The sequence below is a fragment of the Micromonospora sp. NPDC049047 genome, assembly GCF_040649135.1.
Lineage (GTDB): Bacteria > Actinomycetota > Actinomycetes > Mycobacteriales > Micromonosporaceae > Micromonospora.
Window position 1 is genome coordinate 1 of the sequence record NZ_JBEZEY010000012.1, and the last position, 115,343, is coordinate 115,343.

Consider the following 115,343-nt stretch of genomic DNA (forward strand, 5'->3'; position numbering starts at 1 on the left):
CGCCCCACGCCCCACGCCCCACGCCCCACGCCCCACGCCCCACGCCCCACGCCCCACGCCCCACGCCCCACGCCCCACGCCCCACGCCCCACGCCAAGATCGTGCTCGATCCTGGTTCCAGTGGCATCCCACGACGCCGAGGCCACTACATCCCTGATGTTGCGCGATCTTGAGGCCGGGATGCCGCAGCGGGAGCGTCCGGGCACCCCGGGCAGGCGGTCCTCGGAGCGGCCCAGGGCCTGCCCAGGTGATCCACTCGGTTTCACGGGAAGCCGGGGCTTCCGTCCGGCTCGAACACCGCGTCTTCAAGAAAGCCGAGTGGATCAACAGCGAGCACGGGACACGGCCACAACAAGGTTCAGGCAGCCCGCCAGCTCGACGCCCAGCCAGCCACGCCCGCCCGCCAGCCCGGCCCAGCCACACCGTCCGCCAGCCCGGCGCCCAGCCAGCCACACCCGCCCGCCAGCCCGGCGCCCAACCAGCCCAGCGCCCAACCAGCCACACCCGCCCGCCAGCCTGGCGCCCAACCAGCCCGGAGCCCCAGCCAGCCAGCCCGGCGGGCGGCGCGCCGGGGCGGTCCGGTCTAGAGGGTCTGGACGGTGGCGATGCGTTCCTCGAGCTGCTCGATGGTCGCCTGGGCACTCGGCGGGCCACCGCAGAGCCGGCGCAGCTCGGCATGGATCTTGCCGTGCGGCTGGCCGGTGCGGTGGTGTCGTGCGGCCACCAGAGCGTTCAGTTGGCGCCGGAGCGCCACGCGACGCTGGGCGGCGCTCATGGGTGCCGGGGGCGCTGCCGTGGGCGCAGCGGCCGGCTGAGCGGCCGCGTCGGCGGTGCGGCGGCGTTGGGCGGCGAGTTGGGCGGCCTGTCGCTTGGTGAGCAGCAGGGAGACCTGGTCGGCGGTGAGCAGGCCGGGCAGGCCGAGGTATTCCTCCTCCTCGGGGGTGCCGGCCTGGGCGGCGGTGCCGAACGACGCCCCGTCGAAGATCACCTGGTCCAGCTCGGCGGTGGCCGACAGTGCGGCGAACCGCTTCTCCAGTTCGCCGCTGGCCTGGTCGTCGCGCTGGGCCCGTTCCAGCAGGTCGTCGTCGAAGCCGTCGGCTTCCTTGGGCTTGCCGAGCACGTGGTCCCGCTCGGTCTCCATCTCGCTGGCCAGGCCGAGCAGGTGCGGCACGCTGGGCAGGAAGACCGAGGCGGTCTCCCCGGGCCGGCGGGCCCGGACGAACCGGCCGATCGCCTGGGCGAAGTAGAGCGGGGTGCTGGCGCTTGTGGCGTAGACCCCGACCGCGAGCCGGGGGATGTCCACCCCCTCGGACACCATCCGCACCGCGACCAGCCAGCGCTGGTCTGACGCCGCGAACGTCGCGATCCGGGCGGACGCGCCCTGGTCGTCGGAGAGCACCACGGCGGCCTTCTCGCCGGTCACCTGCTCGATCAACTTGGCGTACGAGCGGGCGGTCTGCTGGTCGGTGGCGATGATCAGACCGCCGGCGTCGGGCATCCCGGCGGTACGCAGCACTGTGAGTCGGGCGTCGGCAGCCCGCAGCACCTGTGGCATCCAGTCTCCGGCCGGGTCCAGGGCGGTACGCCAGGCCTGCGCCACCAGATCCTGCGTCATGGGCTCACCGAGGCGGGCGGCCAGCTCCTCCCCCGCGTTGGTCCGCCACCGGGTCTCCCCCGAGTACGCCAGGAAGAGCACCGGTCGGACCACGCCGTCGCGCAGCGCGTCGGCGTATCCGTACACGGAGTCGGCGCGCGAGCGCAGCAGCCCGTCGCCGCCCCGCTCGTAGCTGACGAACGGGATCGGGTTGTCGTCGGAGCGGAACGGGGTCCCGGTGAGCATCAGCCGGCGTACGGCGGGTTCGAAGGCGTTCTTCACGCCGTCGCCCCAGGACCGGGAGTCGCCCGCGTGGTGGATCTCGTCGAGGATGACCAGGGTGCGCCGGGTCATGGTGCGCCGGCGGTGCACCTGCGGGGCCATCCCCACCTGCGCGTAGGTGACGACCGCGCCGTGGAAGTCGGCCGCGGAGTGCAGGTCGGCGTTGCGGAAGGCGGCGTCCAGTTGGATGCCCACCCGGGCCGCGGCGTCGGACCACTGGTTCTTCAGGTGCTCGGTCGGGGCGACCACGGTGACCGCCTCGATGGTGCCGTCGGCGAGCAGCTCGGCCGCGATCCGCAGGGCGAAGGTGGTCTTTCCGGCACCTGGCGTGGCGACTGCGGTGAAGTCGTCGGTACGCCGACGCAGGTACTCCACCAGGGCCTTGCGCTGCCAGGCGCGTAGTGCCGGGAACGTCTCGAGCACCGGCGTCCGGGCTGCCACGCGAAGCTCCTCTCCGACCGCACTATCGCGGACCCCGGGCGAGGGCCACGAGTCCCGCCGCCCATGAAAACGCCTCCGCGCAGTAACTGCCGCGAAGGCCGACTCAGCATAACCAGCGCCGGCCCCACGGCCCAGGCGACGCCCCGCCTGTCACATCTGTCACCCCCCGATGAGGGGTGTCACCACTCGGGGTCACCGGTGCGCGGCGGGCGCAGCGTCGCCACCGGCGCCGACCAGCGTCGACGCAGTGCGATCAGGCGTAGCCCGAAGGCCAGGACGGCGGCGGCGGTGAGCGGCGCGGGTCCGGCCTGCCCGCTGACGTAGAGCAGCGCCACCGTGACCGACCCGGCCAGCGCGGCCAGCGCGTAGATCTCCCGGCGCAGCACGACCGGGATCTCGGCGGTGAGCAGGTCGCGGGCGAGCCCGCCGCCGATCGCGGTGAGCATGCCGATGAGGCAGGCGCCGACGGCCGGCACCCCGGCGTCGAGCGCCTTGAGCGTGCCGGTGACGGTGAACAGCGCGAGGCCCGCCGCGTCCAGCACCAGCACGGTGCTGCGCAGTCGGGCCAGTTGTGGGTGCAGCCAGAAGACGGCAAGCGCGGTGGTCGCGGCGGTGGCAACGTACCGCCAGTCGGCGAAGGCCAGCGGCGGGACCTCGTCGATGACCAGGTCCCGGAAGATCCCACCGCCGAGGGCGGCCACGAAGCCGACGAACGCGACGCCGAACAGGTCCAGCCGTTTGGCCACCGCCGCCGACGCGCCGGAGGCGGCGAACACCGCGACGCCGGTCAGGTCGGCGAGGAGCAGGGCGGTGGAGGTGGTCACCGCCGCAGGCTACGTCGCCGGCCGGGACGCCGGCCGAAATTCACTCGCGGTACGAGTCGTAGATCTCCTTGCACTTGGGGCAGACCGGCGAACCCGGCTTGGCCGCCTTGGTGACCGGGAACGTCTCGCCACAGAGCGCGACGACGAAGGTGCCCATGACGGCACTCTCGGCAATCTTCTCCTTGCGGACGTAGTGGAACATCTCGGGACCGGTGTCGGCGTCCTTCAGCTCGGGACGCTCGAGAACCTCTGTGCTCACGTCTGCACCTCCAACCGACAAGTTTGGCAGGTCATCACGGCCGGGTCCACCTGAGGCCAACCGGAGCCCGACCCCGTACGGTGCCAACGTGACTGACTTTCGCATCAGCTACGGCACCGAGGTCGCCGAAGCCCTGCGCGACGGCCGGCCCGTCGTCGCACTGGAGAGCACCATCGTCTCGCACGGGCTGCCCCGGCCGGAGAACCTGCGGGTGGCCAGGGAGATCGAGCAGGCCGTACGGGACGCCGGGGCCGTTCCGGCGACGATCGGAATGATCGCCGGCGAGTTGGTGGTGGGCCTCGACGACGCGCAGCTGACCCGCCTCGCCACCGTCGACGGAGTGACGAAACTCTCGGTCCGCGACCTCGCGGTAGCAGCGGCGACCGGCGTGGACGGCGCCACCACCGTTGCCGCGACAAGCGCCGTGGCCGCCGCGGCCGGGATCGGGGTGTTCGCCACCGGCGGGTTGGGCGGGGTGCACCGCGAGGCCGCGCACACCTTCGACGAGTCGGCCGACCTGGTCACCCTGGCCCAGACCCCGATCGTGGTGGTCTGCGCGGGGGTCAAGTCGATCCTCGACGTCGGCGCGACGCTTGAGCGGCTGGAAACCCTCGGGGTCGCCGTGGTCGGCTACCGCACCCGCCGGTTCCCCGGCTTCTACCGCACCGACGCCGGCTTCGATCTGGACTGGTCGGTGGACTCGGCGGAGCAGGTCGCCGACGTGATCGCCGCCCGGGACGCGCACGCGCTGCACACCGGCGGGCTGCTCGTCGCCAACCCGTTGCCGGTCGACGAACAGCTCGACCCGGAGCTGCACGACCGGACGCTCGCCGACGGTCTGGCCCTGCTGGAGCGCGACGGGATCACCGGAAAGGCAGTCACCCCGTACCTGCTGGCGCACTTCCACTCGGCCACCGAGGGCGCGAGCCTGGCGGTGAACGTCCGGATCATCCTGCGCAACGCCGACCTGGCCGCGCGGATCGCGGTCGCCGCGGCGGCCCGCAGCACCACCACCCCGAAGTGACCCGACCGGCCCGGGTGGTCGTGGTCGGGGACGTGATCACCGATGTGGTCGCCGTGCTGTCCGGGCCGCTCGCGGCCGGCTCGGACACGGCGGCCGAGATCAGCATCGGCGGCGGCGGTCAGGCGGCCAACACCGCCGCCTGGGTCGCCGCGCAGCGGGTGGACGTCACGCTCGTCGGCGCCGTCGGCGCCGACGACGCCGGGCGGGACCGGGTGGCCGAACTGGAGCGGGCCGGCGTCGACTGCGCCATCGAGCGGGTCGAGGACGTGCCGACCGGCACGGTGATCGTGTTGGCTACCGACGGCGAGCGCACCATGGTCAGCCAGCGGGGCGCGAACGTGCGGTTGAGCGTCGGGCACGTCGAGCGGGCCCTCGCGGCGGTGCCCGACGCCGGGCATCTGCACCTGTCCGCGTACACCCTCCTGGACGCCGGGTCGCGCGACGCCGGGCTGCGGGCGTTGGCCGCCGCCCGCGAGCGCGGGCTCAGCACGAGCGTCGACGCGGCCTCCGCGGCGCCGCTGCGGCGGGTGGGCGCGGCGGCGTTCCTGAGTTGGGTACGCGATGTCGACCTGCTGTTGGTGAACGCGGACGAGGCCACGGTGCTGGCCGGCGGGCTGGACCCGGCGGCGCAGGGGCGGGCGTTGTCGGCGACGGCCTGGCGGGTGGTGGTGAAGCGCGGCGCGGCCGGCGCGGTCTGGGTCGACCGCGGCGCGGCGGTCTGGGTGGCGCCGGCCCGACGGGTGGCGGTGCGGGACGTCACGGGTGCGGGCGACGCCTTCGCGGCCGGCCTGCTCACCGCCTGGCTCGCGGGTGCCACCCCGACCGCGGCGCTGAACCGCGCCACCGACCTGGGCGCGCTTGCCGTCTCCACGGTCGGCGCACGGCCACAGCCGTAACGGCCGGCGCACGGCCACAGCCGTGGGCGTCGAACCCTGGCCCGTTCGCGGGTCAGGGTTCGGCGTCGATGACCTTGTGCGGGCGCTCCTCGGCGGTGAGGCTCATCGGCGGGGTGCCGTCCTGCCGGCGGGGGTGGAACCGGTTGGCCAGCCGGTGCTCTTCCTTGGGCGGGCGGTCGTTGGCCAGCAGCACGGCCAGCCAGGGGATGAGCACCATGCCGAGGCCGCACAGCGGCAGCCACAGCCAGAGCAGTGGGACGTTCGCACTGACCAGGATTGCGCCGACGATGATGCAGAGCACCCGGATGCCCATCATCAGGACATAGCGGCGCTGGCGACTGTTGAGCTGATCGTCCTGGCTGCGCGAGGCGTCGGTGATCAGAATCGGCTGGTAGGCCTGCCGCTTCACCATGGACCTCCTCGAGGGGATTACGCCTCATCCTGTCACCGCTGGACCGTGATCAGCGAAATTCAACTCATCCCGGTGCGTGTTACGCCCGTGGTACGCTCCGCGACGTGGGCAGCAGGTTCAGCTTCACCGACGAGGCGTTGGCCAACCTGAGGGTCTACGACGTCACGCCCGGGGAAGTCTGGGAGGCGCTGCACAGCGCCCGCCGGGTCATCCGCCACCCGGGCGACGACGTCATGGTGGTGTACGCCGCCGCCCGTCGGGGCCGCCGGCTGGCGGTGCTGCTCGCCGAGGCCGATGGCACCGACAACGACTGGGACATCCTCTCCGCCCGCGAGTTGAGCGACGTCGAGTCCAAGCGCTACGACGAGGCCGTGCGGAGATCTCGGGAGACGAGGAGGCCGTGACGATGCACCGTGACGACGCGACCAAGCAGTTCCAAAACGGCGGCGACCGGATCGCCGAGTTGATCGACGAGCGCCCGGCGGTGGATCTCCCCACCCCCGACACCGACGTGCCGATGGTGAGCCGGTCGGTCCGGCTGCCGCTGGAGACCTATGAGCGGGTGCGGGCCGCCGCCGACGCCCGGGGCATCGGGGTCACCACGCTGATGCGCCAGTGGATCGAGGCCGGCCTGGCCGACCTGGACGACTCGGCGACCGTCTCGCTCGCCGATGTCCGCCGCGCGCTTGCCGCGCTGGCCCATCCCACCGCCGCCTGAGCGTCAACCCCGCGCAGCCTTGGCCGCCGCCTTCAGCTGCTGCTTGTACTCCCGTACCCGACGCAGCGAGTCGACGTCGCTGACGTCGGCCACCGACCGGTACGCGCCCGGGTCGCCGTAGTCTCCGGCCGCCTTCCGCCAGTCCTGCGGGGTCACCCCGAAGCGCTTGCCGAGCAGGGCCACGAAGATCTGCGCCTTCTGCCTGCCGAAACCGGGCAGCGCGGAGACCCGGCGCAGCAGCTCCGGCCCGTCGGCGACATCCGACCAGAGCAGCGCCGCGTCACCGTCGTAGCGCTCCACAAGCACCTGGCAGACCTCCTGCACCCGGGCCGCCATCGCCTTCGGGAACCGGTGCAGCGCGGGCGGCTGGGCGAAGAGCGCGACCAGCTCCTGCGGGTCGTACCCGGCCAACTCCGCCGCGTCCAGGTCATGGCCGAGCCGCTGCGCCAGCACGTACGGCGAGGAGAAGGCCTTCTCCATCGGCACTTGTTGGTCGAGGACCATGCCGAGCAGCAGCGCCAGCGGGCTGCGCTCCAGCAGCCGATTGGCCTCCGGGTCGATGGGCAGCACGAGCGTCATGCGGACCATCCTGCCCGGCGTACCGATCCGGGCGGACACCGACGCTCCGATCGTTTCGACAGGTGGTGCCCGTCTGCCAAGCTCGACGCCATGCTGTCGACCGCCCCGCCCGGGTCCCCGTACCATCGGCTCGGCCGCACCGACCGGCACCGCTGGTGGCGGCCCCTGGTCGCCACCGTCGCGCTGGCCGCCTCGGCGTTGGTGGTCGTCTGCCTGCTGTTCGGCGTCGCCGCCGCCGTGGCCGAGCTCACCGACCGCCCCTTCGACGCCGACGGGCTGCCGACCTTCGGCCCGATTCCGGACGCCGCGCTACTGCTCGCCTCGCTGGCGCTGCTGCTCCCACTGCTGCTCGGCGCCGCCTGGCTCATCCAGCGCCGACCCGCCGGCACGCTCTCCTCGGTGCTCGGCCGGCTGCGGTGGGGCTGGCTCGGCCGCTGCCTACTGGTCGCCACCCCGCTGGTCGTCGTCATGCTGTTCGGCGCGGACCTCCTGCTCGGTCTGACCGACGACAGTTCGATGTTCGACCCGGCAGAGATGTGGGTGGGCTGGCCGGAGTTCGCCGCCGGGCTGCTGATGGTCGTCCTGCTGGTGCCCTTCCAAGCCGCAGCGGAGGAGTACGCCTTCCGGGGCTGGTTGTTGCAGGCCGTCGGCGCGCACCTGCGCTCGCCGTGGCCCGCGATCGCCCTCCAGGCGGTGCTCTTCGCCGCCGCCCACGGCTGGGGCACCGGCTGGGGTTTCCTGGATCTGACCTTCATGGGCGTGTTGTTCGGCTGGTTGACGGTGCGAACCGGCGGGCTCGAGGCCGCCATCGCGCTGCACGTGGTGAACAACCTGACCGGCTTCGCGCTGGCGGCGGCGTTCGGCGGGCTGGCGGCCGACGAGACGATGGCCGACGCCCCGTGGCAGCTCGTCCTCGTCGACGTGCTGATCCTGTCGGCGTACGCCCTGGTCATCGACCGGCTGGCCGCGCGTCGTGGGCTGGCGACCGTCGTACCGCCAGCTCTGGTCGCGGCGGTGCCCGGCGGGCCGGTTGCCCCGAGCGGCGTGGAGCTGCGGCCACCGGGCGTCGGAGTCGAATCTCGCGGGTGATGATGGCTTCCGCAGTGCCGGCAGGCAGGATGTCGGGGTGGACGAACACGACATGCTGCTCTCCCCCGCCGGCGTCGACGCGCTGCGGACCGCGCTGATCCGGACCGGGTTCACCAGCCACGGCATCGCCGAGCGGCTCGGCGCGCAGGCGACCGCCGCGGTGGCCCGCAACGACTACCGGGCCGCGCTGCGCGCCACCGAGGACGGCGACCCGCTCGGCACGCTGATCCGGGTGTTCATCTGCGACCAGACCGAACCGGAGGCCGCGGTGGCGGCCGCGCTGACGCCACTGAGCCTGGCGGAGGCCCTCGCCGGCGGGCTGGTCGAGCGGCACGGCGACGGCCTCCGTGCCGGTGTCGACCTGGAGCCGTACGGCGAGGACTGGTGGGTGCTCGCCGACCTCTCGACGAGTGCCCGCCCGGGTCGTCCGTTGCACGCCGAGCACGTGCTCGGCATCGGCGGGGCCACCCAGACCCTGATCGGCGCGACCATGCGCCGGCCGGTCGACACCGCACTGGACCTGGGTACCGGCTCCGGCGTGCAGGCCCTGCACCTGGCCACCCACGCCCGGTCGGTGACCGCCACCGACCTCTCCGAGCGGGCGCTGCGCTTCGCCGCGACCACCGCCGCCCTCAACGGCCAGGACTGGGAGCTGCTCCGCGGTGACCTGGTCGCCCCGGTGGCCGGCCGGCGGTTCGATCTGGTGGTGAGCAACCCGCCGTTCGTGGTCGGGCCGGGCACCACCACGCACGTCTACCGCGACTCCGGCCGCGGCGGTGACGCGATCGGCGCCGAGCTGGCCGCCGCCGCCGCGGGCCTGCTCACCGAGGGCGGCACCATGCAGTACCTGGCGAACTGGGTGCACGTCGCCGGTGAGGAGTGGGACGAGCGGGTGGCCGGCTGGTTCGCCGGGACCGGCCTGGACGCCTGGGTCATCCAGCGTGAGGTGGCCGACCCGATGGCGTACGTCGACCTGTGGCTCACCGACGTCGGCGAGACCGCCGACCCGCAACGGATGGCCGCCTGGCTGGACTGGTTCGACGCGCACAAGGTGGAGGGGATCGGCTTCGGCATCGTCTCGCTGCGCCGGGGCGGGCACGCCGACCCGGTGGTCCGGGTGGAGGACCTGCGCCAGCGGGTGCAGCCACCGCTGGGCGACCAGATCGCCGCCTGGTTCGACCGCCGGGACTTTCTCCGGGTACGCGACACCGAAGCGCTGCTCGCCGAGCGCTACCGGGCCGCCGAGGGCCTCCAGCTGCGGCAGGAGGCCACAATGGGTGACGAGGGCTGGGCGGTGGACCGGCAGGTCCTGGCGCTGCCGCACGGCCTGCGCTGGACCGAGGAGATCGACCCGCTGGTGCTGGCGCTGGTCGGTGGCGCCGACGGTCGACTGCCGCTGCGTGACCAGCTGGCCCTGCTCGCCGCCGCGCACGACGTCGAGCCCGACGAGATGGCCGAGGCCGCCGCCCCGATCGTGGCGCACCTGGTCGAGCGCGGTTTCATCGAGCCGGTGACCGAGTGATGCGGGCGGCGGGCGCAGCGGCGGCAGCCTCCGCGGTGGTGGCTGGCTCCGTGGTGGTGGTTGGCTGATGCGGGCGGTGGTGCAGACCGTGGGGCGGGCCGGCGTGACAGTGGACGGCGAGGTGGTCGGCGCGATCGAGAACGGCCTGCTGGTGCTGCTCGGGGTGACCCACACGGACACCGCGCTGACCGCCCAGACGATGGCCCGCAAGGTGCACGAGCTGCGCATCCTGGACGGCGAGAGGTCCGCAGCCGACACCGGCGCGCCGATCCTGGTGGTCAGCCAGTTCACCCTCTACGGCGACGCCCGCAAGGGACGCCGTCCAAGCTGGACGGCAGCCGCCCCGGCAGCGGTCGCCGAGCCATTGGTGACAGCAGTGGTCGAGGCGCTACGAGGACGAGGAGCCACTGTCGAAACAGGCCGCTTCCGCGCCCACATGCTCGTGGAAAGCGTCAACATAGGCCCCCAAACCCTCCTCCTAGACCTCTAACCCCCGCCCCGTCCCCCTCTCCCCCGCCCAACGCCCCGTCCCCGCCCAACACTCCGTTGATCATGAAGTTATTGCCACGACACGCCGATGCGGCGGGCAATAACTTCATGATCAACAGCCTGCAAGGCGGCCGGGGGGGCCGGGGAGGGGGGTGGGTTAGGAGAAGAGGCCTCGGCGGGACAGGGACTGGCGGAGCCAGTTGTCGAGTTCGGCAGGCCAGTCGGTGCGGTCGGCGGTGGCGTGGTCCACAGTGAAGCGGCCGAAGGCGTCCCGCCCCTCGGTGAAGACACCGCCGCGCTTGTCGACCTCCAGCACCACCTGCATCTGCTGGGCGTCGGCGATGAAGGTGACCTCCAACTGGTTGATCGAGCGGGCGTACTGCGGTGCGGGATTGAACTCGATCTCCTGGTAGAACGGCAACGTCTGCCGTACCCCGTAGATGTGCCCGCGTTCCACATCGGCACTGGCGAACCGGAAGCCCAGCCGCAGCAACGCGTCGAGCAGTCGCTCCTGTGCCGGCAGCGGGTGCACCGACACCGCGTCCAGGTCACCCGTGTCCACCGCGCGGGCGACCTCCAGCTCGGTACGCAGACCCATCGTCATGCCGTGCAGGTGCTGCCCGTACAGCTCGGTGACAGGTGTCTCCCACGGCACGGCGAAGCGGAACGGGATGTCGTGGCGCTGGCCCGGCGCCAGCCGGAACGCGCCGGTGACCTGCTGGCGGTGGAACTCCTGGGTGGTGTCGTAGCCGTTGTCGCCGCTCTCCACCTCGACCCGGGTGACCAGGCCGAGGCTCACCCGGTCGATGTCGACCTGGTGGTCGCCGCCGAGCACCTGGATGCGGCCCTCCAACTGGCCGCCCGGGCGGCAGTTCGGGTTGGTCAGCACCGTTTCGACCGACGGTCCGCCGACGCCCATCGCCTTCATGAGCCGCTTGAAGACCACGCCGTCCTCCATCTGTCGTCCTCGCCGACCGGAGCCCGGCCGTCCGTCCGTCCGTCCGCAACGTAACCGTGGCGGGCAACCGCAGACCCGGACGACACACCGGACCGGCGACCCGACGCAATTCCTGTCAGGTGCCCGATCGCCTCACTCCCGTTTTACGCCCCGCCCGCCAAGCTGTGTCTCACACCGGCACCACTGGGCCGGAGACACGGCACAGACGTGGAAACGGGGAGAGACAGAGATGGTCCTGCAGATGACGGAAGACCGGACGCGCCCGGCCACCACGACCGACACCAACGGGACCGTCGAGGTCCTCGCCGACCTGGACGCCACCGACGAGCGTGGCATCTCCACCGACCTGGTCCGGGCCTACCTCAACGGGATCGGCCGGACGAAGCTGCTGACCGCCGCGCAGGAGGTCGACCTGGCCCGGCGGATCGAGGCCGGCCTGTTCGCCGACGAGAAGCTGGCAACCTGCACCCCGGTCTCCGCCGAGCTGCGAGCCGACCTGGAGCTGATCGTCGCGGAGGGCCGGGCCGCCAAGGACCACCTGTTGGAGGCGAACCTGCGGCTGGTGGTCAGCATCGCCAAGCGCTACACCGGTCGCGGCATGGCGTTTCTCGACCTGATCCAGGAGGGCAACCTCGGCCTGATCCGGGCGGTGGAGAAGTTCGACTACGCCAAGGGCTACAAGTTCTCCACGTACGCCACCTGGTGGATCCGGCAGGCGATCACCCGTGCGATGGCCGACCAGGCCCGCACCATCCGCATCCCGGTGCACATGGTCGAGCAGGTCAACCGGATGGTCCGGGCCCGCCGCGAGCTGTCGGTGACGCTGGGCCGCGAACCGACGGTCGCCGAGGTCGCCCGCGCCCTGGACGTCACCGAGATCCAGGTCATCGAGCTGATCTCGTACGACCGGGAGCCGGTCAGCCTGGACCAGGCGGTCGGCGACGACGGCGAGAGCGCGCTCGGCGACTTCGTGGCCTCGGTGGACCCGCGTACCGAACCGGGCGACGCCGCCGCCCAGGGTGAGCTCCGCAACGAGGTGAGCATCGTGCTGGCCACCCTGTCCCAGCGGGAGCAGGCGGTCATCCGGCTCCGGTTCGGTCTGGACGACGGCCGGCAGCGCACGCTCGACGAGGTCGGCCGGGAGTTCGGCCTGTCCCGGGAGCGGATCCGGCAGATCGAGAAGGTGACCCTGCTGAAGTTGCGCGCCCCGGAGCGGGCCCAGCGCCTGGAGGCGTACGCCTGCTGACGCACCCGGTTCCCAGGGAAGGCTCCGGCGGTTCGCCGGGGCCTTCCCCGCTGTCGGGGTTCTTGACCGACGGCCCCGATCCACGATACAAACCATATGGTTATGAAACCAGGAGGTTATACGTGGTGGGCACCGAACTGCTGGACGCGACCTTCGCGGCGCTCGCCGACCCGACCCGGCGGGCCATCCTCGCCCGGCTCGCGGCCGGCGAGGCGACGGTGACAGAGCTGGCGGCACCCTTCGCGATGAGCCAGCCGGCCATCTCCAAGCACCTCAAGGTGCTGGAGCGCGCCGGCCTCGTCAGCCGGGGCCGGGACGCCCAGCGCCGACCCTGCCGCCTGGAGGCCCGACCGCTGCGGGAGGCGACAGCCTGGCTCGCCGACTACCGCGACTACTGGGCGGAGAGCTATCAGCGCCTCGACGCGCTGCTCGACGAACTCCAGGCCGTCGACCGGAGCGACGCCGCCCCTCGACGCTCCCGACCGGACGGGTCGCGCGGGTGAGCGGCCTCTACGACCCGCTCGTCGTGCACACCCCGGGTGACCGGGAGATCGTGCTGAGCCGGCTGTTCGACGCACCGGCGCGGCTGGTGTTCGCCGCCTTCACCCAACCCGAACTGCTGGTCCGGTGGTACGGCGCGCACGGCTGGAGGCTTGTGGAGTGCGACGTCGACCTGCGGGTCGGCGGCCGGTGGCGGTTCGTGTCGCAGGGCCCGCAGGGTGCCCGGATGGGCCAGGCTGGGGTCTACCGGCAGATCGAGCCACCGCACCGGCTGGTCTACACCGAACTCTTCGACGACCAGTCCTACCCCGGCGAGACGCTGGTCAGTCACCAGTTCACCGAACTGGCCGGCCGGACGACGGTCACCACCACGCTGCTCTACGCCACCCCGGCAGGGCGGGACGTCGTGCTGCGCTACCCGATGACCCGGGGGTTCGGGCAGGCCCTCACCCGGCTCGCCGACCTGCTGCGCTCCACGACGACGACACGAGGAGAACGATCATGAACTGGACGTTGGAAGTGGTGATCGTCCCGGTTTCCGATGTGGAACGGGCGAAGAAGTTCTACGCCGACCAGCTCGGCTTCACTGTCGATCACGACACGGTGATCGGGGACGACGCACGCATCGTCCAACTCACCCCGCCCGGCTCCGGCTGCTCGATCGTGATCGGCAAGGGCGCCGTCCCGGAGATGCCGCCGGGCTCGCTCAAGGGACTGCAGCTGGTGGTGCCCGACATCGAGCGGGCCCGCGAGGAGCTTGTCGAACGGGGTGTGGAAGTCAGCGAGATTCAGGTGGTGGGCCGCAATCCCCGGCCGGTGCCGGACCCGCTGGACAATGTCGGGTTCGTCTTCTTCACCGACCCGGACGGCAACTCCTGGGGCGTCCAGCAGATCTCCAGCCGCGCCTGACCGGGCGTTCAGAGTCGGCGGGGGCCGGTGTCCGGGCGGGCGGCGACCCCACCTACCTGGACCTGGGCGTGCAGGACCGAGATGCCGTCGGGGCGGGCGAGCACCGGGTTGAGGGTCAGCGACCGCACCCGGGGCTGCTCGTCGGCGAGCTGACCCACCCGCAGCAACAGGTCGGCCAGGGCCGCCCGGTCGACCGGCGCGGCACCCCGGTGCCCCCGCAGCAGCGGGGCGGCCCGGGGCTCGTCGACCAGCTCGGCCGCGTCGGTGTCGGTGAGCGGCACCGACCGCCAGGCCCGGTCGCCGAGCAACTCGGTGGCGACCCCACCGAGACCGAAGCCGACCACCGGCCCGAACGCCGGATCCTCCACCAGCTCCACCACGCAGGCCACCCCGGGCGCGACCATCGGCTGGACCAGCGCGTCCGCGCCGAAGGCCGTGGCCAGCTCGGTGTACGCCCGGCGGAGAGCCGGCTCGTCGGGCACGGCGAGCCGCACCGCACCGAGATCGAGCCGGTGCCGCAGCCCGGGGTCGGCCGCCTTGAGCGCCACCGGGTAGCCCAGCAGCGCCGCCGCGTCGACGGCCGCGTCGACCGAGTCGACGGGCACCGACGGCACCACGTCGATCCCGTACGCGGCCAGCAGCGCACCGGAGTCGGTGGCGTCGGTGCGAAACGCCGCCTGCGCGGCGGCTCGGTCGACGCCGGGCACCTCGGCCACCACCCCGGGCGGGCGGCGTAGCCACTCGGCGTACCGGTGCACCCGGGCGAGTGCCCGCACCGCCTCCTCCACTCCCCCGTACGCGGGCACCCCCGGCGGCTGCCGCCCGACCAGAAACGTCGCCACTGTCGGCTTGCCCAGCGCGAGGGCCGCCGGTAGGGCGGCGCTCACGTCGGCGTCCACCTCGGTCCGCTGGCCGGGCAGCGGCGGGGCGAAGACCACCACCAGGGCGTCCACCTGGTCGTCGCCGGCCGTCTCGGTGAGCGCGGCGGCGAACTCGGCGGCACCGGCGCTCGGCCCGACGTCGCGCGGATAACCGTCGGCGACGGTGAGGCCCTGCCCGACGCAGGCGGTGGCGGCCAGGCCGGTCAGGGCCGAGGAGTTGCCCACCACACCGACCCGGCCGCCGACCGGCAACGGCTGGTTGGCCAGCAGCACAGCCACGTCGAGCAACTCCGGCACGGTGTCCACCCGGATCACCCCGGACTGGGCGAAGAGCGCGGACACCGCCACCTCGTCCGGCCCGGCGGTGTCACCGACCCCCACCGGGCGGGCCGGCGAGGCGAGCGCGACGACCGGTTTGGCCCGGCCGATCCGCCGGGCCAGCCGGGCGAACTTGCGGGGGTTGCCGAAGGTCTCCAGGTACAACATGATCACGTCGGTGCCGGGATCGTCCTGCCAGTACTGCAGAAGGTCGTTGCCGGAGACGTCGGCCCGGTTGCCGGCCGAGACGAAGCTGGACAGCCCGAGGCCACGTCGGTCGGCCTCGGCGAGCAGCGCCACCCCGAACGCGCCGGACTGGCTGAAGATGCCCACCCGGCCGGCCGGCGGCAGTGCCGGGGCGAGGGTGGCGTTGAGGCGTACCGTCGGGTCGGTGTTGGCCACGCCCAGACAGTTCGGGCCGACCACCCGCATGCCGGCGGCGTGCGCCGCGCGGACCAGCGCCCGCTGCGTGGCGGCGCCCTCCGCGCCGGCCTCGGCGAAGCCGGCCGAGATGACCACCAGGCCGTGCACACCCGCGGCGGCGGCGTCGGCGACCACCGCGGTCGCCGCTTCCGGCGGGACCGCGACCACCGCCAGGTCCACAGGTGTGCCGGCATCGACCGCCGACGGGTACGCGGGCAGACCCGCCACCGTGGACGCGCTCGGATGCACCGGCACCACAGTGCCTGTGAAACCGCCGTCGCGCAGATGACCGAGCACCGCCGCGCCGACGCCCTGGCCGGTGGCGCTGGCCCCGTAGACGACGATGCCCCGCGGGCTGAGCAGCCGGGCGATCGAACGGGCCTCGGTGCGGTGCTCCCGACCGCGCTGCACCTCAAGGGTGGCCTCGGTGGGCGCGATCGGGAAGCTCAGATGCACCACACCGTCGGCGTACTGGCGCTGGACCTGGTAGCCGAAGTCGGCGAAGACCCGCAGCATCGTCCCGTTGGCCGGCAGCACCTCGGCGACGAAGCTCATGATGCCGTTGCGGCGGGCGGTCTCGGCCAGGTGCTCCATCAGCACCGAACCGATGCCCCGCCCCTGGTAGGCGTCCTCCACCACGAAGGCCACCTCGGCGTCCGGCGCCTGCGGGCCGAGCCGCTCGTACCGGCCGACCGCGACGATCCGGTCGGCGGCCAGCACCACGAACGCCTCCCGGTCGTGGTGGTCGACTGTGACGAACCGGATCAGGTCCCGTTCCGGGATGCGCGGGTACGGCGAGAAGTAGCGAAGGTAGCGGGTGCGCTCGGAGAACCGGCTGTGCATCGCCACGATGTCCGGCGCGTCGGCTGGGTCGATCGGACGCAACTGGACGGTGCTGCCGTCGCTGAGCAGCACGTCCACGGGCTGGGTCAGGCTCGTCACCGAAACGGCCCGGCTCAGTCCCGGGGATCGTGCGGGTCGAGCCCGAGCAGTGGAAAGACCGCCTTACGGGTCGCCGCGATCGCCCGGTCCACCGCGTTCGGCTCGCCGGTCGGCTGCCACGGCTGGTACGCCGGGTCGGCGTCGTCGGTCATCCGCAGCGGCACCTCCCGGCCCAGACGACGGGAGGCGACCAGCTCCCGCCACCTTGGCGGGGTGAGCGTGGCCGGGTCGATCGGGTCACCGGTGGCCACGGCCAGCAGGTGACTCCAGGCCCGGGGCACCACCTCGACAAGCGCGTATCCGCCGCCGCCGGTGGCGACCCATCGGCCGTCGCACAGCTCGTCGGCGAGCGCCCGCATCGCCAGGTAGGTGGCCCGCTGCCCGTCCACAGTGAGGTTGAGGTCGGCGAGCGGGTCGAGCTGGTGCCCGTCGGCACCGCACTGGCTGACAAGCACCTGCGGCCGGAACGCGCGCAGCACCGACGGCACGATCGCGTGGAACGCCCGTTGCCAGCCGGTGTCGTCGACACCGGGCGGCAGCGGCATGTTCACCGCGCTGCCCGGCGCGCCCGGCCCACCGGTCTCGTCCGGGAAACCCGTGCCCGGGAAGAGCGCGAGCGGGGTCTCGTGCAGACTGACAGTGAGCACCCGGGGGTCGTCCCAGAAGATCTGCTGCACACCGTCGCCGTGGTGCACGTCGACATCCACGTACGCGACGCGTTCCGCGCCCAGGTCGAGCAGGCGGGCGATGGCCACCGCCGGGTCGTTGTAGACGCAGAAGCCGGACGCGCGGGCGGGCATGGCGTGGTGCAGGCCGCCGGCCACGTTCACCGCCCGCCGGGCGTCACCGCGCCACACCGCCTCGGCGGCGGCCACTGTCGCGCCGGTGATCAGCGCGCTGGCCTCGTGCATCCCCTCGAAGACCGGGTTGTCGGACGTGCCCAGCCCATAACCGGCGAAGAGCGGGTCGCGGGGCGCGGCCCGCACCGCGGCCAGGTAGGCCGGGTGGTGCACCCGGGTGAGCAGGGCATCGTCGGCGGGCTCCGGCTTGACCATCCGCACCCTGGGGCGATCCAGGATGCCCAGCTCCCGGGCCAGCGCGACGGTCAGCTCCACCCGGACCGGGTCGAGCGGATGGTCACCCATGTCGTAGGCGAGCAGCGACTCGTCCCACACCACCACCGTGTCGTCGGACATGAGCCCATCGTCGCACGAGGACCGTCGCCGGCCCACCGCACGCGCTGGTCAGCGCCCAGATGTCGGCCCGGAGGCGATAGGACGCGTCGGATCGGCCACCCAGTTGCTCCACGATCCGACATAGAGGGCCGCGTCGGTGCGGCCGGCCAGGTGCAGCGCGAGCACCGCCTGCGCGGCGGTCACCCCGGAGCCGCAGTACGCCCCGACGGCCCGGGCGCCGGTCACCCCGACGGCGGCGAACCGCTCACGTAGTGCCTCGGGGGTCGGGAAGCGCCCGTCCGGGCCGACGTACTCGCCGGCCGGCAGGTTGGCCGCCCCCGGCACGTGCCCGGCGACCGGGTCGATCGGCTCGACCTCGCCCCGGTAGCGGGGTGCCGCCCGGACGTCGAGCAGCACCGCGTCGTCCGCGGCGGCCAACTCGGCGGCCTGTGCCGCGTCGAGCACCGGCAGGTCGCCGGGGCGGACCACGACGTCGCCGGGGGGCGGGGCGGGCGCGTCGGTGCGGACCGGCCGACCGGCGGCGGCCCAGGCCGGGTAACCGCCGTGCAGCAGCCGCACCGGGCGGTGTCCCGCCCAGCGCAGCGTCCACCAGGCCCGCGCGGCGGCCAGGCCGTCGCCGCCGTCGTACACCACAACGGGGTGGCCGGCGCGGACGCCGGCCGCCCGCAGCGCGGCCTGCAGGGCGGCCGGGTCGGGCAGCGGGTGCCGGCCGTCGGCGCCGGGCGGCCCGCAGAGGGCGGTGTCCAGGTCGAGGTAGACCGCGCCCGGCAGGTGGCCGGCGCGGTAGTCGTCACGCCCGGGCGGACCCACGAGCCGCCAGCGGACGTCGAGCAGGGTGGGCGGCTCGGCCTGGTCAAGCTCGGCGGCGAGCCGATCGACCTCGACCAGCGGCTCCTGGGTACCGGACATGGCGACCATCCAACACCATCGGCGTCGACGGCACGCCGTTCGGCGTGGGCCGTCGGCCCGTCGTCCGAGGTAGCATCGTGCACCGGAGGGCCGCTGACGTTATGAAGTCTCACGACCTGGTCGAGACCACTGATCGTGCAGATAGCTTCGTCGCCGGAAAGGGGCGAAAGTGAACAAACACGATCTAGTCGATACGACCGAAATGTACCTGCGTACCATCCTCGAGCTGGAAGAGGAAGGGGTGCCGCCGCTGCGCGCCCGGATCGCCGAACGGTTGCAGCAGAGCGGCCCGACCGTCAGCCAGACCGTCGCCCGGATGGAACGTGACGGCCTGCTCACCGTCGAGGGCGACCGCCACCTGACCCTCACCGCGCAGGGTCGCGGCAGTGCCGTGTCGGTGATGCGCAAGCACCGCCTCGCCGAGTTGCTGCTGGTGAACGTCATCGGGATGCCCTACGAGGAGGCCCACGAGGAGGCCTGCCGCTGGGAGCACGTGATGAGCGACGCGGTGGAGAAGCGGGTGTACGACCTGCTCAACCGGCCGACCCGGTCCCCGTACGGCAACCCGATCCCGGGGCTGCAGGAGTTGGGCTCACCCACGGCGGAGACCACCGAGGCCGTCGAGAGCGAACGCAACCTGGCCTTCCCCGGCCTCTCCGGGCCGGTGGTGGTGCGCCGGATCTGCGAGAGCGTGCAGAAGGACGCCGACGTGCTGCGTCAACTGCACGCCGCTGGTGTCGACCCGGGCGCCACGGTGACCGTGGCCCAGGAGCGCGACGGAGTGTCGATCGACAGGTCGGGTGACCGGGTGCGACTGCCCCGCGAGGTCGCCTCCCGGGTCTTCGTCGCCGCCAACTGACCAACCGGCCACCCGGGCGTCACAGCGCCCGGGTGTCCACCTTCTTGGCAAGCGCGGCCAGGTCCCCGGTCATCTTCTCCGCCGCCGCACGTTCGCTGCCACGGGCACCCGTCCAGCTCAGCGTGGCCAACCGCCCGTCGGCAGCCAGCCAGCCCACCTCGGCGACCGGCCCGCGCCCGCTCGCCGCGGCGGTGGTCCGCCGGTACGCCTGCTGACCCAACCCACTGATCTTCGCCGCCTTGTCCGGCACCACGTCCGCGCCGAAGGTGGTCTTGTCGATCGTGGTCTCGGACACACTGAGCGTCAGCTCCGGCAGCACCGCGCCTCCGGCGCGCAGCACGCAGGTGTGCGTACGGCCCTGGTCGCTCGCCGCCGCCACGTCGAAGCGCACATGCACCAGCTCTTCGATCACCGCGAAGTCCAACAACCGGCAGGCGCCACCCGAGGAGGCCGCCGCCACATCCACGGCGATCGGCACCGGCGGCGGCACCGCCACCGGCTCGGCCTCGGCGGCGCAGCCGCTCACCAGCAGCCCCGCCAGCCCTCCGACCACGATCCGCCCGCGCACGCCCCACCCTCTCGCCGGTCGACGGCGGAAGGCGCCCGCCGGATGTCCGTCGGACACCGTACGGGCTGTCGGTGTCGGGCGAAAGACCCAGCGGACGCCTATCCGGACGGTGGATCGGTCACGTACGGGCAGTGCCGGCAGCCGCGCCCGCAGCAGGTGCCGCGCCGGGCCAGGAAACCGGCGCTGAGCACGAACAACCCCGTCGCCGGGTCGGGGTAGCCGGCTTCCCCGGCGGCGAGCGCGGCGGCGTGCCTGGCCAGGATCCGGGCCCGGTCGGGGTGCCCGGGCGACAGCCGGGACGGGTGCGGCTCGGTGAGCGGCCGATCGGCCAGGGGTCGTCGCTCTCCGGTCACCCGCAGCAGTCTAGGGACGACCTGCGGCGGCTCAACCATGCCGGGCTCCGAGCCGACCGCCCCGTACGTGTTCCGCAGCACCGCCGCCGGTTTCGTCGTAGGGTCCGACGATGCTCGGGATCGATGGCTGCGACGAGCACTGAGGAGACACGATGCGGAAGATCGTTGTGCAGATGAGCCTGTCGTTGGACGGGTTCTTCGAGGGCCCGGGTGGCGACATCGGCTGGCACCGGGTCGACGAGGAGCTGCACAGGCACTTCAACGATGTGATCGCCCCGATGGGCGGGTTCCTCAGCGGCCGGGTCAGCCACGAGCTGATGGCCGCCTACTGGCCGACCGCCGACCAGGACCCGACCGCCAGCGCCCCGGAGCGCGAGTTCGCCCGCATCTGGCGGGACATGCCGAAGATCGTCTACTCCCGCACCCTCCAGCACGCCGACTGGAACGCCCGAGTGGTCCACGAGGTGGACCCGGAGGAGGTACGCCGGCTCAAGGCCGAGCCCGGCGGTGACCTGGCGCTCGGCGGCGCCGACCTGGCTGCCACCTTCGCCCGGCACGACCTCGTCGACGAGTACCGGATCTACGTCAACCCGGTGCTGCTCGGTCGGGGCCGCCGCCTCTTCCCCGACAGCGACGTCCCGACCGGCCTGCGGCTGGTGGAGAGCCGCGTCTTCGGCAACGGCGTGGTCCTGCTCCGCCACGAGCGGGCCCGCTGACGACTGTCAGTTGAGTCTCCACCAGGGGGAGACGGCAGGGTGGGGGCATGAGCGGTGAAGAACGGTACCCGATCGGCGACCTGGCCCGCCGTACCGGCCTGAGCGTCAAGACCATCAGGTACTACGCCGACAGCGGGATCGTGCCGCCGACGGACCGGAGCCCGGCCGGCTACCGACGGTACGGCCCGGCGGCCGTGGCCCGGTTGGAACTGGTCCGCACGTTGCGTGAGCTGGGCTTGGAACTGGCCGCCATCCGGCGGGTGGTGAACCAGGAGGTGCCGCTAACCGAGGTGGCCGCCGCGCACGCCGAGGCGTTGGCGGTGCAGATCCGGGTGCTGCGGCTGCGTCAGGCGGTGCTCACCGTGGCGGCGCGGCGTGGATCGGGCCCGGCCGAGGTGGACGACCTGCACCGGCTGGCCCAGCTCACCGCGCGTGAGCGGGGACACCTGGTCGGCGACTTCCTGGCGGCCGTCTTCGAGGGCCCGGACTGGCAGCACCCGCACCGGGGCGTCCTCGTCTCGATGACCCCGGAGCTGCCCGACGACCCGAGCACCGAGCAGGTGCAGGCGTGGCTGGAGCTTGCCGAGTTGTGCCGGGAGCCCACCTTCCGAGCGAGTATGCGGCGGATGGCCCGGCAGCACGCCGCCGACCACGACGTGCCCGGGTTGCCCCGCCCGGACGCCGTCGCGGTGGTCCGGGACGGGGTGGCGGACGCCCTGGCCGCCGGTCTCGATCCGACCGGACCCGAGGCCGAGCCGGTGGTCACCGCGGTCACCGGCCGGTACGCGCGCCTGCACGACCTGCCCGACGACACCGACCTGCGCCGCCGGCTGCTGGACCGGCTGACCGTGGCGAACGACCCCCGCCGGGACCGCTACCTCGACCTGCTGTCGGTGATCAACGGCTGGTCCGGCGGCGGCGCGGTAGCGCCGGCGGTGGACTGGTTCAGCCGAGCGCTGCGGGCCCGGATGCCGCAGGCGGCTCGCTGAGCTGTCGCTGCCGACCATGGGCCGTCAGGCGAACCAGCTCATCGCCTGACCGTGGCCCCGGGTCCAGGCCAGCGGCCTACCGTCGAGCGCGAGGACGTTGTGCAGCGCGTCGCTCGGCGGGTCGGGCAACCCGCCGTACCCCAGCACCTCCGGTGCCTCGTTCGCGATCCAGTGCCCCGGCAGCTCACCGACCAGGCGGACGAACGCCTCCCGGCGCGGCGGCGGCACCTGGTAGAGCACCGAGGTGTGGAAGACCACAAGCGTCGCGTCGGCCGGCGCACGGGCGGCCAACGCCGGCAGGTCGTCCACCAGATCGCCACGGACCAGCAGCGGAGGGTCCGCGGCGGCGACCGCCGCCGCCGCGCGTAGCCGGGACCGCCGGTGCGCGTGCTCCGGCCAGATCAGGGCGTCCAACCAGGACACGTCGCCGGGGTCGGTCACGTCGAGCGGGTTGAGGTCCAGGCCAGCCCGCCACACCACCCGGGGTACGCGGTCCGGCGGCACCAACCCGTCGGCCGCGCACTCCAGGACCGGCTCGCCGGAGCCAACCTCATGTTCGCCGTAGCGGTACGCGTACCGGTCGGGGTAGAGGCAGAGCCCGGCGGACGCGCCGACCTCCAGCAGTGCGAGGGGCTGCGGCAGCGCGGCGAGCACCGGCAGCAGGACGGCACACCGGCCGCTCTCGTTGGTCTGGGTGGCCCGGGTGCGTAGCTCGGCCTCGACGGCCGGCCAGTGCGTCACCGCGAAGTCGTGGAACGCGACCGGGTCGTCGACCGGGCCGCCGAGCCACCGCACGACGCCGAACAGCAGATTCGGCTGCCGCTTGCCGGGCGGGAGGGTGTCGAGCAGGGCGAGCAGGGCGTCGTCCCGGGCGATGGCCGCCGACAGCCGCTCGTAGGTGGGCGACACACCGCGCGCCTCGCGGCTGCCGAACTCGGCGTACTCCTCAGCGGTCGTCATGCCCCTCATCGTCGCAGCCCATACCTCGGCAATTCAGCCCCCGCAGCCGTGCGCTGACTCACCCGCCTTCTAGAGTGCTGCGGCGGCCGAATCGTTGAGCAGCAGCTCAACCGGCCTGGGCGACGGGGAGGAACGGGTCGTGCGGGGTAACAACGTCCGGGTACTTGTCGTCGGTGGGGGCGTCGCAGGGCTGGCGACGGTGGCCGCGCTGCGGCACTGGGGCGCGACGATCGACGTGGTCGAGCGGGCACCCGGGCCGACCGACTCCGGCACCGGCATCTACCTCACCGGAAACGCGACGCGCATGCTCGACGTACTCGATCTGTGGGAGCCGGTCGCGGACGGCGCCGTGGAGATCACCCGCCAGCGCAGCGCCAACCAGGGCGGACGCCGCCTCTTCGACATCGACGTGGCCGCGCTGTGGCGGGGCGTCGGGCCGTGCGTGTCCCTGCCCCGGGCACACCTGCACCGGGCGATGCTCGCCGGTGTCGGGGACACCCCGATCCGCTGGGGTCGCCAGCCGGTCGCGCTGGCCCAGGAGGGTGACCTGGTCGCCGTCGAGTTCGATGACAACAGCACCGGACGGTACGACCTGGTGATCGGCGCGGACGGGGTGAACTCGACGGTCCGCCGGCTCGCCTTCGGCGGTCAGGCGGCCCGTAGCCTCGGCCAGTACGCGTACCGCTGGATCGCCCCCCGGATCGACGCCGAGCCGTTCTGGTCGGTGCAGTTGGGGCGCGGTCGGCAGTTCCTCACGATCCCGATCAGCGCCGAGCAGACGTACTGCTACTACAACGACGGCCCGGTGGCCGACCGGCCCGGCTGGCGCGAGGAACTGGCTGCGACGTTCACCGAGCCGGCGACCATCATGCTCAAGGCTCTGGACCACGACGCCAGTACCCTGCACGCCGGGCCGAACCAGGAGGTCGTGCTCGACTCCTGGTCCCGAAGGCGGACGCTGCTGATCGGTGACGCCGCCCACGCCACCTCGCCGAACATGGCCCAGGGCGCGGCGATGGCCCTGGAGGACGCCGTCGTACTCGCGTCGTCGTTGGCCACCGCCGGGTCCGTTGCCGAAGCCCTGCGCGGGTACGAGGCGCGGCGACGCCCGCGTACCGACTGGGTGCTCAGCCAGACCCACCGCCGCGACAAGGCCACCGGGCTCCCGCCCGCGCTCCGCGATCTGGTGATGCGCCGCCTGGGCGAGCGGATGTTCCGCTCGAACTACGGGCCCCTGTTCGCCCAGCCCTGAACCAGCCCGCGCGAGAGGTGGGCGCGCTCACCGTGCCGACTGCTGTCGTCTCTTCACACGAACTCTTGGCAAGTGCTGCGGTAGCTGGCGGATCGGTGACTGTTTCCCGACTGAGCAGAGGAGCCGGGCCACTTCGAAGTGTCCACAGTCGGCGCTAGTGTAGTGATGCCCTCTCCTTGAGGGAACGAATAGGCCTTGATCTATCAAGTTGGACGAAGTGGGCGTATGGACGTCGAACTGATTCAGTCGGTGGCCCGCGTCGGTGACAGCGTGGAGATCCGGCTGGTCACAGGCGACCGTTTCGAAGGTGTACTCGAGGAGTTGGCACTCGATCGGCTCAAGCTGCGCCAGGCCGATGGAGTTCCGGTGGCTGTCGCGCTCTCCACGATCGTGGTGACCCTCCCGAAGCCCCGCGCGACGATGCCTCCCGCTGCCCAACCACCGTCCGCGCCGATCCCTGCGCCGATGCCCGAGGCCGTTCCCGTTCCCGTTCCTGAGGCCGCGCCCGTTCCCGTTCCTGAGGCCGCGCCCGTTCCCGTTCCCGAGGCCGCGCCCATTCCCGAGCCCGCGCCCGAGCCCGCGCCCACTCCTGCGCCCGCGCCCGCGGCCGCGCCGACCGTCACGCAGTCGCCGCCGGTGGCGGTGGCGGTGGCGGTGGCGGACGAGAAACTGCCGGCGCCCGAGGAGAAGACGCCCGAGGAGAAGGCACTCGCGCTCGAGGCGGTGGCCGAGCTCTCCGTCATCCCGGTTGATCTCGACATCTACGTGCTGCCGGCGTATCGCCGCAACCTCGAACAGATTCGCAACTCCTACAACTACGCCCAGAAGGTCAACGAGCTCACCCCGCAGTTCCGTCGGGTCAACCAACTCCACTCGCGGACGCTCGAACTGTGGAACGCCGATCAGCAGAATCCGGAGCTGACCCGCGTCGTCGGGGCGTTCGCGCTGCTGCGCGGGGACACCGAATCGGCTCACGCGCACCTGGCCGCGGCGGCGCAGGACGGAGACATCGCCGCGCTCCGCCTGCTGGCGGTGACCGCGGCCCAGCTGGAAGATCCGCAAACCGCCGAATGGGCCCTGCTCAACTTCTTCGGCAAGTCGGCACCGACAGACGACAAGCCCGCCTGGCACGCGCTGCTCGAGCTGCTCGATGCCTATGGCCACCGGGGCCGGCTGGCTCAGCTGATGGACGGCGGCGGGCACGACGATGCCGCACTCGCCGCGGTGCAGGCTGCCCTCGGTGGAAACTCCCCCGCGGACGAACCGACACCCCGCCCTGCGGGTGCGACTCCGCGTGCTGTCGTCCGACGCAAGCCGGTGGTACAGCCGCCACCTCCTCCGCCGCGCCGCGCGCAGCTGCCGCGTTCGGTGCAACCGCCCCGGTTCGACGGGCCTTACCAGCGGGCCAAGTACCTCGAACACCGCCTGAAGGATCTGGTCGGCGCGAAGGACGCCTTTCGGGAAGCCATCCGGCGCAACGATCGGCGCGACAGCGCGGTCAAGGACCTCGCCTGGCTGACCAAACGCACGGAAGGGCCGGACGCCGCGCTCAAGGTCATTGAGGAGGAGTGGCCGAATATAGTCGCGCCCGGCGACGCGCTGGACAACATCATGATCGACTTCCTGACCAGCGCCAAGCGGTATCCGGAGGCACTCGAGGCACTCGACCGGCAGTACCGCCGCACCGACCTGACGAGCAGCAAACGGTTCCACCTCTGCCACCAGATCGCCTACGCGAAGCTGGCGGCGGGTCAGGACTCCACAAAGGAGTGGGAGTACCTGCTCGAGCAGTCCCCGGAGAACGCGGTCTCCCAGCGCGGCCTCGCGTTGGCCCTGATCCAGCGCGGCAAGCCCGACGACCTGACCCGCGCCGAGGACCTGGTCAGCGAGCACACCGACGACCGAGCCGTCGAGATCCGCTCGCAGATCGAGGCACTGCGGCAGGGCGGCGAGGCCGGCCTCTCGTCGACACAGTGGATCGAGCAACTGCTGGGCGCCCCGATGTCGGTCGACTCCGCATCACCGCTTGTCACCTTTGTGATGAGCAACTGGGCCGAGCTCGCCCACCGGGCGCGCGAGCAAGCCGAGCGGCAGAAGCGCCCACTCACGATCCGCGACCTCAACCCCATCGCCGAGATGGCCCGTCAGATGAGCGGCAAGCAGCCCTCTGACAGCGCGCGCGGCTACATCTCGGCTGCCGCCCTGGCTCGCGACCTGGGCGAGCCGGAGGCTCAGCGCTACCTGTGCCTGGGGCTCACCACGCTTGCCGACATCGTGCTCGACAAGCAGGAGAACCAGTCGGCCCGCGACCTGTACTGCGCCGCCATGGCAACCGCCGACGAGCGCGACGACAACGACGCCGAACGCGACCTGCGCTCGGCCCTGATCGGATACCTGCGCTCACTCAGCGGCCGCCGGGCGGCCCCGACCCGGCGGCGCGATCGCGACGAATCGGCGCCGCTCTCCGACCAGGTGGCGCGCGTGCTCAGGGAGGAGTGGCGGCGACACGGCGACAAGGTCTTCGGGCTGATCCCACCGCTGATCGCCGACACCAGTCTGGCCCGCAGCAACGTACTCGAGGCGATCGACTCCCGCGCCGACCTGCTCCAGGCGTCGGCAGCCTTCCTCAACGAGGACCCCGGCAGCCGCATCCCCAGCGACTCCCATTACGTGCGGCAGGCCTGGCAGAACGCCGGCGACAGGTGGAGCCGGAGCATGCGCCGTCTCCTGCAGAGCCTCGCCGAGCTCAAGCACCTGACCATCTCGGAGGACGACCTGGCCTCGGGCCTGGCCCGGTTGCAGGACCACATCGAGGATGCGCCGGAGTCGCTGCACGAGGCACTCGGGCACATCAACGAGGCTCTGGTGGAGCTCCGCCGGTTCGCCAACGAGCGCTCGTTCGAGGAGCGGGAGAACAGCCTTCGACAGGCCGCCAACATCGTGCGGACGCTGCGTGGCGACATCGAGTACGGCCCGACGACACTCGCTGTCGAACTCGTCGAACCCGTCGCGTTGCGGATCAGCGAGCTGGTCAAGGACAAGCAGGCCGAGCTACTCGCCACCCAGCCGCCGCAGCCGGGGCTCGCGCTCGCGCTCGACAAGAGCAGCGCCGGGCAGAACGGCGTCGTCACCGTACAGATCAAGGTCACCAACGCACCCGGCATGGCACCGATCGAGTCTCCGCAGCTCACCATCGAGGCCGAGCGGGACCTGTTCACCGTGAACAACGAGGTGATCCAGCTACCAACCGCGGTGCGTGGCGGCAGCAGCCGCATCGAAGCGGTCAAGCTGCGGGTCACGGAGGCCGGAGTCCGCGCCGGGGCGTTCTCGTTGCCGGTCCAACTGCACTACCGCAGCCGGTCCAGTGACCAGACCATGGTCTTCACAGCGAGCCTGGCGGTGCGACTGGCTCGGGCAACCGAGTTCGAGAACATCCCCAACCCGTTCCAGGACGGCGCGACCGGTCGCCCAGTCGTGAAGAAGGAGATGTTCTACGGCCGGGACGATCTGATCGACAGCGTCCGCGCCCGCTTCCGGGAGGCCAACTCACCGGGCGTCGGCGTGGCTATCTTCGGGCAGAAGCGCGCCGGCAAGTCCTCCATCCGGCTACACCTCACCCAGCGCTTGGCGGAGACGGACGGGTTCACCGTGGTCGACGTCGGCAACATCGGCGACCTGTCCCCCGAACCGGGCGACGTCACCAGCACCCGGCTGCTCGCCCTGCTCATGTGGCGGATCCTCGAGGGCGCATCGACGGCAATCGAGCGTCGTCCCGGCACCATACCGTTGATCCCCGAGGGGATGGACCGCGACAAGTTCCTGACCAGCCCCGAACCGATCTACGACCTGACCCGGCTCATCGAGCGGCACCGGGCCGCATCCAGCGCGGCCGAACCCCCGCTGGTGGTGATCATCGACGAGTTCCAGTACATCGACCAGTGGATCCGGCTGAGGCTGCTCTCGCCCTCCTTCCTCCAGGCCTTCAAGGCGCTTATCGAGCGCCGGCTCTTCCACCTGGTCATCGTCGGGCAGGCCGCGCTCAGCCGACTGATGGAGACGGACCCGAACGTGTTCCAGGTGTTCTCGAGCGAACGGGTCTCCTACCTCGCCGAGGCGGACGCCCGGAAGCTCATCGAGGAGCCGATCTCCATCAAGGGCGAACCGCCGACCACCCGCTACAAGGAACACGCCGTCGATCAGATTCTCGAGCTGACCGGCGGCAGCGCCTTCTACATCCAGCGGTTCTGCTCGCAGCTGGTGGAGTACATGAACGCCGAGAGGTCTCCGCTGGTGACCGAGGCCGACGTCGAAGCCGTCCGCGATCAGTTCCTCAACACGCTTGAGGCGCGCGACTTCGACAACCTCGAGTCACCCGGCTACCTCGACGACGACGCCCCCACGAGTGAGCAGTACCGTCAGGTCCTCCTGGCGGTGGCTCGCGCATCCCGCAACCAGCACGCGTCCATGCAGGCGGTCCGGGAGCAGTACCGCGACGGACCACGCCTTGAGTACCTGCTGAACGACCTGGTCCTGCGCGATGTGGTGCGGCGGCACGCCGGGGCGTACTACATCGTGGTCCGGTTGTACCAGGACTGGCTGCTGAAGTACTTCGGCACCACTGCCGGGGCAGTCTGAGATGAGCGTGCCCGTGAACCCGTACCGCAACGTCGGCCGAGTGGCGACGGGCGACGAGTTCATCGGGCGTCACGACCTGGTGCGGCACGTGCAGAGCGCCTGGGTCCACCCGGGGAGGCCGACGAACGTCCGCGTCATGGGTCACCATCGCACCGGCAAGACGAGCCTGGCCATGCACGCGCTGGCCACGTCACCGGTGGAGAGGACCGACATGGTCACCGTGGTGCTCAACGTGGGTAGTCACGCCAGCGGCGACGACCTGTTCCGCAGCATGACAAAGGAAGTGCTTCGCGAGATGCGCGCTCGGGACAACGCCGAGCCGCACGGCAAGCTCGTCGACATCGACGCCGCCGTACAGGCGGCCGAAGCGTGGTACGACATCGTCCAGTCGGTCCGCGACTTCTTCTGCACGGCCGCTGACCAGGACCAGTACACCTTCGTGGTTCTCGACGACTTCGACAGGGCTGCGACGGTCTTCACCCAACTCGCCGAGTTCCAACTGCTGCGTGAGCTGGCGAGCGAGCCCCGCTTTCCGCTAGGCCTCATGACCATGTCGCGCCGCCCGATCGAGAGCATCGAGATCGACGCGGCCGGCGGCTCGATTCTGGGCGGCGTGCTGACGACCACCCGCTACGTCGTCATGTTCAACGACGAGGAGGTCGATCTCACCCTGGCGCGGGCGGCCGCCGCCGGCGTCGGACTCGCCGCCGTGCGCGACGACATCCTCGACAAGTGCGGACGCCATCCGTTCCTGCTGCAATTGCTGGCCAATGGTCTTGTCGAGTTGCATCAGGAGACCGGCCGGGTCGATGTGGACGCCGCCCATGAGTTGGTCGCGCCCGAGTTCGACAGTTATTTCCGGCAACTCGCGACGAGCGTCGCGATGGACATGGGCGAGAAGGGCACCGCGGCGCTGCGCCGCCTGGCCGGCAACGTCTACCACGAAAAGTTGGCGCCAGAACTGATGCGGTTGCGGCTGATGGGCGTGCTCGCCGACGACGGTCAACTGTTCTCGGCGGCCTTCGCCCGCTACGTGCGGGCCTCCCACACCTGAGCGGCCCTACTTCTGACGCGCGCGCTCCACGGCGGCGGCCTCCTCGTACCGGCCTGTCCGGCGCAGTTGCAGCACGAGCCAGTCGAGCGCCCGGTCCTCGCCCAACTCCGCCGCCTGGCGGCCCAACTGGTGGACCTCGTCGTAGCGCGACTGCCGCACGAGCAACAGCATGCGCTCCATGGCGTCGGACGCAGCGAAGGGCGGAGGGCTGCCGGGACCGTCCTCGACGACGCCCGGACGGTCGCCCGGCTTCGGACGGACGAACCCCGCGTTGCGCACCCACGGGATGTCGGCGCCCGTGCCGCCGGCGTTGAGCTCGGGCAACGGCCGGCTGACGGCTTTGAGGTCGGCGTGCAGCTGCCGATACAGCGCCATCGTGGTGAGAAGCTCCGGCTCGCCGGCGATGCCGTCCGCGAGGATCCGCAGTAGGGCGCCGGTGAAGGCGGTGTGTTTCTCGCCCGGCGGCGCCAATGCTGTGCGATTGGCCGCGGAGGCGGTCAGCACCGCACTGCCCCTGATCACGGTGGCCGCCGCGACGTTCTCACCCATCGCACCGCGAGTCGCCAGGCCGCTCCAGCAGCAGTCGAGGATGACGAGCTTGCGGGGCGCCGTGGAGAGCAGAAACTCCCTCCGTACGTGTTCGAACTGGAGGGCGAGGTGAGTGCCGGCCGGCTCGTAGACATCTCTTAGCGCGAGGTAGAGCTGGCCGCCCACGAGCGGGTCGGTGAGTCCGTGCCCGGCATAGTAGAAGATGAGCGCCTCTGCTGCGTCGGCCCGCGCAGCCCGCAGTGCGTCGATCACCGCGTCGGCCCGATGAGGTTCCTTCAGCGCGGTAATGCGCGACTCCGGTATCCCCCACACCCCGGGGTCCCGCAGACGAGCCGCCAGATCGTCGACGTTGTCGCGCACCGTCGGGAGCTGCCGATCCGCCGGCATCGCTGGATAGGCGGACACGCCGACGATCACGACGCGTGATCGGAGCGGATCGGCGAGGGTCATGAAGACCGCTCGCGGACCGCCTCCAGCTTCCGCACGACCTCGGCCGGTTCGCCCTCGACCACCACCACCAGGTCGGCGGTGCCCACCTCGACGCGGGGCGCGGCACCGGTGGCCCGCCCGCGACCGTCGCGGTACGTCAGGATCGAGACGACCAGGCTGGTAAGCGCGATCGTGTTGGGAACGACGAGGTTCAGCACGTCGTACCCGGTGCCCATCGCGCCGGCCGGCGTCGGCGGCGTTACCGCCACCTCGGGGATCTCGGCGTCCTCGCTCAACCAGCGGTAGAGGTCCGACCCGAGATCCCCGTCCACACGAATGCTCAGATTCACGGTCTCCACGCTACAGAACCGCGCCGCTGTCCGGTGTGGACCTCGGGTGGCCATTCGACAAGAGTCCGCCGCGAAGGCGTGTTCGGTGGTGCGGTCAGAGCCGATCTCCGATGTCGGTGATGGCGGGGACGGAACGGAAGCGAGAGCACGGCCCCGTGGCCGACCGGCCCGGCTGGCGCGACGAACTGGCCGCGACGTTCACCGAGCCGGCGACCATCATGCTCAAGGCTCTGGACCACGACGCCAGCACCCTGCACACCGGGCCGAACCAGGAGGTCGTGCTCGACTCCTGGGCCCGAGGGCCGGTACTGCTGATCGGTGACGCTCCGCGACCTGGTGATGCGCCGCCTGGGCGAGCGGATGTTCCGCTCGAACTACGGGCCCCTGTTCGCCCGGCCCTGACCGGGTTGCCGGCCTCCATGGTCGACACGAGGTCGGCGACATGGGGTATCCGAGCTGCCGAACAGCCCCACCTCGCCGACCTGGTGTCGACCATGGAGCCCGGCACCGGTCGTAGGGTGGGGTCATGATCACGTGCGTCGTGCACTACACCATCGAACCCGCGCAGATCGCCGCGTTCGAAGACTTCGCCCGAGCATGGATGCGGCTGGTGGCCGAGCACGGCGGGGTGCACCACGGCTACTTCCTGCCCGCCGAGGGTGCCAGCGACAAGGCCGAGGCGCTGTTCAGCTTCGAGAGCCTGGCAGCGTACGAGCGTTACCGCGCACGGTTCGGCACCGACCCGGAGTTCGTCGCGGCCGACCGCATCCGCGACGAGTCGGGTTGTGTCGTGCGATACGAGCGGACGTTCATGCGCCCCCTCCTGCCGACCGACTGAGCCCTCGCGGTGTCGTTCCTGCCCGCCCTGTCGGGGCACCAATCCCGAGAAGCGATATACCGACTGACAGCAGCATCCCCCAGCGGGTCCGCCCGGCACTGACGACGACGCTGCCGCCCCAACTGGGCAGCAGCCCTGGTGATGGGGCATCATCGAAGCACCGGCGACTGGCGGCACGGGGATGGTCGAACCATCGGGGAGCCTCTCGCGGGCGTCGACCGCCTGGGCGCCTGCGTCGAGGAACCGTCATGACCACGACCAGCGAATTCGCAGAACACCACACCCCATCGGGTACGGCCCGACTCCTGCCGGGCGCACCCGTCGCCGAAGCCGTCCTGGCCGAGACCGCCGCCGCGGCCACCCGCCTGCGCGACCGCGGGATCACACCGAGCCTCGCCACCATCCTCGTCGGCGACGACGACGCCAGCGCCGGCTACATCGCCATCAAGCAGCGTCAGGCCGCCGCGCTCGGGTTCGCCTCCCCGCACGTGCATCTGCCCGCCACCGCCACCCAGGCCGAGCTGCACCAGGCCATCGCCCGATTCAACACCGACCCGGCCGTGCACGGACTCCTCGTGCAGTACCCGGTGCCCGGGCACCTGGACTACGACGCGGCGCTGCAGACGATCGACCCGGACAAGGACGTCGACGGGATGCACCCGCTCAACATGGGGCGTCTCGCCGTCGGCCTGCCCGGCCCACTGCCCTGCACCCCCGCCGGCATCGAGGCCCTCCTGGCGCACTACGAGATCCCGGTCGCCGGTCGTGAGGTCGTCATCCTCGGCCGCGGCGCCACACTGGGCCGCCCTCTGGCGATGATGCTCGCCCAGAAGCGCCCGACCGCCAACGCCGCCGTCACCGTCGTCCACACCGGTGTGCCCGACTGGGCCCGCTACACCCGCCGCGCCGACATCCTCGTCGCCGCCGCCGGCGTCCCCCGGATCGTGCAGCCCGAGCACGTCAAGCCCGGCGCGGTCGTCATCGGCGCGGGCGTCCGCTACGAGGGGCGGCGCCTGCTGCCGGACGTGGACGAAGCGTGCACCGAGGTCGCGGGCGCCATCACGCCCCGGGTCGGCGGTGTCGGCCCGACCACAGTCGCGATGCTGTTCCGCAACGCCGTACGCGCCGCCGAGCGCGCCAGCCAGTAGTCCGGTCGCCAAGATCACTTGATGCTGAGTAGCTGTGGGCGATCCGGGCTGACTACTCAGCATCAAGTGATCGAGGCGGCTTCGCCAGTCGGTACCAGCCGAAGGTCATCGCCCGCTCGCTGCATGATCGACTCGGGGTCGCATGAAGCCGGGGTATCCGGACGAGATTGATACGCCGGTTTCCCGGAAGTCGAGTCGATCACGCGGCGAGCGGGCAGGCCCATCGACACGCCACGAGCAGAAACGCCGCGAGCGCGGCAGGTGATCCCTGCCGCGCTCGCGGGTGGTGCGGTGATTCGCGTACGTCAGCTGCAGCCGCTGGTGGAGCCGCAGCCCTCGCAGACGTAGCAGCTGCCGGCGGGGCGCATCTTCGTACCGCAGGTGAAGCAGAGCGGCGCGTCGGCGGCCTTGCCGATCACGGCCTCCAGCAGCTCGGTGCTGGAACCCACGCTCGGCGCCGGCTTGGCGGCGGCCACGTCGGCCATCTCCTGGGCCGGCTGGGCGACGGCCTCGGTCTTCGCCGGGGCCTCCACCGGTGCCGAGGAGGCCATCGCGGTGAGCTCGGCGCCGGTGACGGCGGCGGCTTCCGCGTCGGCCTCGGCCCGCAGCTGGGCGGCCCGCTCGCTGGCGGTGAAGATGCCCAGCTCGGCGCGGCGCTCGTAGGGCAGGAAGTCCAGCGCCAGGCGACGGAAGATGTAGTCCATCACCGAGGCGGCCATCCGCACGTCCGGGTCGTCGGTCATGCCGGCCGGCTCGAAGCGCATGTTCGTGAACTTGCTGACGAACGTCTCGAGCGGCACGCCGTACTGCAGGCCGATGCTGATGGCCACCGAGAAGGCGTCCATCACGCCGGCCAGGGTCGAGCCCTGCTTGGACATCTTCAGGAAGACCTCGCCGAGGCCGTCGTCCGGGTAGGACGACGCGGTCAGGTAGCCCTCGGCACCGCCGACGGAGAAGCTGACCGTCTCGGACGGGCGCTTCTTCGGCAGGCGCTTACGCACCGGCCGGTACTCGATGACCTTCTCCACCGCGGCCGGCGCGGCTGCCGTGTCGACGGCGGCCGGCTCGGTGGCCTTGTTGTTCTTCGCGACCGAGAGCGGCTGGCCGACCTTGCAGTTGTCCCGGTAGATCGCCAGCGCCTTGAGGCCGAGCTTCCAGCCCTCGAAGTAGATCTTCTCGACGTCCTCGACGGTGGCCGCCTCCGGCATGTTGACCGTCTTGGAGATGGCGCCGGAGACGAACGGCTGGATGGCAGCCATCATCCGCACGTGACCCATCGGGGCGATCGTCCGCTCCCCCATCGCGCAGTCGAAGACCGGGTAGTGCTCCGGCTTGAGGCCGGGGGCGTCCACCACGTGGCCGTGGTCGGCGATGTGCTCGACGATCGCCTCGACCTGCTCCTCGGGGTAGCCGAGGCTGCGCAGGGCACGCGGCACCGTCTGGTTGACGATCTGCATCGAGCCGCCGCCGACCAGCTTCTTGAACTTGACAAGCGCCAGGTCCGGCTCCACGCCGGTCGTGTCGCAGTCCATCATGAAGCCGATGGTGCCGGTCGGGGCGAGGACGCTGGCCTGCGCGTTGCGCCAACCGAACTTGTCGCCGATCTTGTTGCCCAGGGTCCACTGCCTGGTCGCCTCGCGGACGATCGCGGTAGCCACCGGGCTGGTCGGCTTGATCTCGTCGTTGGCGGCGGCGTGCTTGCGCATGACCCGCTTGTGCGGCTCGGAGTTGCGGGCGTAACCGTCGTACGGGCCGACGACGCCGGCCAGCTCGGCCGAGCGGCGGTACGCGGTGCCGGTCATCAGCGACGTGATCGATGCGGCGACCGAGCGGCCCTGGTCCGAGTCGTACGGCAGGCCGGTGGCCATCAGCAGGGCGCCCAGGTTGGCGTAGCCGATGCCGAGCTGCCGGTAGGCGCGGGAGGTCTCACCGATCTTCTCGGTCGGGAAGTCCGCGAAGCAGATCGAGATGTCCATCGCGGTGATCACGAACTCGACGGACTTGACGAACTTCTCCACCTCGAAGCCACCGTCGGCGCGGAGGAACTTCATCAGGTTGAGCGAGGCCAGGTTGCACGAGGAGTTGTCCAGGTGCAGGTACTCCGAGCACGGGTTCGACGCGGTGATCCGCCCGGTCTCCGGGCAGGTGTGCCAGTCGTTGATGGTGTCGTCGTACTGCAGACCCGGGTCGGCGCACTCCCAGGCGGCCTGGGAGATGGTGCGGAACAGCTTCTTGGCGTCGACGGTGTCGATCACGGAGCCGTCCAGGCGGCCACGCAGGTCGAAGCCCTTGCCGTTCTCCACGGCGGCCATGAACTCGTCGGACACCCGGACCGAGTTGTTGGCGTTCTGGTACTGCACGCTGACGATGTCGGAGCCACCGAGGTCCATGTCGAACCCGGCGTCGCGCAGCGCGCGGATCTTGTCCTCCTCGCGCGCCTTGGTGACCACGAACTCCTCGATGTCCGGGTGGTCCACGTCGATGATGACCATCTTGGCCGCCCGGCGGGTCGCGCCGCCGGACTTGATGGTGCCGGCGGAGGCGTCCGCGCCACGCATGAAGCTGACCGGGCCGGAGGCGGTGCCACCGGAGGAGAGCAGCTCCTTCGACGAGCGGATCCGCGACAGGTTGACGCCGGAGCCGGAGCCGCCCTTGAAGATCAGCCCCTCCTCCTTGTACCAGTCGAGGATGGAGTCCATCGAGTCGTCGACGGCCAGGATGAAGCAGGCGCTCACCTGCTGCGGCGACGGCGTGCCGACGTTGAACCACACCGGCGAGTTGAAGCTGAACACCTGGTGCAGCAGCATCCAGGTCAGCTCGTGGGCGAAGATCTCGGCGTCCGCCGGGCTGGCGAAGTAGCCGTACTCCTCACCAGCGGTGCGGTAGGTGGTGACCACCCGGTCGATCAGCTGCTTGAGCGACCACTCCCGCTCCGGGGTCCCCACCGCGCCCCGGAAGTACTTCGTGGTCACGATGTTCGCCGCGTTGACGCTCCACGACTCCGGGAACTCGACCCCGCGCTGCTCGAAGTTGATCGAGCCGTCCCGCCAGTTCGTCATCACGACGTCGCGACGCTCCCACGCGACCTCGTCGTACGGGTGGACCCCCTCGGTCGTCCACACCCGCTCGATCTTCAGCCCCGCGCCTGCCTTGTTCCGTGAACGGCTAGTTGTCACGCCGTCGCCCCCCTCGTCTGCGCGGTCACCCACCGCGCGTCCCAATCTCTCGAAAAAACAGTGAAGTCTCAGCTGGTACGGCCGGCGGCCTCGACCGCGTCGGCCCGGCCCTGCTCCCGGGCTCGCGCCGCGGCCCGCAACGTCTCGATCTCGCGCTCGAAGTCGGCGAGCGAGTCGAAGGAGCGGTAGACGCTGGCGAACCGCAGGTAGGCGATCTCGTCCAGGTCGCGCAGCGGACCCAGGATCGCCAGGCCCACCTCGTGGCTGGGGATCTCGGCGGCCCCCTTGGCCCGGACCGTCTCCTCGACCCGCTGCGCGAGCAGCGCGAGCGAGTCGTCGTCGACCGGCCGACCCTGGCACGCCTTGCGCACCCCGCCGATGATCTTCGTGCGACTGAACGGCTCGGTCACCCCGCTGCGCTTGACGACCGCGAGGACCGCCTCCTCGACTGTGGTGAACCGCTTGCCGCACTCCGGGCAGGACCGCCGCCGTCGGATGAGCTGGCCGTCGTCGGCCTCCCGCGAGTCGACCACCCGGGAGTCAGCGTGCCGGCAGTACGGACACCGCATCGCGGACCTCCTAATCGTGATCAACCACGTCGTACCGGGCACACCCGGGCACGGCTCACCGCGACGGTGCCACGCACTCGTGGCGCCCGCCGTGATGTGACCTTACGGGAGTGCGGTCGGTAGTCGGACCCAACCTGTGGGCAACTTACGCCCGTGTCACTACTACATCTAGGGGTTGACCGTATGTCGCCGGGGAAGCCGGGTCAAGTTGACCGGCGTGTCCGGCGCGTCACGGACCAGTCAGCCCTCCACCTCGCCGACCCGTCCGAAAACCCCAACGTCGGGACCCCTCCCGGGTTACCGACCAGCCGGCCGCAAGTAGCCCGAAAACGGCCGAGGATCGAACACCAGTACTACCCGACGTACCATTTATCAGAACATCCGTACGACAGGAGCGGTTTTTCACCCCGACACGCCGGTGAGAGGTCGTACAGATGTTTGAAAATGACTGATCTCACCTATACGGTCATGAACAACGTGGCACCACCGCACGCACCACGAGCCGACGAGGCACCCAGCGCCGACCAGGGAGGACGGACGTGACCGAGGACCGGGCCAGCCGGCCGAAGAGCCCGCAGCAGATCACCGAGGCGGGCCCCCCGGCCATCCGACGCCGCAGCGCCGCGCGCAGCCGGACGGGGCAGCCCGCCGTACGCCCGGTCACCCCGGTCGTCAGCGCCTTCCCTGATCCGGCGACTGTCGACCTGACCGCCCGGCAGCGTCGCATCCTGGAGTTCATCCGCAACTGGGTGGAGCGGCACGGATACCCGCCAAGCGTCCGGGAGATCGGCGAGGCGGTCGGCCTGGTGTCGCCGTCAAGCGTCGCCTACCAGCTCAAGGAGCTGGAAAAGAAGGGTTTCCTGCGCCGCGACCCCAACCGGCCGCGCGCGGTCGACGTGCGCGCCCCCAGCGAGGCCATCGACGACGAGTTGTCCCGGGCACAGCGACCGACCCCGGCGTACGTGCCGATGCTCGGTCGGATCGCCGCCGGTGGGCCGATCCTCGCCGAGCAGGCCGTGGAGGACATCTTCCCGCTCCCCCGTGAGTTGGTGGGCGAGGGTGAGGTCTTCATGCTCCAGGTCAAGGGCGACTCGATGCTCGACGCGGCGATCTGCGACGGCGACTGGGTGGTCGTCCGGCAGCAGCCGACCGCCGACTCGGGCGAGATCGTCGCCGCCATGCTCGACGGCGAGGCTACGGTCAAGACCTACCGGCGGCGCGACGGGCACGTCTGGCTGATGCCACAAAACCCGGCCTTCGACCCGATCCCCGGCGACGATGCCACCATCATGGGCCGGGTCGTCGCGGTGCTGCGCCGCATCTGACCGATCGGCGGGTGAGTGCCACTGGCCCTCACCCGCTCCGGCTCACCCGCGAGCCTGCGTCGTCTCTCAGCGGCGGGCCCGCCTCGGCTCACCGCAGGGCGGCTTCGGCTCTCAGCGGGCCCGCCTCGGCTCACCGTAGGCGGACGAGCGTTGGTCAGTAACGATCGCCCCGGTGGCCACGACCGCCCCCGGGATACTGCCCGTACGGGTCGACAGGCGCGTCGTCGTCACGGCGGCGGCCGGGCCGCTGGCCCCGGGGGTCGGGCTCCTGCCCACCGCGTCGGGGCGGTTCCGCGCGCCCGGTGCCGGGTGGGCCGCCGTCACCGCCGTACACGCCACTGCCCGGGCGACCGCCGGCGACCGGTGGAACACCGCCGGCACCCTGCGGACGGCCACCGCCCCCGCCCGCACCCTGCGGACGACCACCACCCACCGGCGGACGAGCACCACCCTGGGGGCGACCACCACCGGCCGGCGGACGAGCGCCGCCACCCACCGGAGGACGACCGCCGGCCGCCGGAGGACGAGCACCACCCGCCGGGGGACGAGCACCGCCGTACACACCAGCGGCGCCGCCGTCCGGTCGTGCCGCTCCGTAGCCGCCGTCGGTCGCCGCCGGTCGGCCACCGCCGTACACGGCGCCTCCTGCCGGAGTCGGACCACCGCGGCCCGGACCACCGCTGTACGCGCCGGCCGGCGGGCCGCCACCGTAGACCCCGCCCTTACGGTCGCCGAGCGCTGGGGAACCATCGACGGCACGGCCCGCGCCGGGGTTGAACGACTCGCCGCCCGGGTCCGACGTCCCCGCCGCGTCGGCGGCCGGTAGCCGTCGGCGGGCTCGGACGATACCGAAGATGCCGGCAGCGACAAGCAGCAGGCCGATCAACCCGACCGCACCGACCAGATAGGTGATGTCGTCGAAGTCCAGCCCGGCGGTCCAGGAGGTCGAGGCCGCCGGCTTGGCGCCCTCCGCCCCCGCCGCGACCGGCACCGCCGTCGAGGTGGACGGCGAATAGCTGAGAATGTCGAGGGGCTCGTCATCGCTGAACCGGAACGCGTCGGAGACGGTCAGGAACGACTTGCCGTCCGCGGAATAGCTGATGGCCTCGCCGAACGGGTCCGCCAGCGCCGTCACCCGGGGCTTGTTCGTGGTGAGCGCGCCGACGATGTCACCGCCGCTGACGTCGTACTCGAAGGCGTCCGCGTAGGTGCGCAGGACCACCCGGGAGCCGTCCGGCGAGCGGGCCGCTCCCGTGATGGCGATCCGGCCGAACGTGTTGAGCGGATTTTCCGTCTGGGTCTTCGGCAGCGTGATCTCGCCGGCCTTGCGCATCGGTACCGCCTCGGCGTCGCCGTTGCGCAGGGCTGCCGTCGGCGTGTAGATCTCGGCCTTACCGCTGGTGACCTTCGTGATGATCAGCGGCTTGCCGTCGTCGCCCATGAGCAACGCCTCGGCGTCGTGCGGCTTACCCTCCGGATAGGAGATCCGGTGCTGCGTCGGCTGCCTCCCACCGGTGACCGGCATCGACCAGAGCGCGACGCGGGTGCGGCGCTCCTTCGCGTCGACGTTGTCACCGGTGTCGGCGATCCACAGGGTGGTGCCGTCCTTGGAGAGGGCGAGATCCTCGGTGTCGACCGGGCCCTGCCCCGGGTACTGGACCGGGTCCTTCGAGATCTTGCACTTGGTGTCGAGGAAGAAGACCCGCTTGCGTGCCGTGACCTCAGTGCTGTCGTTGACGACGATGTAACCGCTCTTGGTCGCGACCAGGCCGGACAGCTCCCGCAGGCGCTCGTCGGTGATCGTGCACCGCTTCTGGCCGGCGGTGGCGGCGGGCGGCTCGGACGACCCGGGGGCGGGAGCCGCCGCGGCGACTCCGGCGAGCGCCACGGTTGCCCCGAGCAGGCCGAGGGCAACCGTGACCGAGGAAACATCGCGGCGCATTCGGCCAGTGTCGCATGCCACGCGTTTCCGGCGGATAACACCGTGGCCGCTCAGGCGCGGCTGCCGGCCGCCTGCCCCTGTCGCTCGACGTCGAACGGCGCCAACTCCGCGGCGAGGTCCGCGGCGACGCGGACGTGCAGCAGGGTGCCCTCCGGCAGGTGCGCCGTGCTGAGCACCTCACCCGTGCGATGCACCCGGGCAACGAGGTCACCGCGGTCGTACGGCAGCACTGCCCGGACCTCCACGGCCGGTCGCGGCAGCCGCTCCTCGATCGCCGCGCGCAGCCCGTCGATGCCGCGCCCGGAGTGCGCGGAGACGAAGATCGCGTCCGGCCAGAGCCGCTTGAGCCGCAGCAGCGTGTCCTCGTCGGCCGCGTCGGTCTTGTTGACCACCAGCAGCTCGGGGAGCCGGTCCGCGCCCACCTCGGCGAGCACCTCGTGCACCGCCCGGACCTGCTCCTCCGGATCCGGGTGGGTGCCGTCGACGACGTGCACCACCAGATCCGCCTCCGCGACCTCCTCGAGCGTCGAACGGAACGCCTCGACGATCTGGTGCGGCAGGTGCCTGACGAAACCGACGGTGTCGGAGAGGGTGTAGAGCCGGCCGTCCGCGGCGGTCGCCTTGCGGGTGGTCGGGTCCAGAGTCGCGAACAGCGCGTTTTCCACAAGCACGCCCGCCCCGGTCAACCGGTTGAGCAGGCTGGACTTGCCGGCGTTCGTGTAGCCGGCGATAGCCACGGCGGGCACCGAGTTGCGGCTGCGTCGGGCGCGCTTGGTGACGCGTACCGTGCGCATGCTCTTGATCTCGCGGCGCAGCCGGGAGATGCGGTGCCGGATCCGCCGCCTGTCGGTCTCCAGCTTGGTCTCACCGGGACCACGCACACCCACACCGCCGCCGGCGCCACCGCCCCGGCCGGAACCACCGGTCTGCCGGGAGAGCGTCTCACCCCAACCACGCAGCCGGGGCAGCAGGTATTCGAGCTGGGCCAGCTCGACCTGCGCCTTACCTTCCTTGCTCTTGGCGTGCTGGGCGAAGATGTCGAGGATCAGCGCGGTCCGGTCGACGACCTTGACCTTGGTGCGCTGCTCCAGGTTGCGCAGCTGCGACGGGGACAACTCACCGTCACAGATGACAGTGTCGGCGCCGCTGGAGAGCACCACCGCGCCGAGGTCGTCGACCTTGCCTCGGCCGATGTACGTGGCCGGGTCGGGCCGGCTGCGGCGCTGGATGAGCCCTTCGAGCACCTGCGACCCGGCGGTCTCGGCAAGCGCGGCGAGCTCGGTGAGCGAATTTTCCGCGTCGGCTGCCGTGCCCTCGGTCCAGACGCCCACCAGGACGACCCGCTCCAGCCGCAGCTGGCGGTATTCCACCTCGGTGACGTCGGTGAGCTCGGTTGACAGGCCCGGGACGCGTCGGAGGGACTGCCGCTCCGACAGATCCATCTCGCCGGTGGTGACGTCGTCGAACTCGTCCTCGACGGGGACGAAGCTCTCCTGGTCTCGCAAGCGGTTCTCCTGTCCGTTTTGATAAGTGGAACGTAATCCTGACATGACACAACGCCGAACGCACCTGCTATATGCCCATGCTCAGGGGCATCAAAAGTGGGGGCGAATGCTGGTCGGCTGCGACAACCCGGTAGAAATGCGGGCGGCGGCCGATCGGCCGCACAGCCGTTACGGAGGGATCCCGTGGCCATCACCCGACTGCCGAGCGCCGGATTTTCGATCACCATCCGGATCGCCGTGACCGCGGACGCGTCCTCGATCGGCCGGCTCACCACATCCGTCGGCGAGGCCGGCGCGATCGTCACGGCGCTGGACGTGGTGGACTCCGACCCGACGAACGTGATCGTCGACCTGACCTGCGACACCGCCGACGCCGGCCACGCCGACCAGGTGGTCGACGCGCTCACCGCGCTGGACGGCGTGGACGTGCGGAAGGTGTCGGACCGGACGTTCCTCCTGCACCTGGGCGGCAAGATCGAGGTGACGTCGAAGGTCGCGCTGCGCAACCGCGACGAGCTGTCCCGGGCGTACACCCCGGGGGTGGCCCGGGTCTGCATGGCCATCGCCGAGAACCCGGCGGACGCCCGGCGGCTGACGATCAAGCGCAACACCGTCGCGGTGGTCAGCGACGGCTCCGCGGTGCTGGGCCTGGGCAACCTGGGCCCGGCCGCCTCGCTGCCGGTGATGGAGGGCAAGGCCGCGCTGTTCAAGCGCTTCGGCGGCGTGGACGCCTGGCCGGTGGTGCTGGACACCCAGGACACCGACGAGATCGTGCAGATCGTCAAGGCGATCGCGCCGGCGTACGGCGGGATCAACCTGGAGGACATCGCCGCGCCGCGCTGCTTCGAGATCGAGGCCCGGCTGCGCGAGGCGCTTGACATCCCGGTGTTCCACGACGACCAGCATGGCACCGCGATCTGCGTGCTCGCCGCGCTCACCAACGCGCTGCGGGTGGTCGGCAAGCAGCTGGAGGACGTCCGGGTGGTCGTCTCCGGCGCCGGCGCGGCCGGCACCGCGATCATGAAGCTGCTGCTGCGCCAGGGCGTCGGCGACATCATCGCGTACGACCGGGAGGGTGCCCTGCACCGTGGGCTGACCGGGCTCAACTCGGCGTGGCAGTGGCTGGCGGAGAACACCAACAAGGAGAACTACTCGGGTGACCTGCCGGGTGCGATCCGGGGTGCCGACGTGTTCATCGGGGTGAGCGCGCCGAACCTGCTCGCCGGCGACGACATCGCCCAGATGGCCAAGGACTCGATCGTCTTCGCGCTCGCCAACCCGGACCCGGAGGTCGACCCGCGGGAGGCGCGTAAGCACGCCGCGGTGGTCGCCACCGGCCGCTCGGACCAGCCGAACCAGATCAACAACGTGCTCGCCTTCCCCGGGGTGTTCCGGGGCATGCTGGACGCGCACGCCGAGGAGTTCACCGAGGAGATGGCGATCGCGGCCGCCCGGGCCATCGCCGACGTGGTGGGCGAAGACAAGATCAACCCGACGGTGATCGTGCCGAGCGTGTTCGACTCCCGGGTCGCCCCGGCGGTCGCCGCCGCCGTCCGCGCCGCCGCGCACAACCCCAGCCCGCTGCCAGCCGCCGACCCCGGCCCGTCCGACCTCCCGGAGATCGCCGCCACCGCCAGCGCAACCCCGTAACGCGCCCCCTCGGCCCCGCCCCCTCGGTCGATCATGAAGTTATTGCCAGGACACGCCGAGCTGGCTGGCAATAACTTCATGATCGACGCGGTGCACGCACGGGCGGGGGTCAGGAGGGGAGGTTGACCTCGCCGGTGGCTACCAGGACGGCGGGGCCGGAGAGCCAGCAGGAGGTCTCGGTCACCGTGACCGTCAGGCGGCCGCCGGGGACGTCCACGGCTACCACCCCGGTGTCCCGGCCGGCGTCGCGCAGGGCCACCGCGCCCACCGCGCAGGCACCCGTGCCGCAGGACAGGGTCTCGGCGCTGCCGCGCTCGTACACCCGCATCAGGCTGTGCGCGTCGGTGCCGTCGACCCGGTCGCCCGCCACGATGAACTCCACGTTCACCCCGTGCGGGAAGACCGCCGGGTCGAACCCGGGCGCGACGGTCAGGTCCAGCGCGGACAGCTCCACGCCGGCCGGCAGCACGCAGACCAGATGCGGGTTGCCGATGTCCACGGCGGCGCCGGACAGGGTCAGCCCGCCCAGAGTGGCTGTCGAACTGTCGTACACCCGGGGGCGGCGCATCTCGACGGAGACCGCGTCGCCCTCGACGAGCGCACGCACGACGCCGGCCCGGGTGGCCACCGGCAGCGCCGCGCCGGCCGGCGTCGCCAACCCGGTGTCGAGCAGGTAGCGCACGAAGACCCGGGCGCCGTTGCCGCACATCTCGGCGAACGACCCGTCGGCGTTCCAGTAGTCCATGAACCACTCGGCCTCGCCGGCCAACCCGGCCCCGTACGGATGCTTGGCCGCCCGGACCACCCGCAGTACGCCGTCCGCGCCGATGCCCCGCCGCCGGTCGCAGAGCGCCGCGACCAGCTCCGGGGTCAGGTCGAGCTGACCGTCCGGGTCGGGCAGGAGGACGAAGTCGTTGCCGGTGCCGTGGCCCTTGGTGAACTCCACGTCCCCATCATCGCGCAGCGGCAGGCACCAGGCGCAGGGCGGCCCCGATCAGGTCCGGTGCGGCCGAGTCCAGCCAGTGGATCCGCGGGTCGCGCCGGAACCAGGACCGCTGCCGGCGGACGAAGCGCCGGGTGGCCCGGATCGTCTCGTCGTGCGCCTGCGACTCGGTCAGCTCACCGGCCAGCATGCGCAGCACCTGCTGGTAGCCGAGTGCCCGGCTCGCCGTCCGCCCCTCGGGCAACCCCTGCCCGACCAGCTCACGGGTCTCCGGCACCAGGCCGTCGGCCCACATCCGGTCGACCCGCAGCGCGATCCGCTCGTCGAGCAGCCCGGTGTCCAGGTCGACGCCGAGCTGCACCGACGGGTAGTACGGCGTGGGCTGTGGCAGCGACGCGGTGAACGGCGCACCGGTGAGCTCGATCACCTCCAGCGCCCGGACGATCCGCCGACCGTTGCCGGGCAGGATGCCCTCGGCGGCGGCCGGGTCGGCGGCGCGCAGCCGCGCGTACAGCGGAGCAGGGCCGACCTCGGCCAACTCCCGTTCCAGCCGTTCCCGCAGCACCGCGTCGGTGCCGGGAAACTCGAAGCGCTCCAGCACCGCCCGCACGTACAACCCCGAGCCGCCCACCAGCAGCGGCACCCGCCCCCGGGACCGGATGTCGTCCACCGCCGCGCGGGCCAGCCGCTGGTACTCCGCGACGCTCGCCGGCTCGGTCACCTCCCAGATGTCCAACAGGTGGTGCGGCACGCCGTCGCGCTCGGCGGGGGTCAGCTTGGCGGTGCCGATGTCCATGCCCCGATAGAGCTGCATCGAGTCGGCGTTGACCACCTCACCGTTGAGCGCGTGCGCCAACGCGATGCTCAGCGCCGACTTGCCCGCCGCGGTCGGGCCCACCACCGCGACGACCGGGCCCCCCGCGTCGCCTGTCACACCCGCTCCCAGCAGGCCACGAAGTAGGCGACACCGTAGGGGGCCGCGTCGTGCAGCAGCTCGCCGCGCCACCCGTGGCCGGCCGAGCCGGCCGCCATGGCGAGCACCTGCCAGGGCGCGCGACCGGCGGCCTTCAGCTCCGCCGACAGCACCGGGTCGAGGTCGAGCAGAACGTCCAGGTCCGCCTCGGCCAGCGCCGTGGCGACCCGCTTGTCGTACGGGAGGGCGCGCGGGTCGTCATACCCGGGGGCCTTCTCGCCCCGGCAGGCCGACCCGTCTCCGAGCACCAGCAACGCCACCCGGTCGGCCGCGGCGGCGACCTCGTCCGCGAGCGCGGCCAGCTCGGCCGGGCCGGCGTCGGCGGCGACCTGCACGGCGCTCACCGACTCTCCCGCGTCGTGCCGGGCCAGCAGCCACGCGCCGATCGTCAGACTCAACGGCAGCACCGCGCCCCGGTCCGGCTGCCCGGGGACCAACGGCACGTCCAGGTCGACGCCCCACGGCTGGAGGGAACCGGTCGCCGGGGTGCGGATCAGGCCGGTGGCCGGGCCGGTGCCGAGCAGCACCACGGTGTCCGCCTCGGCGGCCAGCAACCGGCGTACGGCCACGTCGCAGGCCGCCCGCAGGTCGTCCAACTCCGGGGCCGCCGAGCCGGCCACCTCGGGCACGAGCAGGGGCGGATGTGGGCAGACGGCAGCGGCAACCAGTGGCACCCATTTACCGTAGCGGGAATCGTCGGTGCGTCTCCGCGCCGATCCGGTCATTCGGCCCCTAGGACACCGTATGGTCACGGTCGGCGATAGGCGCTCGACGCGGACCGGGTCGGACCTGTGACAATGCCGGAAGTAACTTGGCTGCGCCGTGGCGGCGACGGGGGATCGATCCCTCGACGCCGGGAGAACGAGGATGGGCACATGAGCGACTGGACTGCCTTCGGACGGGTGGATGCGGACGGCACCGTCTACGTCAAGACCACCGAGGGCGAGCGGGTTGTCGGATCCTGGCAGGCGGGAGCACCGGAGGAGGGCCTGGCACACTTCGCGCGCCGCTTCGCCGACCTGGTGACCGAGGTGGACCTGACCGAAGCGCGTCTCAAGTCGGGTGCGGCCGACGCCGGGCACTCGCTGAGCACGATCCGGCGGATCCGTGCCACGCTGCCCGAGGCCAACGTGGTCGGCGACATCGACGCACTGGCCGCTCGCCTGGACAAGCTGGCCACCCTCGCCGAGGAGAAGGCCGGCGAAGCGCGGGCCGCCCGGGATGCCGCTCGCGGCGAGGCCCTGGCCCGCAAGACCGCGCTCGTCGAAGAGGCCGAGAAGCTCGCCGCCGAATCCACCGGGTGGAAGACCGCCGGAGACCGGCTCAAGGAGATCCTCGACGAGTGGAAGACCATCCGTGGGGTCGACAAGAAGGCCGACGGTGAGCTGTGGAAGCGCTTCGCGGCTGCCCGGGACGGCTTCACCCGACGCCGGGGCGCCCACTTCGCCTCCCTGGACTCGCAGCGCAAGCAGGCACAGACGGTCAAGGAGGAGCTTGTCGCCGAGGCGGAGAAGCTCCAGGAATCCACCGACTGGGCCGCTACCGCCAACCAGCTCAAGGACCTGATGACCCAGTGGAAGGCCGCGCCGCGCGCCTCCAAGGAGGCCGAGCAGAAGCTCTGGGAACGGTTCCGGGGTGCGCAGGACGCCTTCTTCAGCCGGCGCAGCGAGGTCTTCTCCGCACGGGACAACGAGCAGCGCGGCAACCTGGAACGCAAGCAGGCCCTGCTCGCCGAGGCGGAGGCGTTGGACATCGACGCCGACCCGAAGGGCGCCCAGGCCAAGCTGCGGGAGATCCAGGCACAGTGGCACGAGGCCGGCCGGGTGCCCCGCGAGGCAGCTGCCGGGCTGGAGCGCCGGCTGCGCGTCATCGACGACAAGGTCCGCGACGTGATGGACTCGGCGTGGCGCCGCACCACCAAGGAGGACAACCCGCTGCTCGCCCAGATGCGGGCACAGGTGGCGGAGGCCGAGGAGCGGCTGGCCCGGGCCCAGAGCGCCGGCGACGCGCGCCGGATCAAGGACGCCGAGCAGGCTCTGGCCGCCAAGCGGCAGTTCCTCCAGCTCGCCGAGCAGGCCGGCTGAGCTGACGTCTTCCGGAGCCCCCGGTCCCCTCGAGGGACCGGGGGCTCCCGCACGTCCAAGGCGGGCTTCGGACGCCGCTGCCGCCGCCGATGGTCACGCTCGATCCTGGATGCAGTGGTATCCGCGCGTTTCGAGGCCACTACATCCAGGATCGAGCGTGATCTTGCGGGCGCGACGGCGGCGCGGGGGCGGGGCGGGGGCGGGGCGGGGCGGGGGCGGGGGCGGGGCGGACGTGAGGGCGAGTGGGGGCGGCCGGACGGCTGGTTGACGCATCGAGGGTGGCTGATCAGAATGAGCGACGGAGCAGGTCGGGCACCGGCGGGAGGGCGCTGACGGCGGTACGACGTCGTCGGGGATCGTCGGTGTGCGTTACGCGAGTGACCACGTCCGCATGACATGGGCCGTTCCGCGCTGTGCGCGTACTCCTGAGGGAGCGTGCGCGGCGGACGGGCCTCCCCTGGTCTTCAGCCCGCGCCGCCGGCGGCGGGCATCCGAAGTGGAGCTCGAATGTTCCGTCCCAAAGCTCTCGGCGGCGCGCTGACCGCGCTCGCCACCGTCGCGGCTGGCGTGTTCATCGCCGCCGCCGTCAGCACCACCCCGGCCTCCGCGGCGGGCACCGGCACCGGTTACCTGCACACGAACGGCAGTCAGATCGTGGACAGCACCGGCGCCACGGTGCGATTGACCGGCATCAACTGGTTCGGCATGGAGACCGACAACAAGACCTTCCACGGGTTGTGGTCGAGCAATCCGTGGCGGGGGCAGCTCGACACGATGGCCCGGCTGGGTTACAACACGCTGCGGGTGCCGTACTCGAACGACGCGCTGAAGCCGGGCGCGACCGCCACCGGGATCAACGACTTCGTCAACCCGGACCTGATCGGGCTCTCGCCGTTGCAGATCCTGGACAAGGTGATCGACTACGCCGGCAGCAAGGGGATGCGGATCATCCTCGACCGGCACCGGCCGACGTCGGCCGGGCAGTCGCCGCTGTGGTACACGTCGACGGTCTCCGAGGCGACCTGGATCAACGACTGGAAGATGCTCGCCCAGCGGTACGCGGGCAATCCCACGGTGATCGGCGCGGACCTGCACAACGAGCCGCACGCCGAGGGCACCAACCCGGCGGCCACCGGCGCCTGCTGGGGCTGCGGTGACACCACCCGGGACTGGCGGCTCGCCGCCGAGCGGGCCGGCAACGCCATCCTCGGTGTCCAGCCCAACTGGTTGATCTTCGTCGAGGGGGTGAGCTGCCCGAGTGGTGGCCTCTCCAACGTCTGGGACAACGACCCGAGCAACGACGAGGACTGCGGTTGGTGGGGCGGCAACCTGTCGAAGGCGGGCCAGTTCCCGGTGCGGCTGAACGTGGCCAACCGGCTTGTCTACTCGCCGCACGAGTACGCCACCTCGGTGTACCGGCAGACCTGGTTCGACGCGCCGGACTACCCGGCGAACATGCCGGCCATCTGGGACAAGTACTTCGGTTACCTCTACAAGCAGAACATCGCGCCGATCATGATGGGCGAGTTCGGCAGCACCCTGGCCGACCCGAAGGACAAGGTGTGGCTGGAGAAGTTGATGGCGTACACCGGCACCGGGGTGACCGGGATGTCCTTCACCTACTGGTCGTGGAACCCCAACTCGGGTGACACCGGCGGTATCGCGCTCGACGACTGGACGAACGTCAACACCACCAAGCAGGCGATCCTCCAGCCGTACCTGATCGCACCGTCGGGTGGCGGACCGACCGGCGGCCCGACCGGTGGGCCCACGACCCCGCCGCCGGGTGCCTGCACTGCCACCTACCGGCAGGTGAACGCCTGGCAGGGCGGCTTCCAGGGTGAGTTGACAGTGAAGAACACCGGTTCCGCGGCGGTGAATCCGTGGTCGGTCACCTGGACCTGGCCGTCCGGGGTGACGTTGGGCAGTGGCTGGAACGCCACCGTCTCCCAGTCCGGCACGACGGTCACCGCCGCCGGGCCGAGCCACGCGCCGTCCCTGGCGGCGGGTGCGTCGGTCACCGTGGGTTTCACCGCCAACGGCACCGCCAGCGCCCCGGGTGCGGTAAAGCTCAACGGCACCAGCTGCTGATCCACTGGGACGGCCGGTGCCGTGCGCATCGGCCGTCCCAGCCATTTACATCCAGATGCTTCTATGCTTTTATCGGGAAAGCGCTTGCCTCCGCGCGGGTGGGCACGAGCGCGGGAGCCGCATTCCTTCACGTAATCGCACTGGCGGGCCCGCGGACCACTGGTCCCGGCACGATTCGCCGCCCACGGGCATGGGCGTCGCGACGGTCCGTCCGCCTCACCGAAAGGAAGCAGCATGCGCACAGGACGGCGTCGAATGACGCTGATCGCCACCACCGCCGCAGCCACCGCCAGCCTCGTCACCGCCGGGCTGCTGACCTCCGTGTCCGCGCAGGCCGCCGCCGGCTGCCGGGTCGCCTACGCGGTCGCCAGCCAGTGGCCGGGCGGGTTCACCGGCAACGTCACTGTCACCAACCTCGGCGACCCGGTCTCCGGATGGACCCTGCGCTGGTCGTACGGGGCCGGCCAGCAGGTCAGCCAGGCATGGGGCGCCACCGTCTCGCAGAGCGGGAGCCAGGTCTCCGCCGCCAACGTCGACTACAACGGCAACCTGGCGACGAACGGCAGCGCGTCGTTCGGCTTCAACGCGAGCTGGAACAACTCCAGCAACCCCGACCCGACAAGCTTCACCCTGAACAATGTCGCCTGCACCGGCGGCACCACGCCGACCACCCCGGCCAGCCCGACGAACCCGGGCACCCCGACCACCCCGCCGATCCCCAGCGATCCGCCACCGAGCGTCCCGCCACCTACCGGTCTCGTCGGCTGGGCCACCCAGAACGGCGGCACCACAGGCGGCGGCGGCGCACCGACCACCACCGTCAGCAACGCCTCGGCGCTCACCAGCGCGCTGAACGCGACAGGTGCCGCGGTGATCCGGGTGTCCGGCACGATCTCCTGCTCAGGCATGCTGCGGGTCCGGTCCAACAAGACCATCCTCGGCAACTCCGGCGCCACCATCGCCGGCTGCGGACTCAACGTCAGCGGTGACCGCAACGTCATCATCCGGAACCTGACCTTCCGGGACTGGAACGACGACGCGATAAACGTGCAGGAGTCGGCCACCAACATCTGGATCGACCACAACACCTTCAGCAACGGGTACGACGGCGCTGTCGACATCAAGCGCGGTTCGGACTTCGTCACGGTCTCCTGGAACCGGGTCTTCAACCACGACAAGACCATGCTGCTCGGCCACAGCGACGACAACGGCGCCCAGGACACCGGCCACCTGCGGGTGACGTACCACCACAACTGGTTCGACGGCAGCAAGCAGCGCAACCCCCGGGTCCGCTTCGGCAACCCGGTGCACGTCTACAACAACTACTACCGGGCCAACACCGGCTACGGCGTGGCCTCCACGGAGAACGCCGGCGTGCTCGTCGAGGGCAACTACTTCGAGAACGTCCCCGACACGTACCACCTCGGCGAGGCCGACTCCGGGCCGGGCCGACTGGTGGCCCGCAACAACCACTTCGTCAACTCGCCCGCCGGGCAGACCGGCGGCAGCGTGGCCAGCATCCCGTACTCGTACCAGCTGGACACCGCGAGCAACGTGAAGTCCATCGTGACGGCGGGCGCAGGCGCCGGCCGGATCACCGTCTGACCGGGGAAGGGCCCCTCGCCGAGGGGCCCTTCCGTGCGGTCAGTGGGTGGCGCAACCAGCTGTGGGTGCGGGCGCGACAGGTGGCGCGCCGATCGTCGGCAGACCGAGCAACACCCCAGGGGTACGCGGGGAGCGGCCCGCCTCGGCCGCGTCGCCGGCCCGGGTCCGGCGGTGCGACACCGGCGCCCCGTCGGCGTTGAGGTGGTGCGGCGCGGCGTACGTGATGGTGGTGTGCACGATGTCGCCCGGCCGGATCTGCCCGGCCAGCGACTCCCCACCGGGTGCCCCGGTCGCGAAGTGCACAAGCCGGCCGTCGCGGGCCCGACCGGACATCCGCCCGGTCCGCTCGTCCTTGCGGCCCTCGCCGACCGCGACAAGCACCTCGACCGTCTCCCCGACGAGCCGCTTGTTCTCCGCCCAGGTGATCTCCTCGACGCAGGCGACCAGCCGCTCGTAGCGCTCCTGCACGACCTGCTTGGGCAGTTGGTCGTCCATTGTCGCGGCGGGGGTGCCGGGGCGCTTGGAGTACTGGAAGGTGAAGGCCGAGGAGAACCGGGCCTCGCGGACCACGTCCAGGGTGCGCTGGAAGTCGGCCTCGGTCTCACCCGGGAAGCCGACGATGATGTCGGTGGTGATCGCCGCGTCCGGCATCGCCGCCCGGACCTTCTCGATGATCCCCAGGTAACGCTCGGAGCGGTAGGACCGGCGCATCGCCTTGAGCACGTCGTCGGAGCCGGACTGCAACGGCATGTGCAGCGAGTGGCAGACGTTCGGCGTCTCGGCCATCGCGGCGATCACGTCGTCGGTGAAGTCCTTCGGGTGCGGGCTGGTGAACCGGACCCGCTCCAGCCCGTCGATGTCGCCGCAGGCCCGCAACAGCTCCGCAAAAGCGGACCGGCCGCCACTGCGCTTCCAGTTCGGCTCGCCAGCGTCGCCGAACGCCACGCCGTAGGAGTTGACGTTCTGCCCGAGCAGGGTCACCTCCAGCACGCCCTCGTCGACCAGGGCGCGCACCTCGGAGAGGATGTCGCCGGGGCGACGGTCCTTCTCCTTGCCGCGCAGCGCGGGCACGATGCAGAACGTGCAGGTGTTGTTGCAGCCCACCGAGATCGACACCCAGCCGGCGTAGGTGGACTCGCGGCGGGTGGGCAGCGTGGAGGGGAAGACGTCGAGGGATTCCAGGATCTCCACCTCGGCGGCGGCGTTGTGCCGGGCCCGTTCCAGCAGCACCGGCAGCGCACCGATGTTGTGGGTGCCGAAGACCACATCCACCCAGGGGGCCTTGCGGACGATCTCACCGCGGTCCTTCTGGGCCAGACAGCCACCGACAGCGATCTGCATGCCGGGGTGCTTGTCCTTTACCGGACGCAGGCGACCGAGGTTGCCGTAGAGCCGGTTGTCCGCGTTCTCCCGGACGGCGCAGGTGTTGAACACGACGATGTCCGGGGTGTCGTCGGCGGGCACCGCGCGTACGTAGCCAGCCTGTTCGAGCAGGCCGGAGATGCGCTCAGAATCGTGGACGTTCATCTGGCAGCCGTACGTCACGACGTTGTAGGTCCTAGCCACCCTCTTGGTGCCCCTTCCCCTCGGGCTACCAGGGTAGCGGCCCGTTCGGCGGCCCCAACCCACCGGCATTGACCCGGCGGCCCATAGCGGGCATCCAGAACGAGCAGTACGCTGCACAACAAGGATGTGTTCTGGGCGATTTCGGGGGCTTTGCACTCGGCGCCGACGATACGCGGCTCCGTTCACGGGGGAGCACATGACGACCCGCGGGAGGCCAACCGTGACGCGACAAGATGCGACACAGCGCACCGTCACGACCCCGGACGGGCGGCGCCTCGCGGTGGAGACCTCGGGTGCGCCCGACGGACCCGCGGTCTTCCTGCTGCACGGCACCCCGGGCAGCCGCAGTGGTCCCCGGCCCCGGGGCATCGTCGTCTACCGCCTCGGCGTGCACCTCGTCTGCTACGACCGGCCTGGTTACGGCGACTCCGACCGCCAGGAGGGCCGGCGGGTGGCCGACGCCGCCGCCGACGTGGCGGCGATCGCCGACGACCTCGGCATCGAACGGTTCGCGGTGGTGGGCAGGTCCGGTGGTGGGCCGCACGCCCTGGCCTGCGCCGCGCTGCTGCCGGACCGGGTCACCCGGGCCGCCGTGCTGGTGGGGCTCGCCCCGGCCGGCGCACCCGACCTGGACTGGTACGCCGGAATGGCCGCGACGAACGTGACGGACTACGGCCAGGCCGACGAGGACCTGACCGAGTTGACCCTCAACCTGAAGGTCCGCGCCGAGGAGGCTCGACGGGACCCGATGACCCTGCTGGACTTCCTCCGCCCCCAACTGCCCGACGAGGACATCCGGGTCGTCGACGACGTCGCGATCCGCCGACTGCTCACCGACATGTACGCCGAGGCGGTGCGACACGGCCCCGAGGGTTGGATCGACGACGTGTTGGCGATCCGACGGGGCTGGGGGTTCGACCTCGGCACCATCCGCGCTGAGGTCCGCCTCTGGCACGGCGAACAGGACCGCTTCTCCCCGGTGGAGCACTCCCACTGGCTCGCCTCGCGGATCTCGCGCGCCCAGGTGCAGGTGCAGGCCGGTGCGGCACACTTCGGGGCGGTGGAGATCCTGCCGCAGACGCTCACCTGGCTGGCCACCCCGGACCTGGCGACCAGCCCGCAGCTCTGAGTGATCGACGCGGCCCGGCCGGGTGGACCGGGGGCGCACACCCGGGCCACCCGCCGCGCCGACCCGGTCAGATCGTGTGCGGGTCGATGACCCGGACGATGAACCGCCGCTCCCGCAGCGTCTGGACTGTCGGGTGCTCGGGGCCGATCACCTCGGCCAACCGGTCCGCCACGGTCCCGACGTCCTCGGTAGCGGACCCGTCGCCGGCCCGCCTCGACAGCAGGGCGAGGTCACCGAGGCAGCGCAGCGTGTCCGGATGGTCCGCCCCGATCACCGTGACCAGCCGGGCGGCGGTCTCCCGCAGCCGGTCCCGGGCCGACTCCCAGTCACCGTCCTCGGCGAGACACACCGCCTGGTTGACCTCGGCGGCGAGGGTGTGCGGGTGGTCGGCGCCGAGCACCTTGCGCAACTCGCCGGCCGCCCGGGACGCCGAGGCGAGGGCCTCCGACCGGCGGCCGAGCGCACGCTCCGCCGCGGACATGTTGCTCAACGTCGCCAAGGTGTGCGGGTGCTCCGGGCCGAGCCGGAGTTGCTCCTGGTACGCCTGGCTCACCGCGGTCATCTCGGTAAGCGCCCGGGCCGCGTCGCCGACGGCCAACAGGTTCGCCGCACGGCTGGCCCGGCACGCCACTGTGTCCGGGTTGTCCGACCCGAAGCGTTCGTCGAGCTCCCGGTAGGCCGTCTCGAACATCGGCGCGGCCTCGCTCCCCCGACCGGCGCTGCGCAGCGACACCGCCAGGTTGACCTGGGCGGCGAGACTCTGCCCGTCGTCCGGCCCGAGCACCTCGCAGTAGGTCTCGTAGACAGTGCGCAGCAGGGTGGCCGACCTCTCGTACTCGCCGGCCTCCCGCAGGTCGCTGCCCAGCCGCACGGCGGAGACGAGAGTGTAGGGATGGGTGGGGCCGAGCACCAGCCGCCGCCGTTGGTGCACCTCGTCGTCCCACCGGCGGGCCGACCGGTAGTCGCCGACCAGCCGGTACGAGACGGCCAGGTTGTTCGCCGCACTCAACGTGCGCGGGTGGTCCTCGCCGAACACCTGGAGCCAGGAGGCGTAGGTGGACCTGTCCCGTTCCAGCGCCTCGGCGTAGCGGCCGAGCGCCCGCAGGTCACCGCCGAGGCTGCCGGCGGTCATCAGACTGTGCGGGTGCAGCGGGCCCAGCAACCGGCGTTGCTCGGCCAGCACCGCCTCGTCCAGGTCCCGGGCCTCGTCGAAACGGCCCAGACTGCGCAGGATGTTCGCCCGGTTGAACCGCAGGTGCAGCAACTGTCGGCCCAGCGCCGACCCCTCGGCCTCGTCGGTGGTGTCACCGAGCCGGGCCGACCAGATGTCGTCCACCTCCTGGCTGAACACCTCGGCCTGGTCCAGGCCGCCGCGCTGCCACAGGTAACGGACCCGGTCGATCAGCAGCTGGCACACCGGCTCGTCCGGGCAGCTCACCGCCTCGGAGACCTCCAGGTGCGGCCACAGCATCCGCAGCCTCGCCCAGGTCGCCGGATCGTCCACGTCACCGCGCGGCCGGGACGCGGCCAGCACCAGGTGCACCTGGTGCCGGGCGGCGTTGATCTCGTCCTCGGTCATCCGGTCACGGACCACCGCCTGCAACAGCCGGTGCACCTGGACCCGACCGCCCTGCACGTCGAGCTTGAGCAGCGCCAGGCGGTTGATCTGCTGGACCAGCGCGCCGCGCACGAGCCGCTCCGACACCGACGGGTCGAACGGCACGAGCGCCGCCGCCATCTCGTCGCTGTAGATGAGTTCGAGGGCGATCTCCGGGGCCAGCACCGAGCAGAGCTGCAACAGCCGGTACGCGGCGGGCGCCTGGTCGAGCAGCCGGTTCAGCGACAGATCCCAGGTGGCCTCCACGGACAGCGCGCTGGGGCCGTGCCGTTCGATCTGCCGCAGGTAGTCGGCGACCGGCGTGCCGGTGTCGGCGAGCCAGGCACCCGCCGCGGCCACCGCGATCGGCAGGTCACCGAGCGCCTCGGCCACCCGATCGGCCTCCTCGGCGCTGATCGTGGGCACCCGCTGGGCGAGGTGCGCCACGCTCTCGGTGCGGTCGAAGACGTCCACCTGGATCGGATTCGCCCGGTCCCCCCAGGCGCGATTGCGGGAGGTCAGCAGCACGTGGCCGGGGCCCTGCGGCAGGAAGGGCTCGATCTGGTCGAGTTCCTCGGCGTTGTCGAGCACGACGAGCCACCGCTCGTACGGCTCACCACGGCCCAGCACCTGCAACACCGACCGGACCGTGTCGGGCAGGGTGGGCCCCGCCAGGATGCCGAGGCGACCGGCGAGGTCGGCCAGTGCGGTGTCGACGAACTGCGGCGGGTCCGCCACGATCCACCACACCACGTCGTACGCGGTCCGGAACCGGTGCACGTACTCCAAGGCCACCTGCGTCTTACCGACGCCGCCCATGCCCTGCAGGGCGACCGGCAGCACCACCGCGCTGCCCCCGCTCTGCAACTGCGCGCGCAGCCGGGCCAGGTCGTCCTCCCGACCGGTGAACCGGGCGTTCCGGTTGGGGGCATTGAAGATCAGTGGTTCGGTGCCGGGGAAACGGGTGGCACCGGCGGCCGGACCGTCCGCCGACGACGGCACCGGCCGGCCGACCAGACGCAACACCCGTTCCACTGCGGTAGCGGCGCTCACGTTCACCAGGTTGGTCGAGCTCTGGGCCGGGAACTCGGCAAGCGGGCGCAGGTCGGCGACGTACACGGCGAGGGCGGTGGAGCCGGTGCTCGTGTCACGGGCGGGCAGACCGGTCGACGGCGTCGCCACGTAGGCCGGTGAGACCACCGTCAGCGTGCGCGGCGCGGGTGTGCCGGCGGACCCGACGGCCACCGCCGGCTCCACCACCCGCAGCCCGGCCGAACTGAGCACCCGTTCCAGCCACTCGGCCCAGATGGCGTCCTCCGGCGCGTAACGCAGCACGATCTGGTCGTCGATCGCCTCGGTCCGCCGCCGGAAACGGGCCTTGCCGCGTTCCCGCACCGACTCGTCCATCACCGGCAGCGCGGTCACCGCGCCGTTGGTGAGGATCCCGGTCAGGGTCTCGAACGCGGCAAGCAGCGACGTCGGTGAACCGGGCGGGTCGCCGAAGGTCGCCAGGGTCTCCTCGTACGCGTAGAACGGCCGGTACGGGACCTCGACCGCGGCCCAGTAGCGCCGCCGTTCCGCCTCGGTCATGCCCGCCGGCAACCCGGCGAACCGGCGCATGGCCAGCAGCCGCCCCGCCTCGGCCCGCTCCTTCTCGGCCTGGTCGACCCGCATCGGCACCGGCAGGACCCGGATGTCGCGTCGGCGGTACCGGTCCCGCACCGAGTGCGCGACCCGGGCCGCCCCGTCGATGCCCTGGTCGCTGAGCGTGAAGCAGTCGACGAGCGTGTCCGGGAGGTGCAGGGTGCAGATGTCGGCGACGTCGCTCAACCCCGTCCGACTGTCGATCAGGGTGAAGTCGTACTGGCGCTTCATGTCCGCGCGCAGCGCCTCGAAGAACTGCGCCCCGCCCAGCCGGTTGTAGAAGTTGTCCCAGTCCAGCCCGCTCACCGACACGGCGTAGTCGCTGTTCTGCCGGCCCGCGGAGAGGAAGTCGAGGCCGCCGCCGTCCGGGAAGTTCCAGCGCAACGAGAAGGCGTGCCGCCCCACCCGGGCGTACTGCTCCATCCAGCGATCGGGCCGGTCGTCGACCCGGGTGGTCTCCCACTCGTAGTCGCGGATCATGTCGATCACGCCGCTGGTGCCCTGGATCGCATCGGCGTCCAGGAACGGGTGGAAGAAGCGGTGCAGGCCGGGTGACTCGAGGTCCCAGTCGGCGACCAACACCCGGCGGCCGCTGGCCGCGAGGATCCAGGCGACGTTGGCCAGCGCCATCGTCCGGCCCGTCCCACCCTTGAACGAGTAGAAGGTGACGACCTGGCCTTCACGATCGTTGTTCATCGGTTTTCTCCGTGGGGACGCAATGGGGCCGGATCATCAGGCGGGGACGCGGACTCGGGGGTGAAGCCGGCGGGCGGCAGGCCGTCGCGCAGGCTCGGCACCGGCTCCGCCGGTGGGTCGAAGGGGGCCACCGGGCCGTACTTGAGGAACTGCCGGCGGGCCTCGGTGACCAACGCCGGCATCAGGTTGACGAACTCCGGCATGTTGCAGGCGCGCTTCACCTGGGGCAGGCCGGCGTCGTGCAGCAGTTGCGTCACCTCGCTCGCCCACCGGCTCGCGTCCTGGGTGTCGTCGTCGTCGGTGACCACGAGCGGCACGACCCACTCCCGCAGGCCGTGCAGCATGCGGGTGAGCAGGGCGGACGCGTCGGGTGCCGCCGCGATCCACGGGTCCACGAGCAGCACCGCCGGTCGGCGCTCAAGCAGACCGGCGGCCTGCGCGAAGTCCTCCGTGCGGGCGGACAGCCCGAGGCGCTCGGCGGTGCTCACCGCGTACTCGGCGGCGGGCAACTCCTGGCGACGCCCGTACGGCCGCCAGAGCCGGCCGCTCACCGCGTAGCCGGCCGGGTTTCGGTCGACCGGCAGGCGGTCCCGGGTCGGGGCCAGGACGGCGACGACGAAGTCCGGATCGGCCGGCCCCGGGCGGGTCACCTCGTCGAGGCCGGGCGCCCGGGACGGGCCCAACGGTCGCCGCTCGGCGGTGTGCACGATCCGACTGGCCAGGCGGCTCAGCAGCAGCTCGTACTGGGTCCGGTAGGAGGCCAGCATGCAGAAGGCGCGCAGGCCGTCCTCGGCGTACTCGGGAATGTCCCGGCCCAGGTCCAGTGCGCCGTCCAGCTCCGGGTGGGCCTCCCACGGGGGAAACGGGATCCACAGCACCGGGGCGAGGTGGCCGGCGGTGCGCCGGGCCGGCCCGGCGGCGGCCAGCCGGGCCCGGAAGGACTCCTGCTCCCCCAACGCCCACGGCCGGCTGAAGTAGCCGGGTGAGTAGAGCGGGACGAAGACCTCGGCGTCACCCAGCGCCTCGGCGAGCGCCGCCTTCCAGTCGGCGCCCAACGGGATGTGCTGGTCGAAGAAGCCGATCCGCATCCCGGCCACCGGTCGCGCCTGGCGGCGCACCTCGTCGGCGAGGTCGCCGAAGAACTGGCCGACCCAGACGTCGGCGTCGGCCCGCGCGCCCGGGGCCGGCGCCGAGTGGGCGTAGCTGAGGAAGAAGTACGTTCCTCGGGCCGCCGGTCGGGGGCGCTCCGCCGGCGGGTTCATTCCGGCTCCTCGGCGAACCTGTTGCACAGTTCGTCCACACTCGCCGGCACCCAGGGTTCCACCAGGTACGAGCGGTGGATCGCCACGATCCGTTGCGCGAGCCGCCAGACCACCGCGCGGTACGCGCTCTCCCACTGCATGGTCAGCAAGCCATAGACCCCATCCCGCTGGTAGTGCACCGCGATGTCGGGATCCGGCATGGCGGTCGGGGAGAACCGTTGGATGTCGCGGAGCACCCGGGGCAGTGCCGCGCCGTTCGTCGGCGACCAGGTGACCGGCACGATCGCCGTCTCGTGGGCCGAGGCAGCACCGTGCCGCGGGAGGATCCGGCGGCGGGAGAACAGGTCCCACTCGCGGCCACACCACTCGCTGCTGAGCAGCGCGCTGGACAACAGTGGCACGAAGACCTGGCAGGTGCCGGCGGCCTCGAGAAGCTCGGGGCTCCACCGTTCGCCGCCCGCGATGGTGCTGTCCAGGAAGCCCGCGTCGACCCCGGTCACCGGGCCGACCAGTTCGCTGACGTGGACGGTGAGGTCCTCGAAGAACCGGGAGAGGTATTCGGCGGGCTTGCCGGTGGCCCGGCCGACCGGCGCCCGGGAATGGCTGAGGAAGAAGAGCGGGGCGCGCGTCTGGGAAGCTGCGTCAGCTGTGCTCACCGCTGCCCCTCCGCCCTCCCCACGCGGCCGGACCATCAGCGTAGACCCCGCGTCAACGTCGCGCCGCCAGCCGGTTCGCCGCGAACCAGTCGACGGCGAAGTCCACTGTGGCACGTGCCGGCAGCAGTCGGGCGGTGGCCTGACCGACCAGGCCGTGCCGTACGAACGGTGTGTCGTCGAGTGCGACGCCCACCTCGGGGAAGTCGCGGTCGTCCAGGTCCAGGGCGCGGAAGTCGAGGCGGACCCGGCGCCCCTCGACCAGCCGGAAGCAGCGGTAGTCGCGCTCGGGCGGCGGCACCGGCAGCCGGTACTCGGCCAGGTGCAGGGCACTGCACGCCTCGTACCCGAGGCCGAGCAGCAGGATCTGCCCATCCGCCGCGTAGAGCCCACCGACCGGGGAGCGTTCGCCCAGGTGGCAGGTGAGATCGTGGTCGTCGGTGAGCTGCCGGGCCCGCGGGCCGAGCGCGGCGAACGAGGTCTGGGGATGGTCACTGCGCACCGCGCCGGGAGCACACCGCACGTACTCGGCGAGCACGCCCATCCGCTGCGCGGGTGTGCTGCGGCGGTCCCAGCCCGGCAGCGCCGCCTCGTACCGGTCGCGCTGGGCCCGGTCCATGCCGGCGACGGCCGCCAGGTGGGCCCGGGAGGTGGTCGAGTTGCCGTCGGTGTGCGTGGGCACCAGCAGCGTGCCGGCCGGCCCCAGGACGTCGCGCAGCGCGCCGGCGAGCGTCGCCGGCCCGTGCTCCAAGCGGCCCACCCGACGCAGGCCGCAGTGCACCACCAGGCACGCCCCCGGGCGGACGCCCAACGCCCGCAGGTCGTCGGCGAGGCGAGAACGGCCCACTGTGGGCAGATGGCGCTCATCGGGACCCGACACGGGGCTCCAAAAGGGCGTGTCGCAGCTGGCCGACGAACCGCTCACCCGCCGCGGTGAGCGACCGGCTGGCCAGCAGGGCGTCGACACCATCCCGGGTCCAGGTCAGGTAACGCTCGGCGTGCGCCGCCGCCTCGCTCCCGCCGCGGAACGCCCGGGACTGCCACACCTGGGTGACCGCCAGGTGGGCGTACACCCCTTGGAGGACGCCCTCGGGTGGCCGCGGGTCGGGGCGCCACGGCACCCTGATCCGGGTGCCCCGGTCGGCCTCGACGAGGTCGCACAGGTCGAGCGCGGCGCCGAGCTTCGCGTGCTGCCACTCGTGCACGAGCAGCACCGCCATCGTCTCCGGGTCCGGGTCGGGGGTGACCGCGACCGCGCCGAACGCGTGTCGCGCGGTCGCGCTGCGCAGAGGCCTCGCCGGGTCGGGGGCCAGCGGCACGACGGCGCGCAGACCGCCGTCGAGCGCCGCCGCGTGCGCCGGCACGTCCCGGTCCACCACCCGCCAGGCCTCGGCCAGGGTACGCCCCAACGCCCGCGCCACCGGGTCCGCCAGGCGGGGCGCCACCGACTGGCCGTAGCAGTCCCGGTACGGGTCGCCGTCCTCGATCAGCAACCGGCCACCGGGCACCGGCACCTCGCGTGCCGGTCGCCAGTCGGCCGACGACTCGACCGGATCGAGGAGCACCGTGCGCTCGGTGCGCCCGCCCCGGACCCGGAACCCACCAGGCAGGACGGTCACCTCGGCGCTCTCCCCCAGGCCGGGCAGCAGCAGGCTGCCGAGCGTGGGCACCGTGATCGTGTCGGCGCGAACCGGCACCTGCACCGCGGCCGGGAGACCCGCCCGCAGCGCCGCCGCGACGGCGAGCGCCGGCAGCGGATCGGCGGCGGGGCGAACGCCCGACCGGGCCGACGGGTCGAGTCGACGCACCAGCCAGGGCCGGACGAACGGGTGCGCCAGGACCGCCCGGACCGCCTCCGGCGCCGCCTGTTCGAGCTGGACGAGCAGCTCCCAGGCCGCGGTGGGACCGGTCCGGTCCCGGCAGGCCACCAACAGGGCCCTGGTGATGGAGAGCTGGGTGGCGGTGAGCAGCGCGAGCGTCGGTGCCGAGCCGTGGCCGGTGGCCAGGTCGTCGAGCAGCTCGTCGACCGGTGCGGTGGTCGGCGGGTGGCTCGGCGGCGGCGGGTACGCGTCGACGCTGTGGATGAGGCCGAGCAGGTCGGCGCAGTACACCGACGGGTTGTCGAAGCCGGAGCCGGTGCGCCACCGGTGCGCGTACAGGCCGCCGCCGCACCTGTCGACCACCGGACAGGCCCGACAGGTCGCGCAGAGCCCGTCCACGCCCTCCTGTCGGACGGCCACCCCGGGGTGGCGGGCCGCCTCGTGCACCGAATTGTCGAACACGTCGAACCCGGTGCCCGCCGCCCCGTGGTAGGCGGTCTTGAGTGAGTCGACCTGCTCCCAACTGCCATCGGTCTCGATCACCAGCACGTCGGCCGGCGCGAGGCCGAACGCCTCGGTGCCACCACCGCCGGGCCGTAACGCCTCGAACAGCCGGATGGACATCGGCCGTCCCTCGTCCACCCACCGCCGGTGCAGCCGCCCGAGCCAGTCCGCGTACGGGGTGGACCCGGGACCGGGGCGCTCCGGCGGGTGGTCCCAGGTGGCGTGCGGCAACAGCAGGTCCACCCGGGGTGGGCTTTCGGCGAGCAGCGCCTCGTACACCAGGTCGGGATCGTTGCGGACGTCGACGGTGCAGAGGATGCCGGCGTAGCTGGCGTGGTGCTCCGGGCGTCGGAGCAGGGCCAGTGCCCGCCGGACGTGGTCGTGGCTGCTGCCGCCGTGGGCGAAGACCCGGTGCCTGTCGTTCGCGGCGCGGTCACCGTCGAACGACACACCGACCCGCACGTCGTAGTCGACAAGGAGGCGGCACAGCTCGTCGTCGAGCAGCACGCCGTTCGTCTGCATCCGCAGGTCGAGCTGGCCCGTCCACGGCGTGATCGTCGTCCGCAGCTCGGCCAGCACCTCGCGCAGCCCGGCGGCACCCAGCAGCAGTGGCTCGCCGCCGTGCAGCACCACGTGCACTACCGGTAGCTCGTGCTCGCGGGCGTGCTCGGCGATGCGGTGCGCGGCGGCCCGGACCGTGGCCTCCGGCATCCGCCCCGGCCGGCCCCGCCAGGTCTGGTCGGCGTGCTGGTAGACGTAGCAGTGGTCGCAGCTGAGGTCGCATCGGCTGTGCACCTTCAGCACGAACTGGCTGATCGGCCGGCAGGACCCGCCCGCTCCGGGTGGACCGCACCGGCCGGCCATCGGTCAGATGGACGAGTTGAAGGCGGCGACGGGCACGCTGCCGGACGGCACGGATTCGGTCACGACGACCCGTCGGCGAACCGCCTCGACCAGATCGGCGTGCTCGGCGGAGATCCGCTCCAGCGGCGTGTGCAGGCTGCGGGTGAGGTGGTCGAGGTCGGGACGGGTCGAGCGGGTGGGGGCATGGTCCACAATGAGTCTCCGAGGGCCCGGGCGCTGGGAGCGCGAGCGGCGATAATTGCGCGAAAGGCTCTGGTCCGTGACCAGGATAGACAAATATCGACCCAGTGTCACCGTCGGTACAACCGTCGGCACCCCGGGTGGCCGTCCGGGCGCCGCAGAGGAGGAACCCACATGTGCCGGAGCATCAAGACGCTGCGCGAGCCGTTCACCCCGCAGGTGACCGACGCGGACGTCGAGGCGGCGGCGTTGCAGTACGTCCGGAAGATCTCCGGTTTCCGGGCGCCCGCCGCACACAATGCCGCCGCGTTCGACGCCGCGGTGGCCGCCGTGACCGCTGCGACGCGCGACCTGCTCGACCAACTGGTGGTGCGGGGCGCCGGATCGGGCACCACGGGCCGGCAGGCCGCCGCCACCAACTGATCGCGGGTCGCGGACCGACCCCCGGACCCGACCGTGGCGGGTCCGGCACGACCAGTCAGGCCGGGCCTTGGCCGCAGGTCAGGCGCGGCCAGTCAGGCCGACCTTTAGGCCGCGGGTCAGGCGGCCTTCCGACCGCCGGTCAGGCCGGGCCTCGACCGCCGGTCAGGCCGCGGCGCGCGCCGGGGCGACGGTGTCCGGCGCCCAGCGCGAACGGTGGCACTGCGACCAGCCCCGACAGCCCGGGTCGCCGACCGTGCAGAGCCGGTGCCTGCTGAGCACCTCGCCGTCTTCGGTGTCCCGCACGTCGAAGTGCACCGGACGGACCGTGCCGTCCGGGGCGACGAGCAGATGCCGGCCCGCGTCGAGTGTGTCGTCGCGCACCAGGCAGTTGCGGCCCAACAGTCGGGCGAGCGCGGCGATGCTGGCGTGCTCGGAGAGCGCCTCGGGCACCCCGTAGCAATCCACCACCGTCGCGAACTCGCCCGGCGCCTCCCAGACGTCGCACACCACCGCGTACGCCGGCAGACGGGCCGGATCGGCCACCGCCAGCGGCATCACCACCCGACCAAGCGCCTCGGCCAGCGCCGGGTAGACCTCCACGGGTCGAGCCCCGTCGACTCTCCAGTTCCACAGCTCGGTCATTCCGCCTCCTCGCTGCGTTCGTCCCCACCGGCCTCCGGATCGGGCCTTACCCACGATGGTGGAGGGCATTTGACCCCAGGCGGGGGCAAGTTACCGGTCTGTGACCATTCCGGGCAAAATTTCCCTGAGCCGCATTGCTCGGAGTAGCGGGAAGGTGACAGTTTATCGGCTATGGTGCGCCAACCGCACCACCGGGACCGCGTGTCCGGCGCACGGACCCGCGCGGGTCCGGCGCGCGGGCGACCACCAGGCGCCCGGCGTCAACCTGCGGAAAGGTCAGCGCACGACGACGAGGTGCTCGCCGCGCGGCAGCAACTCACCCACCACCGGAGCACCCGGCACCTCACCGGCGACCAGCAGGCCGCCGGAGGTCTGCGCGTCGGCGAGCAACAGCCGCTCGTCCTCCCCCACCGCGCCGAGATCCGTCCACGGCGTCACCCACTCCAGGTTCCGCCGGCTGCCGCCGCTGACGTACCCGTCGCGGAGAGCCTCCCGGGCCCCCGCCAGGTACGGCACGCGGGCCGCGTCGATGGCGACGGTGAGCTGGCTGGCCCGGGCCAGCTTGGAGGCGTGCCCGAGCAACCCGAACCCGGTCACGTCGGTGCCACAGCGGATGCCGGCGGCGACCGCCGCGCGGGCGGCGTCCCGATTGAGCGCGCTCATCGACGCCACCGCCTCCGGAAAACTCTCACCGGTGGCCTTGTGCCGGGTGTTGAGCACACCCACCCCGAGCGGCTTCGTCAACGACAACGGCAACCCAGCCACCCCGGCGTCGAGGGTGATCAGCTCCTCCGGACGGACCGTGCCGGTGACCGCGAGGCCGTACTTCGGGCCGTCGTCGTCCACGCTGTGGCCGCCGGCCAGGTGACAGCCGGCCTCCCGGGCCACGTCCTGGCCGCCACGCAGCACCTCGCCGGCCAACTCCATCGGCAGTACGTCCCGCGGCCAGCAGAGCAGGTTGAGCGCGACCAACGGGGTGCCACCCATCGCGTACACGTCGGAGAGCGCGTTGGCGGCGGCGATCCGACCCCAGTCGTACGCGTCGTCGACCACCGGGGTGAAGAAGTCGGCGGTGCTGACCAGGCCGGTGCGCTCGTCCAGGCGTACCACCGCCGCGTCGTCGCCGTGATCCAGGCCGACGAGCAACTCCGCGGTGCCGGTGGCCGGGCCGAGACCGGCCACCATGATCTCCAACTCGCCTGGCGGGATCTTGCAGGCGCAGCCACCGCCGCGGGCGTACTTCGTCAGCCGTACGGGTTCGGTCATCCATCCATGATCTCGACAAGGCACCACGATCGCCACCGTTGCCACCCAGACAGTGACCGGAATCGGACGCGCGCCGACGATCAGGGCCGGTGTTACCGCTCCGTGACCCGCTGAGTTGCATTCCGCCACATCAGGCCGCCTACAGTGGCCGCACCGGGGGTCAACCGACCCCGATCCGGGAGACGACAGGGGACGGTGGACGACGTGACGACGGGCGAACCGCTCATCGTGCTGGACGCGGTCAACAAGTGGTTCGGGCCGCTGCACGTGCTGGACGACGTCTCACTGTCGGTGGGCCGGGGTGAGGTGGTCGTGGTGATCGGCCCGTCCGGCTCCGGCAAGTCGACGCTGTGCCGCGCCATCAACCGACTGGAGCCGATCAGCTCCGGCACCATCACCTTCGACGGCCAGCCACTGCCGGCCGAGGGCAAGCCCCTCGCCAAGCTGCGCAGCGAGGTGGGCATGGTGTTCCAGTCCTTCAACCTCTTCGCGCACAAGACCATCCTGGAGAACGTCACCCTCGGCCCGATCAAGGTCCGCAAGGAGAAGCCGGCCGCCGCCCGCGAGCGCGGCCTGGCCCTGCTCGACCGGGTCGGCATCGCCAACCAGGCGGACAAGTTCCCGGCCCAACTCTCCGGCGGCCAGCAGCAGCGGGTGGCCATCGCCCGCGCGCTGGCCATGCAGCCCAAGGCGATGCTCTTCGACGAGCCGACAAGCGCGCTGGACCCGGAGATGGTCGGCGAGGTGCTCGACGTGATGACCTCACTGGCCCGCGACGGCATGACGATGGTCGTGGTCACACACGAGATGGGCTTCGCCCGGCACGCGGCCAACCGGGTCATCTTCATGGCCGATGGCAAGCTCGTCGAGGACGCCTCCCCGGCGGAGTTCTTCGAGAACCCGCGCAGCGAGCGGGCGAAGGACTTCCTCTCCAAAATCCTCACGCACTAGGCGTCCGTAGTGGAGCGCGCCGCACCTCGGCGGGCTCCGTTGAAGAAGGAGAAGAGTATGCGTATGAAGCGCGTTGCGGCAGTCGCCGCGGTCGCGGCTCTGGCCGTCACCATGACCGCCTGCGGCGGAGACGAAGGCGGCAGCACCGGCAGCTCGGGCGCCAAGGGCATCGTGGGCAAGGCGGAGAACCAGAAGAAGCTCGTGATCGGCGTCAAGGCCGACCAGCCCGGCCTGGGTCTGCAGACCGGCAGCCAGTACGAGGGCTTCGACATCGAGATTGGCAAGATCATTGCCAAGGGTCTCGGCGTCGACGCGAACAACATCGAGTGGAAGACGACGGTCTCCAACAACCGGGAGCCGTTCATCCAGCAGGGCACCGTCGACCTGGTGGTGGCGACGTACACCATCACCGACGAGCGCAAGCAGAAGGTCAACTTCGCCGGCCCGTACTTCATCGCCGGCCAGGACCTGCTCGTCAAGGCCGACTCGACGATCACCGGCCCGGAGGGCCTGGAGGGCAAGAAGGTCTGCTCGGCCTCGGGATCCACGCCTGCCAAGCGGATCCAGTCGGACTACCCGAAGGCCAAGCTGCAGCAGTTCGACGCGTACTCGAAGTGCCTGCCGCTGCTGGAGAACGGCCAGGTCGACGCCGTCACCACTGACGACATCATCCTCGCCGGTTACGCCGCGCAGTCGCAGTACGCCGGCAAGTTCAAGGTCGTCGGCAAGCCCTTCTCCAGCGAGCCCTACGGCATCGGCCTGAAGAAGGACGACAAGGACGGCTGCGAGAAGGTCAACGAGATCCTGAAGGCCGCCGCCTCGGACGGCACCTACAAGGCCGCCTGGGACACCAGCCTGGGCAAGAGCGGCAAGGCCGCGCCCGAGCTGGACACCACCAAGCTGACCAACTGCGGCAGCGTCTGACCGGTCCCGGGGGCCGACATCCGAACACGGGTGTCGGCCCCCGGCCCGTGACGACGCCGACGACCTGCCCCCGGGAGCCGACGCATGCACGTATTCGCTGATCCGACTAACTTCGACGCCTACCTGTCGGGCTTTATCTGGATCCTCAAGCTGACCGGCGCGTCGGCGGTGTTCGCGCTGATACTCGGTGTGCTACTCGCCGCCATGCGAGTCTCGCCGGTCCCCGTGCTGCGCGGCTTCGGAACGGCCTGGGTCAACATCTTCCGCAACACGCCGCTCACCCTGGTCATCTTCTTCTGCTACTTCGGGCTGTACTCCAACCTCGGCCTGACCCTCTCCGATGACCTGGACCTGAACAACTACTGGCTCGGGGTCGTCGGCCTGTCGGTGTACACAGCCTCCTTCGTCTGTGAGGCGCTGCGGTCCGGGGTCAACACCGTGCCTGCCGGGCAGGCCGAGGCGGCCCGGGCGATCGGCCTCTCCTTCGCCCAGACCCTGCGGATCGTGGTGCTGCCCCAGGCAACGCGTTCGGTGGTCGCGCCGCTGGGCAGCATCCTGATCGCGCTCTGCAAGAACGCCACGATCGTCGGCACGATCGGGTTGATGGAGTCCTCAAACGTGATGAAGCAGCTGATCAATGACAACGGCGACGCGGTCATCATGATCTTCCTGGTCTTCGCCGGCACGTTCGCCGCGTTCCTGATCCCCACCGGCTACGTCTTCGGCTGGCTGGCCAACCGACTGGCGGTGAAGCGCTGATGAGCACCGACTCCGTCCTTTACGACCACCCGGGGCCCCGGGCACGGATCCGCAACGCGGTACTGACTGTCGTCTTCGGCGTCGCCCTGGCCGGGCTGCTCTGGTGGGTCTACGCGAAGTTCGACGAGGCGGGCCAGTGGGACGGGCAGCTCTGGAAGCCCTTCACCGAGGCCACCACCTGGACCCAGTTCATCGGGCCCGGTCTGCTCGCCACGCTCTGGGCGGCCGCGGTCGGCATGGTGCTCTCGCTGGCGTTCGGCATCATCTTCGCGGTCGGCCGGCTCTCCGAGCGTCGCTGGATCAGCATTCCGTCGGGCGCCGTGGTCGAGTTCTTCCGCGCCGTTCCGCTGCTCATCATGATCTTCTTTATCTTCTACGGCGTGCCGTTCGTGATCAAAGGGCCGGTGACCGCCTTCTGGGCCGTCGTGATCGGCCTGACCCTCTACAACGGCTCGGTCCTGGCAGAGGCGTTCCGGGCCGGAATCCGCTCGCTGCCCGGTGGTCAGTCCGAGGCCGCCTACGCGATCGGCATGCGCAAGAGCCAGGTCATGCAGCTGATCCTCGTGCCGCAGGCGGCCCGCGCGATGCTGCCGGTCATCGTCAGCCAGCTGGTGGTGCTGCTCAAGGACACCGCGCTCGGTTACATCGTCGCCTACCCGGAGTTGCTCCAACGCGGGGTCAACGACCTCGCCGCGAACAAGGGCAACATCGTCGCCGCGGCGATCGTGGTCGCCGCGATCTACATCGTCATCAACTCGCTGCTCACCACGTTGGCCAACTGGCTGGACCGGCGTAGCCGCCAACGCGGCTTCCGCGCACAGCGGCGGACCGCCACCGGCGCCACCCCGGTCGCCAGCAACACAGTGAGCGAACCGCAGGGCTGAGCGGTGACGTGGGCGGCGCCCGCCCTCTGACCGAGCCGCCCGGCTCGTGATCGACTCGATCTTCCTGAAATCGGGGTGTCCCCAAGGAGGGGACACCCCGATTTGCGGAACTCGTGGTGATCGGGCGGGTCAGCGGGCGATCTCGGTGACCCGGGACTCGCGGACCACTGTGACCCGGATCTGACCCGGGTAGGTCAGCTCCTCCTCGATCTGCTTGGCCACATCGCGGGCCAGCACTGCCGCCCCGATGTCGTCGACGTCGTCCGGCTTGACCATCACCCGGATCTCCCGGCCCGCCTGCATGGCGAAGACCTTGTCCACGCCGAGCTTGCCGGCCGCGATCTCCTCGATCCGCTCCAGCCGCTTGACGTACGCCTCCAGGCTCTCCCGACGGGCGCCCGGCCGACCGCCCGAGCAGGCGTCGGACGCCTGGGTCAGCACGGCCTCGATGGTCTGCGGCGGCACCTCGTTGTGGTGCGCCTCGATGGCGTGCACCACGTCCTCGTGCTCGCCGTACTTGCGGGCCAGGTCCGCGCCGATGATGGCGTGGCTGCCCTCCACCTCGTGGGTGAGCGCCTTGCCGATGTCGTGCAGGAACGCCGACCGCTTGATGATGGGCACGTCCAGCCGCAGCTCGGCGGCCATGATGCCGGCGATGTGAGCGGTCTCGACCAGGTGCTTGAGCACGTTCTGCCCGTACGAGGTACGGTAGCGCAGCCGACCGAGCAGGGTGATCAGCTCCGGGTGGATCTCGGTGATGCCGACCTCGACCAGGGCGTCCTCGGCGGCCCGGAGGCAGAGCTGCTCCACCTCCTGCCGGGCCAGGTCGTAGACCTCCTCGATCCGGTGCGGGTGGATCCGCCCGTCCAGGACCAGCTTCTCCAGGGTCAACCGGCCCACCTCGCGGCGGACCGGGTCGAAGCAGGAGAGCAGCACCGCCTCGGGGGTGTCGTCGATGATCAGGTTGACGCCGGTCACCGACTCGAAGGCGCGGATGTTGCGGCCCTCCCGGCCGATGATCCGCCCCTTCATCTCGTCACCGGGCAGGTGCAGGACACTTACCACGCTCTCCGCGGTCTGTTCGCTGGCGACCCGCTGGATGGCGTCCACCACGATGTGGCGGGCCCGCTGCTCGGCGGTGCTGCGCGCGTCGGACTCGATGTCGCGCACCAGTAGCGCGGCCTCCCGCTTGGCCTGGGTTTCGATCGCCTCGACCAGCTCCAGTCGTGCCGCGTCGGCGCTGAGCCCGGCGACCCGCTCCAGCTCCCGGCGACGCAGTTCCTCGGACTCGGCGAGCTCGGCCTCCCGTCGGGCCAGCGCGGACTCCCGGGTCGCGAGGGCCGCCCGCGCCTCGGTGAGCTGCCGTTCCCGCTCGGCGAACCGCTCCACCTCCTCGGTGTGCATCCGCTCCCGCTCGTCCATCCGGGCCGCCCGCCGCTCCACCTCCGCGGCCTGCTCGCGGGTGGTGGCGGCGAGCACCGCGACCTCCCGTTCACCGCTGCGCCGGGCCGTCGTGCGGAGCTGCTCGGCGTCCGCCTCGGCCTGCTTGTGGGCGCGCTCCAGGACGGTGTCCGCCTCGGCGCGGGCGTCGTCGAGCACCCGGCGTGCCTCGGCGCGGGCGGCCTTCGCCTCGGCCTTCGCCGCGGCCGCCTCGGCACGGGCCGCCGCGGCCGCGGACTTCGCCACGTCGATCGTGCTGTTCGCCTCGTCGGCCGCGGTCCGCAGGGCAGCGAGGGACTGCTCCTGACGGTCCTTCTCGGCGATGAAGGCGGGATCCTCCGGAGCCGGCGCGGCACCCACCCGGCGCAGCGTCCGGATGCCGACGAGCACGGCCCCGATCACCACCACGGCGAGGACGAGGACGGCCGCCAGGAGCACGACGTCGAAGGCGTTCATGCCGGGACCCCGTCGGGTCTACCGATGAACCTGTGCCGCCGCCCCGCCATGGCCGCCTCCCCTAACGTCGAGACCGCAGCGACCGTGCCGGGGCACACTCCTGCGGCTGTGGACGCCCGACCGGAGCGAGTGGCCGTGGGTAGCTCTCTCCGCCGGCGGTGCCCTCGGGCATCGTCGGCGACCGGGTGCAGTTGTCGCGGAGTTCCGGAACGGCCTGTCCAGATCTGCCGCCAAAGGCCGTGGAGTCGGCCAAAGTGATGCTGTCTTGTTACGCGATCTATGTTGTGCGCTTAGCCTGCGCTGGTCGGGCAATGTGAGCCTGTATGGCGAGGCTAGGTCGCCGGGGGTGCTCTGGTCAAGGAGTCATGATCAAACCCCCCGAACGGAGAGAAGTTGCACGGTCACCGCGCGCTGACATCACGCCGGACAGGAGCGGACAAACTCCGCGAGGTGCGCCGCCCACTGGACGTGTCGGGCCTGCTCAGCGCCGTCCAGCCGCCTCTCAGACAGGGCCGACGGCCGGGCCAGGTGTGACCCATCCGTCTCACCACCGGTCAGCTGGCTCCCACCGCCACCGCCGCCGCGACCAACGCCGCGTTGTCCGCGGCAGGTGAGCCGTCGGGCAGGCACAGGGTGTCCTCAAGCCCGATTCGGGCGGCCAGGCCCCGGCGGACCGCCTCGGCGAGGACCGGCCAGGTCGCCGGACCCTCGGCGTGCAGCAGCACCGACGGCGCGTCCGCCGGCAGCGCGGCGAGAATCCGGGAAGCGTCGGCCAACGCGACAGCGACGTCCTCCGCCATGCACTCGACAAGCACCCGCCCGGTCGGCACCCGCCACCTGCGGTACGCCGCCACCGCGTCGACAGTCCACAGCCCTGCCTCGACGAGCACACCGCGCTCGTGCAGGGCAGCCGCGACCGCCTCGGCACCGGGCTCGTGCGCGTTTACCGAAGCGAAGTCGGGCAGCACGGGCCAAGCCCGGACGGCGGCCACCCGGGCAGCCGGATCCGGCGAGATCCATTCGCCGGTGCTCACCCCGACCGGCAGCCCCGGCCGGGCGGCACGGATCGCGGTCAGCGCGTCGGCGATCACCGCCGGCCGCAACGACTCGGCACCTGTCTCGTCCCGGGGATGGACGTGCACGGCCGCGACGCCGAGCGCCGCGCAGCGGGCCGCATCGGTGGCCAGCTCAGCAGCCGTCACCGGCACGGCCGGATGGGCCTGCCGGTCACGCCCACCGTTCAGACATGCCTTCAACACCGGGCCCGCACCCCCAGCGGGAGTCGCGGCGCACCACTGGCCGAGCCGCTCACTCGGCCAGCCGGTTGTCGCGCTCCAACTCGCCCTCGGCGTCGGCGAGCGCGTCAGCGTCGATCTGCTCGGCGAACTCGGCCGCCTCGGCGCTCTGCGCGGCCAACGCGTCCTTGACCGCCCGGATCGCCACACCGGGTGGATAACCCTTGCGGGCCAGCATGCCCACCAGCCGCCGGAACACCGCGTCCGGCTCCCCTCGGGCGGTGCGCAGCTTGCGCTCCACCAGGGCACGGGCGGTGTCCGCCTCGGTCTCCTCGTCGAGCGCGTCGAGCGCCTCGGTGGCCACCTCGCCGTCCACGCCCTTGCGGCGCAGCTCGTTGGCGAGCGCCCGGCGGGCCAGCCCACGCCCCGAATGCCGGCTGGACACCCAGGCGCGGGCGAACGCGGCGTCGTCGATGATGCCGACCTCGTCGTACCTGTCGAGCACCTCGGCCGAGACCTGCTCGGAGATGCCCCGCTTGGCCAGCGCGGCGGCCAGCTCGGCCCGGGTGCGGGGCCGGATCGCGAGCTGCCGCAGGCAGACCTCGCGGGCCACCTCCGACTCGTCACGAGGGGGGCCGGGAGGCTCGACAGCGTTGGTCTCGGCGGAGCGTCCACGGCGCCCCTGGCGGGGGCGCTGTGGATCGGTGGCGTCGCCCGTACGGGGTGGGCTGGCATCCCAGCCCCGCCCCGTACGGGCGCGTCGTCCTGCCATCGGTGAGCGACCGATCAGAAGTCGACAGGCGGCAGCTCGGGGCCACCGGCGGCGTCACCCGCACCGACCCCGACGCCGAGCTTCTCCAGGATCTTCTTCTCGATCTCGGCGGCCACGTCCGGGTTTTCCTTCAGGAACTCCCGGGCCTTCTCCTTGCCCTGGCCGAGCTGGTCGCCGTCGTACGTGTACCACGCTCCGGACTTGCGGATGATCGCCTGCTCCACGCCGACGTCGATGAGCGAGCCCTCGCGCGAGATGCCCTTGCCGTACATGATGTCGAACTCGGCCTGCTTGAACGGCGCGGCGACCTTGTTCTTCACGACCTTGACCCGGGTGCGGTTACCGACCACGTCGGTGCCGTCCTTGAGGCTCTCGATGCGTCGCACGTCGAGCCGGACCGAGGCGTAGAACTTCAGGGCCCGGCCACCGGTCGTGGTCTCCGGGCTGCCGAACATGACGCCGATCTTTTCCCGCAGCTGGTTGATGAAGATCGCCGTGGTGCCGGTGTTGCTGAGCACACCGGTGATCTTCCGGAGCGCCTGGCTCATCAGCCGGGCCTGGAGACCCACGTGGCTGTCGCCCATCTCGCCCTCGATCTCGGCGCGCGGCACCAGGGCCGCCACCGAGTCGATCACGATGATGTCCAGGGCGCCGGAGCGGATCAGCATGTCCGCGATCTCCAGCGCCTGCTCGCCGGTGTCGGGCTGCGAGACCAGCATCGCGTCGGTGTCGACGCCGAGGGCCTTCGCGTACTCCGGGTCGAGCGCGTGCTCGGCGTCGATGAAGGCGGCGATGCCGCCGTTGCGCTGGGCGTTGGCCACCGCGTGCAGTGCCACAGTTGTCTTACCGCTGGACTCCGGGCCGTAGATCTCGACCACCCGGCCGCGCGGCAGGCCGCCGATGCCCAGCGCCACGTCAAGGGCGATGGAGCCGGTCGGAATGATGGCGGTCTGGATGACCGGCCGGTCACCCAGTCGCATCACCGAGCCCTTGCCGAACTGCTTGTCAATCTGAGCGAGAGCAAGGTCGAGTGCCTTCTCCCGGTCAGGCCCTGCTGCCATGGTTGCCACCCCTGCCTTCGCCGGCGTCTTTGCTGAGCTTCGCGTCACGCGGACACGCTAGGCGCTGGGTCCGACAGAAAACCAGCCGACGGGCCGCGAGCTGTGGACGAGCACCCCGCTGTGGACAATAGCCGAACAGGTGTACGACTCGACAAGCGACACGCGGAAGCGACGAAAAGGCTGCTCAGCGTAGTCGGGCGGGCACGCGGTCGGGGTACGCGGCACAAACCGCCCGCCACACCACGTGCGTCTGCTCCCCCGACGCCAGGGCCTGCTCGATGGTCCGTCCGCCGAGCTGCGACAGCACCTGATCGCGGGCGATGCTGGCCGCGTAGCCGGGCCCGAACGCCTCGTCGAGCCGCGTCCAGAAGTCGGTCAGCCGCACAGTGATCAGCCCTCCTCGTCCGGTGCCCCGGTCGGCACCGGCCGCAACGCTAGCGCTACCAGGGGCACCACGGCGACCGCCGCGAGCAGGGTGAGCACTGGATATCCGGCGGACTGCATGACAAACCCGCTGGCCACGGCGGCTCCCGCCCCGGCCAGCCCCATGATCAGGTCGGCCAGCCCCTGGACGCTCGGCCGCACCCCGGTCGGCACCGACTCGGACAGCAGCGTCGAGCCGGCCACCATCGTCCCCGACCAGCCCAGCCCGAGCAGCACCAGACCCACCGACAGCCGGGGGGTGTGGTGCCCGGCGGTGCCGGCGACCGCGCAGGCGGCCAGCAACAACCCGACCCCACCGAGGATCACGGCCCGTCGGCCGAGCCGGTCGGTGAGCCAACCCACCACCGGGGAGAACGCGTACATGCCGGCGATGTGCAGGCTCAACACGATGCCGACCAGCCGCAGCACGTCGGCGTCGGCGTGCGACTCGCCGAGCCGGACCGGCGTCATCGCCATCACCGCCACCATCACCAGGTGACCGACCGCCACCGCGGCGATGCCGAGCCGGGCGGCGGGCCGCTCGCGTACCACCGACCAGGCCAGCCGCATCCCGGCCCCGCGCGGTGCGCGCACCGCGACCGGCGCGGTGGCCGGGGTCACCCCACCGCCCGCCGGCACGTCACCGGCCAACGGCGCGCCGGCCGCCGTCGGCACGTCGCCGGCCGGTGGCGTGTCGGCCGCCGCGAGCCGCCGCGCGGTGAGCAGCGGGTCGGGCCGGAGCAACCCGAGGAGCACGAGGGCAGCCAGCACGAACGCGACAGAGCTGAACGCGAACGGGCCAGCCAGCGGGGGCAGCCCCCAGCCGGTGGTGATCCGGTCGGCAAGTGCGGCGAAGTTCGGTGCGGCCACCGCGCCGATGGTGGTCGCCCAGACGATCAGGGAGAGTTGCCGCCCCCGTCGGGCCGGCTCGGCAAGGTCCACCGCCGTGTAGCGGGCCTGCAGGTTCGCGGCGGTCCCCCCGCCGAAGAGCAGCATGCCGAGGAAGAGCAGCGGCACCCAACGGGTCACCGCGGCCAGCACCACGAGCACGCCGCCGACGGCACCGACCGTGTACGCCACCACCAGCCCCGGACGCCGCCCGCGCCGGGCCATGATCCGGGTGACCGGAACGGCGAGCAGCGCCGCGCCGACCACCGCGGCGCTCTGCGCCACACCGGCCATCGCGGTGCCGGCGATCCGCGCGGCGAGCAGCGCGCCCACCGCGATGCCGATGGTGACGCCGACACCGCCGACGATCTGGGTGGTGAAGAGCAACCGGAGGGTACGGCGCTGGATCGACGTGATGTCGGGGCGGGCGGCGGTGCCCGGCGCGGTCAGGTCGGTGGCCATCGGCGCTCCTCAGGATGGGGTGACCCATCCTCGCGCACCCACACCGACCAGCCACAGTGGGTTCTGCCACCAGCCGAACCGGGCACCCGTCGCGGACCGCTCTCAGCCGGCCATCACCCGCTGGTGCAGCGCGGAGACCGCCGAACGGGCCGCCACGAACGCGCCGTGCTGCCAGGCCACCTCGTGGCTGAGCCAGTCCCCGGCGAAGTAGACCCGCCCGGACGGCTGGAGCAGCAGGTTGTAGCCGGCCGTGCCGTACCGGGGTGAGGTCCAGGCGCCCTCGAGGTACGGGGTCCGGTCCCAGGCGTGGGAGTACGAGGTGACCAGCTCACTGCGGTACTTGTCACCGTGGATCTTCACCCCCTGGCTGACGGCGCGCTCCCTCCGCTGCTCCGGTGCGAGCCCGCTGTACGCCCTGGCGTTCGCCCCGGTGTTGTAGTAGCCGACGACCAGGCCGCGCTTACCGTGGAAGCCGTACGACGGGTACCAGATGTGCGACAGGTCCAGATCGGTCTCGGTGATGCCGCCGTAGATCCGCTGGTCGGTCTCCCACCAGCGGCTGCGGTACTCCAGGCCGATCTTGCCGGCGGCGGTGACCGGGAAGTCGGCAAGGGCGGCGGTCACCTCGGTGCCGAGATTGTGCGGCACCCGGGCCATCAGGTGCGGCGGCAGCGCCGCCACGCAGTAGTCGGCGGTGAGCTGCGACTGCCGGCCGCCCTGCCGGTAGGTCACCTCGACCCGGTTGCCCCGGTCGGTCACCCCGGTCACCTCGGCGTTGAGCCGGACCCGCTTCGCTCCGACGGCCCTGGCCAGGGCGCGCGGGATCTGGTCCATCCCGCCGACCGGCTGGAACATCAGCATGGCCTGGTCGTAGCCGAGTTCGAACGAGAAGTACCTGCCGACGTTGCTGGCGAAGACGTCGGCGAGCGGCGGCGGGGTGCCGAGCGGGGTGCCTCCGTCGTTGCCCGCGCCCGGATATCCGGAGAAACCGCGCCGGCTGGTCCCGGTGTACGCCCAGTCGCCTGACCGACCGCCGATCGCGCCGAAGCTCTGCAGGAACGACAGCAGCCGCTCGCGGTCGTCGGCGGTCAGCCGGGCGTCCAACGCACCCTGGTCGGTGGCCTTCGCGAGCAGTTCCGAGACGTAGCCATACACGTCCGCCTTGGCGGTGCGGTACCGGATCGGCGCGGTCATCCCGGCGGACTCGTTGTAGATCCAGGCGTCGGCGTTCTGGTTGGTGAAGACCTCGACGGGTACGCCGAGTTCCCGGCAGTAGTCCATGGTGACCATCCACTGCGCGATCCGACCCGGTCCGGCGTTGAAGTAGACCCCGTCGGAGAAGTTCGCGCGCTGGGTGCGTCCGTCGAGGTCGGTCTCGACGTCGCCACCCCGGATGGTCAGGTTCCGCCCACCGACGCGGTGCCGCGCCTCCAGGATCGTGCAGTCATAGCCGGCCTTGCCCAACTCGTACGCGGTGGTGAGCCCGGCGATGCCGCCGCCGAGCACGATCACGCTGGCGCCCGACCGTCCGGTCAGGGTGAAGTCGGATCGCTCCGGTGCCCGGAACGCGGGGATCACGGATCCGGCCGCGCTGGGCGCGAGCCCCATCGCGCCCATCGTGGCGAGCATCGCGCCGGCACCGCCGCTCACCCCCACCGCGCGCAGGAACCCACGGCGGCTGACCATCGACTGTGTCTGATCGCTCATAACGGCCTCCCCTACAAGATCGACTCTCGTGAGTCTGTAGAGGACCTGTTACGCCGATCGTGCATTGTCGTTTCTGCCGGGTATCGCCTCGGCGTCCGGCCACCGTGGCAACGTCCGACAGAGGTTTCCGCAACGGCACGGGCGGCCCGGTGGAGCCGCGGCGGCCTGCCCGGTGCGGCGGACGAGAGCGCGGGTCACCTACCCGGCGAGGGCGCGGGTGACGACGGCCAGGTCGGTGACCAGCCCTTCGTACGCCTTGTCCTGGTCGTCGGCGCGCAGCACCGCGGACGGGTGGATGGTGGCCAGCAGCCGCGCCGGCGGTACGTCGGCACGCTTTCCGGAGTTGTCCACCGGCACCCGCTGGAAGTCCTCCGGGTGCTGTGCCGACTCGGGCCAGGGCAGCAACTCGCCCCGCTGCCGGGTGACCCGGAAGGACGGGCCGAGCAGCGCCTTGGCGGCGGTGGCGCCGAGCACCACCACGATCTCCGGACGCAGCCGGGCGAACTCGGCGACCAGCCAGGGGCGGCAGGCGGTGATGTGCACCTGGTCCGGCGTCTGGTGGATCCGCCGCCTGCCACGCGACTCGAAGCGAAAGTGCTTTACGGCATTTGTCAGATAGAGCTGACCCGGCTCCAGCCCGGCGTCGTCGACGGCACGGCGCAGCAGCCGTCCGGCGGGGCCGACGAACGGCAGCCCCTTCTGGTCTTCCATGTCGCCGGGCTGCTCACCGACCAGCACCACGCGGGCGGTCTCGTCGCCCCGGCCGAAGACCGTCTGCGAGGCGTCGCGGTACAGCTCGCAGCCTTGACAACCACCGGCCGCGGTGCGCAGGTCATCGATGGTGTCGGCGTCGGGCGGAATGAACCGCTGGGCGCCCGGAGCGCTCCCGGTCTGCTCGGCCATGCCGACTGTTATATACCCGTAAGGCGTCCGGCGTCGGATACGCCCCGACGCGGTGCCGCGCCGCGCGGCGAGGCGGTGCCGGCGACGCGACGCGGCACGCCCCCGGCCACGCCCGGTGGTTGGCGACGAGAGGCCGCCAACCCGCGTCAGTACCCGTTACCGCCGCCATCCCCGCCGGAAGCGATCGCGATCAGCACGATGATGATAATGATGATCGCCACTGCCACCGCGATCCAGACGCCCTTGCGCGCCCCACCTGAAGCCATGACCCCCACCTCCGGCGGCGCGCATACCCGTCCTGTCCGCCCCGAATCCCCACGATGGTGCACTTTCCGCGCGAACAACCAGGACCCAGCCCTCAGGTCGGGAAGCCGCGGGGCGGGGCGGGATTCTGGGCCTGGGCCAGGGCGGCTGCCAGCGGGGCCAGATCCTCGGTGGCCAGCGGGCTGACGCAGATCCGGACCGCGGGTGGTGCGGCGATCCGGTAGAGGGCGCCGGGCGCCACCGCCCAGCCGGCGTCGCGCAGGGCGGTGACCACGCTTGTCTCGTCGGACACGGGTAGCCAGACGTTGATGCCGCTGCGGCCGTGCGCGGTCAGGCCGTGTCCGGCCAGCGCGGCCAGCAACCCGTCGCGCCGCTGCTCGTAGCTCTGTGCCGCCCGGCGCACCCGTTCGGCGACCTCCGGGTCCTGCCAGAGGGCGAGGACCAGACGCTGCAGGACGGTGGAGACCCAGCCGGCGCCGACCCGGGCCCGGCCGGCCACCCGGGCCACCGTCGTCTCGTCGCCGACCAGCACCGCCAGCCGCAGGTCCGGACCGAAGGGTTTGCTCACCGAGCGCAGGAACGCCCAACTCGCTGTCGCGCCGGCCAGCGGGTGCAGGGGTACGCGGGCCAGTTCGGCGGCGTGGTCGTCCTCGATCAGCAGCACGTCCCGGCGGCCGGCGAGCAGCGCCCGTAGGGCTTCGGCGCGGGCCGCGGAGACGGCCGCACCGGTCGGGTTCTGTGCCCGGCTGGTGACCACAAGGGCCCGCGCTCCGGCGGCCAGCGCGGCGGCCACCCCGGCCACGAGTGGCCCCTCGTCGTCGAGTGGCACGCCGATCGGGCGCAGCCCCAGCGCGGCGACCAGGTCGAGCAGGTTGGCCCAGCCCGGGTCCTCCACAGCGACCGCGTCGCCGGGGCGCAGGTGGGCGCCGAGCAGCCGCTCGATGCCGTCGAGCGCGCCGCCGGTGAGGGTGAGCTCACCGGCCGGTACGCCGTCGGCGCCCAGCCGGGCGCGGGCCGCCTCGGCCAGTTCGGGGAGCACCCCGGCGTCGGAGTAGCCGACCGACGGGCCGTTGTCGGCGGCGAGCGCCGCCAGGTGCGGGCCGAGCGGGGGCAGCAGCCGGGGGTCGGGTTCGCCCCGGGACAGGTCGCGGGCGCCGGGCAGCGGTGGGGGGCGCAGCGCGGAGCGGCGGGCGGCGACCGGCGGGCGCGGACGCACCCGGGTGCCGTGCCGCCCGGCGGTGGCGAGCAGGCCGCGCTGGCGTAGGTCCTGGTAGGCACGGGCCACGGTGGCGGGGCTGACCCCCAGCTCGGCGGCGAGGGCCCGCACCGGCGGCAGGGCGGTCCCCGGCGGCAGGGCATCGGTGCGGATGCCCGATTCGATGCTCGCCGAAATCTCGGCGGCCGTCGTTCCACTGAGCTGATAGCGTGCTGACACAAACAAGAGATTGTACTAGAACAAAGAGGGGCGCGCGCATGTACCCACCCACCGCCCGGACCACACCGCACCGCTCCCGCGACAGGATGAGCTACGACCGGGCCGCCGCCCACGCGGTGCTCGACGAGGCGTACCACTGTGCGCTCGGCTTCACGGTGGACGGCCAGCCCCGGGTGCTGCCCACCCTGCACGTCCGCATCGGCGACACGCTCTACCTGCACGGCTCCACCGGCAGCCGGCCCCTGCTCGCCGCCCGCGGTGACGGGCTGGCAGTCTGCGTCGCGGTGACAGTGCTCGACGGCCTGGTCTACGCCCGCTCCCAGTTCCACCACAGCGCCAACTACCGCTCGGTGGTCGCGCTCGGCACCGCCCGACTGGTCACCGACGAGCGGGAGAAGAGCGCCATGCTCACCGCGCTTGTCGAGAAGGTCGGCTCGGGACGCAGCACCGACACCCGCGCACCCAACCGGCGCGAGCTGGCCGAGACCGCCGTGTTGGCGCTGCCACTGCACGAGGTGTCGGTCCGCACCCGCGCCGGTGGGGTCCGGGAGGACGAGGCCGACCTGCACCTGCCGCACTGGGCCGGGGTGCTGCCGCTGCGGTTGACCGCCGGGCAACCCGAGCCGGACACCGGGGTCACCGCGCCACTGCCGGCGTTCCTGCGGACCGCCCGCACCCCCTGGCACGAGCCGGTGTCGCTGCACGGCGAGCACGTCCGGCTGGAGCCGCTGGACCTGACCCACACCGACGAGCTGCACACCGCCACCGCCGACCCGGAGGTGTGGCGGCACCTGAGCGTCGCACCGCCCCGCACGCCCGCCGACACCGCCGAGGTGATCGGCACCGCCCTGGCCGCCCAGCACCGGGGCGAACGGGTGGCCTGGGTGCAGCGGTGCGCTGCCACCGGGGCGGTCGTCGGCAGCACCTCCTACTACGAGATCGACCCGCAGCGGCGGTCGGTGGCGATCGGGCACACCTTCCTCGGCCGGCAGTGGTGGCGTACCGGGATCAACACCGAGGCGAAGCTGCTACTACTCGCCCGGGCCTTCGACGAGCTGGGCGCGGTACGGGTGGTCTGGCACACCGACATCCGCAACCTGCGCTCCCAGGCGGGCATCGAACGGCTCGGCGCGACCCGGGAAGGGGTGCTGCGGATGCACCGGCAACGCCCGGACGGCTCCTGGCGGGACACCGTGCAGTACGCGATGACAGTTGACGAGTGGCCGACGGCACAGGCCCGGCTGCGGGAAAGACTTCTGCCGACGGCACCGGTGGCGTGATGATGGCGGGCGTGCTGGGGATCACCGACATCTGGACGTACGTGCTGGGCACCGTGGCCATCATTCTGCTGCCCGGGCCGAACTCGCTCTTCGTGCTCTCCACCGCGGCCAAGCGGGGTGTCGCGGTGGGCTACCGGGCCGCCGCGGGCGTGTTCGTCGGCGACGGGGTGCTGATGTTCCTCTCCGCCGCCGGGGTGGCGTCGCTGCTCAAGGCGTACCCCCCGCTGTTCCTGGTGGTCAAGTACGCAGGTGCCGCGTACCTCGGCTATGTCGGGGTGACCATGCTGCTGGGTGCCGTGCGCCGCTGGCGCGACCGCAACGACCCGAGCACGCCGCGCCTCATCGACGCCGCGGAGCCGGCGGCGATGCGCAGCCCGTTCCGCAAGGCGCTGGTGATCAGCCTGCTGAACCCGAAGGCGATCCTGTTCTTCATCTCGTTCTTCATCCAGTTCGTCGACCCCGACTACGCCTGGCCGGCGCTGTCGTTCCTGCTGCTCGGCATGATCGCGCAGGTGACAAGCGCGCTCTACCTGACCGCGTTGATCTTCGCGGGCACCTTCCTGGCCGCCCAGTTCCGCCAGCGCCGCCGCCTGGCGGCCGGCGGCACCACCGCCGTGGCAGCCCTCTTCCTAGCCTTCAGCCTCAAACTAGCCACAGCCAGCGCAAGCTAACCCGCACCCCACCCCACCCCCACCCCACCCCCACCCCGCCCCGCCCCGCCCCCACCCCGCCCCACCCGTTGATCATGAAGTTATTGCCCCGACACGCCGGGGCGAGTGGCAATAACTTCATGATCAACCGGGTGCCTGGGGGCAGGCCTGGGGTGGGGACGGGGGGTTAGGTGCCGTCGCCGCCGGAGCCGCCGCCGCCCACGCCGGCGCTTCCGGCGGTGCCGCCGAGCCCGTAGCCGGGCCGGATCGGCTGGTCGGGGTGCCTGCTCACGTGGGCGGACCCGCCGATCCGCGCGGACCAGTCGGCGTGCGCGGCAGCGGCGGCGTGCCTGTTGATCGCCTGGCGCAGCCAGCCGTCCACCGTGGCGACCCAGTCCCGCCGGTCCGCGTCCTCGTGCCAGATCCGGAACCGGCTGATGCTCTGGTGGGTGATCCCGGCCAGCGCCAGCCGGCGGTCCATCCAGAGGATCGCCTCCAGGCCCGCCGAGTTGGTCACGAAGATCAGCTCCAGCTCGGTGATCGGACCGGCGTAGAGCGGCCCCACCCAGTAGCCCCAGCGTTGGTGCAACGGCAGGGTGTGCTCCACCCCGGGCAACCCGCCCGCCGGCAGACCGGACTGGCGGATCATGAAGCCCAACGTGTCAAGCGCCGCCAGCACGTGCTGCTGGGTGGGGATCGGGTGCACGAAGACCGGCACCATCGCCCCCTGGTCAAGGTCGGGGTCGACCGACACCTCGGTCCGCAGACCCATCCGCAGGCTCAGCAACGGCACCCCACCGAAGATGGTCACCGGGGTCTCCCACGGCAGCGGGAACGCGAAGTCGACAGCCCGCCGCCGACCGGCCGGTACGACGAACCGGCCGGCGATCGGCACCTGGTGGAACTGCATCAGCCGCCGGGCGGCAGCCGGGTCGTCCGGTTCGACGGTGGTGACCAGGCCGAGCCGGATGTGCCGGACCAGCACATCGTCCGGCCCTGCGGCGAGGGTCACCCGCCCCGGCAGGCGCAGGCCCGGCCGGGTGCTCGGGTTGGGCAGCGTGGTCTGCACGGAGAGCCCGGTCCGACCGGACTCCGCGGACACCCCCGTCAGCCGCACCGCGCGCCCCCTTCCGGGACGAGGCCCGCCGGCCCCGCACCGGCAGCGCCTACCCCATCGAGGCGACGTCAAGCCCGCCGCACCGACCCGGCCGCACCTCGGTGGTGCGGCCGGGTCTGCGGCTCAGCGCAACCGCCGCCCGCGCGGCACAGTGTCGGTCTCGTCGTCGAACTCGCCGATGACCTCCTCCAGGAGGTCCTCGAGCGCCACGAAACCGATTGGCCGGGCCGGGCCACCACCGTTGCGCACCAACGCGAGCTGTGACTGCCGGGCCCGCATCGCCGCCACCGCCTCGGTGACCGAGGAGGTCGCGGGCAGGGTGAACGCGGGCGTCATCAGCGACCCGGCGGTGGCGACCCGGCCGGCGGTGACAACGCGTACCGCCTCCCGGACGTGCACCAGGCCGCAGACGTCGCCCGCCTCGTCGAGCACCGCCAGTCGGGACCGCCCGCTGTCCCGGCTGACCTGTTCGATCCGCTCGGCCGGCTCGTCCCGACGGACCGTGACCATGGTGGCGAACGGTTCCATCACCTGCGCCACGGACGTGCCCTGCAACTCCAACATGCTGGTCAGCAACTGGTGCTGCTCGGCGCCGAGCAACCCGTGCTCACGGGACTGCTCAAGCAGGATCCGCAGCTCGTCCGGGCCGTGCACCTGGGCCAGCTGATCCTGCTGGTTCACCCCGACCAGCCGCAGGATCGCGTTGGCCAGGGCGTTGAGCGCGGACAGCACCGGCCGGGACACCCGGGCGAAGGCCCGGAACGGCAGCGCGAGCAGCGTCGCCGAACGTTCCGCGTCGGTGATCGCCCAGGACTTCGGTGCCATCTCCCCCACTACCAGGTGCAGGAAGGTGACCACCCCGAGGGCGAAGACCAGGGCGACGAGGTGACTGGCCGCGTCCGGCAGGCCCACCGCGTGCAGCAGCGGGCTGAGCAGGTGCTCGATCGCCGGCTCGGCAAGCGCGCCGAGACCCAGGGTGCACAGCGTGATGCCGAGCTGCGCGCCGGCCAACATCAGCGACAGCTCGCGGACGCCGTCAAGCGCGGCCCGGGCCGCTCGGCCGCCGTTCGCCGCCGCCTGCTCCAGGCGGTAGCGCTTGCTGGCCACCAGGGCGAACTCGGCGGCCACGAAGAACCCGTTCAGCGCCAGCAGGATCACCGAGCTGAACAGCGCGATCCCTGGGCTCATGCGGACACCCCCGGCTTGGTCAACTGCAACCGCACCGAATCGGCCACGTGCCGGTCCACGGCCAGCACCTCGACGAGCGCCCGGGGTTCGGCCTCGTTGTCCTCGCCCTCCGCGCCCTCGGGCAGCAGGCTGATCTCCAGCCGGTCACCGACCTCCGGCACCCGGCCCAGCTCCCGCATCACCAGCCCGGACAGGGTGTCGTACTCCGGGGCCTCGGGCAGCGCGATGCCGGTGCTGTCGGCGACCTCGTCGATCCGCCAGCGCGCCGGCACCACCCAGGAACCGTCGTCCTGGCGGGCGGGGGCCCGCTCCGGCGGGTCGTCCTCGTCCCGGATCGGGCCGACCAACTCCTCGGCGATGTCCTCCAGGGTGATGACGCCGGCGAAGCCGCCGTACTCGTCGACCACGCAGGCCATCTGCCGGTGCCCGGAACGCAGCCGGTCGAGCACCGTGGGCAGGGGCAACGTCTCCGGTACGAGCAACGGCGGCCCGGCCACCGCGCTCACCGGGGTGGTGGCCCGCTCCCCCGGGGGTACGCCGAGCACGTCGGCGATGCCGACGATGCCGAGCAGGTCGTCGACGCCCTCCGCGCCGCGCACCGGGAAGCGGGAGTGGCCGGTGTCCAGCAGTTCGACCACCCGGCTGACCGGTTCGTGCGCCCGTACGGTGTGCACGTCGACCCGGGGCACCATGGCCTCCCCGGCGGTCAACTCGCGGAAGTCCAGACCCCGGTCGAGCAGCGTGGACATCTCCGCGTCGAGGCTGCCCTCCTCGCGGGACTCGGCGATGATCTGTTCCAGGTCGGCCGGGGTGGCGCCGCTGGGCAGCTCCTCGATCGGCTCGATGCCGATCCGGCGGAGCAGGCGTACCGACGCGCGGTCGAAGAGCCGGATCAGCGGCCCGGCGACGGCCAGGTAGATGAGGGTGGACCGGCTCAGCGCCCGGGCCAGTTGCTCGGCCCGTGCGATGGCCAGGTTCTTCGGGGCCAACTCACCGAGGACCATCTGCACGATGGTGGCGATGACCAGGGCCAACGCCACCGACAGCGGCAGGCTGACTGCCTGGCTGACGCCGGCCACGCCGAGCAGGTCGGCGAGGCCGCCACCCAGGTACGGCTCGGCGACGTAACCGACAAGCAGGGCGGTGACGGTGATACCGAGTTGGGCTCCGGAGAGCATGAAGGAGAGCCGGCTGGTGACGGTGAGGGCCCGGGCGGCGGCCTGGTCGCCGTCATCGGCGAGCTGACGCAGCTTGCCCCGGTCCACGGCGACGTAGCCGAACTCCTGCGCCACGAAGTAACCGGTGGCGGCGGTGAGCACGATGATCAGAAGAAGACCGACGACGATCAACACGGGTCGCTCAGGGCTCCCGGGGTCGTCGGTACGGGGATATGCCGGGCACGACCCGGCTGGCTACTGCTGCCCTCCTGGGCAGAAGAGTCGATCATGCCGCTATTTTATCGGCGCTGGCTGGGACTTCGCTGGGGGTGGGCCGAAGGAGCGCAACGTCCGGTTCGCGTACCGTCAGGCCGGCCCGGACGGCCCACCACCGCAGCCCCGTTCCACAAGCTCATCGGCGTCGAGCAGGCTCCGGTCCAGCCGCCCCGACCGGTACGCGGCCCGCCCGATCATCTGCGCCGCGACCGGCGCGGTCGCCAACTGGAAGACCCCCACCAGCAGGACCATGCCCAGGTCCGCCGGAGACCGCAGGCGCAACGCGATACCCGTAAGCAACAGGAGCACCCCGAGCACCTGCGGCTTCGTGGCCGCGTGTATCCGGGACAGCGCGTCCGGGAAACGCAGCACGCCGATCGCTGCGGCAAGCGCGAGCAGCGCGCCGGCCACCAGGCAACCGGCGCCGAGCCAGTCCGCGATCGTCGCGATCACTGCTGTTCCCGGACAGCGAAGCGGACAAGGGACACCGAGCCCACGAAGCCGAGCAGGGAGAGCACCACAAGCACCGGCAGCGTGGTGGCGTGCCGGTTGACCGCCGCCTCGGCGCCCACCGCGCCGACCATTGTGGCGAGCAGCATGTCCGCGGCGATCACCCGGTCCACGAGCGACGGGCCACGGTACAACCGGGCAAGCGCGAGCAGCGCGGTCACCGACAACAGGGCGGTAAGGACGACGGCCAGGAACGTGGTCACGGGCTGGTTCCCCTCTCGGATCGGTCGGTCTCGACGAGGCGCAGTTCAGCGGCGGAGCCCACCGCGCGGATGATGCGCCGTTCGACGGTGCGGGCGCGTTCGCGGGCCACGTCGAGGTCCGCCGGCCCGTGGGTGTCGAGCACGTGCAGGTAGAGCGTCCCGGAGTCCCGGTCCACCTCGAGGATCACCGTGCCCGGCACCAACGAGACCGCCTCGGCGGTGAGCGCCAGATTCAGGTCGGTGGCCACCCGTAGCCGGACCGCGATGATCGCCCCACGCGGCCGGTAGCCCGGCTGCACGGCGATCCGGGCGACGTGCAGGCTCGCGCTGACCAGCTCGACGACAAACCGGCCGGCGAACACCAGCAGCGCCCCGGGCCGCAGCCGACCGCCGAAGCTGACCGCCGGCAGCGGATAGAAGACAAGCACCGCACCGCCCACCAGCAGGCCACCCAGCAGATTGGCCCAGTTGATGTCCCCCCAGAGCAGGACCCAGACCACCACCAACCAGCCGAACGCCACCACCTGGTCGCGCCAACGCCCGAGCCGGCCGCGCCCCACCACCCGAGGCGCGGGGGCGTCGGGATCCGGCGCAAGGGGGCCGGTCACGGCCCGCCGCCCGGCAGCACGGCGTGCACGTACGGGGTACGCAGCCGAAGGTCGGCGGCCGCGTCGGCGGTGACGCCGAAGAGCGGACCGGCAAGCACGGTAAGCGCCAGCCCGAGGACGACAAGCGCCACGGTGGCCCCGACCATCAGCTTCGGCAACCGCACTGTCGACTGGCCGACGGCCAGTCGGGGCGCCCGCCAGAACGCGATGTTCCACACCCGGGAGGCCACGTAGAGGGTGAGCAGGCTGGTGAGCGTGCCCGCCGCGACGAGCACCCAGGGCAGCGGACCGCCGGCCGCCACCCCGGCCTGGAGCAGGCCGAGCTTGCCCAGGAAACCGGAGAACGGCGGCACCCCGGCGAGGTTCATGGCCGGGACGAAGAACAGCACCCCGAGCAGCGGCGCCACCCGGGCCAACCCGCCGATGCGGCGTAGGTCGGTGCTGCCGGCGCGCTCCTCCACCAGCCCCGCCACGAGGAACAGCGTGGTCTGGATGGTGATGTGGTGCACCACGTAGAAGATCGCGCCGGAGAGCCCGGCGGCGGTGCTCAACGCCACCCCGAAGATCATGTAGCCGATGTGGCTGACCAGGGTGAACGAGAAGAGCCGCTTCAGATCGGACTGGGCCACCGCGCCGAGGATGCCGATCACCATGGTCAGCCCGGCGACGACCATCAACAGCACCCGGGCGTGCCCGCCGGGGAACAGCAACGTCTCGGTGCGGATGATCGCGTAGACGCCCACCTTGGTGAGCAGACCCGCGAAGACGGCGGTGACCGGGGCAGGTGCGGTGGGATAGCTGTCCGGCAGCCAGGCCGACAGCGGGAAGACCGCCGCCTTGATCGCAAAGGCCAGGAGCAACATCAGTTCCAGGGCCAGCCGGACGCCGTCGGGGAGATCGTCGAGACGCTGGGCGAGTTGGGCCAGGTTGAGCGTCCCGGTGGCCGCGTACACCAGACCCACGCCGGTCAGGAAGATCATCGAGGAGAGGATGCTCACCACCACGTACGTCGACCCGGTTCGGATCCGGGTCTCGGTGCCGCCCAGGGTGATCAGCACGAAGCTCGCGGCCAACAGGATCTCGAACCCGACGAAGAGGTTGAACAGGTCACCGGCCAGGAACGCGTTGGTGACGCCCGCCGTGAGCACCAGGTACGTCGGGTGGAAGATCTCCACCGGACTGGACTCGCTCGTGTCGCTGCGACCCTGGCCGATCGAGTACAGCAACACGCAGAGGGTCACCGCCGACGAGACCACCACCATCAGCGCGGCGAGCTGGTCGGCGACAAGCACGATGCCGACCGGCGCCCGCCACCCACCGATCGCCACCACCACCGGCCCGTACCGGTACGCCTGCACGAGCAGCAGCAACGCCACGATGAGCGTGCCGCCCAGACAGAACACGCTTATCGACCGCTGGAGCCGGGGCTTTCCGGCCAGCAGCAGGGTCAGCGCCGCACCGAGCAGCGGCACCACCACCGGCAGCGGCAGCAGCGCGCTCATCACGCCTCCTCCCCGCGGCGCAGCCGGCGGCGGGCGGGTTCCGGATCGACCTGCTCCGGATCGCTGTCCGGGCCCTCCCCGCCGTGGTCGACGGCGCCCACCTCGTTCCGCCCGGCCCGGCTGATGATCTGCCGGTCCTCCAGGTCGTCGGGCACCTCGTCATCGCCGCTGAGATACCAACTGCGGTACGCCACAGCGAGCAGGAACGCGGTGAACCCGAAGGTGATCACGATGGCGGTCAACACCATCGCCTGCGGCAGCGGATCACTCATCCGCGCCACCGCACCGGTGCCGACTATCGGCGCGTCCCCCGGTCGCCCACCCAACAGGATCAACAGATTCACCCCGTTGCCGAGCAGGATCACCCCGAGCAGGATCCGGGTCAGGGTGCGCTCCAGCAGCAGGATCACCCCGCAGCCGAACAACACCGCGACGGCAAGCACCAGCACCAGCGTCGGCCCGGCGTCGCTCGCCGTCATGCCCGGTCCCCCTTTGTTCGCGACTGCGGGGCGCGCAAAAACGGCGCACTCCTCGCGCTCACCGATCCCCCTTGTCGACGGCCAGGCCGCCGCCGGCCGGGCCGGTGGCCTCGATGTGCCGGTCCACCTCGGCGCCGAGGCTGCGCAGGATGTCGAGCACCAGCCCGATCACGACCAGGTACACACCGATGTCGAAGAAGAGCGACGTGACCAGGTGGACGTCACCGACAACCGGCAGCATTGCGTCGATCTTGGCGCTCTCCAGCACGGACCCGCCGGCCAGCAGGCCCACCGCCCCGCTGCCCACCGCCAGGGCCAGCCCGGCGCCGAGGATCGCACCGGCGCCGATCGGGGCGGCCTCGGTCAGCTCGTACCGGCCGCCGGCCAGATAGCGGACCACCAGGGCGAGACCCGCCACCAGGCCACCGGCGAACCCACCCCCGGGCGCGTTGTGCCCGGAGAAGAGCAGGAACAGCGAGAACAGCACCACGGTGTGGAAGATCAGCCGGGTGACCACTTCCAGGACGATCGAGCGACGCCCCTCGTAGAGGGTCGGACCACCGCGCAGCCACACCGGGCGGCCGGGCTCGTCGATCCGCTGACCCGACTCCGGCCGGCGCGGTCGCGGCCCGGTCCGGGACCGCTCGAAGATCAGGCTGGCCACCCCGGTCGCGGCCACCACCAGCACCGCCAGCTCACCCATCGTGTCCCAGGCCCGGATGTCGACCAGGGTCACGTTCACCACGTTGCGGCCGTACCCCTCGGCCACCGCCAGATCCGGGAAGGCGGCGGAGATGTCCGGGGCCCGGCGGGCCCCGGCGGCGGTGAGGGCCAGCCCGGCGGCGACCACACCCACCGCCACCCCGATCGTCCGGCGGATCCAGCGGGTCCGCCGCAACGGACGGGCCGAGAACCGCTCCGGCAGGCGGCGCAGCACCAGCACGAAGACCGCGATCGTCGCGGTCTCCACAAGGAACTGGGTGAGCGCCAGGTCGGGCGCGCCGTACAGGACGAAGATCATCGCGGTGCCGTAGCCGGTCATCCCCACCAGCAGCATCGCGGTCAGCCGACGGCGGGCACCGACCGCAAGCACCGCGGCGACCGTGATCACCACCACGACCACCGGTTGGAGCAGGTTGTCCCAGAGCGGAATCCGGGCCCGCCACGGGCCGGCGGAGAGCATCGCCGCACCGGGCACCAGCACCAGGGTGACCAGGATGATGCCGAGATACTGCGGCAGGGAGCCGCGCTGGGTCGCGCCGGTGACCTCGATGGCCAACCTGTCGAACCGGCCCACGATCCACTCGTAGCCCTGGTTGCCGCCCACCGGCGAACGGAGCCGGGCCAGCACCGGAGCGAGCGGCCCCCGCACGGCGAAGAGCAGGCCGCCGCCGACGAGGGCCAGCACGGACAGGCCGAGCGCCGGGGTCGGCCCGGACCAGAGCGCCAGGTGCGCGTCGACCCCACCGAGCAGCTCGGCGTACGGGCGCAGCAGGTCGTCCAACACGCTCGCGGCCGGACCGGCGAGCAGCCCGACCCCGGCGAGCACCGCCGGCGGGACCAGCAGCGACACGGCGATCGGACCCGGCTGGACCGGTTCCACCCCCGGCCGGTCGGCGAACGCGCCCCAGAGGAACCGGACGCTGTACGCGACGGTGAGCACCGTCCCGACGACCAGGCCGGTGAGGAGCAGGGGCTGGTCGGTGAACGCCCCGAACACCGCCTCCTTGGACACGAAACCGACAAGCGGCGGCACCCCCGCCATCGACGCCGCAGCCAGCACGGCGACCACGAACAGCGGTCGGGACCAGTGCCGCAGCCCGGTCAACTCGCGCAGGTCGCGGGTGCCGGCACCGTGGTCGATGATGCCGACCACCAGAAACAACGCCGCCTTGAACAGTGCGTGCGCCAGCAGCATCGCGGTGCCGGCCAGGGCGGCGTCCGGGGTACCCGAGCCGGTCACGGCGACCAGCAGACCGAGTTGGCTGACCGTCCCGTACGCCAGCAACAGCTTCAGGTCGGTCTGCCGCAGCGCGGCCCAGCCACCGAACAGCATGGTGGCCACGCCGGCGATCTGCACCACCGGCCGCCACGGGCCAACAGTGGCGAGGGCCGGCGCGAGCAGCCCGACCAGGTAGACGCCGGCCTTGACCATGGCGGCCGCGTGCAGGTACGCGCTGACCGGCGTGGGCGCCGCCATCGCGACCGGCAGCCAGGAGTTGAACGGCAGCACCGCCGACTTGGACAGCGCGCCGGCCAGGATCAGCAGCACTGCCACCACCAGGTACCCGCCGCCGGGCAACGGCTGGGCGGAGATCTCCGACCAGCGGTAGGTGCCGGCGTGCACGCCCAGCATGATGAACCCGACAAGCATGGCGAGCCCGCCGAGCGTGGTGACGGTCAACGCCTGCGCCGCCGCCCACCGGCTGGACCGCCGCTCGGTGCTGTGCCCGATCAGCAGGTACGAGAAGATCGTGGTCAGTTCCCAGCCGACGTAGAGCAGCAGCAGGTCGTCGGCGAAGACCAGGACGAGCATCGCACCGGCGAAGGCGACCAGGACCCCGACGTACTGGGCCAGCCCCTGCGAGCCGGCGCTGAAGTAGCGGGCGCTGTAGACGAGCACGAGCGTGCCGACGCCCCCGATCAGCAGGGTCAGCAGCCAGGAGAGCGTGGTGAGCCGGAACGCGAGGTCGAGGCCCAACTGCGGGATCCACCGGTACGTCTCGACCACCGCCCCGCCGTGGCCGACGGCCGGGGTGCGGGCCAGCGCCCAGCAGAAGGCGGCGGCCGGCGCCAGCGCCAGTGGGTAGCACGCGCCGGATCCCCACCACCGGACGAGCAGGGGTGCGACGAGGGCCGCCACGAGGTGGAGGATGAGCAGTACCAGCACCTGCGCTCCCGATCCAGGTGGCCGACGCCCGTGCAGCGGCGGCCCCTAGCAGCGATCAGACGCCAGTTTGTCGCCGCTCGGGCGGTTTTACCGGAATTCCCCCACCCCAACTCCGGTCGATCATGGAGTGGTGGTGTCCGCTTTGGTGGGGAGCATCCAGCTTTGTCACCCGCCACAACTCCATGATCGACGCTGGTCAGCGGGGTCGGGTCAGCGGGGCCGGTCAGCGGGGCTGGTCAGCGGGGTTGGGTCAGCGGAGGAGGGCGTTGGGGCGGGGTTTGGTGTCGTCGGGGGCGGGGCGGTTTTGGCGCAGCTCGGTCAGCAGGTCGGCGCGGCCGAGTTGGCGTGCCACCCGGTCGACCACCCGTTCCGCGGCGGCCAACGACCGCACCGAGAGCAACCGACCACGGCTCTCCCGGCGCAGCACGAAGTAGTGGACGGCGGCGCGGACCTGGCCGCGATCGGCGGCGCTGGCCTGGGCGGTGCACAGGACCAACTCCCGTAGGCAACGGGCGAGACGTTCGGCGAGCTCGAACTCGGCGCCCTGCAGGCCACCGCGGAGCGCGGCGAGATGGCTGTCGACCTTGCGAATCAGCACGTCGGTGCCCGGTTCGACGGTGCGCTGCTCGCCGGCCATCAAACCCCCTCACCCCGTTCGCGTTGGCAGTGAAGTTACTTTATGTTGCCAGGTACAAGCAAGCAGTTAAGTGAGACTTAACGTATTAAGCGCACGTTCCATGCTTTTTGCTTTTGTCCGGCACATTCCACCGTCGGTCGGTCGTCGTTGTCGTACCGGCGGGGCAGGATGGACCGGTGACCGGGGCAGACGCAGACGCCGGCGCGGTGCTCGCCGGCTTCGGCCCGGCCACCCGCGCCTGGTTCGAGGCCGCCTTCGCCGCCCCCACCGCCGCACAGACCGGAGCCTGGCGCTCGGTCGCCGCCGGCCGCAGTGCCCTCGTGGTCGCACCCACCGGCTCCGGCAAGACGCTGGCGGCCTTCCTCTGGTCACTCGACCGGTTGGCCCGCGAGCCCGCACCGGCCGAGGCGCGGCAGCGCTGTCGGGTGCTCTACGTCAGCCCGCTCAAGGCCCTCGCCGTCGACGTCGAGCGCAACCTGCGCGCCCCGCTGGCCGGCATCCGGCAGGCGGCCACCCGGTTGGGCGTCGCACCGCCGGACATCACCGTCGGCATGCGCACCGGCGACACCCCGGCCGACGAGCGACGAGCCTTCGCCCGCACCCCACCGGACATCCTCATCACCACGCCCGAGTCGCTGTTCCTGCTGCTCACCTCCGCCGCCCGGGATTCGCTGCGCGGCGTCCAGACGGTGATCGTCGACGAGGTGCACGCGGTGGCCGGCAGCAAACGCGGCGCCCATCTCGCCCTCTCCCTCGAACGCCTCGACGAGCTGCTGCCCGCTCCGGCGCAACGCATCGGCCTCTCCGCGACCGTCCGGCCGATCGACGCCTGCGCGCAGTTCCTCGGCGGCGCCCGTCCGGTGGACGTCGTGCAGCCGGCCACCCCGAAGACCATCGAGGTCAGCGTGCAGGTCCCGGTGGAGGACATGACCCGCCTGGACGAGCAGGAGCAGCCACCGGAGGACGACCTGGGCGGCCCCGGCCCACGCCGCGCCTCGATCTGGCCGGCCGTCGAGGAGCGGGTGTTCACCCTCATCGGGCAGCACCGCTCGACAATCGTCTTCACCAACTCCCGCCGCAGTGCCGAGCGCCTCTGCGCCCGGCTCAACGAGCTGGCCGCCGAGGCGGTGGCTGCGGAGGCGACGGCTGCCGAGGCGGTGGCTGCGGAGGCGACGGCTGCCGAGGCGGTGGCTGCGGAGGCGACGGCTGCCGAGGCGCCGACCGCCGGGGCAGCGGGCTCCGCGTCGGCCGAGGGCGCAGTCGGCGTACCCGAGGGGTTGTCGGCGGGGAACGGGCCGGGAGCCGACGGCGGCCAGGTGCCCGGCGGACAGCGGTGGGCTGGCCCCGCCGGTCCGCTGCGCAACCGACCACCGGCCGAGGTGATGGCCCAGTCCGGCGCGGCGACCGGCGCGGCGCCGGTGATCGCCCGCGCCCACCACGGCAGCGTCTCCCGGGAGGAGCGCAAGCACATCGAGGAGGCCCTCAAGTCCGGTCAACTCCCCGCCGTGGTCGCCACCTCCAGCCTGGAGCTGGGCATCGACATGGGCGCTGTCGACCTGGTGGTGCAGATCGAGGCCCCGCCGAGCGTGGCCGCCGGCCTGCAACGGGTCGGCCGGGCCGGGCACCAGGTGGGCGCGGTCTCCCGAGGGGTGGTCTTCCCCAAGCACCGCGGCGACCTGCTCTCCTGCGCGGTCGTGGCCGAACGGATGACCGACGGCGCGATCGAGGAGCTGCACTACCCGCGCAACCCCCTCGACGTGCTGGCCCAGCAGATCGTCGCGATGGTGGCGCTGGAGCCGTGGCCGCTCGGCGACCTGGCCGTGTTGGTCCGCCGGGCCGCGCCCTTCGCCGAGCTGCCCGACTCCGCACTGCACGCCGTGTTGGACATGCTCTCCGGCCGCTACCCGTCCACCGCCTTCGCCGAGCTGCGTCCCCGACTGGTCTGGGACCGGGCCACCGACCTGCTCACCGGCCGTCCCGGCGCGCAGCGACTCGCTGTGACAAGCGGTGGCACCATCCCGGACCGAGGGCTGTTCGGCGTCTTCCTGGCCGGTGCCGAGCGCGCCGCCCGGGTCGGCGAGCTGGACGAGGAGATGGTCTACGAGTCCCGGGTCGGCGACGTCTTCCTGCTCGGCTCCTCCTCCTGGCGGATCGAGGAGATCACCCCCGACCGGGTGCTGGTCTCGCCCGCCCCCGGCCAGGCCGCCCGGATGCCGTTCTGGAAGGGCGACCAGCTGGGCCGCCCGGTGGAGTTGGGCCGGGCCATCGGCGCCCGGGTGCGCACCCTGCTGCGGCAGACCGACGAGGCGGCGCTGGCCGCGCTGCGCGACGGTGGGCTCGACGACTGGGCCGCCGGCAACCTGATGGCGTACCTGCGCGAGCAGCGGGAGGCCACCCGTTCGCTGCCCGACGACCGCACGGTAGTTGTCGAACGGTTCCGCGACGAGCTGGGCGACTGGCGGCTCGCCGTGCACAGCGTCCTCGGGGCCCGGGTCAACGGGCCGTGGGCGCTCGCGGTGGGCCGCCGGCTTGCCGAACGGTACGGGGTGGACGCCCAGGTGATGCCCTCCGACGACGGCATCGTGGTGCGGCTGCCGGACACCGCCGACGAGCCGCCCGGCGCCGACGTGGTGGTCTTCGAGCCCGACGAGATCACCCAACTGGTGGAGGAGTCGGTAGGCACCTCGGCGCTGTTCGCCGCGCGCTTCCGCGAGTGCGCCGCCCGGTCCCTGCTGCTGCCCCGCCGCGACCCGCGCCGCCGCCAACCGCTGTGGCAGCAGCGGCAGCGCTCCGCGCAGCTGCTCGACGTCGCCCGCGAGTACGCGGACTTCCCGGTCACCCTGGAGGCCGCCCGCGAGTGCCTGCAGGACGTCTTCGACCAGCCGGCGCTGGCCGGGCTGATGCGCGACCTGGCCGCCCGCAAGGTGCGACTGGTCGAGGTCGAGACGAGCGCACCGTCCCCGTTCGCCAGGTCGCTGCTCTTCGGCTACGTCGGCGCGTTCCTCTACGAGGGCGACGCCCCGTTGGCGGAACGCCGTGCCGCCGCGCTCGCCCTGGATTCCACGCTGCTCGGTGAGCTGCTCGGCCGGGTCGACCTGCGCGAGTTGCTCGACCCGGCGGTGCTCGCCGAGACCGACAGGCAGCTGCGGTGGCTGACCGAGCAACGCCGCCCCCGCGACGCGGAGGACGTGGTCGAGCTGCTGCGGGTGCTCGGTGACCTGAGCGACGCCGAGTTGACCGAGCGGGGTGTGCCCGAGGGCTGGCTGACCGAGCTGGAGGCGACCCGCCGGGTGCTGCGGGTCCGGATCGCCGGCGAACAGCGGTGGGTGGGTGTCGAGGACGCCGCCCGGCTGCGCGACGCGCTCGGCGTGGCGTTGCCGGTCGGGGTGGCCGAGGCGTACCTCGCCCCGGTGGCCGACCCGCTCGGTGACCTGGTGGCCCGCTACGCCCGCACCCACGGCCCGTTCGCGGCGGCCAGCTGCGCGGCCCGCTTCGGGCTCGGCGTGTTCGTCGTCGAGCAGGCGTTGCGCCGGCTCGGCGCCACCGGGCGGGTGGTCTCCGGGGAGTTCACCCCGGACTCGGCCGGCGCCCAGTGGTGCGACGCCGAGGTGCTGCGGATGCTGCGTCGTCGCTCGCTCGCGGCGCTGCGCCGCGAGATCGAGCCGGTGCCGCCCCGGGCGCTCGCCACGTTCCTGCCCCGCTGGCAGCAGGTCGGGTCGTCCGCCCGGGGGGTGGAGGCCCTCGCCGCGACTGTGGAGCAGTTGCAGGGCGCGGCGGTGCCGGCGTCCGCGCTGGAGCGTTTGGTGCTGCCCGGCCGGGTCGCCGACTACTCCCCCGCCCAGCTCGACGAGCTGTGCGCCAGCGGGGAGGTGCTCTGGGCCGGGTCGGGGGCGATCTCCGGCGGCGACGGCTGGGTCACCCTGGCGTACGCGGACGCCGCGCCGCTGCTGCTGCCGCCACCGGACGAGGCGTTGACGCGTACCCCGTTGCACGACGCGGTGCTCGACGCGCTCGGCGACGGGCAGGCGCTGTTCTTCCGGCCGCTCGCGGACCGGGTCGGCTCGACCGACGACGCCGCCCTGACCACCGTGATCTGGGACCTGGTCTGGGCCGGGCACCTCACCAACGACACCCTCGCGCCGCTGCGCGCGGTGCTCGGCGCCGGGGGTGCGCACCGGGCCCGGCCGTCCGCGCCGCGCACCCGGTACCGGCGGCCCGGTCGGGTGGCGCTGCCCACCCGGGGTGGTCCGCCGACAGTCGCCGGCCGGTGGTCGCGCCTGCCCGAACGGGACGTCGACCCGACCCGGCGGGCCGCCGCGCTCGCCGACGTCCTGCTGGAGCGACACGGGGTGGTCACCCGGGGCGCGGTGGTGGCCGAGCAGGTGGTCGGCGGGTTCTCGGCGGTCTACCCGGTGCTGTCGGCGCTTGAGGAGCGCGGCGCGGCCCGCCGGGGTTACTTCGTCGAAGGGCTCGGCGCGGCGCAGTTCGCGGTGCCCGGGGCGGTGGACCGGCTGCGCGCGCTGGCCGAGCCGATGGACGGCAACCGGGGTAGGGGTGCGCCGGCCACCGTCCTCGCCGCCACCGACCCGGCCAACCCGTACGGCGCGGCGCTGCCCTGGCCGGAACGGGTTGTCGACTCCGGCGACGGGGCCACCCCGGCGACCAGGCACCGGGCCGGCCGCAAGGCCGGCGCGCTTGTGGTGCAGGTCGGTGGTGACCTGGTGCTCTACGTGGAGCGTGGCGGCCGGACACTGTTGTCCTTCAGCGACGACACCGAGACGCTCGCGGTGGCCGGCAAGGCACTCGCCGACGCCGTGCACTCCGGCGCGTTGGGGGCGTTGTCGGTGGAGCGGGCCGACGGCGAGGCCGTGCACTCCTCGCCGCTGCGCGACGCGCTCACCGCCGCCGGTTTCCGGGCTACCCCGCGCGGCCTGCGGCTGCGCGGCTGATCCGTCCGCCGCGACCACTGCCGCACCCCGTGCGTTCGCGAGGGCCGAACCGGGGACGGGTTCGATCGGACGATGCCCCGCACCCGTGCTCAGCGAAGGCCGTTGAGCACCTGCTCGTAGCGGGGGCGGTCGGCCGCCGGGGTCTTCGCCTCGAGGTAGTTGAGCACCACAGCGCCCCGGCGGTACGACTGCCCGGCCCAGGTCTCGGCGATGTCGCCGGCGCTTGTCTCGTCCGGGAAGACGTACACCGTGACGGCGTCGGTGGCGATCAGCTCGGAACAACCCAGGCCGAGCCCGTCCGGTCCGCAGTCGACCGAGCGGTCCTTCGGGTGCGCCACCTTCAGGCCGGCGGCCTTGAACGCCTCGACGATCTGCTGCGCCCCGGGTGCCCCGACCGGGCGTTGGGGCAGCACCACCGGCGGTGGACTCGCCGGTCGGTGCTGCGTGGGCCCCTGCGGGGCAGTGGAGGGCGGGATCGACGCAGGTGGCGCACCGCCGGTGCGGGACGGGGTCACCGAGGGCGTGGGTGCATTCGACGGCACCGCGGACGACGGGGCCACCGCGGGCGGGGCGGACGCGGTGGGCGACGAGGTGGGAGCCGCGCTCGACGGGTCGGCCTCGTCACCGCCGCAGCCGGCGGTGAGGGCGACGGCGACCAGCAGGACCCCGACAGCGGGCAGGCTCCGAAGTGTCACCTGCGCAAGTCTGCCCAACCAGGCCCGGCAGCGGGAGGGGCCGGTCGGCCACCGCGCTGTCCCATATCCGCCACCCACGCCCGACTCCCGCTCGTGGGTACGCTCCGGAACCGGCAGCAGACGCGACGCAGGGCGAGGTGGACCGTGGACGGTTTCGAGGTACGGGCGGCGGGCACCACCGAGCGGACGACTGTCGACGCCCTGCACGAGCGCGAGTGGGGTGGCCCGTACGTGGTGGCCCACGACACCCGGCACGACGTGCGTACCCTGCCGACCTTGGTGGCGCTGGACGCCACCGCGACGGTGGCCGGCGCGCTGACGTACCGGGTCGAGGGGGACGGCCTGGAGGTGGTCACAGTGGTCGCGGCCGAGCCCGGTGGCGGCGCCGGCACCGCCCTCCTGTCGGCGGCGACCTCGATCGCTGCCGAGGCGGGCCTGGCCCGGGTGTGGCTGATCACCTCGAACGACAACCTGCGGGCGCTGCGGTTCTACCAGCGGCGCGGGATGCGGTTGGTCGGCGTGGATCCGGGCGCTGTGGATCGTGCCCGCCGACTGAAGCCGGAGATTCCGCTGGTGGGCGAGCACGGCATCCCGCTGCACGACGAACTCGTCCTGGAACTGCGGATCGACGCGCGGGGTTAACCTGCGGACATGTCCGTCCCGCCCTGGATCTCACTGACCACCGACTACGGCCTCTTCGACGGTTTCGTGGCGGCCTGCCACGGGGTGATCGCCCGGATCGCGCCGACGGCCCGGGTCATCGACGTGACCCACCTGGTGCCGCCGGCGGACGTGCGGCGGGGTGCGGCGGTGCTGGCGCAGACCGTGCCGTACCTGCCGGTGGGCGTGCACGTCGCGGTGGTCGATCCGGGGGTGGGCACCGCCCGGCGGGGCATCGCGCTGGCCACCCCGGGTGGGCTGCTTGTCGGCCCGGACAACGGGCTGCTGCCGGACGCCGCCGCCGCGCTCGGCGGGATCACCGCAGCGGTGGAGCTGACCGAGCCGCGCTGGTTGGCCGATCGGGTGTCCGGCACGTTCCACGGGCGGGACGTCTTCGCGCCGGTGGCGGCCCGGCTGGCGCTCGGCGCGCCCCTGGCCGACGCGGGGCCGCCGGTCGATCCGGATGGCCTGGTCCGGCTGCCCAGGCCGGCGCTGAGCTGCGACGACGAGGGTTTCACCGCCGAGGTGTCGACGGTGGACCAGTTCGGCAACGTCCAGTTGGCCGCACCGGCGCACCTGCTCGACGCGCTGCCGGCGGCGCTGCGGGTCGGGCCGCCGGGTCCGGCACCGGCCCGACCGGCCATCCGGGGTCGGACCTTCGGCGCCGCCCCGGCGGGCGGCCTTGTGGTGTACGTCGACTCGGCCGACCTGGTCGCCGTCGCGGTCAACGGCGGGCGGGCGGTGGACCTCCTCCGGGTGGCCCCGGGTGACCTCCTACGGGTTTCCCGCTGATATTCGACTGTGGAATGCTGCCCCGGTGGGTGAACAAGTGGTTCCCGTGGGCTGTCCCTGCTGTGCGTCCCGGACCGGTGGGGGGACCTGCCCGGTCTGTTTCTGGACCGACGACGGCCAGACCGACGCCGACGCCGACGCCGTCCGGGGCGGCCCCAACGGCGACCTGAGCCTTTCGCACGCTCGACTCAACTACGCCGTCTACGGTGCCAGCCACCCGCGCTACCAGGACATGGTGCGCCCGGCCCGCCCCGACGAGCGCCCCTGATCGACGCCCGACGGGTGCGGGCTGCTCAGCACACGGGCACGCTGCCGCCGTACACCCCGGAGATGTACGCGTGGCTGACGTACTGGCCGGTGGCCAGGCGGTTCCACCGGGTGGTGGTGCGGTACGGCCCGGCGACCGACTGGCCTGTGACGTAACACTGGAGCGGCACGTGCGCCAACCGGGCGGCGAGGCCACGGATCGGGTACGACGTGCTGGCACCGGTGCGGATGTTCAGCGGGCCGTCACCGACCACACCACGCGGCCCGCCACCGGTCCACAGGTAGGCGACGTCCACCCACGCGTTCGTGGTCAACTGGAGGCCATCCCAGAAGGTGCCGTCGGCCAGGTCGACGCCGGCCGGGTTGAGCACCGTCCGCCCGAACTGGTCCCGTCCGCCGTTGTACCCGGACTGGTACGCGGCCTGCGCCTCGGGCTGGCCCTGCGGCAGGTTCTTCCAGTTTTCCCGGACCGACGAGGGGTTCCAGTAGTCGTCGCGGGTGTTCCACGGCCCGACGTCCCAGACCGGGGCGTACTCGCAGCGGGACCCGCTGGTGGTGCAGACCCGCACTGTGTAGTCGCCGGTGTTGAGGGGGGAGAGCCCGCGCCGCGACGGCAACGCAACGAAGTGGTCCCGGGGTTGGACGGTTCGGCCGTTGGCGGTCAGTTCACCGACCAGGCCGATCCGGGTGGCGTACACCCGGTAGGTGCGGCCGGGCGTGGCGGCGGAGACGGCGGCGGCCGCGTCGGCGGTGAGCTGCACGCCACGAACCGTCGCGGTGCCGCCGTTCGTGGGTGCGGTGAGCACCACCCGGGTCTGCACCCGGATGACCGGCCGGTCGAAGACCGCGCCCCCGGTGGCGGCCCGCCACTCGGTCCAGCCGGCGGCCCGCCAGCCACGGACCTGCGCCTCCACTGTGGCCTTGGCGGGGATCGAGGCGCTGATCTCGGCGCGGACGCGGGTGGCCGGCCGGGACAGGGTGCGGGGAGCGGTCAGGAGCATCCCCTCGACGACCGCGCTGTGCGGGCTGCGCGCGCCGCCACCCCTGGGCCGACCAGCGCCGAGTCGGAGGCCGGCCGCGGTACGCCGGACGTTCACGTCGTCGCGGTCGACGGCCAGGTCGGCGGCCCACTGCTCGCTGTGCGGGGCGACGGCGGTGAGGATGATCGGACCGGCGACGGGGGCGACCGGCATGGGGTTGGTGACGGGCAGGAGCGCTGCGGTGAGCCCGAGGGTAATGGTGCCGATGAGGGCGACGATGGGAATACGACGACGAGGTCGCGTCATGGTTATTCTCCTCAGAACCCCCTGACCATCGCATGTCGGGAGATCAGGTGGAACCTGTGTACAAATAGCGACACATGCGAATCCTGCTCAAATGAGAGAGGATGACAGCGTGCCCGAAGGCGACACCGTCTGGAACACCGCGCGGGTGCTGCATCGCGCGCTCGCGGGCGCGCGGATCACCGACAGTGACTTCCGGGTGCCCCAGCTGGCGACCACCGATCTCACCGGTTGGACAGTGCACGAGTCGGCCAGCCGGGGCAAGCACCTGCTGCTGCGCCTCGGCGCCCCGGACGGGGCGCCCTGGACCCTGCACTCGCACCTCCGGATGGACGGCGCCTGGCGGGCGTACGCCCCGGGGGAACGCTGGACCGGCCGGCCCGCGCACCTGATCCGCGTGGTGCTGCGCAGTCCCGGTGCGGTCGCGGTCGGCTATCACCTGCACGAGCTGGCCCTGGTGCCGACCGCCGAGGAGGACCAACTGGTCGGCCACCTCGGCCCCGACCTGCTCGGCGCGGACTGGGACCCGACCGAGGCGACCCGTCGACTCGCCGGTCACCCGGAGCAGACCATCGGCGAGGCGCTGCTCGACCAGCGCAACCTGGCCGGAGTGGGCAACCTCTACAAGTGCGAGGTGCTGTTCCTGCGCGGTGTGTCGCCGTGGACGCCGGTCGGCGCGGTGCCCGACCTGCCCGGCCTGGTGGCCCTCGCGCAGCGACTGCTCGCCGCCAACCGGGGCCGGTGGACGCAGAGCAGCACCGGCTCCCTGCGCCGGGGGCAGACCAGCTACGTGTACGGTCGCCGCGCCCAGCCGTGCCGGCGCTGCGGGACCGCGATCCGCAAGCAGGAGTTGGGCGACCGGGTCACCTACTGGTGCCCGGTCTGCCAGCCCGAACACCAGGGCACCCCAGAATCCGGCTGACCAGGGCGGCCGTCGACCAAGGCCGGCCCAGATACGGACGATTGGGTAATTCCTATCCGGCCGCCGGAGTCGCATGCTGCGGTTGAGTGCTCACCGATCGTCAGCAGAGCGCCGAGGCAGCCACGCCGGGGTGGCCACCCTCGCGCCCCGACCCGGGGAGAGTCATGGCGCTGTTCCGCAGACTCCGCTCCACCTTCTTCGAACGGGCCACCCCCGACACCGACGACCGCGCCGGGGGCCGGGCGGCGTCCGTACCCTCCGCGCGGACCGCCGAGGAGACCGCCCCGACGCCGAGCCTGGACCCGGCAGTGGTGCCCCGCTGCTTCGGCCCGGTGCCGAACTTCGCCCACAGCCCCCGCCCGACGTGCGACCCCGACGGGCGGGTGGTGCCCGGGACCGGGCTGCGCAAGTTCGTCGACCCACTGCCGGTCCCGGGCCAACGCGACGGCACCGACCTCGGCGGCCACCTACCGGTGGCGACGCCGGACACGATCAGCTATCCGGGCTGCGACTACTACGAGATCGTCGTGCAGGAGTACGCGCAACGGCTGCACCGGGACCTGCCGGCCACCCGGCTGCGCGGCTACCGGCAGCTCAACCTGGGCACCGACCCGGCGGGGCACAACACTGTGGCACCCCCGGAGCGGCCCTGGCACCTCGGCCCGATGATCCTCGCCCGGCGCGGCCGACCGGTCCGGGTGAAGTTCATCAACCACCTCCCGACCGGCCGGGCCGGTGAGCTGTTCCTGCCTGTCGACGACACCATCGAGGGCGCCGGGATCGGCCCGCTCGACGGGCCCGCCCCGTTCCCGCAGAACCGCGCCGTGCTGCACCTGGCCGGAGCGCAGACCGGTTGGAACAGCGCCGGCAACCCGGGGCAGTGGATCACGCCGGCCGGGGAGATCACCCCGTACCCGAACGGGGTGGGCGTGACCCACGTGCCGGACATGCCGCCGCCGGGTGCCGGGGCCACCACCCTGTACTACCCGAACGAGCAGAGTGGCCGGCTGCTGTGGTTCCACGACAACACCCTCGGCCTGGCCCGGCTCACCGTCTACGGCGGGCAACTCGCGCTCTACCTGCTCACCGATCCCGCCGAGGAGCAGCTCGTCGCCGACGCGGTGCTCCCGGCCGACCAACTGCCGCTGGTGATCGAGGACAAGACGTTCGTGCCGGACGACGCCCAACTCGCCGCCGAGGACCCGACCTGGGACCGGGACCGCTGGGGCGCCCGGGGCAGCCTCTGGCACCCGCACGTCTACCAGCCGCGGCAGAACCCGTACCGGTCCGGCGGACGCAACCCCACCGGCAGGTGGGACTACGGCCCCTGGTCGCGTGATCCCGCCGCGGACAGCAACCGCACCGACGGCTGCGTCGCCAACCCGCACCACGACCCGGTCGATGCGCCGGACGAGCCGCCGATGTACCCCGGTGTGCCGCACCCGTCGGCGGTGCCCGAGGCGTACGGCGACACCCCCCTCGTCAACGGTGTCGCCTACCCGTACCTGGAGGTGCTGCCGCGCACCTACCGGTTCCGGATCCTGAACGCCTGCCTGGACCGCAGCCTCAATCTCCAGCTCTACCGGGCCTGCTCCGACGCGCCGATGTGGACGGTCGACGGGGCGTTGGCCGATGCCGAGGCCGGGGAGGTGCCGATGGTGCCGGCGGTGCGGGCACCGGACCGGCCGCCGGGGTGGCCGACCGACGGACGCGACGGCGGTGTGCCGGATCCGCTCGCCGCCGGGCCGGAGTTCATCCAGATCGGCAACGAGGCCGGGTTGCTGCCCGCCCCGGTGGTGCTGCCGAACCGGCCGGTCGGCTACCGCTACGACCGGCTCGACCCGACAGTGCTGAACGTCGACGGGCACACCCTGCTGCTCGCCCCGGGTGAACGGGCCGACGTGCTCGTCGACTTCGCCGCCGTGCCGCCGGGCACCACGCTGATCCTGTACAACGACGCCCCGGCACCGCTGCCCGGCTTCGACCCCCGCTACGACCAGCACACCGACGCACCGGACCGGACCGCCGAGGGTGGGCCGCCGGGCACCGAGCCGGGGTACGGCCCGAACACCCGCACCCTGCTCCAGTTCCGGGTCGCGGGGACCCCGGCACCGCCGTACGACCTGGGCCGGCTACGCGAGCGGCTGCCCGTGGCGTACGCGGCCAGTCAACGCCCGCCGATCGTGCCGCAGCCGGCGTACGACCCGGCGTTCGGCACCCGCACCGCCTCGACGACGACGGTGCCGGTGCACGCCACCTCGCTGACGATCACACCGACGGCCGGCGCGGGGCCGGTGACGCTGCCGATCGCGGTCAAGGCCGTACAGCAGGTCTTCGAACCCGACCACGGCCGGCTGGTCGGCCGGCTCGGCGTCGGACACCCGCACGCCGGACCGCTCAACCCGACGACCCTGCCCCTCGGTCCCACCGACCCGGTCACCGAGGTGCTCTTCGCCACCGACCCGGCCGTGCCGCTGGGCACCGCCACCGACGGCATCCAACTCTGGCGGATCAGCGGCAACGTCCGGCAGACCGCACCGCTGCACTTCGGCGGCTGCGACGTGCAGTTGGTCAACCGGGTCGGTTGGGACGGCACACTGCGCCTCCCGCACGGCACCGAGCTGGGTTGGAAGCAGATCGTCCGGGTCAACCCCCGGGAGGACGTGGTGGTGGCGCTGCGCCCGGTCGCCCCGGCGCTGCCGTTCAAGCTCGGCGACAGCGTCCGGCTGCTCGACCCGTGCCGCCCGGCCGGTGCGCGGACCGGCTCGACCCCGGTCAGCCCGGCGGACGGGCGACCCGCCACCGTGGTCAACCACCTGGTCAACCTCGGCTGGGAGTACCGCTGGCACAGCCAGCTCGCCGGCCACCGGGACGGCGGGATGACCCGGCCACTGGTGCTGCGGGTGACGCCGAAGGCACCGACCGGGCTGACCGCCACGCCGGTACCGGGCTCGGCCACCGCGCTACCCGCGATCACACTCGCCTGGACCAGCAACGGCGGCCGGCCACCGGCGACCAGTCACCTGCTGCACCGGGCCACCGACGCGACCTTCGACGGCGAGATCACCACGATCACCGTCGCGGCGGCCGCCACCCGGTACACCGACGCGTCAGTCACGCCCGGGGTGACCTACCACTACCGGATCCGGGCGGAGAACGCGGTCAGCTACTCGTCCTGGTCCAACGGGGTGCCCGCCTCGGTGCACCTGGCCGCGCCGAGCGGCCTGGTCGCCGCGCTGCCGCCCGCCGCGCCGTTGCGGGTGGCCCTGCGCTGGACGAACCGCTCGTTCGCCACCGGCATCGACGTGCAGCGGGCCACCAACCCGACGTTCACCAGCGGGCCGGGCACCACGGCGATCGGTGCCGGCGACAGCCACCTGGACGTCACGATCGCACCGGACACCACGTACTACTACCGGGTACGGACCACCTACCTGGGTGCCGCCTCAGCCTGGTCGACTGTCGCCACGGTGACCGCCCCGCCCCCGCCGGGCACTCCGCACGGGGTGGGCGCCACCGCTAGCTCACCCGGGCCGGACACCGCGACTGTGGTCCTGGCCTGGGCGGCGAGCACCCCCGCCGGCCCCGGGGCCGGGTTCATCGTGCAGCGGGCGCTGGACCCGGCGTTCGGCCGGGAGGTGGCCACCTTCACGGTGACCGGTCGTGGCTTCAGCAACACGGGACTGGCCCGGGGCGTCACCTACCACTACCGGATCCGGTCGTTCAACGTCGTTGGCAGTTCGCCGTACACGGAGCCGATCCGGGTCACGACGCCACCGTGACCAGCGCGGGGCGGGTGCCTGGTGCGGCGGCGGCGTTCCTCAGCGGGTCGGGGCGCGCAGCTCGGCAAGCGCCCCGGCCACCCCGTGCAACAGGTCGGTCGCCTCGGTGAGCCGGTCGGCGGCCGGGTGCGCGGCCTCCGGTCGGGCCTCCTCGGCCAGGTAACCGGCGGCGGCCACCACCAGCCGCTCGTAGGCGGCGACCCCGGCCTTCAGCTGGGCGGTCAGCACGGCGTGCGCCTCGGCCAGTGGCGGGCGGGCGTCGGCCGGGGCCAACCGCAGCGCACGTTCGACACTCGCCACCCGGGCGGCCAGGTCGCGCAGCGAACGGTCGGCGTCGGCGGCCTCCAGCACCGCCGGCTCGGCCAGCCCGGTGAGCCGGGGGGCCATGCCGGCCAGGGTGAGCGCCGCCCGGTCCAGTCGGGCCCACTGCTCGCCCGCGCTGGTGCCGCGCAGGGCGATCCGGGAGCGCACCCGGCGAACCTCGGCCAGCATCCCCGGGCCGACGGGCAGCCGCTCGACGGCGGCGACCAGGCGGGCCCGCGACCGGGCCGCCGCCTCCGCGGGGTCGAGGGCGGGCGGTGCGGGCTGGGCGGCGAGGGCACGCACGTCGATCCAGCGCCAGGCGGCGAGCGCCACCGCACTGCCCGCGGCGCCGGCCCAGGCCGCGTCGGGCAGACCAAGGCCGGCGTACGGGGTCAGCACCGCCGCCGCTCCTCCGAGCCCACCGGCCAGCACGCTCCACCGTCGGGCGGACCGGCGGAGTCGATCCAGCCGCCGGAAGTACCGGGTCCGCTCGTCTGCCACCCTGGCCTCCTCGGTCCGGTCGTTCAGCCGGCGGCGGTCGGGTCGCCGGTGCCCCGCTCGCGGGCCATGCTGGCACGCAGCTCGTCGAGCCGGGCAGCGGCCGTCGGGTCGGTGGCCGGGCTGGCCGGCTCGGCCTGCGGCACTGCCTGTCGTTGCGACGAGCCGCCGAGCTGCTCGCCCGCCATGCTTGAGCGGATCTGCTCCAGCCGGGCCGAGCCGGCCGAGTCGATAGTCGCCTTCTGGATCTCCAACATCCGACCTTCGACGGAGTTGCCGGCCAGTTCGGCGCGCCCCATCGCGGTGGCGTACCGCCGCTCGATGCGGTCGCGCACCTCGTCCAGGGACGGGGTGTTGGTGGGCGCGGTAAGCGACGACATCGACTCCAGCGAGCGGGCCACCGACTCCTGCATCTTGGCCTGCTCCAGCTGGCTGAGCAGCTTGGTGCGCTCGGCGAGCTTCTGCTGGAGGATCATGGAGTTGTTCTCGACCGCACGACGGGCCTGGGCGGCGGCACCAAGCGCCTGGTCGTGCAGGGTCTTCAGGTCCTCGGTGGCCTGCTCGGCGGAGACCAACTGGGTCGCCAGGGTCTGCGCCGACTGCTCGAACCGCGTCGCCTCGGCCTCGTCGCCCTTGGCCCGGGCCTGGTCGGACAGCACCAGGGCCTGCCGGGCGTTGCCCTGCAACCGCTCGACCTCGGACATCTGCCGGGACAGCTTCATCTCCAGCTGACGCTGGTTGCCGATCACCGCGGCAGCCTGCTGCACCAGCGCCTGGTGCTGCCGCTGGGCATCCTCGATGGCCTGCTGGATCTGCACCTTCGGATCGGCATGCTCGTCGATCTTCGCGCCGAAGAGCGCCATCAGGTAGTTCCAACCCTTGACGAACGGGTTCGCCATCTCCGCCGTATCCCCTCAGTAGCGTCGCTCCACCACGGCCGGCCGGGCCGGATGGACTGACTGGCCACCACCGGCCGAGCTTCATGGTCCCAGCCGAACACCGACGAGGCATCCGTACCGGTCGGTCGACCACACCGGCAGCTCCTGTGGGCCAGCCTACGCGGCCGGAGCCACCCCTCCCATTGTCAACCGGGCGGCGGGCTCAGGCGGCGCAGACCACGTCCCGGTCGCGCTCGGTCGGGCGGACACGCGCGCTGCGCAGCGTGGCCTTGAGCGGCGAATCCTGGCGGACCGAGACGGCGACCTTGCCATCGGAGGTGACCTGACGGACGCCCCGGCTGGTGCTCTTGGGCACGGCCGCGGCGTCGGCCGGCTCCTCCTGCATCGAGACGAGCACGTCGGGCATCTGCTCGGCGAGCGCCACTGTGTCGCTCACCTCGCGGAGCAGCTCGGACAGGCGGGCACCGAGGGCGTCACAGATCGCGGCGAGCAGCTCGCTTGACGGCTCCTTGTGCCCCCGCTCGATCTCGGAGAGGTAACCGAGGCTGACGTTGGCGGCGGTGGAGACCTCACGCAGCGTGCGCTGCTGCCCCTGCCGGCGCGCCCGCAGTGCGTCACCGATCACCCGGCGTAGCAGGATCATCGCACCTCCCCCTGAGGGATACCTCGCGCCCGGCGCTGGGCGGCCGGCTGCGGCGGACCGCGCCGACCCCGAAACGTCGGAGCCTTCCCGCAACCGTACCCGTTGCGAGCCCGACCGACATCCCGCCCCGCCCGTCGGTTCGTCGGCACCGGTTCACCGGCGGGCGGCATCGGCCGTCCCGGCCCTGCCCCGGGTGCCTGTGGCGGTATCGACGGGACCTTCCGGGTCGTCGCCCACTTCCCGGGCCTCGGGACCACCGGCCGCTTCCCGGGCCTCGGGACCACCGGCTGCCTTCCGGGCCTCGGGACCGTCGGCTGGGGCGCCCGGGCGGGCCTGGGGGTCGAGGTCGGGGTCCTGGACGTCGGCGTCGTGGATCCGCTCGATGAGCAGCCGCAGCGCCTCGACCACCGCCGCCGCGCGAACGTGGTCCCGCCCACCGTCCAGGTCGAGCTGCCGGACCGCCCCGCCGTTGGGGCCGGCGACCGCGACGTAGACCAGGCCGACGGGCTTGCCGTCCTGCGGTTCCGGGCCGGCGACGCCGGTGGTGGCCACCCCCCAGTCCGCCCCGCAACGCTGGCGACCGCCCTCGGCGAGGGCCGCCGCCACCTCCGGGTCCACCGGGCCCCGCTCGGCCAGCAGGTCGGCGGGTACGCCGGCCAGGCTGCCCTTCAACTCGGTGGCGTAGACCACAAGGCCGCCCCGGTAGATTCCGCTGACCCCGGCGATGTCGACGATCGACGCGGCCAGCGACCCGCCGGTGAGCGATTCGACGGTGGCCAGGGTCTCGTGCCGCTGCGCCAACCGGTGCACCACGCCCGCTGCCGCACTGCCCGCTGTGGCATCCTCCGACGCCGCGCCTGCCGCCGGCCGCTCGACACCCGCATCCCGCATGAACCCGTCCTTCCCCACCCAACGGCCCCCAACCCTGCCCACCCGGTCGCGTCGATCATGAGGTTAGCCCCGCGACACGCCGCCCCGGTGCCGACTTCCCCATGGTCAAGGGCAGCGGACGGGGTGGGGTCAGCGGGGGCGGCGGAGGCGGAGTGCCTGGGCGATGTAGTCGAAGCCGGTGGCCACAGTGACCAGGACGGCGGCAGCCATGATCCACGGACCGACGGCGGCGAGGGCGGCGGGCATCGGCCAGAGATACCAGGCGATGGCCAGGATCTGCAGCGCGGTCTTGACCTTGCCGCCTCGACTGGCCGCGATCACGCCGTGCCGGATCACCCAGAACCGCAGCCCGGTGATGCCCAGCTCGCGGACCAGGATCAGCGCGGTCACCCACCAGGGCAGCCTGTCGTACCAGGAGAGCAACACCAGGGCGGCACCGGTGAGCGCCTTGTCGGCGATCGGGTCGGCCACCTTACCGACCGACGTCACCAGCCCGAACCGGCGCGCGATCCAGCCATCCACCAGGTCGGTCGCCGACGCCACCGCGAAGATCAGGCAGGCGGCCATCCGCCAGCCGGCGTGGGTCATCCCCGACATGATCACCGAGGCGGCGAAGACCGGCACCAGCGCGAGCCGCAGGGCGGTCAACGCGTTTGCCGCGTTGACGACGGGCACCACGGCGACCACCCGGGCCGGCGTCGACTCCGCCGCCCCGGTCACCGCCGCACTCCGTGGCGTTCCCGGCACCGCATTACTGGGCTCCCCCGCTCCGTCTGGGCCCACCGTCACCGTGCCGCGCCGGGCGTCGCCGAGATCATCTCATCCGGCACCGCCAGCAGGTCCACCCCTTCGGTGCCGGTCACCGTCGCGCGTACCAGGTCACCCGGGCGCAGCGCGGCGAGATCGACAGCACCCTCGGCCGGGGCGACCAGGGTGGTCGAACCATCCACCTCCGGCGCCTGGTGCGCCGCCCGACCCTCCACCACGCCGTCCGAGATCGAGTCGACGAGCACCTCGACTGTCGAGCCGAGCCGGTCCTCGGCCCGCTGCGAGCACAGCTCGTCGGCGAGCGCGCTCAACCGGTCGTAGCGCCGCTTGATCGTCGCGGCGGAGACCTTGCCGGGCAGGCCGGCGGCCTCGGTGCCGTCCTCGTCGCTGTAGTCGAACATCCCGATCGCGTCCAGCCGGGCCTCGGTCAGGAACCGGACCAGCTCATCGACATCGGCGCGGGTCTCGCCGGGGAAACCGACGATGAAGTTGCTCCGGGCACCCGCGTCCGGAGCCAACGCCCGGGCACCCGCGAGCAGCTCCAGGAACCGGTCGGTGGAGCCGAAACGCCGCATCCGGCGCAGCACCGGCTCGCTCGAGTGCTGGAACGACAGGTCGAAGTACGCGGCCACCCCAGGGGTGTTGGCGATCGCCTCGACCAGCCCGGGTCGGGTCTCCGCCGGCTGGAGGTAGCTCGCCCGCACCCGGACGATGCCGGTCACCGCGGCGAGCTGCGGCAGCAGCTTCTCCAACGCGCGGGGGTCGCCGAGGTCCTTGCCGTACGAGGTGGAGTTCTCACTCACCAGCACCAACTCCCGTACGCCGGTCTTGGCCAGCCACTCCGCCTCGGCGAGCAACTCGTCCGGCGTACGCGAGACGAACGCCCCGCGGAACGCGGGAATGGCACAGAACGCGCAGCGCCGGTCGCAGCCGCTCGCCAGCTTCAACGAGGCCACCGGGCCGGTGTCCAGCCGGCGGCGCAGCACCTGGCGCAGGTGCGCGGGGGTGTGCTCGTCGGTGTCGACGACGGTGCGGCTCACGGTGCCGTGACCGGGCAGCGACACGGCGCTGTCGCGCCGCTTCACCGGGGTCAGCGGCAGCAGCTCACGCCGGTCCCGAGGGGTGTGCGCGGTGATCTGCTCACCGGCGACCACCGCGTTCAGTCGGGCGGCGATGTCCGGATAGTCGTCGAAGCTCAGCACCGCCTGCGCCTCGGGCAGGCTGTCGGCCAGCTCCCGGCCGTACCGCTCGGCCATGCAGCCCGCCGCTACCACCTTGGCGCCGGTCCCGGCGGCGGCGAGCAGGGTCTGGATGGAATCCTGCTTGGCCTTCTCCACGAAGCCGCAGGTGTTGACGACCACCACGTCGGCGCCTTCGCCGTCGGTGGTCACCTGCCAGCCGTCGGCGTGCAGGCGCGCGGCCAGCTCCTCCGAGTCGACCTCGTTGCGGGCACAGCCCAGGGTGAGCAGGGCGACGCGACGGCCCTCGGCGTGGTCAGCGGGAGAAGGAGAGGTGGCAGACACCATCCGAGGGTACCGGGCCGTCCGGGTGAGCCCACGCACGCGGGGCTGCGGCGGTGGCCGGGCGGGCGGCTCGGCGCCCGATCGGTCACCCCGCCCTCCGCCGGCGCTCAGCGGGCCACGGCGCCCATCCGGGTCAACGCATCGAGCAGGAAGACCTCGGTGCCGGCCAGGCCGGTGGAGCAGAAGACCGAGAGCTGGTCCGCGGTGGTCCGGCCGGGGGCCGCGCCGGCCAGGATGGCGCCCAGGTCGGCCAACCGCCCGGCGTACGGGGGCGTGGCCGCGAGCATCGGCGGCTGGTAGTCCGCCGCCTGGGCCGGCGAATCGGTGACCAGCAGGTCGGCGGCGTCCAGCAGGTCGGTGCCGAACTCGCTGCGGTCACGCTGTTTGAAGCCGACCGCGTTGAGGTGCGTGCCGGGGCTGAGGTCGGCGGCGCAGAGCACCGGCGTCGGGCTGGTCGTGGCGAGCACCACGATGTCCCGCCCGGCCACTGCCGAGCCCGGGTCCGCCACCGTGCGGGCGGCCACGCCCAGCTCGGCGCGGACCCGCGCGGCGAAGGCGTCCCGCCGGGCGGCGGAGCGGCTGTGCACCACCACCTCGCGCAACGGGCGGACCGCGGCGGCGGCCCAGACCTGGGTCCACGCCTGCCGGCCGGAGCCGATCACGCCGAGGGTGGCCGCGTCCGGGCGGGCCAGGGCGTCGACCGCCAGGCCACCCAACCCTCCGGTACGCCGGGAACCCAGCTCCTCGCCTACCGCGACCGCCCGGACCGCCCCGGTGCCCGCGTCGTGCAGCACTACCACCTGCTCGCTCTGCGGGTGGCCGAAGGTGTCGTAGGAGCGGAAGCCGTACCACTCGCCGACCAGGTGCCCGGCGGTGAGCACCAGCCGCCCACCGCCGAGCGGGGCCGCGGCCCGGGGCGGAGCCACGAGTCGTCCCTCGTACGCGGCCAGCAGGGCGGCCCGCATGACGTCGACGGTGGTGGCCGCGTCCAGCGCGGCGGCGACCTCGGAGTCGGCATAGATCAGCGTCATGGTGGCCATCCTGCAAGTTAGAGTCAAGTGCAGGTCAATACGGGGTGGCGGGAGTCACTGCGTCATCGGCACCCGAGTCAGTCGGCACGCCGGCCGACCGGTGCTAGCGTCGGCGTCGGTGGCCTGCGGCCACCCCGGACGAGTGGTGGGCGTACCCGGTCAGGCCAAGACGCCCCGCGACGTGCAGACCCGACTCGTCCCGGCCCCGGCGGCCCGGGCACTCCCCCGTGAGGTACAGATGGCCTGGCTGGTGTTGGTGATCTCCGGACTGTTGGAGACGGCCTGGGCGGTCGCCCTGGACCGCAGCGCCGGCCTCAGCCGGCTGGTCCCGTCCCTGGTGTTCGCTGCGACGCTGGTGCTGAGCATGGCCGGCCTGGCGTACGCGCTGCGCGAGATCCCGGTCGGCACCGGTTACGCGGTCTGGGTCGGCATCGGCGCGGTCGGCACCGCGCTGGTCGGGATGCTTGCGCTCGGCGAGTCGGCGAGCCTGCCCCGGATCCTGTGCCTGCTGCTTGTGGTCGCCGGGGTGATCGGTCTGAAGATCTTCCACTGAGAAGCCACCCGGGCAGGCGTGGCCACCGCCCACAGTGGGTAGTGATCAATGCGTCACGACAGGCTCTCACCCGGAGGAAGACATGGCCGACCTGCCCAGCAACGCACGCCCCCGCGCCAACGCTGCCCGGATCCTCACCATCGTGGGCTTCGTCTTCGCAGTCCTCGCCCTGCTGCTTCCCCCGATCGTCTTCGGGGTGCTCGGCATCGTCGCCGGCATCGTCGGCGCGGTGCTCGGTGACAAGCCGCTCGGCTGGTACGCCGCGGCGGCCAGCCTGGTCGGCGCGATCCTCGGCACCGTCATCGCCGCCGCCGTGCTCAACTAACGCTTCCCCGGTCACGGGCCCGCCGGCTACCGGCGGGCCCGTCGCGCTTCCCGGGAGCGGTTTCGCCGGTCAGTCCACGTCGCCGCGCAGGCCGGCCAGGACCTCGTCCAGCTCGTCCGGCTTGACCAGCACGTCGCGCGCCTTCGACCCCTCGGACGGCCCGACCACACCCCGGGTCTCCATCAGGTCCATCAGTCGGCCCGCCTTCGCGAAACCGACACGCAGCTTGCGCTGGAGCATCGAGGTCGAGCCGAACTGCGAGGTGACCACCAACTCCACGGCCTGCACCAGCAGGTCGAGGTCGTCGCCGATGTCCTCGTCGATCTTCTTCTGGCTGTCCTTGGCGGGGGCCAGCACGTCCGGGCGGAACTCCGGCTCGCGCTGGTCCTTGCAGAACTTCACCACGTCGGCGATCTCGCGCTCGGTGACCCAGGCGCCCTGGATGCGGACCGGTTTGGAGGCGCCCATCGGCAGGAAGAGCCCGTCACCACGGCCGAGCAGCTTCTCCGCGCCGGGCTGGTCGAGGATGACCCGGGAGTCCGCGAGCGACGAGGTGGCGAACGCCAGCCGGGACGGCACGTTCGCCTTGATCAGACCGGTCACCACGTCGACCGAGGGACGTTGGGTGGCCAGCACCAGGTGGATGCCGGCGGCCCGGGCCAGCTGGGTGATCCGGACGACCGAATCCTCCACGTCGCGCGGGGCGACCATCATCAGGTCGGCCAGCTCGTCCACGATCACCAACAGGTACGGGTACGGGCGCATCTCCCGTTCGCTGCCCGGCGGGGCCTTGATCTCGCCGTTGCGGACCTTGCGGTTGAAGTCGTCGATGTGTCGGACCCCGTTGGCGGCGAGATCGTCGTAGCGCATGTCCATCTCGCGGACCACCCAGTCCAGCGAGTCGGCGGCCTTCTTGGCATTCGTCACGATCGGGGTGACCAGGTGCGGGATGCCCTCGTAGCCGGTCATCTCGACCCGCTTCGGGTCGATCAGCAGCAGCCGGACCTCGTCCGGGGTGGCCCGGGTGAGGATCGACACCAGCAGGGTGTTGAGGCAGCTCGACTTGCCCGCGCCGGTGGCTCCGGCGATCAGGATGTGCGGCATCTTCGCGAGGTTGGCCACCACGTAGCCGCCCTCGATGTCCTTGCCGAGCGCCACCACCATCGGGTGGTGGTCGCTCGTCGCCGCCCGTGAGCGCAGCACGTCGCCGAGCGCCACGTTCTCCGGGTCGGTGTTCGGGATCTCCACGCCGACCGCGCTCTTGCCCGGGATCGGGCTCAGGATCCGTACGTCCGGCGACTTCACCGCGTACGCGATGTTGCGGGACAGCTGGGTGATCCGCTCGACCTTCACGCCGTGACCCAACTCGACCTCGTACCGGGTGACAGTCGGGCCACGGGTGAAGCCGGTGACCGCGGCGTCCACGTCGAACTGGTCGAACACCCCCGTCAGCGCGGCGATCACCTCGTCGTTGGCCTTGCTGCGGGTCTTCGCGGCGGCCCCGGCGCTGAGCATGTTCGCCGGCGGCAGGGTGTAGTCACCGGCCAGCCCGGTCAACGCGAGCTGCTCGGCCCGGGTCGGCGCGGGCGAGTGCTCCGGCGGCTCGACCGGCGGCCGGCGGCTCGCCGGCACCTTCGCCGGCGACTTGCGCGGCAGCACCATGGTCTCCTGGAGGTCCGCGTCGTCCAGGTCCGCGAAGTCGTCCGGGTCCACCGGCGGCGGCATCCGCTTCGCCGGCCGCTTCCGCGTCCGCGGGGCGACCGGCTCGTCGGCTTCCTCGGTGGCCTCCGGCGCGGCGACCAGCCCGCCGGCCAACAGGCCCAGCCGCTCCGGGATCTTGTTGATCGGTGTCGCCGTCACCACGAGCAGACCGAAGAGCAGCAGCAGGACCAGCAGCGGCACCGCCACCCAGGCGGTGACCGCACGCTCCAGCAGCCCACCGATGCCCGCACCGACCAGCCCGCCCGCGAAGTCCCGCTGCAACGGGTTGTCCGGGGCCTGCCCGATGTGGAGCAACGCGGCGGTCGAGACGAGCAGCGAGCTCCAACCGATCAACCCGCGGCCCCGGTGCTCCGGGTCGGCCGGCTGACGCATCAACCGCCAAGCCCCGATCATCAACAGCACCGGTACGACCACCGAGATCGCGCCCAGGAACAACCGGATCGAGTCGGCCAGTCGCGCGCCCACCGGGCCTGCCCCGGACAGCCAGAGCGCCACGGCGGTGAGCAGTGCGAGCCCGAACATCAGCAGCCCGGCGCCGTCCCGGCGGTGCTCCGG

Annotated in this window: 99 protein-coding genes, 1 pseudogene and 1 riboswitch (1 of these 101 running past the window's edge); of the genes and pseudogenes, 41 read left to right on the forward strand and 59 right to left on the reverse strand. The window is 72.1% G+C overall.

Annotated elements, in window-relative coordinates:
• Window positions 1–583: 583 nt before the first annotated feature.
• The 3 genes from AB0B86_RS19805 to AB0B86_RS19815 form a co-directional block, all read right to left on the reverse strand.
• On the reverse strand, window positions 584–2,317 hold the full coding sequence (locus AB0B86_RS19805) for a DEAD/DEAH box helicase (protein ID WP_357419083.1): 1,734 nt from the start codon (window positions 2,315–2,317) through the stop codon (window positions 584–586).
• A gap of 179 nt (window positions 2,318–2,496) precedes the next feature.
• Window positions 2,497–3,141 (reverse strand): trimeric intracellular cation channel family protein, encoded by a 645-nt coding sequence (locus AB0B86_RS19810; RefSeq protein WP_357412166.1) that lies wholly within the window; start codon window positions 3,139–3,141, stop codon window positions 2,497–2,499.
• Between the two features lie 40 nt (window positions 3,142–3,181).
• A complete protein-coding gene (locus AB0B86_RS19815; RefSeq protein WP_007456912.1) occupies window positions 3,182–3,400 on the reverse strand; it encodes a DUF3039 domain-containing protein in 219 nt (72 codons plus the stop codon).
• 88 nt (window positions 3,401–3,488) lie between these two features.
• Here AB0B86_RS19815 and AB0B86_RS19820 point away from each other — a divergent pair, with 88 nt between their 5' ends.
• On the forward strand, window positions 3,489–4,424 hold the full coding sequence (locus AB0B86_RS19820; protein WP_357412168.1) for a pseudouridine-5'-phosphate glycosidase: 936 nt from the start codon (window positions 3,489–3,491) through the stop codon (window positions 4,422–4,424).
• Entirely contained in the window at window positions 4,421–5,320 is a 900-nt protein-coding gene (locus AB0B86_RS19825) for a PfkB family carbohydrate kinase (protein WP_357412170.1), read from the forward strand. Before AB0B86_RS19820 ends, AB0B86_RS19825 begins: the two co-directional genes overlap by 4 nt.
• A gap of 52 nt (window positions 5,321–5,372) precedes the next feature.
• On the opposite strand, the gene AB0B86_RS19830 is transcribed toward AB0B86_RS19825, so the two are convergent.
• Complete coding sequence (locus tag AB0B86_RS19830; protein ID WP_357419094.1) at window positions 5,373–5,732, reverse strand: DUF3099 domain-containing protein; 360 nt, start codon at window positions 5,730–5,732, stop codon at window positions 5,373–5,375.
• Between the two features lie 104 nt (window positions 5,733–5,836).
• Here AB0B86_RS19830 and AB0B86_RS19835 point away from each other — a divergent pair, with 104 nt between their 5' ends.
• On the forward strand, window positions 5,837–6,136 hold the full coding sequence (locus tag AB0B86_RS19835; RefSeq protein ID WP_357419096.1) for a hypothetical protein: 300 nt from the start codon (window positions 5,837–5,839) through the stop codon (window positions 6,134–6,136).
• A gap of 2 nt (window positions 6,137–6,138) precedes the next feature.
• A complete protein-coding gene (locus AB0B86_RS19840; RefSeq protein ID WP_357419317.1) occupies window positions 6,139–6,450 on the forward strand; it encodes a hypothetical protein in 312 nt (103 codons plus the stop codon).
• Between the two features lie 3 nt (window positions 6,451–6,453).
• On the opposite strand, the gene AB0B86_RS19845 is transcribed toward AB0B86_RS19840, so the two are convergent.
• The gene (locus AB0B86_RS19845; protein WP_357412236.1) at window positions 6,454–7,038 is read right to left on the reverse strand and encodes an HhH-GPD-type base excision DNA repair protein; all 585 of its coding nucleotides are present in this window, start codon (window positions 7,036–7,038) and stop codon (window positions 6,454–6,456) included.
• Window positions 7,039–7,119: 81 nt separating this feature from the next.
• Here AB0B86_RS19845 and AB0B86_RS19850 point away from each other — a divergent pair, with 81 nt between their 5' ends.
• The 3 genes from AB0B86_RS19850 to dtd all read left to right on the forward strand — a co-directional run bounded on the left by AB0B86_RS19850 (window position 7,120) and on the right by dtd (window position 10,130).
• Complete coding sequence (locus AB0B86_RS19850; RefSeq protein WP_357419100.1) at window positions 7,120–8,118, forward strand: CPBP family intramembrane glutamic endopeptidase; 999 nt, start codon at window positions 7,120–7,122, stop codon at window positions 8,116–8,118.
• Window positions 8,119–8,155: 37 nt separating this feature from the next.
• Window positions 8,156–9,640 (forward strand): methyltransferase, encoded by a 1,485-nt coding sequence (locus AB0B86_RS19855; RefSeq protein WP_357412176.1) that lies wholly within the window; start codon window positions 8,156–8,158, stop codon window positions 9,638–9,640.
• Window positions 9,641–9,707: 67 nt separating this feature from the next.
• A complete protein-coding gene (gene dtd / locus AB0B86_RS19860; protein WP_357419105.1) occupies window positions 9,708–10,130 on the forward strand; it encodes a D-aminoacyl-tRNA deacylase in 423 nt (140 codons plus the stop codon).
• Between the two features lie 156 nt (window positions 10,131–10,286).
• On the opposite strand, the gene AB0B86_RS19865 is transcribed toward dtd, so the two are convergent.
• A complete protein-coding gene (locus tag AB0B86_RS19865; RefSeq protein WP_357412238.1) occupies window positions 10,287–11,075 on the reverse strand; it encodes a sporulation protein in 789 nt (262 codons plus the stop codon).
• A gap of 253 nt (window positions 11,076–11,328) precedes the next feature.
• On the opposite strand from AB0B86_RS19865, the gene sigB reads away from it, so the two are divergent.
• From sigB to AB0B86_RS19885, 4 genes are all read left to right on the forward strand, one after another.
• Window positions 11,329–12,333, forward strand: a complete 1,005-nt coding sequence (gene sigB / locus AB0B86_RS19870; RefSeq protein WP_357412180.1) for an RNA polymerase sigma factor SigB — start codon at window positions 11,329–11,331, stop codon at window positions 12,331–12,333.
• A 125-nt stretch (window positions 12,334–12,458) separates the two neighbouring features.
• On the forward strand, window positions 12,459–12,836 hold the full coding sequence (locus tag AB0B86_RS19875) for a metalloregulator ArsR/SmtB family transcription factor (protein ID WP_357412181.1): 378 nt from the start codon (window positions 12,459–12,461) through the stop codon (window positions 12,834–12,836).
• Complete coding sequence (locus AB0B86_RS19880; RefSeq protein WP_357412183.1) at window positions 12,833–13,339, forward strand: SRPBCC family protein; 507 nt, start codon at window positions 12,833–12,835, stop codon at window positions 13,337–13,339. Before AB0B86_RS19875 ends, AB0B86_RS19880 begins: the two co-directional genes overlap by 4 nt.
• Window positions 13,336–13,743, forward strand: coding sequence for a VOC family protein (locus AB0B86_RS19885; RefSeq protein WP_357412185.1), 408 nt, complete (start codon window positions 13,336–13,338; stop codon window positions 13,741–13,743). Before AB0B86_RS19880 ends, AB0B86_RS19885 begins: the two co-directional genes overlap by 4 nt.
• 8 nt (window positions 13,744–13,751) lie before the next feature.
• Here AB0B86_RS19885 and AB0B86_RS19890 read toward each other — a convergent pair whose 3' ends face one another.
• The 3 genes from AB0B86_RS19890 to AB0B86_RS19900 are packed head-to-tail and all read right to left on the reverse strand — an operon-like array spanning window position 13,752 to window position 18,412.
• On the reverse strand, window positions 13,752–16,307 hold the full coding sequence (locus tag AB0B86_RS19890) for a GNAT family N-acetyltransferase (protein WP_357412187.1): 2,556 nt from the start codon (window positions 16,305–16,307) through the stop codon (window positions 13,752–13,754).
• 14 nt (window positions 16,308–16,321) lie between these two features.
• Window positions 16,322–17,503 carry an acetoin utilization protein AcuC gene (locus tag AB0B86_RS19895; RefSeq protein WP_357412189.1) on the reverse strand — a complete coding sequence of 394 codons (1,182 nt, stop codon included), beginning with the start codon at window positions 17,501–17,503 and terminating at the stop codon, window positions 16,322–16,324.
• 48 nt (window positions 17,504–17,551) lie between these two features.
• A complete protein-coding gene (locus AB0B86_RS19900; protein ID WP_357419112.1) occupies window positions 17,552–18,412 on the reverse strand; it encodes a sulfurtransferase in 861 nt (286 codons plus the stop codon).
• A gap of 169 nt (window positions 18,413–18,581) precedes the next feature.
• Here AB0B86_RS19900 and AB0B86_RS19905 point away from each other — a divergent pair, with 169 nt between their 5' ends.
• Window positions 18,582–19,271, forward strand: coding sequence for a metal-dependent transcriptional regulator (locus AB0B86_RS19905; protein ID WP_357412193.1), 690 nt, complete (start codon window positions 18,582–18,584; stop codon window positions 19,269–19,271).
• Between the two features lie 19 nt (window positions 19,272–19,290).
• On the opposite strand, the gene AB0B86_RS19910 is transcribed toward AB0B86_RS19905, so the two are convergent.
• The gene (locus AB0B86_RS19910) at window positions 19,291–19,839 is read right to left on the reverse strand and encodes a hypothetical protein (RefSeq protein ID WP_357412195.1); all 549 of its coding nucleotides are present in this window, start codon (window positions 19,837–19,839) and stop codon (window positions 19,291–19,293) included.
• Window positions 19,840–19,937: 98 nt separating this feature from the next.
• Window positions 19,938–20,192, reverse strand: a complete 255-nt coding sequence (locus tag AB0B86_RS19915) for a DUF5522 domain-containing protein (RefSeq protein ID WP_357419117.1) — start codon at window positions 20,190–20,192, stop codon at window positions 19,938–19,940.
• Between the two features lie 152 nt (window positions 20,193–20,344).
• Here AB0B86_RS19915 and AB0B86_RS19920 point away from each other — a divergent pair, with 152 nt between their 5' ends.
• The gene (locus tag AB0B86_RS19920; RefSeq protein ID WP_357419122.1) at window positions 20,345–20,908 is read left to right on the forward strand and encodes a dihydrofolate reductase family protein; all 564 of its coding nucleotides are present in this window, start codon (window positions 20,345–20,347) and stop codon (window positions 20,906–20,908) included.
• Between the two features lie 47 nt (window positions 20,909–20,955).
• The gene (locus tag AB0B86_RS19925) at window positions 20,956–21,897 is read left to right on the forward strand and encodes a MerR family transcriptional regulator (RefSeq protein ID WP_357412201.1); all 942 of its coding nucleotides are present in this window, start codon (window positions 20,956–20,958) and stop codon (window positions 21,895–21,897) included.
• 24 nt (window positions 21,898–21,921) lie between these two features.
• Here the strand turns inward: AB0B86_RS19925 and AB0B86_RS19930 are convergent, their stop codons facing one another.
• Window positions 21,922–22,857: a DUF2332 domain-containing protein gene (locus AB0B86_RS19930; RefSeq protein ID WP_357419125.1), complete on the reverse strand. Its 936-nt coding sequence runs from the start codon at window positions 22,855–22,857 to the stop codon at window positions 21,922–21,924.
• Window positions 22,858–22,996: 139 nt separating this feature from the next.
• On the opposite strand from AB0B86_RS19930, the gene AB0B86_RS19935 reads away from it, so the two are divergent.
• The 3 genes from AB0B86_RS19935 (at window position 22,997) to AB0B86_RS19945 (ending at window position 29,798) form a co-directional block, all read left to right on the forward strand.
• On the forward strand, window positions 22,997–24,109 hold the full coding sequence (locus AB0B86_RS19935) for an FAD-dependent monooxygenase (RefSeq protein ID WP_357419128.1): 1,113 nt from the start codon (window positions 22,997–22,999) through the stop codon (window positions 24,107–24,109).
• 225 nt (window positions 24,110–24,334) lie between these two features.
• Window positions 24,335–28,744 (forward strand): ATP-binding protein, encoded by a 4,410-nt coding sequence (locus tag AB0B86_RS19940; RefSeq protein WP_357412207.1) that lies wholly within the window; start codon window positions 24,335–24,337, stop codon window positions 28,742–28,744.
• A gap of 1 nt (window position 28,745) precedes the next feature.
• Complete coding sequence (locus AB0B86_RS19945) at window positions 28,746–29,798, forward strand: ATP-binding protein (protein ID WP_357412209.1); 1,053 nt, start codon at window positions 28,746–28,748, stop codon at window positions 29,796–29,798.
• A 6-nt stretch (window positions 29,799–29,804) separates the two neighbouring features.
• On the opposite strand, the gene AB0B86_RS19950 is transcribed toward AB0B86_RS19945, so the two are convergent.
• Both AB0B86_RS19950 and AB0B86_RS19955 read right to left on the reverse strand, forming a co-directional pair.
• The gene (locus AB0B86_RS19950; RefSeq protein ID WP_357412211.1) at window positions 29,805–30,797 is read right to left on the reverse strand and encodes a caspase family protein; all 993 of its coding nucleotides are present in this window, start codon (window positions 30,795–30,797) and stop codon (window positions 29,805–29,807) included.
• Window positions 30,794–31,126 (reverse strand): hypothetical protein, encoded by a 333-nt coding sequence (locus AB0B86_RS19955; RefSeq protein WP_357412213.1) that lies wholly within the window; start codon window positions 31,124–31,126, stop codon window positions 30,794–30,796. The genes AB0B86_RS19950 and AB0B86_RS19955 overlap by 4 nt, the downstream gene beginning before the upstream one ends.
• Before the next feature lie 155 nt (window positions 31,127–31,281).
• On the opposite strand from AB0B86_RS19955, the gene AB0B86_RS19960 reads away from it, so the two are divergent.
• From AB0B86_RS19960 to AB0B86_RS19970, 3 genes are all read left to right on the forward strand, one after another.
• Entirely contained in the window at window positions 31,282–31,656 is a 375-nt protein-coding gene (locus AB0B86_RS19960; RefSeq protein WP_357419133.1) for a hypothetical protein, read from the forward strand.
• Window positions 31,653–31,964, forward strand: a complete 312-nt coding sequence (locus AB0B86_RS19965) for an NIPSNAP family protein (protein WP_357412217.1) — start codon at window positions 31,653–31,655, stop codon at window positions 31,962–31,964. The genes AB0B86_RS19960 and AB0B86_RS19965 overlap by 4 nt, the downstream gene beginning before the upstream one ends.
• A gap of 248 nt (window positions 31,965–32,212) precedes the next feature.
• The gene (locus AB0B86_RS19970; protein ID WP_357419136.1) at window positions 32,213–33,112 is read left to right on the forward strand and encodes a bifunctional 5,10-methylenetetrahydrofolate dehydrogenase/5,10-methenyltetrahydrofolate cyclohydrolase; all 900 of its coding nucleotides are present in this window, start codon (window positions 32,213–32,215) and stop codon (window positions 33,110–33,112) included.
• Window positions 33,113–33,417: 305 nt separating this feature from the next.
• Here the strand turns inward: AB0B86_RS19970 and AB0B86_RS19975 are convergent, their stop codons facing one another.
• Entirely contained in the window at window positions 33,418–36,321 is a 2,904-nt protein-coding gene (locus tag AB0B86_RS19975) for a vitamin B12-dependent ribonucleotide reductase (protein ID WP_357412221.1), read from the reverse strand.
• A 35-nt stretch (window positions 36,322–36,356) separates the two neighbouring features.
• On the reverse strand, window positions 36,357–36,857 hold the full coding sequence (gene nrdR, locus AB0B86_RS19980) for a transcriptional regulator NrdR (protein ID WP_210858234.1): 501 nt from the start codon (window positions 36,855–36,857) through the stop codon (window positions 36,357–36,359).
• 539 nt (window positions 36,858–37,396) lie between these two features.
• Here nrdR and lexA point away from each other — a divergent pair.
• Window positions 37,397–38,182, forward strand: a complete 786-nt coding sequence (lexA, locus tag AB0B86_RS19985; RefSeq protein ID WP_357412224.1) for a transcriptional repressor LexA — start codon at window positions 37,397–37,399, stop codon at window positions 38,180–38,182.
• Window positions 38,183–38,336: 154 nt separating this feature from the next.
• Here lexA and AB0B86_RS19990 read toward each other — a convergent pair whose 3' ends face one another.
• Window positions 38,337–40,124 (reverse strand): hypothetical protein, encoded by a 1,788-nt coding sequence (locus AB0B86_RS19990; RefSeq protein WP_357412226.1) that lies wholly within the window; start codon window positions 40,122–40,124, stop codon window positions 38,337–38,339.
• A 50-nt stretch (window positions 40,125–40,174) separates the two neighbouring features.
• Window positions 40,175–41,629: a GTPase HflX gene (gene hflX / locus AB0B86_RS19995; RefSeq protein WP_357412228.1), complete on the reverse strand. Its 1,455-nt coding sequence runs from the start codon at window positions 41,627–41,629 to the stop codon at window positions 40,175–40,177.
• Between the two features lie 183 nt (window positions 41,630–41,812).
• On the opposite strand from hflX, the gene AB0B86_RS20000 reads away from it, so the two are divergent.
• A complete protein-coding gene (locus AB0B86_RS20000; RefSeq protein ID WP_357419143.1) occupies window positions 41,813–43,279 on the forward strand; it encodes an NAD-dependent malic enzyme in 1,467 nt (488 codons plus the stop codon).
• 109 nt (window positions 43,280–43,388) lie between these two features.
• Here AB0B86_RS20000 and dapF read toward each other — a convergent pair whose 3' ends face one another.
• The 3 genes from dapF to AB0B86_RS20015 are packed head-to-tail and all read right to left on the reverse strand — an operon-like array spanning window position 43,389 to window position 45,920.
• Complete coding sequence (gene dapF / locus AB0B86_RS20005) at window positions 43,389–44,225, reverse strand: diaminopimelate epimerase (protein WP_357419146.1); 837 nt, start codon at window positions 44,223–44,225, stop codon at window positions 43,389–43,391.
• A gap of 7 nt (window positions 44,226–44,232) precedes the next feature.
• Entirely contained in the window at window positions 44,233–45,156 is a 924-nt protein-coding gene (miaA, locus tag AB0B86_RS20010) for a tRNA (adenosine(37)-N6)-dimethylallyltransferase MiaA (RefSeq protein WP_357413010.1), read from the reverse strand.
• Window positions 45,153–45,920: a hypothetical protein gene (locus tag AB0B86_RS20015; RefSeq protein ID WP_357419150.1), complete on the reverse strand. Its 768-nt coding sequence runs from the start codon at window positions 45,918–45,920 to the stop codon at window positions 45,153–45,155. Before AB0B86_RS20015 ends, miaA begins: the two co-directional genes overlap by 4 nt.
• Before the next feature lie 150 nt (window positions 45,921–46,070).
• On the opposite strand from AB0B86_RS20015, the gene AB0B86_RS20020 reads away from it, so the two are divergent.
• The 3 genes from AB0B86_RS20020 (at window position 46,071) to AB0B86_RS20030 (ending at window position 50,975) form a co-directional block, all read left to right on the forward strand.
• Window positions 46,071–47,279: a DUF349 domain-containing protein gene (locus AB0B86_RS20020; RefSeq protein WP_357413005.1), complete on the forward strand. Its 1,209-nt coding sequence runs from the start codon at window positions 46,071–46,073 to the stop codon at window positions 47,277–47,279.
• Between the two features lie 507 nt (window positions 47,280–47,786).
• On the forward strand, window positions 47,787–49,370 hold the full coding sequence (locus AB0B86_RS20025) for a cellulase family glycosylhydrolase (RefSeq protein ID WP_357413003.1): 1,584 nt from the start codon (window positions 47,787–47,789) through the stop codon (window positions 49,368–49,370).
• A gap of 234 nt (window positions 49,371–49,604) precedes the next feature.
• A complete protein-coding gene (locus AB0B86_RS20030) occupies window positions 49,605–50,975 on the forward strand; it encodes a cellulose binding domain-containing protein (RefSeq protein ID WP_357413001.1) in 1,371 nt (456 codons plus the stop codon).
• Window positions 50,976–51,014: 39 nt separating this feature from the next.
• Here the strand turns inward: AB0B86_RS20030 and miaB are convergent, their stop codons facing one another.
• Window positions 51,015–52,541: a tRNA (N6-isopentenyl adenosine(37)-C2)-methylthiotransferase MiaB gene (gene miaB / locus AB0B86_RS20035; RefSeq protein WP_357412999.1), complete on the reverse strand. Its 1,527-nt coding sequence runs from the start codon at window positions 52,539–52,541 to the stop codon at window positions 51,015–51,017.
• 220 nt (window positions 52,542–52,761) lie between these two features.
• Between miaB and AB0B86_RS20040 the strand changes: the two genes are divergently transcribed.
• The gene (locus tag AB0B86_RS20040) at window positions 52,762–53,670 is read left to right on the forward strand and encodes an alpha/beta hydrolase (RefSeq protein ID WP_357412997.1); all 909 of its coding nucleotides are present in this window, start codon (window positions 52,762–52,764) and stop codon (window positions 53,668–53,670) included.
• A 67-nt stretch (window positions 53,671–53,737) separates the two neighbouring features.
• Here AB0B86_RS20040 and fxsT read toward each other — a convergent pair whose 3' ends face one another.
• The 6 genes from fxsT to AB0B86_RS20070 form a co-directional block, all read right to left on the reverse strand.
• Window positions 53,738–57,607: an FxSxx-COOH system tetratricopeptide repeat protein gene (gene fxsT / locus AB0B86_RS20045; protein ID WP_357419159.1), complete on the reverse strand. Its 3,870-nt coding sequence runs from the start codon at window positions 57,605–57,607 to the stop codon at window positions 53,738–53,740.
• On the reverse strand, window positions 57,604–58,869 hold the full coding sequence (locus tag AB0B86_RS20050) for a TIR-like protein FxsC (protein WP_357419162.1): 1,266 nt from the start codon (window positions 58,867–58,869) through the stop codon (window positions 57,604–57,606). Before AB0B86_RS20050 ends, fxsT begins: the two co-directional genes overlap by 4 nt.
• Window positions 58,866–59,525: a TIR-like protein FxsC gene (locus AB0B86_RS20055; protein WP_357419166.1), complete on the reverse strand. Its 660-nt coding sequence runs from the start codon at window positions 59,523–59,525 to the stop codon at window positions 58,866–58,868. The genes AB0B86_RS20050 and AB0B86_RS20055 overlap by 4 nt, the downstream gene beginning before the upstream one ends.
• Before the next feature lie 52 nt (window positions 59,526–59,577).
• The gene (locus AB0B86_RS20060; protein WP_357419169.1) at window positions 59,578–60,402 is read right to left on the reverse strand and encodes an AAC(3) family N-acetyltransferase; all 825 of its coding nucleotides are present in this window, start codon (window positions 60,400–60,402) and stop codon (window positions 59,578–59,580) included.
• Entirely contained in the window at window positions 60,386–62,650 is a 2,265-nt protein-coding gene (locus AB0B86_RS20065; RefSeq protein WP_357412987.1) for an FxsB family cyclophane-forming radical SAM/SPASM peptide maturase, read from the reverse strand. Before AB0B86_RS20065 ends, AB0B86_RS20060 begins: the two co-directional genes overlap by 17 nt.
• 63 nt (window positions 62,651–62,713) lie before the next feature.
• On the reverse strand, window positions 62,714–62,902 hold the full coding sequence (locus AB0B86_RS20070; protein ID WP_357412985.1) for a hypothetical protein: 189 nt from the start codon (window positions 62,900–62,902) through the stop codon (window positions 62,714–62,716).
• A 162-nt stretch (window positions 62,903–63,064) separates the two neighbouring features.
• On the opposite strand from AB0B86_RS20070, the gene AB0B86_RS20075 reads away from it, so the two are divergent.
• Window positions 63,065–63,313 carry a DUF2277 family protein gene (locus tag AB0B86_RS20075; protein ID WP_357419173.1) on the forward strand — a complete coding sequence of 83 codons (249 nt, stop codon included), beginning with the start codon at window positions 63,065–63,067 and terminating at the stop codon, window positions 63,311–63,313.
• A gap of 162 nt (window positions 63,314–63,475) precedes the next feature.
• Here AB0B86_RS20075 and AB0B86_RS20080 read toward each other — a convergent pair whose 3' ends face one another.
• Both AB0B86_RS20080 and selD read right to left on the reverse strand, forming a co-directional pair.
• Entirely contained in the window at window positions 63,476–63,955 is a 480-nt protein-coding gene (locus AB0B86_RS20080) for a hypothetical protein (protein ID WP_357412980.1), read from the reverse strand.
• Between the two features lie 276 nt (window positions 63,956–64,231).
• Window positions 64,232–65,221 (reverse strand): selenide, water dikinase SelD, encoded by a 990-nt coding sequence (gene selD / locus AB0B86_RS20085; RefSeq protein ID WP_357419177.1) that lies wholly within the window; start codon window positions 65,219–65,221, stop codon window positions 64,232–64,234.
• 195 nt (window positions 65,222–65,416) lie between these two features.
• Here selD and AB0B86_RS20090 point away from each other — a divergent pair, with 195 nt between their 5' ends.
• The 4 genes from AB0B86_RS20090 (at window position 65,417) to AB0B86_RS20105 (ending at window position 68,739) form a co-directional block, all read left to right on the forward strand.
• Window positions 65,417–66,172 (forward strand): amino acid ABC transporter ATP-binding protein, encoded by a 756-nt coding sequence (locus tag AB0B86_RS20090; RefSeq protein ID WP_357412976.1) that lies wholly within the window; start codon window positions 65,417–65,419, stop codon window positions 66,170–66,172.
• A 57-nt stretch (window positions 66,173–66,229) separates the two neighbouring features.
• Window positions 66,230–67,096, forward strand: a complete 867-nt coding sequence (locus AB0B86_RS20095; protein WP_357412974.1) for a glutamate ABC transporter substrate-binding protein — start codon at window positions 66,230–66,232, stop codon at window positions 67,094–67,096.
• 84 nt (window positions 67,097–67,180) lie between these two features.
• Entirely contained in the window at window positions 67,181–67,855 is a 675-nt protein-coding gene (locus AB0B86_RS20100; protein WP_357412972.1) for an amino acid ABC transporter permease, read from the forward strand.
• Window positions 67,855–68,739, forward strand: a complete 885-nt coding sequence (locus AB0B86_RS20105; RefSeq protein ID WP_357419183.1) for an amino acid ABC transporter permease — start codon at window positions 67,855–67,857, stop codon at window positions 68,737–68,739. The genes AB0B86_RS20100 and AB0B86_RS20105 overlap by 1 nt, the downstream gene beginning before the upstream one ends.
• A 129-nt stretch (window positions 68,740–68,868) precedes the next feature.
• On the opposite strand, the gene rny is transcribed toward AB0B86_RS20105, so the two are convergent.
• From rny to AB0B86_RS20150, 9 genes are all read right to left on the reverse strand, one after another.
• A complete protein-coding gene (gene rny / locus AB0B86_RS20110; RefSeq protein WP_357419186.1) occupies window positions 68,869–70,635 on the reverse strand; it encodes a ribonuclease Y in 1,767 nt (588 codons plus the stop codon).
• Between the two features lie 554 nt (window positions 70,636–71,189).
• Window positions 71,190–71,894, reverse strand: a complete 705-nt coding sequence (locus tag AB0B86_RS20115) for a 3-keto-5-aminohexanoate cleavage protein (RefSeq protein WP_357419190.1) — start codon at window positions 71,892–71,894, stop codon at window positions 71,190–71,192.
• A gap of 49 nt (window positions 71,895–71,943) precedes the next feature.
• Window positions 71,944–72,642 carry a regulatory protein RecX gene (locus AB0B86_RS20120; RefSeq protein WP_357419194.1) on the reverse strand — a complete coding sequence of 233 codons (699 nt, stop codon included), beginning with the start codon at window positions 72,640–72,642 and terminating at the stop codon, window positions 71,944–71,946.
• Window positions 72,643–72,656: 14 nt separating this feature from the next.
• Window positions 72,657–73,703 carry a recombinase RecA gene (gene recA / locus AB0B86_RS20125; protein WP_124778261.1) on the reverse strand — a complete coding sequence of 349 codons (1,047 nt, stop codon included), beginning with the start codon at window positions 73,701–73,703 and terminating at the stop codon, window positions 72,657–72,659.
• 184 nt (window positions 73,704–73,887) lie between these two features.
• A complete protein-coding gene (locus AB0B86_RS20130) occupies window positions 73,888–74,088 on the reverse strand; it encodes a DUF3046 domain-containing protein (protein ID WP_030489422.1) in 201 nt (66 codons plus the stop codon).
• Window positions 74,089–74,093: 5 nt separating this feature from the next.
• On the reverse strand, window positions 74,094–75,476 hold the full coding sequence (locus AB0B86_RS20135) for an MFS transporter (RefSeq protein ID WP_357419200.1): 1,383 nt from the start codon (window positions 75,474–75,476) through the stop codon (window positions 74,094–74,096).
• Between the two features lie 102 nt (window positions 75,477–75,578).
• On the reverse strand, window positions 75,579–77,183 hold the full coding sequence (locus AB0B86_RS20140) for a flavin monoamine oxidase family protein (RefSeq protein WP_357412960.1): 1,605 nt from the start codon (window positions 77,181–77,183) through the stop codon (window positions 75,579–75,581).
• 198 nt (window positions 77,184–77,381) lie between these two features.
• Window positions 77,382–78,086, reverse strand: a complete 705-nt coding sequence (locus AB0B86_RS20145; RefSeq protein ID WP_357412958.1) for a UdgX family uracil-DNA binding protein — start codon at window positions 78,084–78,086, stop codon at window positions 77,382–77,384.
• A gap of 358 nt (window positions 78,087–78,444) precedes the next feature.
• Window positions 78,445–79,785 carry an aminotransferase class I/II-fold pyridoxal phosphate-dependent enzyme gene (locus AB0B86_RS20150; protein WP_357412956.1) on the reverse strand — a complete coding sequence of 447 codons (1,341 nt, stop codon included), beginning with the start codon at window positions 79,783–79,785 and terminating at the stop codon, window positions 78,445–78,447.
• Window positions 79,786–79,823: 38 nt separating this feature from the next.
• Here AB0B86_RS20150 and AB0B86_RS20155 point away from each other — a divergent pair, with 38 nt between their 5' ends.
• A complete protein-coding gene (locus tag AB0B86_RS20155) occupies window positions 79,824–81,065 on the forward strand; it encodes a bifunctional pyridoxamine 5'-phosphate oxidase family protein/GNAT family N-acetyltransferase (protein ID WP_357412954.1) in 1,242 nt (413 codons plus the stop codon).
• Window positions 81,065–81,736: a leucine efflux protein LeuE gene (gene leuE, locus AB0B86_RS20160; protein WP_357413014.1), complete on the forward strand. Its 672-nt coding sequence runs from the start codon at window positions 81,065–81,067 to the stop codon at window positions 81,734–81,736. The genes AB0B86_RS20155 and leuE overlap by 1 nt, the downstream gene beginning before the upstream one ends.
• Before the next feature lie 166 nt (window positions 81,737–81,902).
• Here the strand turns inward: leuE and AB0B86_RS20165 are convergent, their stop codons facing one another.
• The 10 genes from AB0B86_RS20165 to AB0B86_RS20210 all read right to left on the reverse strand — a co-directional run bounded on the left by AB0B86_RS20165 (window position 81,903) and on the right by AB0B86_RS20210 (window position 92,282).
• Window positions 81,903–82,832 carry a sporulation protein gene (locus tag AB0B86_RS20165; RefSeq protein WP_357419212.1) on the reverse strand — a complete coding sequence of 310 codons (930 nt, stop codon included), beginning with the start codon at window positions 82,830–82,832 and terminating at the stop codon, window positions 81,903–81,905.
• A 123-nt stretch (window positions 82,833–82,955) separates the two neighbouring features.
• Window positions 82,956–84,020, reverse strand: a complete 1,065-nt coding sequence (locus AB0B86_RS20170; RefSeq protein WP_357409011.1) for a hemolysin family protein — start codon at window positions 84,018–84,020, stop codon at window positions 82,956–82,958.
• Window positions 84,017–85,372, reverse strand: a complete 1,356-nt coding sequence (locus AB0B86_RS20175) for a hemolysin family protein (protein WP_357409013.1) — start codon at window positions 85,370–85,372, stop codon at window positions 84,017–84,019. The genes AB0B86_RS20170 and AB0B86_RS20175 overlap by 4 nt, the downstream gene beginning before the upstream one ends.
• Before the next feature lie 171 nt (window positions 85,373–85,543).
• Window positions 85,544–85,903 carry a monovalent cation/H(+) antiporter subunit G gene (gene mnhG / locus AB0B86_RS20180; RefSeq protein WP_357419322.1) on the reverse strand — a complete coding sequence of 120 codons (360 nt, stop codon included), beginning with the start codon at window positions 85,901–85,903 and terminating at the stop codon, window positions 85,544–85,546.
• Entirely contained in the window at window positions 85,903–86,166 is a 264-nt protein-coding gene (locus AB0B86_RS20185) for a monovalent cation/H+ antiporter complex subunit F (protein WP_030489433.1), read from the reverse strand. The genes mnhG and AB0B86_RS20185 overlap by 1 nt, the downstream gene beginning before the upstream one ends.
• Window positions 86,163–86,774, reverse strand: a complete 612-nt coding sequence (locus AB0B86_RS20190) for a Na+/H+ antiporter subunit E (RefSeq protein WP_357409015.1) — start codon at window positions 86,772–86,774, stop codon at window positions 86,163–86,165. The genes AB0B86_RS20185 and AB0B86_RS20190 overlap by 4 nt, the downstream gene beginning before the upstream one ends.
• The gene (locus AB0B86_RS20195; RefSeq protein WP_357409017.1) at window positions 86,771–88,276 is read right to left on the reverse strand and encodes a Na+/H+ antiporter subunit D; all 1,506 of its coding nucleotides are present in this window, start codon (window positions 88,274–88,276) and stop codon (window positions 86,771–86,773) included. The genes AB0B86_RS20190 and AB0B86_RS20195 overlap by 4 nt, the downstream gene beginning before the upstream one ends.
• On the reverse strand, window positions 88,276–88,755 hold the full coding sequence (locus AB0B86_RS20200; protein ID WP_357409019.1) for a Na(+)/H(+) antiporter subunit C: 480 nt from the start codon (window positions 88,753–88,755) through the stop codon (window positions 88,276–88,278). The genes AB0B86_RS20195 and AB0B86_RS20200 overlap by 1 nt, the downstream gene beginning before the upstream one ends.
• Window positions 88,756–88,813: 58 nt before the next feature.
• The gene (locus AB0B86_RS20205) at window positions 88,814–91,645 is read right to left on the reverse strand and encodes a Na+/H+ antiporter subunit A (RefSeq protein WP_357409021.1); all 2,832 of its coding nucleotides are present in this window, start codon (window positions 91,643–91,645) and stop codon (window positions 88,814–88,816) included.
• Between the two features lie 250 nt (window positions 91,646–91,895).
• Window positions 91,896–92,282 (reverse strand): hypothetical protein, encoded by a 387-nt coding sequence (locus AB0B86_RS20210; protein WP_357409023.1) that lies wholly within the window; start codon window positions 92,280–92,282, stop codon window positions 91,896–91,898.
• Between the two features lie 176 nt (window positions 92,283–92,458).
• Here AB0B86_RS20210 and AB0B86_RS20215 point away from each other — a divergent pair, with 176 nt between their 5' ends.
• Window positions 92,459–97,231: a DEAD/DEAH box helicase gene (locus tag AB0B86_RS20215; RefSeq protein WP_357409025.1), complete on the forward strand. Its 4,773-nt coding sequence runs from the start codon at window positions 92,459–92,461 to the stop codon at window positions 97,229–97,231.
• Between the two features lie 89 nt (window positions 97,232–97,320).
• On the opposite strand, the gene AB0B86_RS20220 is transcribed toward AB0B86_RS20215, so the two are convergent.
• The gene (locus tag AB0B86_RS20220; RefSeq protein ID WP_357419221.1) at window positions 97,321–97,926 is read right to left on the reverse strand and encodes a hypothetical protein; all 606 of its coding nucleotides are present in this window, start codon (window positions 97,924–97,926) and stop codon (window positions 97,321–97,323) included.
• A gap of 144 nt (window positions 97,927–98,070) precedes the next feature.
• Between AB0B86_RS20220 and AB0B86_RS20225 the strand changes: the two genes are divergently transcribed.
• From AB0B86_RS20225 to AB0B86_RS20235, 3 genes are read left to right on the forward strand one after another with little or no spacing between them, the layout of a single operon-like run.
• A complete protein-coding gene (locus tag AB0B86_RS20225) occupies window positions 98,071–98,568 on the forward strand; it encodes a GNAT family N-acetyltransferase (protein ID WP_357419224.1) in 498 nt (165 codons plus the stop codon).
• Window positions 98,569–98,577: 9 nt separating this feature from the next.
• Window positions 98,578–99,378: an SAM-dependent chlorinase/fluorinase gene (locus AB0B86_RS20230; protein ID WP_357409032.1), complete on the forward strand. Its 801-nt coding sequence runs from the start codon at window positions 98,578–98,580 to the stop codon at window positions 99,376–99,378.
• A gap of 25 nt (window positions 99,379–99,403) precedes the next feature.
• The gene (locus tag AB0B86_RS20235; protein ID WP_110566168.1) at window positions 99,404–99,646 is read left to right on the forward strand and encodes a CPCC family cysteine-rich protein; all 243 of its coding nucleotides are present in this window, start codon (window positions 99,404–99,406) and stop codon (window positions 99,644–99,646) included.
• Between the two features lie 25 nt (window positions 99,647–99,671).
• Here the strand turns inward: AB0B86_RS20235 and AB0B86_RS20240 are convergent, their stop codons facing one another.
• Window positions 99,672–100,931, reverse strand: coding sequence for a hypothetical protein (locus tag AB0B86_RS20240; RefSeq protein ID WP_357409034.1), 1,260 nt, complete (start codon window positions 100,929–100,931; stop codon window positions 99,672–99,674).
• Window positions 100,932–101,040: 109 nt separating this feature from the next.
• Here AB0B86_RS20240 and AB0B86_RS20245 point away from each other — a divergent pair, with 109 nt between their 5' ends.
• A complete protein-coding gene (locus AB0B86_RS20245) occupies window positions 101,041–101,850 on the forward strand; it encodes a DNA-formamidopyrimidine glycosylase family protein (protein ID WP_357409181.1) in 810 nt (269 codons plus the stop codon).
• A gap of 164 nt (window positions 101,851–102,014) precedes the next feature.
• Window positions 102,015–105,632, forward strand: coding sequence for a hypothetical protein (locus AB0B86_RS20250; protein WP_357409036.1), 3,618 nt, complete (start codon window positions 102,015–102,017; stop codon window positions 105,630–105,632).
• A gap of 39 nt (window positions 105,633–105,671) precedes the next feature.
• Here the strand turns inward: AB0B86_RS20250 and AB0B86_RS20255 are convergent, their stop codons facing one another.
• The 7 genes and pseudogenes from AB0B86_RS20255 to AB0B86_RS20285 all read right to left on the reverse strand — a co-directional run bounded on the left by AB0B86_RS20255 (window position 105,672) and on the right by AB0B86_RS20285 (window position 112,188).
• Window positions 105,672–106,436, reverse strand: a complete 765-nt coding sequence (locus AB0B86_RS20255; protein ID WP_357409038.1) for a hypothetical protein — start codon at window positions 106,434–106,436, stop codon at window positions 105,672–105,674.
• Between the two features lie 23 nt (window positions 106,437–106,459).
• Window positions 106,460–107,332: a PspA/IM30 family protein gene (locus AB0B86_RS20260; protein WP_357409040.1), complete on the reverse strand. Its 873-nt coding sequence runs from the start codon at window positions 107,330–107,332 to the stop codon at window positions 106,460–106,462.
• 202 nt (window positions 107,333–107,534) lie between these two features.
• Window positions 107,535–107,975, reverse strand: coding sequence for a helix-turn-helix transcriptional regulator (locus AB0B86_RS20265; RefSeq protein ID WP_357409042.1), 441 nt, complete (start codon window positions 107,973–107,975; stop codon window positions 107,535–107,537).
• A gap of 372 nt (window positions 107,976–108,347) precedes the next feature.
• Window positions 108,348–108,866: pseudogene (locus tag AB0B86_RS20270) on the reverse strand (CinA family protein); the annotation flags it as partial.
• 129 nt (window positions 108,867–108,995) lie between these two features.
• Window positions 108,996–109,586 (reverse strand): CDP-diacylglycerol--glycerol-3-phosphate 3-phosphatidyltransferase, encoded by a 591-nt coding sequence (gene pgsA / locus AB0B86_RS20275; protein WP_357409044.1) that lies wholly within the window; start codon window positions 109,584–109,586, stop codon window positions 108,996–108,998.
• A gap of 65 nt (window positions 109,587–109,651) precedes the next feature.
• A complete protein-coding gene (rimO, locus tag AB0B86_RS20280) occupies window positions 109,652–111,160 on the reverse strand; it encodes a 30S ribosomal protein S12 methylthiotransferase RimO (RefSeq protein WP_357409046.1) in 1,509 nt (502 codons plus the stop codon).
• Between the two features lie 104 nt (window positions 111,161–111,264).
• Window positions 111,265–112,188 (reverse strand): ornithine cyclodeaminase family protein, encoded by a 924-nt coding sequence (locus AB0B86_RS20285; RefSeq protein ID WP_357419230.1) that lies wholly within the window; start codon window positions 112,186–112,188, stop codon window positions 111,265–111,267.
• A gap of 114 nt (window positions 112,189–112,302) precedes the next feature.
• Window positions 112,303–112,367, forward strand: a riboswitch (guanidine-III (ykkC-III) riboswitch).
• 59 nt (window positions 112,368–112,426) lie between these two features.
• On the opposite strand from AB0B86_RS20285, the gene AB0B86_RS20290 reads away from it, so the two are divergent.
• Entirely contained in the window at window positions 112,427–112,741 is a 315-nt protein-coding gene (locus AB0B86_RS20290) for an SMR family transporter (protein WP_357409183.1), read from the forward strand.
• Between the two features lie 82 nt (window positions 112,742–112,823).
• The gene (locus AB0B86_RS20295) at window positions 112,824–113,066 is read left to right on the forward strand and encodes a hypothetical protein (protein WP_357409050.1); all 243 of its coding nucleotides are present in this window, start codon (window positions 112,824–112,826) and stop codon (window positions 113,064–113,066) included.
• 69 nt (window positions 113,067–113,135) lie between these two features.
• On the opposite strand, the gene AB0B86_RS20300 is transcribed toward AB0B86_RS20295, so the two are convergent.
• A protein-coding gene (locus AB0B86_RS20300) for a DNA translocase FtsK 4TM domain-containing protein (protein WP_357409052.1) crosses the window boundary here: on the reverse strand, window positions 113,136–115,343 show its 3' portion. It continues 249 nt past the right edge of the window; the window shows 2,208 of its 2,457 coding nt (coding positions 250–2,457); the start codon falls outside the window, past its right edge; the stop codon is at window positions 113,136–113,138.

Excerpts from the sequence above, each read along its gene's own strand:
- AB0B86_RS19830 (WP_357419094.1), bottom strand. The coding sequence starts at position 5,732 with ATGGTGAAGCGGCAGGCCTACCAGCCGATTCTGATCACCGACGCCTCG.
- AB0B86_RS19840 (WP_357419317.1), top strand. The coding sequence starts at position 6,139 with ATGCACCGTGACGACGCGACCAAGCAGTTCCAAAACGGCGGCGACCGG.
- AB0B86_RS19845 (WP_357412236.1), bottom strand. The coding sequence starts at position 7,038 with ATGGTCCGCATGACGCTCGTGCTGCCCATCGACCCGGAGGCCAATCGG.
- AB0B86_RS19850 (WP_357419100.1), top strand. The coding sequence starts at position 7,120 with ATGCTGTCGACCGCCCCGCCCGGGTCCCCGTACCATCGGCTCGGCCGC.
- dtd (WP_357419105.1), top strand. The coding sequence starts at position 9,708 with ATGCGGGCGGTGGTGCAGACCGTGGGGCGGGCCGGCGTGACAGTGGAC.
- sigB (WP_357412180.1), top strand. The coding sequence starts at position 11,329 with ATGACGGAAGACCGGACGCGCCCGGCCACCACGACCGACACCAACGGG.
- AB0B86_RS19885 (WP_357412185.1), top strand. The coding sequence starts at position 13,336 with ATGAACTGGACGTTGGAAGTGGTGATCGTCCCGGTTTCCGATGTGGAA.
- AB0B86_RS19895 (WP_357412189.1), bottom strand. The coding sequence starts at position 17,503 with ATGTCCGACGACACGGTGGTGGTGTGGGACGAGTCGCTGCTCGCCTAC.
- AB0B86_RS19900 (WP_357419112.1), bottom strand. The coding sequence starts at position 18,412 with ATGTCCGGTACCCAGGAGCCGCTGGTCGAGGTCGATCGGCTCGCCGCC.
- AB0B86_RS19920 (WP_357419122.1), top strand. The coding sequence starts at position 20,345 with ATGCGGAAGATCGTTGTGCAGATGAGCCTGTCGTTGGACGGGTTCTTC.
- AB0B86_RS19925 (WP_357412201.1), top strand. The coding sequence starts at position 20,956 with ATGAGCGGTGAAGAACGGTACCCGATCGGCGACCTGGCCCGCCGTACC.
- AB0B86_RS19930 (WP_357419125.1), bottom strand. The coding sequence starts at position 22,857 with ATGACGACCGCTGAGGAGTACGCCGAGTTCGGCAGCCGCGAGGCGCGC.
- AB0B86_RS19940 (WP_357412207.1), top strand. The coding sequence starts at position 24,335 with ATGGACGTCGAACTGATTCAGTCGGTGGCCCGCGTCGGTGACAGCGTG.
- AB0B86_RS19945 (WP_357412209.1), top strand. The coding sequence starts at position 28,746 with ATGAGCGTGCCCGTGAACCCGTACCGCAACGTCGGCCGAGTGGCGACG.
- AB0B86_RS19950 (WP_357412211.1), bottom strand. The coding sequence starts at position 30,797 with ATGACCCTCGCCGATCCGCTCCGATCACGCGTCGTGATCGTCGGCGTG.
- AB0B86_RS19965 (WP_357412217.1), top strand. The coding sequence starts at position 31,653 with ATGATCACGTGCGTCGTGCACTACACCATCGAACCCGCGCAGATCGCC.
- AB0B86_RS19970 (WP_357419136.1), top strand. The coding sequence starts at position 32,213 with ATGACCACGACCAGCGAATTCGCAGAACACCACACCCCATCGGGTACG.
- nrdR (WP_210858234.1), bottom strand. The coding sequence starts at position 36,857 with ATGCGGTGTCCGTACTGCCGGCACGCTGACTCCCGGGTGGTCGACTCG.
- AB0B86_RS19990 (WP_357412226.1), bottom strand. The coding sequence starts at position 40,124 with ATGCGCCGCGATGTTTCCTCGGTCACGGTTGCCCTCGGCCTGCTCGGG.
- AB0B86_RS20015 (WP_357419150.1), bottom strand. The coding sequence starts at position 45,920 with ATGACCGGATCGGCGCGGAGACGCACCGACGATTCCCGCTACGGTAAA.
- AB0B86_RS20020 (WP_357413005.1), top strand. The coding sequence starts at position 46,071 with ATGAGCGACTGGACTGCCTTCGGACGGGTGGATGCGGACGGCACCGTC.
- AB0B86_RS20025 (WP_357413003.1), top strand. The coding sequence starts at position 47,787 with ATGTTCCGTCCCAAAGCTCTCGGCGGCGCGCTGACCGCGCTCGCCACC.
- AB0B86_RS20030 (WP_357413001.1), top strand. The coding sequence starts at position 49,605 with ATGCGCACAGGACGGCGTCGAATGACGCTGATCGCCACCACCGCCGCA.
- fxsT (WP_357419159.1), bottom strand. The coding sequence starts at position 57,607 with ATGAACAACGATCGTGAAGGCCAGGTCGTCACCTTCTACTCGTTCAAG.
- AB0B86_RS20050 (WP_357419162.1), bottom strand. The coding sequence starts at position 58,869 with ATGAACCCGCCGGCGGAGCGCCCCCGACCGGCGGCCCGAGGAACGTAC.
- AB0B86_RS20075 (WP_357419173.1), top strand. The coding sequence starts at position 63,065 with ATGTGCCGGAGCATCAAGACGCTGCGCGAGCCGTTCACCCCGCAGGTG.
- AB0B86_RS20080 (WP_357412980.1), bottom strand. The coding sequence starts at position 63,955 with ATGACCGAGCTGTGGAACTGGAGAGTCGACGGGGCTCGACCCGTGGAG.
- selD (WP_357419177.1), bottom strand. The coding sequence starts at position 65,221 with ATGACCGAACCCGTACGGCTGACGAAGTACGCCCGCGGCGGTGGCTGC.
- AB0B86_RS20095 (WP_357412974.1), top strand. The coding sequence starts at position 66,230 with ATGCGTATGAAGCGCGTTGCGGCAGTCGCCGCGGTCGCGGCTCTGGCC.
- AB0B86_RS20100 (WP_357412972.1), top strand. The coding sequence starts at position 67,181 with ATGCACGTATTCGCTGATCCGACTAACTTCGACGCCTACCTGTCGGGC.
- AB0B86_RS20105 (WP_357419183.1), top strand. The coding sequence starts at position 67,855 with ATGAGCACCGACTCCGTCCTTTACGACCACCCGGGGCCCCGGGCACGG.
- rny (WP_357419186.1), bottom strand. The coding sequence starts at position 70,635 with ATGAACGCCTTCGACGTCGTGCTCCTGGCGGCCGTCCTCGTCCTCGCC.
- AB0B86_RS20120 (WP_357419194.1), bottom strand. The coding sequence starts at position 72,642 with ATGGCAGGACGACGCGCCCGTACGGGGCGGGGCTGGGATGCCAGCCCA.
- recA (WP_124778261.1), bottom strand. The coding sequence starts at position 73,703 with ATGGCAGCAGGGCCTGACCGGGAGAAGGCACTCGACCTTGCTCTCGCT.
- AB0B86_RS20135 (WP_357419200.1), bottom strand. The coding sequence starts at position 75,476 with ATGGCCACCGACCTGACCGCGCCGGGCACCGCCGCCCGCCCCGACATC.
- AB0B86_RS20140 (WP_357412960.1), bottom strand. The coding sequence starts at position 77,183 with ATGAGCGATCAGACACAGTCGATGGTCAGCCGCCGTGGGTTCCTGCGC.
- AB0B86_RS20145 (WP_357412958.1), bottom strand. The coding sequence starts at position 78,086 with ATGGCCGAGCAGACCGGGAGCGCTCCGGGCGCCCAGCGGTTCATTCCG.
- AB0B86_RS20155 (WP_357412954.1), top strand. The coding sequence starts at position 79,824 with ATGTACCCACCCACCGCCCGGACCACACCGCACCGCTCCCGCGACAGG.
- leuE (WP_357413014.1), top strand. The coding sequence starts at position 81,065 with ATGATGGCGGGCGTGCTGGGGATCACCGACATCTGGACGTACGTGCTG.
- AB0B86_RS20170 (WP_357409011.1), bottom strand. The coding sequence starts at position 84,020 with ATGAGCCCAGGGATCGCGCTGTTCAGCTCGGTGATCCTGCTGGCGCTG.
- AB0B86_RS20195 (WP_357409017.1), bottom strand. The coding sequence starts at position 88,276 with ATGAGCGCGCTGCTGCCGCTGCCGGTGGTGGTGCCGCTGCTCGGTGCG.
- AB0B86_RS20200 (WP_357409019.1), bottom strand. The coding sequence starts at position 88,755 with ATGACGGCGAGCGACGCCGGGCCGACGCTGGTGCTGGTGCTTGCCGTC.
- AB0B86_RS20210 (WP_357409023.1), bottom strand. The coding sequence starts at position 92,282 with ATGGCCGGCGAGCAGCGCACCGTCGAACCGGGCACCGACGTGCTGATT.
- AB0B86_RS20230 (WP_357409032.1), top strand. The coding sequence starts at position 98,578 with ATGTCCGTCCCGCCCTGGATCTCACTGACCACCGACTACGGCCTCTTC.
- AB0B86_RS20240 (WP_357409034.1), bottom strand. The coding sequence starts at position 100,931 with ATGACGCGACCTCGTCGTCGTATTCCCATCGTCGCCCTCATCGGCACC.
- AB0B86_RS20250 (WP_357409036.1), top strand. The coding sequence starts at position 102,015 with ATGGCGCTGTTCCGCAGACTCCGCTCCACCTTCTTCGAACGGGCCACC.
- AB0B86_RS20260 (WP_357409040.1), bottom strand. The coding sequence starts at position 107,332 with ATGGCGAACCCGTTCGTCAAGGGTTGGAACTACCTGATGGCGCTCTTC.
- AB0B86_RS20265 (WP_357409042.1), bottom strand. The coding sequence starts at position 107,975 with ATGATCCTGCTACGCCGGGTGATCGGTGACGCACTGCGGGCGCGCCGG.
- rimO (WP_357409046.1), bottom strand. The coding sequence starts at position 111,160 with ATGGTGTCTGCCACCTCTCCTTCTCCCGCTGACCACGCCGAGGGCCGT.
- AB0B86_RS20285 (WP_357419230.1), bottom strand. The coding sequence starts at position 112,188 with ATGACGCTGATCTATGCCGACTCCGAGGTCGCCGCCGCGCTGGACGCG.
- AB0B86_RS20290 (WP_357409183.1), top strand. The coding sequence starts at position 112,427 with ATGGCCTGGCTGGTGTTGGTGATCTCCGGACTGTTGGAGACGGCCTGG.
- AB0B86_RS20295 (WP_357409050.1), top strand. The coding sequence starts at position 112,824 with ATGGCCGACCTGCCCAGCAACGCACGCCCCCGCGCCAACGCTGCCCGG.